Raw genomic sequence first — 115343 nt, forward strand, 5'->3', positions numbered from 1 at the left:
AAATAGTGAGCTTGACGACGAATTACGTGACGATCATGACGATTAATGATGAGGTTACGTCGCTGGCCGATTTAAATGGCGGACGAGTGGGGGTTGTCGCATCATCAACGGCTGCGTATGCCACTACGCAGTTATTAGATCACGCAGGACTGACTGATACTGTAATGATTCAAAACTATGCGAATGAAGCAGAGCTATTGGCTGCTTTAAATACCGGAGCTGTGACAGCGGTTAGCTTGCCAGACCCGGCGGCGAGTCAGTTGCGACGCAATGGTGCTCGTTCGATTGCCCAAACTAAAGCCGGACAAGCCAACACAGCACTAGTGATAAATCAAACGATGCTAGTTCATCACTCGGATGCTATGCGCCAATTCATGCTCGCCTATAATCAAGCCGTTCGTTGGTTGAATAGTCACCCTAATAGTCTTGATTATCAGATGATTTTGACAAAAAAACTCGGTTATCCTGCGACGCAAGTATCAGCATTGGCGTTGCCGCGGTTTCAAACGGCTAACGCTGTCTCTGTCCAAACAATAGATGAAATGCATGATTGGCTAGCCCAAACGCAACCGGATCTAAAATTAGCGCCGAGTGCAGCCTACCGTAGTCCGTTATTGGCACCGAAAAAATAAAAATGAGGCTATTTAGACATGATTAACGTGTTAAACTTCGTCACGACCTTTGCCGTGGCGGTATATGGGATTTGGATTATTGTGACTGCTCAGTTAAAAAAGTCACGGCCGGCCCAACAATTCCAACTGTGGTTGCTATTGGGTGGAATTTTAATCTTATGCCAGGTGTTGTTCACCAAAGAACGTTTACTGGGTGTTTTATTGCTACTGAGTGGCTGTATTGTCGTTTCAATTGTTGAGTATTTAATCGATCGTCAAAACCACGACCAGATTAATTGGCGGGTGCATATTTTGCGAGCATTAGGTGAATTGGTCCTGATTGTGTGGGCTTGGTTCGTTGGCTAATCAATTTGATCACAATCAAGACTTATATCACATTAGGTTGCAATGGTTGGCGTTTTATTCAAGGTTACGACACGTTGTTCGTGGCATTGCTAATGGGCATTTAATTCGCTCTTCTACATTAGAGCCATTATAATAAGAGGAGGAATGATTGAACTGCTAGAGGAGGTCCAACCATGCGTAATTATCGACGATTATGGAGTGTTTTAGTCGCGAGTACGGTGGCCTTGATTTTGGCGTTTGGGTTGTCTCGACCGATGCTGGCTCAGTGGCTTATTACGATCACTGGAGTGCTGATCGCATTATTAATGTTGTGGGATATGATTCAGACCTTAAAAGAAGGTCAATTCGGAATCGATTTATTAGCCATTACAGCGGTAGCTGCGACATTAGCGGTAGGCGAGTATTGGGCTGCCATGATCGTATTATTAATGCTAACTGGTGGAGATGCATTAGAAGATTATGCCGCCCACAAGGCTAAACGAGAATTGAAAACATTGTTGGATCAAACACCAACTAAAGCTCATCGTAAGATAAAAAATGAATTTGAAGATGTCAGTGTTGATGAAGTTAAAATCAATGATGTGTTGGTGGTCAAACCTAGTGAACAAGTTCCAGTCGACGGTCAGGTGCTTAGCGGAGTAAGTTTGGTCAATGAAGCTAGTCTGACGGGTGAGTCAACACCGATTGAAAAGCATGCTGGCGCAGAACTAATGTCGGGTACGATTAACGGGGATGCGGCTTTGACAATGCTTGTCACCAAAGTGGCCGCAGATAGTCAATATCAGGGGATTGTTCACTTAGTCCGAGAATCTGAAGCAAGGCCAGCACGATTTGTTCGCATGGCCGATCGTTATGCAGTACCTTTCACTGTAGTGGCCTATGTGATTGCTGGACTCGCTTGGTGGTGGTCCGGAGATCCGGTTCGTTTTGCGCAAGTCCTAGTCGTTGCTTCACCGTGTCCGCTGATTTTGGCGGCACCGATTGCGTTAGTCTCAGGAATGAGCCGCACTAGTCGTCACGGAATCATTGTGAAATCTGGTACAACATTAGAGAAGTTAGCCAAGGCTAAGACGTTTGCGTTTGACAAGACGGGTACGATTACGAGCGGTTGTTTGAGTGTTAAGCAGGTAGAAGCGTGCGCCCCATGGACTGCCGAACAAGTCCTACAACTGGCAGCTTCTGCTGAACAGCAATCGACGCATATTTTAGCGCGTTCATTGACCGCTGCCGTGACAACGTTGCTGCCTGTGAAAGATGTTAGTGAGGTGACAGCGTTCGGTGTCTCCGCAGTGGTAGATGGGCATCGAGTGAAAGCAGGAAAAGCAGCTTTTGCTGGAGCGTCAACAAAGGTGGACAGCACAGCGATTTATGTCAATATTGACGGAAAATACGCTGGTGTTATTAGCTTAGCCGATCATATTCGACCGGAAGCATCTACAACGATGAGTATGCTGCACCGATTAGGTGCCCAGCGATTGATGATGATTTCAGGAGATCAGCAAGCAATTGCAAATCAAATTGCCGGGCAAGTGGGCATTGATCACGTGGATGCTGAGAAATTGCCAGCCGAAAAAATTGCCGTGTTGGCTAAATTAACACCCGCGCAGCGACCGGTTGTGATGATTGGTGACGGCGTTAACGACGCCCCGTCATTGGCCATGGCTGATGTAGGAATTGCCATGGGCGCCCATGGAGCAACGGCTGCCAGTGAATCTGCCGATGCGGTCGTGTTAAAAGATGATTTAAGTAAAGTCGCAGCAGTGACACTGATTGCACAGGATACGATGGTCATTGCGCGTCAAGCGGTGCTGATTGGAATTGCGATCTGTACGGGCCTGATGGTAATCGCTAGCTTTGGACTTATCCCGGCCATTTTGGGGGCATTGTGCCAAGAAATTGTCGATACGGTCACAATATTGTATGCGCTTCGTGCTCGTACTGGTCGTCGTGTTGTACAGGCCTCCGACACGAATGTTAAGTCAGGTGAAACAGTTGCTAAGTCTGAGCCCTCATCACTAAACGTCGTGGAATAATGATATTAAAGCGAATAAGTTGCGTGTGTCAGTATCACAAATAACTCAAGAACGGGACATAAGTCGGTAAGTGACGAGCACTAAGAGCGAACTGCGAATGATGATGGTTTATTCATCGTTGGCAGTTCGCTCTTAGGCGGTGTTGCTTGACTTATGTCCCGTGTTTTGGCTAGTTAGATTGGAAATGAAATTTAGATTTTAGTTTTGTCCCAGACTCTGGGTTATTTGGGTTGTTTTAATTAAGTCAAACAATGGCTTTATTTAAAGGGGATATCGACAAAGCTTTGATCTAAGACAATCGAATAGCGCAGATCTTGATTGCCGCGAACAGTCATCCCAAAGTCTGTCGCATAGACTACGAGTCCGAGTTGATGGCCTACAGGTAGGTGATAGAAGGTTGGCTGTAAACTGATATCGACATCGTAAAACTGATTAGGTTTTAGCTCATCGTTTTGCCAAGGATGTTGTCGATTTTGTAGATTGATGTGTCCTTTAGTGATCATCTTGAATGGTGTAGTGTGATTGGCCAGCGTGAATTCACGCAGTGCATCCTCACGCCAACGATAACCTAAATCTAGACCATGGGCGTTTAACGTCGTTGGCGAGACGTTGAAGCGCTTGGATTGGCCGTAGTCGACGAGTTGAAAACTCAAAAGGCCTAATGGCTGGTTAACAGCCACTGAGACATGAACGGCGACATTGCCGTCGATGGTGCGGTCTTTGGCGAACTGACTTGTCTTCATTAACAGGCGCGCATCGGCTAAATTGTTCTTGCTGTCCGTCAGTAAGTCTTGCTGCCACTGCTCGTTGTGATCTCGATATTGATTGAAGACAGCCTCGGGTAAATGATCATTAAATGATTGGGCACTGTGCGTGGCGGGAGCATCCACCAAGGCGTCATTGGCAAAGAAGTAGCGTTGCTTGGATACACTTGGTTCCGCCCAGTCTTGATAAGATGTCCAGGTCTCTGGCGTCAGATTGTCTTGAATCAAAACATCAGGTAAAACAGTTGTAGCGCCATTATCAAGACCGTATAATTCATGACTCAACCACAAATTCATCATGTCCGTGTAGTCTAATGATCGAAATGCATTGATGTAGATATGTTGGCCTTGATGGAGGATGATCTTTTTAGTGATCGGTAGGCCCCGGAGTCCAGCCCATAGACGCTCAACATTATGCGGTTTGACATTCCAGTCATTGAGGCCGTGTACCATAATGATGTCGGCCTTGATCTGACTGAGGTTCTTTCGGTAATTACGTTCATCCCAAAATCGATTGTAATTGCCACTTTCTCGATCCATGCCGGCTTGTAAAGTCGCTAGTTCGGCGTCAAAGATCGGCTTAATTCGGCGATAATCGGCAGGCGCCAACATTCGGCTAAAAGTTTCGACTGCTAAGACATCTGCATCTTCGCCGGGAAAGCCACCAGGTGCAACGACTAAACCATTTTCTCGGTAATAGTCATACCACGATGAAATCGCGGCTTCAGAAATAATCGTCTTTAAGCCATCAACGCCTGTCGTCGCAGCAGCTGTCGCTAAAGTACCCAAATAAGAACGTCCCGTCATCGCGATACTGCCATTACACCACCAAGCTGTGATGGCCACCTGATCCGTGCGATTTGTAAAAGCTTTTCGTGATCCGTTAAGCCATTCAATGATTGCTACCGTGGCCTGCGTTTGCTCAACAGAACCACAAGTTTGGACGCCGTCAGAGTCTAAGGTACCGATGCCAGCAGCGTAAACGGCCGCAAATCCGCGAGCCAAGAAGTAGTCATTTAAGGTATAACTAGCTTCGCGGCCAAATGTTTCCGCTGCGATTGTCGTTTCCGTATTGACGGCACGTGGCTGAGGCAGCGTATCGGCTTGATCGGGTTGATAAGCGATATCCTCATAGCGCGTTTGATCTGGCGTTTTAGCCGTTAAAGCCACATTGACATTATGGGTCATGCTTTCACCAGCTTCATCATTGGTACCTTGGTTATAAGGACTGGCGGTATATAAGACCGGAATTTTAAGACCAGTATTGGTATCTGCTGGTCGGATGATTTCCGTTTTTAACAAGTCAAGTTGTCCGTCATGATCGGAATCGACGCTACTTTCAACATAGACAACTTCACGAATGAGGGTGGCAGTGTCAAAAACGGGTTGTGCTTTGCCATTAAAGAATAATGGTTTTTGGTCGGTGGGTAATGTATAAAAATTAGTGAAGTAACCATTGGTCGCTAAGTGGTCTAAGTAAGTCTGACCTGTTTTAGTATGGGTGGTTAAAAGGAGATACCAAGCGGCTAAGACATCTGCTTTTGTCCACGTGACTTGTTTACTTTGATGAAGGGGTAATTGAATCGTTCGCATCGCCGTCAATGGATCGGTAAGGTCAAAATCAACATCAACTGAAAAGCCTAATAATTGCAAGGCAACGCGGTAAAAGACCGTTGCAGTGACCGGCTTTTCTTGATCAAGCCAGTTGCTAAGGTCTAACGTTGGCGTTGCTAGGTAGTTGGCAAGCTTTTCATCAAATCCAGCACCAGTTTTGACGGATAGAAAGGCTTTTCGCAGCAGTAAACGGTAGGTGAATACACCGTTTGTTGCTTTAGCGATTGGCTCATCGTAAAAACGAATTTGTTGTAATTCATCGATTGCTGTTTCTAGGTCAACATTTAAACGAGCAAACTGATTATTTTTCATCGAAAAACTCCTTCACCGCATCATTTTTATCGTTCATTATACCGCTTTCTTTTGCTGTGCATAGGACTCAAAGCGGTCATGATTCTCGTTTATATAACAAATCACGACCGACATAGTCGCCTCATTTGAAAAAACAGCTGGATACGGCGTTCCAGCCGAATACTCGCAAAGTTCAGGTTGGCTGACAAGTGAGTAACATTGTAAAAGTTAATCTAGATATACTTTTTAATTGACAGCAACACTTATTTTCAGTAAGTTTATTCTAGAGATAAAATCGAGGAGCTTCTGCGATGAAAACAAGAATGTCGAGTCAATTGAAAGTCTGTCAATCGTCCCAATTAGGGGCTTGTTTTGATTTGACGTTTTTGACAGTCGACACTTGTAGGCGGTAGTAAACGTGGAATTGTGACAGGTCCGACCAAGTGATTCACTGGTTGGACTTTTTTATTGCCATGAGCTAAATCGATTGATGATCGTTATTTTTTGGAGGGGTAAAAAGTGCAAAGAAGAAAATTGACACGGATTGTTGGATTAATCACCGTTGCGTTAGTCGCAACGGTGACATTAGTGGCATGTGGTCAACAAACTGCTACGAAATCAAAGAATAATTTTCGTGTGGGGACAGTTGATGCATTGGCCACGTTGAATAGTAGTCGATACTCAGATATTAGTTCAGGAGAAGCCATTCAAAACGCGATTGAAGGGTTGTATCGCATTGACGCCCAAGGCAAACCAACATTAGCGGGCGCTAAGTCGTTGAGTGTTTCTAATGATCAACGCGTTTATACGTTCAAATTACGTGAAAATAAATGGAGCAATGGGGATCCGGTCACTGCCGCCAACTATGTTTATGCGTGGCGAAAATTAGCTGATCCAACCACTGGTTCGCCTAATGCCCAAAATATTGATCCGATTCAAAATGGTCAGGAGGTTCGTTTAGGTAAAAAGCCCCTAAATGAGCTTGGTGTGAAGGCCTTGGATAAACACACTTTGCAGGTGACGTTGGCTAATCCCGTGACCTACTTTAAAGAATTATTGACGACCGCCCCTTATGCGCCGCAAGACGAAGCTTACGTAAAAAAGCAAGGGAAGGATTATGGCACGTCTTCTCGTCACGCCATCTATAATGGACCGTTCAAAGTAACCGGATGGACGGGAACCAACGACAAATGGACGTTTGTTAAGAATAATCAGTATTGGGACGCGAAGGCCATCAAGATTGATAAAATTTCGATGATGACCATCAAGTCCGAAAGCACGGCTGCCAATTTATATCAGTCAGGCAAGTTAGATTTCATTGATCTTGATAACGAGTATGTGAAGCAATATAAGGGTCGTAGTGGTTATCATGTTCGCAAAATTCCAGCGATTGGCTATTTGAACTTCAACACAAAGCGACCAGCAACGGCTAATGTGCATATCCGGCGCGCCCTCGCAACTGGGTTTAATAAAACGCAATTGACGAAGGATGTGCTTCAAGATGGTTCGACACCGTTAGATGGTATTGTGCCAGCCAATTTTGTCACTAATGCAGCAGGCAAGGATTTTCGGGCCTACAGTGGACGTTTAACGCCTTATGATCCTTCCTATGCGCGAAAAGAATTTAAGGAAGGCTTGAAAGAACTCGGGCAGAAGAACTTGACGTTGGAATTCTTGTCAGCGGACACGCCGGAAGCGAAGGCGGTAGCTGAATTTATGCAGAGTTCCTACCAAAAGACATTGCCAGATTTGAAGATCTCTGTGCGTGAAGTACCATTAAAGCAACGTTTAAACTTTGGTCATAATTACCAATTCGATATTATCTATGGGATTTGGAGCCCCGACTATCAAGACCCATACCAATTCATTACCGACGGTGGCGCCTATCACCTGAATACAGATTACAAAAATCCAACGTTCTTGAAGGACGTCGCGGAAGCGAACTCAACTTACGCCACCAATCCAACAAAGCGTTGGGAAGTGTTGAAGGATGCGGAACATGAAATCGTTAAAAACGATGCTTTCACTGCACCGGTGTTCCAAGGCGCCTACGCATACATGCAACGACCAAATGTTAAAGGATTAGTCATTGATCCGAATGGTACTGCCCTATATTTCCGGGATGTTTACATGAAGTAAGTCTGTGAGTCGATACAATTAGATGAGTGATCTGCTGAGTAAAGCTCGGTGGATCACTTTTTGAATTTTCGTTGCCAAGGAGTGCACCGATTCCACATTGTCAGCGAGATGGTTGTGAAAAGTCAGTTTTTAGTTTTCTCAATTGATGAGGTAAAAATTAGTAAATGTTTTAGCATGAACCCATTTAAGCTTGATGAGAATGCTAGTTATTTGGGCTAGTTTCGGTTACTATGGAACTGGATGAAAACGGCGTACGTACGCCGATTTAAGGATGATGGAGGACTTGCGTATTGGCAGCAACCATTATTGAATTTAAGGATATTGTGAAACGTTACGGAGATACAGAAGTTCTTAAGGGGATTAATTTTGAAATTGAACAAGGAAAGTTTTACACCCTTTTAGGCCCTTCTGGCTGTGGAAAAACCACAATTTTGCGAATCATTGCTGGTTTTACTGATGCGACCAGCGGAGAAGTGGATTTTGACGGGAAACGGATTAATGAGGTTCCTGCCAATAAACGGAAAGTTAATACTGTTTTTCAGGATTATGCTTTGTTCCCACATCTTAACGTCTTTGATAATGTCGCTTTTCCCCTTAGCTTACGTAAGGTACCCAAAGCTGAAATTAAAACGCGGGTGTTGGATGCACTGAAAATGGTTCAGCTATCCGGGTATGAAGATCGAGAGATTAATGAAATTTCTGGTGGGCAACAACAGCGGGTGGCAATTGCCCGGGCTATTGTAAATGAACCAGATGTGTTGTTGCTTGATGAACCGTTGTCAGCTTTAGACATGAAATTACGTAAAGAGATGCAGTATGAATTGCGCGCGCTTCAGCAACGCTTAGGGATCACGTTTATTTTTGTGACGCATGATCAAGAAGAAGCTTTAGCCATGAGTGATGAAATATTTGTCATGAATGCGGGCCAAATTTTGCAAACGGGCACCCCGGTGGATATCTATGATGAGCCGATCAATCACTTCGTAGCCGACTTTATTGGCGAAAGTAACATTGTCCGTGGGCACATGGTTCGCGACTATCGGGTTAGTTTTGCCGATGCCGAGTTTGAATGTGTCGACGCGGGGATGCGCCCCAACGAACCTGTCGAGGTCGTCATCCGGCCAGAAGATTTGGATATTACGACCGTTGATCAGGGAAAACTCACGATTACCGTGGCCACACAACTATTCCGCGGGGTCTTTTTTGAAATTACTGGCCAAGATGCCACCGGTAATACTTGGCGGGTGCAGTCAATTCATCAAACAGAGATTGGCGCTCAAGTTGGCCTGTATTTTGATCCAGAGGATATCCATGTCATGCGCTTTAATGAATCTGAAGCAGACTTTGACGCTCGGCTGGAAACTTATGAAGGGGAGGAATCTGATCGGTGAGACAGAACAAAGCCTTTTATTACATTCCCTATGGATTGTGGATTGGTCTGTTTGTCATTGCACCGGTCGTGTTGATTGTTTATCAATCCTTTTTTAACATCAGCGGGCACGCGACATTAAGCAATTATGCAGACTATTTTCATTCCGGGGTCTATCTAAAGATGACCTTTAATTCCGTGTGGTATGCTTTTTTGATTACCGTCATTACATTGGCAATTAGTTACCCGACTGCGTATTTATTGAATCAATTGAAACATAAACAGCTGTGGCTATTGCTCATTATTTTGCCAACATGGATTAACTTGTTGCTAAAGACATATGCCTTTATCGGGTTGTTGTCGCGCAGCGGTTCAGTTGATGATTTTTTGACTTTCATTGGGATTGGTCCCAAGCAACTCCTATTCACAGATGCAAGCTTCTTATTTGTTGCGACATATATTGAAATTCCATTCATGATTTTGCCGATCTATAACGCCATCGCTCAGCTCAGTCCCTCATACGTCAATGCGAGTCGTGATCTGGGGGCTAGCGGTTGGCAAACCTTTAGTCGGGTGATCTTTCCGCTCACTTTAGATGGAGTTAAAGCGGGTGTTCAGTCGGTCTTTATTCCGTCGCTTTCACTTTTCATGATTACTCGACTGATCGGCGGAAATCGCGTGATCACCTTAGGTACTGCAATCGAACAACATTTCCTCGTGACGCAAAATTGGGGGATGGGTTCGACCATCGGGGTGATTCTGATTGTCGCAATGGTCATCACGATGTTGGTGACGGGTGAACGGAAACCAAGAGGGAGGTCCCGTCATGCAAAATAAACTGGGGGGTTGGTCCAAACTTTATCTGGTGGTCGTCTTTATCATTTTGTATGCCCCGATTCTATTTCTGGTGGTCTATTCCTTCAGCCAAGGCAATACGATGAGTAACTATCACGGCTTTACGTTTGCTCATTATCAGACCTTGTTTCATGATCCACGCCTACTACAGATTGTCTTAGATACGTTGATTGTGGCCTTATTGTCATCGCTGTGTGCAACTGTTATTGGGACGGCGGGGGCGCTGGGTATTTATGAGACACGGCACCGTTCAGTTCGACAAGCGGTTTTGTCACTTAATAACATTTTGATGGTCTCACCAGACGTGATCATCGGAGCCAGCTTCTTAATCTTTTTCACTATGCTTGGCCTCCAATTGGGCTTTTTTTCCGTTTTACTTAGCCACATCGCCTTTTCCATTCCCATTGTTGTCTTGCTGGTTTTGCCGAAGTTAAATGAAATGAATGCGTCAATGATCGATGCGGCTGCTGATCTGGGTGCCAATAGTTGGCAAACGCTAACGCGCGTCATCTTGCCAGCAATTATGCCAGGGATCTTCTCTGGATTTTTCATGGCAATCACGTATTCACTTGATGACTTTGCGGTCACCTTTTTCGTCACCGGAAATGGCTTTTCCACGTTATCCGTGGAAATTTATTCGCGGGCTCGGCAAGGGGTTGATTTAGAAATCAATGCGTTGTCAGCCTTATGGTTCATGGTTTCGTTAGTGCTCATCGCTGGCTATTACTTCTTGGATCGTTATAATCAAGGTCGCAAAGCTAAGAACCGCCAGGAAGTGGAGGCGGTGATTAAATGAAACGATTAGTTAGCTTAGTGGTTTTAATTTTGGCGATTAGTCTGGGCTTAGGTTTAACAGCCCGTCATTTACAGAAGGTCGAAGGTGTTACCGGGGCGGGGAATAATGTCCTCAATTTATACAATTGGGGCGATTACATTGATCCAGCATTGATTACCAAATTTGAACGAGAAACAGGCTATCACGTCTCTTATCAAACGTTTGATAGCAATGAATCTATGTTTACGAAAATTAAGCAGGGTGGTACTAGCTACGATCTGACGGTGCCTAGCGAGTATATGGTGCAACGAATGAAGGCTGATCATCTGCTTAAACGCCTTGACCCCAAACGAATCAAGGGAATGAATGACGTGGCACCGCAATTTAAGAACTTAGCGTTCGATCCGCACAATCAATACTCGGTCCCTTATTTCTGGGGTACATTAGGGATCGTCTATAATGATAAGTACGTTAAGCCCGGCGAAATCACGACCTGGAATGATTTGTGGCGACCGCAATATAAAGATAGTGTCATGCTCGTTGACTCTTCACGAGATATTTTGGGGATGGCATTGATTGCACAGGGACATTCCGTCAATACGCATAACCAAGCCGAGCTAAACGCTGCCGAAGCCAAGCTGAATTTATTAACGCCGAACGTCAAAGCAGTGTTGGATGACGAGATTATGATGTACATGGAACAAAATGAAGCGCCTTTAGCGGTGACTTACTCTGGCAATGCTGCGGAAATGATTAGTAATAATGAGCATCTTCACTATGTGATTCCATCTGAGGGCACTAACTTATGGATTGATAGCCTAGTGATTCCGAAAACAGCCAAACATTTGAAAGCCGCCTATGCGTTTATCAATTTCATGAACCGGCCGGAGAATGCGAAGCAGAATGCCTTGTACGTTGGTTATTCAACGGCTAATCAAGCGGCTGAACAATTATTACCAGCTTCCATTCGAAATGATCAACAATTTTATCCGAGTGCTCAGGTCTTAAAAAAGACCCAGGTCTATCAAGACCTGGGTGTTCGAGAAACTGGCGTATACAATGACTTGTTTCTTCAATTTAAGATGTTTAGAAAATAATCTTTGCTACAATTTTGCCTGAGTCAATTGAGAAAAGGTGGCAGTTAAAAAACGATGAACGTCTGATCAGATTTGGTCAGATGTTCATCGTTTTTGGCTATTAAGGATTTGGCACGTTGGCTAAAGTCCAGTAGATGGTAGCGTCATACTGGCCTGGTGTGACCAAACTCGTGGGTTGAAGGGTTAATGTACTAGGACTCAGATCGGCATCCGCAGTTAGATTTGGCTTACTATTTGATTTGATGAGCGTATTCGTTTGATTATCAACTAATTGGCCAACCGCTTGTCCGGTGGTGTCAATCATCGTCAGCGTGGCAAGCCCGCCATGACCACCGAAAATTTGACCAGTCTGGGAGTTGGTAAACGGTGACATGGAAGCTGATAAACGCCAACCGGAACTGGCTGGCCGCGGGTCATAGACAAACAGTGCGTTACGATCATTTCCATCATAATTGCCAGTCTGATTCTTGACGTCGACCGTCTTGGAGGCGGTCAGTGTCGTGCCCTTAGCGATGTCACTAATTGACAGCGGCGTTTGATCAGATTTACGAAAAACAAAATTGGGGACGGCATCTAACGAAAGGTCTTGACCTTTGATGACTTCCAAAGTTGCTGAATTCGTGGTCGCTTTTTGACTGCCATCAGGAAGTTGAATGTCAGCGTAGTAACGATAGTCATTTTGGGCGTAGGTGGTGTTTTTAATGGTCAAGATGCCATTCTTTAATTGATTCGTGCCGGTTCCTGCGGATATATTTGGCTGATTGGTGGCAATCGTATCTGTGCCGTCAGGAGTAACCTGATGCCAATCGATGATGGAACTGCCAGTTGGAAAGCCCTTAACCGAAAACGTCGCGGTCTGGCCTTCAGGCACCACGGTGTCTTGTAAAGCACCGACATACATTTGTTTACTGGCAGAAAGGCCATTGGCTGTTGTGGCGGTGACTTTAACTGGTCCATACTTTTTTGTATCACTATTGGCGGTCAGTGTACCCACGTTGGCATCAATTGACGCGATACTTGAGTTATCGATAGACCAGGTTACTTTGTCAGTAGCATTACTCGGCGTTAAGATGGCCTGCATATTGATTGAATTTCCATTTGGCAAGGTATCAGAAGCCGCATCGACACTAATATCAGTGGCACTGACGGCTTGTGGTGAAATCGTGACCTTAGCTGTTTGTGACCAGAATGTTTTGCTTGATAAAAATCCAGAGTAGTTGAGGGCTGCTTGGTAATAGCGGGTGGTCACTTGGGTTACATGCGTTGAAGTCGTCAAGGTAGCTGGCAGCAAGTTAGTCTGATTGACCTGGGTCCATTTGTGATTGTCACCATATTCGTACCACGTGATGTTATTCAAAAATAGCGGGTCAAAGAAGCCGCGATTGCCATTAACAGTGAGACTGTAGGATTGGTCGGAGATTGTATTTATGTCGGCAGGTTGTTGGGAAAAGCCCCCGACTAAATAGCCACCCAAGAATTGAAACGGTGGTCCGCTTGGCGTGCCATTAGTCGGGTAGGAACTGTCAGCTTGGATTGGTGTAATTGATTCAGTCATCAACGCGCCGGCGGAACCAAGCAGGAGTGAAAAAATCGTGATCAGGCATCGTAAATGTTTCAAGTTGATCACCTTCACTTTCTTTGTCGACGTCGACCCAGCCAATAACCACCAAACAAGAGTAATCCGGCAGCCAAGACGCCAAGTGTAATCCACAACCATAACCAGTTTTGCTTAACTTTGATGTGTTCATTGGCCTGATTTGCCGCCTTTTTTGTTACTGTAAAATTGCGTTTGAAATGCCAAGTGTGTCGACCAGACTTCGCGGTTAGGTCAAGATGATAGCGACCAGGCTGGAGTTTACGCTCGCCGAGATCGATGGCAGCGTTAAAACGACTATTAGGCGCTACTTCATAGTTTTTCAAAGTTGTCGTGGTTCGCATTTGGCCGGTTACTTTGGCATGAATCGTCATTTTACCAAACAAAACTGGACGTGGATTTTTAAGCGTAGCCAAGATTGTGGCCCGTTGGTTCTTTTGACTGCCGGTGACCGAGGCTAATTTTAAATCGGGAGTGACTTTAGCTCGGTTAGCTTGATGCAATAGGACCCCAATAATCATGGCGTAACGGTTATTGATTTTGAAATTTTGTTTACCGGTCGTTTTAGTTACCGCCGGGTCAGTCACAAAAATTCCTCCGAGAATCTGTCCAGAAAAACCTTGTGCAGGCACCTTAGTCGTGAAAGTGACCGGTTTGCCTTCATGAGCGTTTAAATCAACGGTGACTCCGCGACTAGTCAATTTAGTAAAGGACGTCTTCGTTTCTGGTCGCTTTTTCGGATTCGGCGTGTAGTTGACCAAACCATTGTCGCCAGTCCATGCATCTGTCGGTTGGACGCGCAGTTTTCGTGCGTGATCAGTCGTATTGATTACGTTGACGGTGATCTCTTGCGTGTCTTTTGGCGCGACGGTTAAGTCGAAGTAGCCTGTCGTTTGCGAATTTTGGTTGGCCGGAAATTGGGGACTGATCGTAAAGCCAGCTCCCGAATCCGGCGTAGCTGCAACCGCTGGGGCCATGGATACATAACCGAATAGGAGAAAGCTCAATGTTAGTAAGAGTGATGATAAATAGAAGTGACGCTTGTTTGTCATAATATCTCTTTCTTAAATAAGCGAGGGTCGTGATAAAAAGTCCGTTCTGTCGCTACCGACAAAACGGACTTCGTAGGGCGACCAATCGAATGATGTCGTCGTTTAAAAGATAAACTAGTTCGCCGCCGGAGCAGTTGGAACGTTTTGTAATGCCCAATAAAGGGTTGCTTGGTAGGTACCAGCCGCAATATTGGTCTGTTTACCAATCGTTAACGTGTTATTTGTATCTACATAAGTGGTCGTGTTCTGCCCTTGACCTTGGTTAGCTGCTGCTGTCCAGATTGCTTGGGCATCAGTCCCCCAATTCGTATCGGTAGCACTAGCTGTCAAAGTCGTTTTGTTAGCCTGGGCAGTCTGGCTGTTGTCACTGGTAGCCGTCGATGGTGATAAGGCAAGGGTTGCTTGATCAATAACAGCACCGCTAGTCGTGGTGTTTTTGAACTGACCAAGTGCGCCAACAACATGCCAACCGTTGTTAGAACCGGTGTAATCGGTGATGGATAAGTGACCAGTGTTATTACCGTCCAAATTAGCCGCATTCTTTGAAACGTTGTTATCACTCAAGTGAAGTGTTTGATCACCAGTAATAATGGCGCTGGTCTTGACGCTGCCAAATTGAAAGTCAGGCACGCTATCCAATGTTAAATCGCCACCTTGAACGTTAAACTCTGCCGTAGACCGAGCTTGAGCCTGTGAATTAGCATCAGATCCAGTTGAAATGAAACCTTCGCCCACTTTTGTCGAACTAATGTTATTGTCGCTAGTGCCTGGTCCATGAGTCTGGGCGTTAACTGCGGTGACTGGCAATAGTCCTAAGGTAAGCACCATCATTGCGGAACTGAACCATAATTTTGACTTAGACATGTTGTCTCTCCCTCTAACCTAGATAACTTGTGTGAAATTTACTAGACATAATAATACCATAAAAATTGTAAAACGGGTTACATATATAGCTAGTTAATCATTACACAATACGCTCATTTTAATTAAAATATCATATTACGAGTAAACTATTTAAATAGGTTTATTGAAACCGGCTAGACAAAGGACTTTATTCCTTGTCGAACAGCACAATAGGTCATATTAATTTTTTAGTTACGACTGTGACGCATCCCATAAGTGAAATACAAAACAATTCCTAGAGTGAACCAAATTGCCGAAGCAAGCCAAGTTTCTCGTGGTAACTGTCCCAAGAGTAGCAGACAGGTGAGCCCAGAAACAATTGGTAAGACAGGGTACCACGGCACTTTAAATCCATGATCGTGGTTGATGTCTTGACGGTGTCGTAACGGGATGACCCCAAATGAAACGAAGGTAAAGGCGATAAGCGTCCCGATGTTAACCAAATTAGTCAATTGGTCGAGAGGAATTAAGCCACCCATGAGGGCAATAATCGTGGTGATCGTTACTAAGCTATTAGTTGGCGTACCAGTTTGGGCATTGATATGACTCAACTTTTTTGGCAATAAGCCGTCACGACCAATGGCATAGACTAATCGTGACGATGAGTAAATCATCGCAAGCATCATCGTAAACATACCGGCTAAAGCGCCCAATGAGACGAGACCAGCGCCCCAATTTTGACCAACTTTTTGTAAAGCAAACGCAACAGGGTCAGCAACATTTAGGTCACGGTATGAAATGATACCAGTTAAAACAATCGATACCGCGATGTACAAAAGGGAGGCGACAACCAAAGTCCCGATAATTCCAATGGGCATGTTGCGCTTGGGATTTTTAACTTCAGCTGCTGAAGCGGCGACGACGTCAAATCCTAAAAAGGCAAAGAATACAGCCGAAGCACCGGCCAAAACACCGCCATGGTATGGAAAGAACGGACGCCAGTGGGCAGGCTTAACATAAAATAAGCCGACGAGGACAAAGACTAAAATAATGATAATTTTGATGACAACCATCACGTTTTGGACCCGCGTTGACGTGCTCATCCCTCGATGAAGGAGCCAAGCCACAATTAAGATGATCAGAACAGCAACCAAATTGACATAAGTACCGTGATGCGGATCAAAAGAGCCGGTGATCACATGGGGAAGATGAAGACCGAAGCCATTAAGTAAAGCATTGAAGTAAGCGGCCCAACCGGTTGATACGGCGGCGACTGATAACATGTATTCAAGCACGAGTGCCCAGCCCAATAGCCAGCCGATAAATTGTCCGTAAATAACATTGCCATAGGAATAAGCTGAGCCTGCAATTGGGAGTACCGACGAAAATTCGGCGTAGCACATGGCGGCCAGTCCACAGACAATTGCAGCCACAATAAAGGACAAGATGATGGCTGGACCGGCCTTGGTGGCGGCGACAGTACCAGGTAAAATAAAAATCCCTGTCCCGATGACAGCACCGATGCCTAAGGCAATTAAATCACGGGCCGACATTGATTTAACTAAGCGTCGATCGGCATCTAAGTAGTTCGTTAATGGTTCCTTCTGGCGCATTTTTTCTAAAATTGTCATATGATCACCTCAGCGTAGTCTATGCGTGCTTACAACCGCGGGTAGGCTTGATCCTTAAATTTTAATCGGACACAAAAATACCGTTTGGTTGAAAGAAAAGTCCTTTTCATCCAAACGGCAGTTTCAACATTGAAAAATAAGTCGTCTGGACGTAAACCGGAAGTTTACCGTGCTTACGTCCATTGACTGGCGCAAGCACTATCCAAACAGACTAAACGCCATGTTCATGTTGTGAGTTAGATGCGTTTTTTCCATGTTGATTACCTCGGAGTATGAGAATAAATCTCATTTAATGTTAATCAATATACGGTTTTTTGAATTCAAAGTCAACAGGAAAACGATTTTAGACTATGTCAGATTAAACTTTTTACAATGTTGTTCACTGACGACCAACCTGAACTCGATCGGCTAGGCATCATCTTTTTGCCACAAATGCATGAGTTTGTGGCAGGCTATTACTGAAGGACCATGGCGACTTATAAATCAAGACGAAGATGAGACTACACTTTGCAATGCCAATTTTTACAGTGGCCGACCTAACTCGAAGATTCCATTTTCGGATCAGTTCAAAAGAATCTCAGGATGGTGTATGATTAAAAGCTGTTAATGAGAAAAACGGAGGAACAACATGAAAAAGCGTGTCTTTGTCATTACCGGCGCGACTGGTACTGGCAAAACCACAGTTAGTGATTACTTGCGGGATTATTATCATATGCCCAAGGTCATCACACACACAACGCGGCCCCCACGCAAGGGTGAAATGAATGGGGTCGACTATTATTTTGAAAATGATGAATCATTTGATCAGAATCATTATTTAGAACAAGTTGCTTATGCAGGTTACCGCTATGGCTCTTCTCATGAAGGCCTTGACGCAGCCTTTGAAAGTAATCCATACATTACGATTGTATTGGATACGAAGGGAGCGGTAACGTACGCCGAACAGCTCGGGGAAGAAGCTGTGATTATCTTTTTAACGGTCAGTCAAGATGCCGATCTCATTGATCGGATGACGAAGCGTGGCGATGATAGCATGATGCTTAAGGAACGTTTGGACAGCCCTGAATACCGGCGCGATCTCACATTACCGTCAGCTTTAAAGAACGTGGCACACGTGATAGTGAATGACAATTTGGCGACGACTAAGGTGAAGATTGATGATATTGTGACAGCGGCTATTGCCAACTAAGGTAGCTGCTTTTTAGGTTGAAATCTGGTACACTGTTAATGGTAACAGTTACTATTTAAATGGGGAGGGACGCCCATGACTGATCATGTGACAGAAGCCGTGACGGTTTTACAAAAAAACCATTTTAAAATCACTAAACAGCGTCGCACAATGTTGACCTTTTTGTCTGAACAACCGGATTATTATACGAATGTAACCGCGTTAGATGCCTATATGCGGCAACTATATCCAGGTATGAGTCATGCTACAATTTATCGAAACATCAAAGAGTTCGTTGATTTGGGCTTGGTCGAACAGCAAGTTGATGGGGATCAGGCGCGCGTGAAATTTCAGTGTGATTTTGCACATATGCATCATCACCACTTTGTTTGTCGGCGGTGTGGACGAGTCACGGAATTAGAAATGTGTCCATTGGATATGAGCTTTTTTGAAAACCAACTTCCTGGCGCACAAATTGAAGGCCATCGCTTTGAGATCTATGGCCTTTGCGCTGCTTGTTCCGCCGAACAAGCGAGTTGAAATCTTAATTTACATCTAAATCACGACCGCCAATCACGACTATTGGCGGTCTTTGTTTATACTAAAACCCAGTGAAGATGTGATTGAAAAGGAAGGTGTTTTTATGGATCATCGAATTCCACCGTTTATTACACCGGTCGCCGTGGTCTCGATTATCTTGGCGCTTTCAGCGACCAATATTGTGGTCAATCGGGTGACAAATACTTCAGAGGGGGCCCCAACCGTTCGCACAAGTGACAATTCCACTAGCTCGAGTAGCCCCTCGGTTAGTGAACGTTCAACAAGTGTTTCAAGTAATTCGGAACAGAAGACTTCGACCAATTCGGCCACGGATCGTTCAAGTAATGATACATCGACAGAAAATTCTAGTGCAAAACCAACGGATGATGATCAGACGAATGCTTCAAGCACAACGAATAGCAGTAGTGTTGCCAATTCCACGAGTCAGAGTAAACCAGCAAATCAAGAGTCAAATCAACAATCTTCAACTGATAATCAGACGACGACAGGGCAGTGAGGGCCGTTCGTTAATCATCAGCCAGATCAATCAAAGAAGGTGAATAGATGCTATCATTGTTAGACATGGCCAACCATTTTTTAGGTTATTTTAACGTCAATACGAAGTTAAAAGGACGAATTTATACAATTCTGGGATTTCTGGGTGATTGGTACCTACTGTATATTGGGGTTCGTTTCATTCAAAACGGCGGCCATATTCGTGGTGCACTGTTAATTCTCGTCTTTTTATTCTTGATGTATTGTACGGCGGTCAATTTTTTCTTTTATTTTCTCAAACGCCGATTCCCTTTGGACCCGTCAGAACGGATCGCCAAGGTGTTGGGCGATGAACGGCTTAAACAACAGGAAGATAAATTGACACAACGCGATCAATTGGATCGATTTGCGCCTGCCACAGGCTTATATGATAACAAACAAGTTATTCCCGCCAAAGTGACGGTGAATGGCGCTCAGCATAAAAATTTAGCGACGATTGCGGCCCAATTCAACGATGCCAACCTTTTACCACAGGATTACGAGGGGCAATCGGATCAGGAAGTATTAACTGCCGCGACAGCGCGCAACCAGCCAGTATTTGCGATTGGCGAAGGCGTTCCATTGCCATTTGCAATCCTCAAATCTGAGGCTGGTCACCTGTTAGTTTACGCTGGGCTCAACCAAATGACCGCTCTGCCAGTCGGCCGAATTACGCGAGTAGGGTTGTCGGATATTAATCAAGCACAACAACGGTTTGACCTGTTCATTGCAAGCGCAGTTTTACAAGGTGGTTTAGCGAAAACGGCTGGTCGTTCAGGCACGATTGAACGGCAACTTCCATACACGATTAAAGTAGAAGTCGCGTTTTCAGAGAAGAAAACCGGGACAGATGCTGCAAATTTTCATGAAGTCGCGACAGGTTCACCAAGTAACGAGCAAGAATTTCACTAATGCAGCAAAAATAGTCTTAAGATTAAACTAGTCGAGGACGTGAATTAGGCGAGTCGCCTTTTGACACGTCCTCTTCTTTTGGACTAAACTAATAACACGGCTTGTGAAAGCATTGAAAGTACCAAGGATTGAGAATATTTGAGGGTGAGGGACCGATTATGTCAATGATTGAATTTCACGACGTACAAAAGTACTACGGTGACTTTCATGCGTTAAAGGACATCAATTTAACAATTGAAGCTGGTGAAACGGTGGTGCTGATTGGACCATCAGGTTCCGGGAAGAGTACTTTGTCACGGACGATTAATGGACTGGAACGCATTCAAAGTGGTCAATTAATCGTTAACGGCCAAGATTTAGCAAATCCAAAAACGGATTTAAACCGGATTCGTAAGAATGTGGGCATGGTGTTTCAGCATTTTAATTTGTACGAAAATAAAACCGTGCTGGAAAACATTATGTTAGCACCGCGGATTGTGTTACATAAGAATGAAGCTGAAAATAAAAAATTGGCCATGGAGCTCTTGGATCAGGTTGGTCTAGCTAACAAAGCAGACAATATGCCGGCCGAAATTTCTGGGGGACAAGCGCAACGGGTCGCGATCGCCCGGTCACTAGCGATGCAGCCTAAAGCATTGATCTTTGATGAACCAACTTCAGCGTTAGACCCAGAAATGATCGACGATGTGTTGGGGGTTATGAAGACGATTGCCAATGACTCGAGTATGACGATGTTAGTGGTAACGCATGAAATGGGTTTTGCTCGTGAAGTGGCCAATCGAGTTATCTTCATGGCTGATGGACAAATTTTGGAAGACGATGAAACACAAGCTTTCTTTGATCATCCACGAGAAGAACGGGCTCGGCAATTCTTGAGCAAGATTATTAACCACTAGTTGAGGAGGGGACACGCATGAGGAGACGATTTAAACTTGCGACCCTTACCGCAGCACTCTGTTTGTTGCTGGTTAGTCTGAGCGGGTGTGGCCAATCGTTGGCCCAAAAAGACATTCTGCAACTGGATCGTCATTCCAATGAAATCACGTGGGGCGTGAAGGCTGATACAAAATTATTTGGTTTAATGGATGTGCGTGATAACCAGATTAAAGGTTTTGACGTTGATATGGCCAAGCACATCACCAAACATATTCTAGGAACTAAGGGACAAGCGAAGTTTATTCAAGTCACTTCCCAATCTCGGATTCCGCTATTAAAAAATGGTAACATTGACGCCATCATTGCGACGATGACGATTACGCCTGAACGGGCGAAAATCGTTGATTTTTCCAATTCATATTTTGATGCTGGCCAGTCACTTTTAGTGCCTAATGGCAGTGACATCAAGAATGTACGGGATCTAAATAAGCCGGGCATGACCGTGTTAGGAGTAGTTGGTGCGAATTCAGTTCAAAATATTAAAAAGTATGCACCCAAAGCCCGCGTCTTGGAATTACAAGACTACGCGCAGGCATTGACTTCACTCAAAGCCGGTCAAGGGCAAGCTTTAACAACCGATAATGGGATCCTTTATGGAATGGCAGTCCAAAATCCTGGATTTAAAGTTGTTGGCGGGACCTTTACCAAAGAACCATATGGGGTCGCGGTCAACAAAGGGCAACGTCCATTTGTTCGCGAGATTAATAAGGCTATCAAAGAGATGCAGGCCGATGGCGAATACAATGCGTTGATCAAAAAGTGGTTCGGGAATGTGCCCGGATTTAACTACAAGGAGTTGGAGCGATAATGGCTAATATTTTAACTTCGCACTGGAACGAACTTCTTACTGGTCTGGGCTGGACATTGCTGTCAAGCATTTTGGCACTGTTTTTTAGCCTAATCATTGGCTCCTTGTTTGCGATTATGCAAGTGACCGAAAGCAAGTCAGCTCGAGTCATTGCCCGAATTTACGTCGAAGTTTTCCGTAATATTCCATTGTTGGTCATCACGAGTTTCTTTTACTTGGTCATTCCGATGTATATTGTAAAAGTAAATGGTTTCACGGCTGGTACAATCGGATTAACGATTTATACATCGGCTTTTATTGCTGAAACGGTCCGTTCTGGCATTCAGTCAGTTGACTCCGGGCAGATGGAAGGTGCGCGGGCTAACGGGCTTACTTTTTGGCAGGCCATGCGTTATGTTGTCTTGCCCCAAGCCTTTCGGTTAGTCATTCCGCCATTGGGGAATCAGTTTGTTAACTTAGTGAAAAATTCATCCGTTTTAGCCTTCGTAGCTGGCTTTGATTTAATGTATCAGGCCAATAACATTGCTTCAACGACATTTGACACGATTAATAGTTACATGGTTGTCGGTGTGATATATCTGTTTATTACGATGCCAATCAGTTATTACATGCGTCATCTAGAAAAACGCTTAGCGTAGGGGGCAAGCCGATGAAATCATTTATCGATGCATATTCATGGATCAACTTACGCTACCTACTTGAAGGGCTTTGGGTAACCGTTGAAGTATCAGTCATTTCTGTCATTTTAAGCTTCATCGTTGGTTCACTATTAGGGATTATTCGTTACACTAAAATCAAGTACTTATCTGCAATTGTGGGATTTGTGATCGATGTGATCCGTAATTTGCCACTATTGTTGATTATCTTCTTTACCTACTTTGGTTTGCCTAACTTTGGCTTTAAACCAGAAATTATTCCTGCCACTATTTTAGCGATGACGATCTTTGAATCGTCCATGCTGGCTGAGATTATTCGTTCGGGGATTCAAGCTGTTCCAACTGGTCAAATGGAGGGCGCTAGAGCCAATGGGTTGACCTATTGGCAAGCATTGCGACACATTCTTTTACCACAAGCTTACAAGAAAATGATTCCGGCTTTGGTCAGTCAATTTATTTCCTTGATTAAGGATACATCGTTGGCCACGATCATCGTATTGCCAGATTTGACGTTCCATGCGCAGATTATTTACGGGCAAAACGCTAATTACATCATTCCGATGTTCCTTGCATTAGCGGTGATGTACTTTGTGGTTTGTTATGGTTTATCCGTTGTCGCCAATTATATCGACCGGCGAATGGCGTAGCTTTCAAGCTTAACGAGGATCAATTGACGAACAACTGCTTAAGTGATTGCAACATTGCACTTAAGATGAGTAGGTCCAGTCTGCAAAGCCGTGAAATTATCGCGATAGCCATATTTTAGGATTAGCAGAGACGTTTGCTAATCCTTTTTTGGCAGTTGATGTAGTAAACATGGTTTTTGGATGTCATTGCTGATCACACATACGGACAGTTGTTAATTTTATCCCCGACTGTTAGTGTAAAGTTTTGGTGACAGAATGTTAGGGGTCGGCAAGCTACATCGGAAGTGAATAACAGTAATTCGCTCCATAAAAGTCGCGACCCTGGTCTTTAAATTGGACGGAACCTAAATAGAATCGGTATGATAATGATAGGCAAGAATTGATTAGCTGGTCAGACAACTTCATTGGGAGGCTATTGTAAATGAAAAAAGATAAATTCAAGCCCAAACCAGATGCTACTTCAGCAACAACCCCAAAGCGTCCCGGATTCTTGGGAAAATTTATGTTGTTACTAAGCGTTGCACAGTTATTAATGCAGCTAAATGAATTACGTAAGCGGTGGCATGGGCACGCTTAGCTGGTAAATTTTAGCGTTGCAATGTAAAAGCACGTCGTCAAAGACCCATAATTGTGGGCTTTGGCGACGTGCTTTTTAGGTTCGTTGCTTAGTCGATTCGATATTTTTCAAATCGTTTGGCAGATTCATCCGTTAATTCAACCGTAATTTTCGTTCCTTCAGCGACGTAATCAGTGGCCAAAATATGTGCCTTTTCATTGAGAAAGTTAAGGATATTACCCTGGTCGAAGGGGATCAACAACGTTACGGTTTGATAGTTTTGAAAAATTTGCTCACGGATTATTGCGATTAGTTCATCTAATGAAGCGTCATCCTTGGCCGAGTATATGAGTTGCATGCCTTCTCGAACCGGATAATTGGCGTCCGTTAAATCGGCCTTATTAAACGCAACGATCATTGGAATATCGGTGACGCCAATTGCCGCCAGTGTTTCATTAGTCGTCGTCATCATCGCTTCGCTGTTTGGATCGGCGAAATCAACGACTTGAATGAGTAGGTCCGCATTGGCAGCCTCCGCTAGGGTTGATCGAAAGGCTTCAATTAGGTTATGTGGTAGCTTGCTGACAAAGCCGACGGTATCTGACAGTAAAAATTGTTTTTGATCTGGTAGGGTGATTTGCCGGACACTGGTATCCAAGGTTGCAAATAACATGTTTTTTTCGAAAACTTGCTTGTCTTCATTAGCGCCGAATTTACGAACTAGGCCATTCATGGTTGTCGATTTGCCGGCATTGGTATAACCAACTAAGGCGACCGTTGGCAAGCCATTTTTTTCACGCTGGGTGCGTTGAGTTGTGGCAGCCTTAGTGATTTCAGCCAATTCTGCTTTCAGGTGTTTAATTTGGTTATTGATCGTTCGCCGGTCCATTTCCAGTTGCGTTTCACCGGCCCCGCGGTTAGTGAATCCACCGCCACCACCAGCACCTGTCTGTTGGTCTAGCCGTTGATTGACGCTCGTGTGGAGGCGGGGAAGTTGATACTGCAATTGCGCGATTTGCACTTGCAATTTAGCTTCACGTGTCTGGGCGCGATTGGCGAAAATATCCAAAATGAGGGCAGTTCGATCTAAAACCGATGCTTTGGTTTCCCGTTCAAGGTTACGAATTTGCGAAGCGGTTAGCTCATCGTTAGTCACAATGGTCGTCAAGTCTTCACTGGCAACGATTGTGGCTAGTTCGGCGACTTTCCCCTTGCCGAAGTAAGTACCAGGATGTGGCCGATCCAATTTTTGGCGGACCTCTTCTTTGACGATCATATGGTTGGCAGCCACTAAATTAGCAAGTTCTTCCATCGAATAGTCGAAGTTGCGATCTCCAGTGTTTAGACCAGCGATAATGACTGCCTTAGGTGCAACAGCTGTTTCAGCCATAGACGTTGCCTCGTTTCTAAATGATTTTAATGTACTTAGTATAGCATGAATCCAATGATGGCCGTGATGACGGTGGGATGGTAACGCTTATTGATGGGATGATTAAAAATAAATTAGCAAAAAAACATTGACTTTAATTTTATTTTAATCTAATATCAATTCAACTTTTCGTTACATAAGTTTGATGCGAGGGGTGTACTGCCTGAGTTGAGGGTTGAGGAGTGTGGTTGAATGAGAGTTGGAAAAATTTTGGCACTAGGTGCGGCAGCAACGTTATCGGTATTCACATTAGCAGCCTGTGGGAATAGTCAGGGAGCGTCGGGGCATAAGGGACAGTTAAACCTGATGTTACCGGCTGAAATGCCGACTCTAGATCCGTCAATTGCGACAGATAATGAGTCACTGACCGCCCTGTCAAATACACAGGAAGGAATTTATCGGCTTGGCAAGAACTCAAAGCCTGAGAATGCATTAGCTACTAAGACCACCGTGTCTAAGGATGGGCTTCATTGGACATTTAACTTGCGTCACGGCGTCAAGTGGTCAAATGGTGACACGGTGACAGCCCAAAACTTCGTAGACTCATGGCGACGGACGAACAATCCCAAGACCGGTTCTCAATATGCTTACCTATTTGAAGGGGTGAAGAATGCTGATGCTGTGCAAAAGGGCAAGGCAAAGCTGAGTTCTTTAGGCATTAAAGCTGATGGCAAGTATAAATTATCTGTTACTTTATCGAAGCCAATTCCATATTTTAAATTATTACTCGGCTTTCCAGTCTTTTTCCCGCAAGACCAAAAAGCCATTGACAAGTATGGTAAGAAATATGGTCAAACTTCAGCCACACAAGTTTACAATGGGCCCTTTAAAGTTTCCGGATACAAGGGGACGAATTCTAAATGGAGTTGGGTCAAAAACAACACATACTGGGATAAGAAGCACGTGAAGCTAGATAAGATTAATTTCCAAGTGGTTAAAGAATCCAACACGGCGCTTAACCTATATAACTCCAAGAAAGTTGATATGACCCAGTTGACTGGGGATCAAGTCGCTCAATACAAGAACAACAAAAATTATATTTACCGACCTGGTTCATCGGCGGCCTATGTTGAATTGAACGAAGACAAAGTGCCTGCCTTCAAGAACCAAAAGATTCGGGCAGCATTATCTTACGCAATCAGTCGGACACAGTTAACCAATAACGTGCTACAAGATGGTTCCAAGCCAGCTAAGACATTTACACCACCTAAGTTGGCAAAGGATCCATCCACCGGTGAAGATTTCGCGAGTGAAGCTGAGGTCAAAGGCGCATTGACACAGAATTTAACTAAGGCCAAAGAATTGTTAAAAGAAGGTGAGCAAGAAGCTGGTATCACCGATTTACACTTCAGCCTAATGGCGGATGATACTGATACCGGGAAGAAAAATGCAGAGTTCTTGCAAACCGAATTTGAAAAGTTGCCGGGAGTCAAAGTTGACGTTAATAATGTGCCATATAAGACACGCCTAACACGTTCGGCTGATCACAATTTCCAATCAGTTGTCACGCTGTGGGGCGCTGATTACAACGATCCATACACGTTTGCCCTCTTCACTTCTGATGGGACTTACAACGATGGTCTTTGGAAGAATGCAACGTATGACCAGAATGTTGCCGACTCTGCGGGCAAAAATGCATTGAACAAAGAAGCCCGGTTTAAGAACTTAGTCACGGCCGACCAAACCTTAGTTAAGGATTATGGCGTTTTGCCACTCTACACAGGTTCATTTTCCGGATCAGGACCATTTTTGCAACGACCATACGTTAAAGGGATTATCTACAACTCAGCCGGAATTAATTGGAACTATAAGGAAGCTTATGTTAAATAAGCTTTGTTGAAATAATGAATGAGTTTGATTGATATTTTAGATCGTCACTTTTCGAAATTTGGAGAGTGGCGGTTTTTTGTTGAGTTCGACAATCCACTTGCCTTGGTTAATTTAGCGAGGGCAATTAATCGCACCACTGGGGCTTAATTGCTACGATACCGGTAATTAAGAAAGGAAGGTCCTTATGATGGCATTAACATTAGGTTCATATCAATATGTGCGCGATGTGTATAACCAGAATATGCGGTTAGCACAATATAAATTACCTGAACAATTGACAGATGGCACTCAGACAGTTCACGATGACGGACTTATTAAACTAACCTTGGTTGTTACTGATCAACAAGTAACTAAAATTACGATTGTGACGACGAACCCGCGTGCTACAGAATATATGCAGGTCTTCGAAGGCTTTGAATTTGGCTTTGATGCTGTGGCGACTTGGATTCAAAATTATGAACAATCTGTCACCACTCACGGTCCTTCACAGGGCATCGTTAAGGGGATTTTAGCTGATTACCAGACAACACCTGATGAAGTCCTGACGGTCAACTTGACCCGCGTAGCGAATAGATAATTTGACTTAAATGAAAAAAACCATGGATTAAATGAGAAAAATGCTTTTTAAATTTTCGCAGATCACAGGAATAACGAACGTTTTCTGACATCGATGATTAATTTTATCACCAGAAATAGGATTGTAATGTTGTAAGCGAATCGCTTATATAACAATGATTTGGAGCCTTTTTCAACCCTGATAACAAACGTGATTTTTAAAAATGGCAGAATCTCGATTGACATTAACCAAATTCTCATTTAGTATTCAATCTAAGGTTTTCAAATTGAATCATTTGTCTTGAGGGCCATGGTCGATTACTGGAGTAATGGATCTAACTAGGAGCGTACATCACTCATTGTGGTGGATGTACAGTTGAAAAAGGAGTTGGGGATATGAAGTTGCGGAGAGTACTAGCACTCGGCGCAGTTGCCACCATCTCTGCCATTACGTTAGCAGCGTGTGGCAGCAAAGGTGCATCTTCACATAAAGGAACATTAAATTTAGCTACTACGGCTGAATTGCCAGGTATGGACACGTCTAAGGTGACAGATAATTCATCATTGACTGCCCTAGCTAACACGCAAGAGGGGATCTATCGCATCGGTAAAGATGCGAAGCCTGAAAATGCATTAGCCACCAAGACAACGGTTTCTAAAGACGGGCTGCACTGGACGTTTAACTTGCGTAAGAACACCAAGTGGTCTAACGGAGACACAGTCACCGCGCAAGATTTCGTTTACTCATGGCGACGGACTAATAATCCGAAGACCGCGTCTCAATATGCTTATCTATTTGATGGCGTGAAGAATGCTTCTGCTATTCAGGATAAAAAGGCAGCCGTAAATAGTTTAGGGGTTAAGGCAGACGGCAAGTACAAACTCGAAGTAACCCTTGAAAAGCCAATTCCTTACTTCAAATTGTTACTTGGGTTCCCAATCTTCTTCCCACAAGATCAAAAAGTGGTCGACAAGTATGGTTCAAAGTATGGGATGAAGTCGCAGTACCAAGTTTACAATGGTCCATTTAAGATGGAAGGTTGGACAGGGACCAACACTAAGTGGAAGTGGGTTAAGAACGATACTTACTGGGACAAGAGTGCGGTTAAGACGAAAACCATCAACTTCCAAGTGGTTAAGGAAGCTAACACGGATCTTAACTTATACAACTCCGGTAAAATTGATCAGACGCAATTGACTGGTTCACAGGTTGCCAACTACAAGAAGAGTAAAGATTACAAATTTTATCCTGGTTCAACGTCAGCTTACCTAGAGCTTAACCAAGCCAAGGTACCAGCCTTCAAGAACGAAAAAATTCGGCAAGCTTTGTCTTTGGCCATTGACCGCAAGCAATTGACTGATAACGTCTTACAAGACGGCTCAAAGCCAGCTACTGGTTTTATTCCAACAGACATTGCCAAGAACCCATCCACAGGTGAAGACTTTGCTAAGCAGGCTGAAGTTAGTGGCTACACAGATCACGACTTAGCCAAGGCAAAGCAGTTACTTAAAGAAGGGGAAAAAGAAGTCGGCATTTCTAGTTTGAACTTTAGTTTACTGGCCGATGATACCTCAACAGGTAAGTCAAATTCCGAATTCTTACAATCACAATTTGAAAAGCTACCAGGCGTTAAGGTAACACTGCAAAATGTGCCATTTAAGAATCGGTTGGCCAAGTCACAATCTGGCGACTTTGACTCTGTTGTTTCACTATGGGGCGCTGATTACAATGATCCATACACTTATTCATCGATTATGACTTCCGACAACTCTCAAAATGATGGTAAGTGGAATAACGCAGAGTATGATACTTTGGTTAAAGACTCAGCTGGTAAGGACGCTAATAATAAGCAAGCTCGTTACAACGATTTAGTTAATGCTGAAAAGATCTTGACGAAAGATGTTGGGGTCGTGCCACTTTACTGGGGGACAGCATCAGGTTCTGGTCCATTCTTGACCAAGAGTTATGTTAAGGGTCTCATTTACAACTCTGCAGGAATTAACTGGAACTACAAGAACGTTGACGTTAAGTAATCAGGTGACGTTCGCACGAACCGAAAGGGTTAACCGTTTCGGGCAACGTGGAGAAAGACCATTTCGTTCTGGTTTCTCTCCACGTTTTGTTTTAAGATAAATGTTAATGATTTTCAGCAAAATCTCATTTGTTGAAAATCTAGCAATTATTACTCGTTTGGTTAGATTGTGAGGAAGTAGTTTATGGCAAAATACCTACTGAAGCGTTTGTTTTACCTCCTCCTAACGCTATTTCTGATTGCGACCATCACGTTCTTCATGATGAAGTTGTTGCCAGGGACACCGTTAAGTAACGAGTCGAAACTCTCGCATGCTCAGATTCAAATGATTTATCACACGTATGGGTTAGATAAGCCAGTATGGCAACAATATGTAATTTATCTAGCCGGAATGGTTCACGGCAACTTTGGCCTTTCATTCCAATTTGATAATCAACCCGTGTCTTACCTTTTAGCAACGCGGATGCCAGCCTCCTTCCAATTAGGGGTACAGGCAATGATTATTGGCGTGTTATTAGGGATCATCGTTGGGGGCATCGCTGCCATTCGCCGCAACACCTGGGTTGATGGTACGATGACGATTATTTCAATCTTAATGATTTCCATTCCAAGCTTTGTTTTGGCCATTTTGTTGCAGTACTATCTTGGCCTTAAAGCTGGGGCCTTCCCCGTGGCTGGTTGGGGGAACTTCGCATACACGATTCTACCAACTATTGCGTTAGCAGGTTCGCCCTTTGCCACGACGGCGCGGTTTATCCGTACTGAAATGGTCGATGTTATGAGCTCCGATTACATTGAATTAGCGAAGGCCAAGGGGTTATCACAGACCGGCGTGGTTTATCACCATGCTTTGCGTAATTCCTTGATCCCATTGATTACGTTAATTGGTCCCTTGACTGTTAACCTGATGACTGGATCGCTGGTGGTGGAAAATATCTTCGCCGTCCCCGGAATTGGGGAACAATTTGTTAAGTCGATTACGACTAACGATTACCCAACGATCATGGGGATTACGATGATGTACTCCGTGCTACTCGTGGTCGTCTTGTTATTAACGGATATTGTTTACGGTATTGTTGATCCACGAATTCGTCTGCAAGGAGGTCAAGGCTAATGGCTGAAAACGTCAATGTTCCAGATGATGCATTTGAACCGCTTGGTAAAGAAGATCATCTAGATAATGAAAAAATTGCCGCTCCGTCGTTGACTTTCACGCAGGATGCATGGCGGCGGTTAAAGAAAAATAAAATTGCCTTTGTCTCAATGTGGATTTTATTGGTCATCTTCGCGTTAGCCTTGATTGGCCCGGTGATTTCACCGCATCAACCGAATAACGCGCAACCCGCATATACGAACTTGCCACCAAAAATTCCAGGTGTTCATATTCCTGGTCTAGACGGAACAAAAAGTGTTGACGGTGGCCGGGTTAATGCCTACACCGCCCAGCATGTACCTGCTGGCAAATATTGGATTTTGGGCACGGATTACTTAGGTCGTGATCTGTTGTCACGGATCATTGCCGGGACCCGTGTCTCCCTGGCGGTTGCGCTAATTGCCACCTTGCTTGATTTAACTGTCGGGATCGGGTATGGACTGATTTCAGGTTGGCGGGGCGGCCGAACGGACTTAATTCTGCAACGGATTATCGAAATTCTGTCTTCCGTCCCTAACTTGGTTTACATGATTTTGTTACTGGTCGTGATGAAAGGGTCACTGTTGTCAATTTCTTTGGCGATCGCGATCTCCGGTTGGACGACGATGGCCCGTTTGATTCGGGCCGAAACGTTGACTTTGAAGAGTCAAGAATATATCTTGGCGGCTCGTACGCTAGGTGAAAGTTCATGGAAGATTGCCATGCGGCATTTAATTCCCAACATGAGCTCGGTCATCATTATTCAGACAATGTTTACGATCCCCAGCGCCATCTTCTTTGAGGCCTTCCTTTCTTACATTGGGATTGGGATCCAACCACCGACTGCTTCACTAGGGACCTTGATTTCTGATGGGCAAAAGAACTTCCAGTTTTTACCTTTCCAGATGTGGTACCCGGCCATCGTGTTGATGGTGATCATGATTTGTTTCAACCTGTTTGCTGATGGCTTACGGGATGCCTTTGACCCACGTTCAAGAGAGTAGGTGACGTTAATCGTGGAAAGTACTGAGAATGAAAATTTAATCGAAGTCAACCACCTGCGCATTAACTTCAACACCTATGCAGGTAAAGTTAAGGCGATTCGTGATGTCTCGTTCCATTTAAAAAAGGGTGAAACGCTGGCAATTGTTGGTGAATCTGGTTCGGGTAAATCGGTAACGACACGGGCTTTAATGGGATTGAACGCCGACAATGCTGAAATTGCTGGTGGTGAAATCTTGTTTCATGGTCAAGATGTCCTTAAGAAGTCTGAACAAGAAATGCAACAAATTCGTGGTAAAGATATTGCGATGATCTTTCAGGACCCAATGACTTCGTTGGATCCAACAATGAAAATTGGTCGTCAGATCGCTGAACCATTGCGGGTTCACAATCATGTTTCACGCGAAAAAGCGATGGAGCAAGCTTTAGAAATGTTAAAGTTGGTTGGTATCACTGATGCAGAACACCGGATCAACGATTACCCACACCAATTTTCTGGTGGGATGCGGCAACGAATCGTGATCGCAATCGCTTTAATCTGTTATCCAGAAGTTCTGATCGCCGATGAACCTACGACTGCTTTGGATGTAACCATCCAAGCACAGATCTTGAAATTGATGAAAGAACTTCAAGAAAAGATTGAGACTTCCATCATTTTCATTACCCATGATCTTGGGGTTGTTGCTGGTATGGCTGACCGGATTGCCGTTATGTATGCCGGTAAAATCGTGGAATACGGCACGGTTGACGAAATCTTCTACAATCCACAACACCCTTATACATGGGGGTTATTGAACTCGATGCCGACGCTAGATACGCGCAGCGGCGACTTGTCCGCTATTCCTGGTACGCCGCCAGATTTGCTCGACCCGCCTAAGGGAGATGCATTTGCGGCCCGTAATCCGTATGCGCTAAAGATTGATGCAGAACAGGAACCTCCGTTCTTTAAGGTCTCTGAAACACATTACGCGGCAACTTGGCTATTAGATCCACGTTCACCACAAGTGGTGCCACCGGTGGCCATTGCGAAACGACAAGATCAATGGGCCAAGATGCACAATGCCGATGGCGAATTGATTCGACCAGAAGCACCGCTACCGACACCGGCCGCTCCGAGCGACGATGATCGTGAATAAAGAAAGGAGCGTCAAAATGGATTACACAGATCGGAAAAAGATTTTAGAAGTTAAAGATCTGAAGCAGTACTTCAACGTTGGCAAACGTGATGAAGTTCGTGCCGTTGACGACGTTTCCTTCGACATTTACGAAGGGGAAACGTTTGGCCTAGTTGGTGAATCGGGTTCTGGCAAAACGACGACTGGGCGAGCAATCATTCATTTATATGAACCAACTGGCGGTGAGGTGCGCTTTGATGGACGTGATGTTTCTAAAATCAAAGATCGTAAGGAACAGTTGGAATTTCGGAAAGAAATGCAGATGATTTTCCAAGACCCATATGCGTCATTAAACCCCCGGATGAAAGTCAAAGACATCGTCGCTGAAGGAATTGATATCCACCATTTAGCTAAAAATGACGAAGAGCGTTCTAAAATGGTGGAAGATTTACTGGAAACGGTTGGTTTAAATAAAGACCATTCTAGTCGTTATCCTCATGAATTCTCTGGTGGTCAGCGTCAACGGATTGGAATCGCACGGGCGTTGGCCGTTAATCCTAAATTCATCATTGCAGATGAACCCATTTCAGCACTGGATGTTTCGATTCAGGCGCAAGTGGTTAATTTGATGAAGGAATTGCAAGTTAAGCAGAGTTTGACTTATCTCTTCATCGCCCATGACCTGTCAATGGTGAAGTATATCTCTGACCGAATCGGAGTGATGCATTATGGAAGAATGTTAGAAATCGGCCCAGCCGATGAGGTTTACACCAAACCACTACACGACTATACGACGAGCCTATTGTCAGCCGTGCCCATTCCTGATCCAGAGATTGAACGGACCCGACAGCAGTTGGACTATGATTCCAGTCGTGAAAGTGATGGTAAACCACGTAAGATGGTGGAAATTGCACCGCATCACTTTGTTCGGGCGGCTGAAGATGAAATTGGGATGTATCAAGATCGTGCTCGTAAGGCCGGCCTAGAAGTCTTACAGCAAGCTTAGTGATTATTTGAAGTTGTTGGTTGCTTTCAAGTGAAGGCGGTCAACGACTTTTTTGTTCAACAAAAACAGCGACTTCACTGAGGAAGTCGCTGTTAGAGTGGTTTATTTTTTGAAAATATGTCAGGAGATATTGTTGACAGAGTTGTTGGCCATCAACACTATCTAAGATAACTGGTGGAGCTTAAAATAACTTAAAAACCACCAATTTTTTTGAACAAAGTTGTTCGGCCAGCTAAAAACCTTCCTGCTAGCCATAACAGGAAGGCTTTTGGGGGATGAATTCTTTCGGAGTGTAGGAGTGTGATAGCAATATTGCTATCAACAATATTTAAGATACTGAATCAAGCTTAAATAGACCTGAAAATATAACTGAAAGACCAGATTTCTTTAATAATGCTCCATCCTTGCGATTAGCCTGCTCAATCGTGATTGTCCGTTGTTGCTCAGATTCAAAACGGTCTTGCTTACACTCTGATGTAAACGTGTTCGCCAGACCTGAGTCCTATGCACAACCAGCAATCACTACCGGGTGAAGCCCACCCGTCCATGATTTCCAGTTGTTGCTCGGCCTCACTCGGTCTTGCTTACACTCTGATGTAAACGTGTTCGCCAGACCTGAGTCCTATGCACAACCAGCAATCACTACCGGGTGAAGCCCACCCGTCCGTGATTTCCAGTTGTTGCTCGGCCTCACTCGGTCTTGCTCACACTCTCTGATAAAAGCTAGGCAACCGCCCTAGATAAGTTGTAAACTGTGGTGGATACGAAAACCACAATTTGGCTTTGATGTTAGCCAGCAATTTTGGAGGATTTCCATGAAGGTTAAACAGATCCTGACAGCAACCGCGCTTTTAGGGGCCGCAGCCGTCACGGCTCAGGCGCGTTTGATTGAGCGTCGTAGTGTTAGTAGTAAGGTCTTGGCTGGGTTAATGCGTCTACAACCCAAAAAAATGTTTAGTCCCTATAAGCATGCGGAAAATTTAGTCACGTATGAATATTTTGCTGAAAAAAATGCGAAACCTTGGCAAATGAATCAGCAGTTTAAAGCCAAGTATCATGCGATCATGTCGTCAACGTATCCTTCAACTTATGAATTCCATGGACGTTATCATGACAATCGATATACCGTTATTTACTTGCATGGCGGTCGTTTTTGGAATCAGCCACAAGCGATGCAAATTCGGTTTGCCCGTAAACTAGCTGATACATTATCAGGGACAGTGTTAATGCCGATCTATCCACTGGCTCCAAATTACGACTACCAGGATGTTTTAACCTCATTGGAACGGTTGTATCGTGAGGTACTCAAGACAGTCGATCCGGCTAAGTTAATTATTATTGGCGACTCCGCTGGGGGTGGCTTGGCATTGACATTAGCTGAGGCACTAAAGGAGTGGGACCTGCCGCAACCGAAAAACATTGTGGCCCTTTCCCCGGTGTTAGATGTGGGCTTAACCAATGATGAAATTCGGTATTATGAGGCTGCCGATCCGGTCTTAGATCGTTACTCGTTACAAGTGATGATGGGTCATTATTATGCGCACAATACCGTCACGACCGACTGGCACGTTAGTCCGCTGTATGGAGATGTCACTGGGCTGGGACGGTTAACCATTTTTGTTGGCACGCGGGAATTACTTTATCCAGACGCAGTTAAATTTCGTGAAAAGGCTAAACAAGCTGGCGTTGACATTGACTTTTTCGATTATCCTTATATGATGCACAATTTCTTCAGCTTGCCGTTACCCGAGACTGATCAAGCCTTTGATCAACTGATTTTTGTGCTGGAACAACCATTGGCAATCGGCTAGTTGAGATTTGTGTTACGCTGAGATATTTAATATGGTTGACTTCAGACAAAAATAGTTTTATCCTGTTGGTCACATTCAGGCGAAAGGCGAGGTGCTCAGGATGAATGAAGTGATCTTGTATTTAGCTAACCATATTGAAAATGACGAATTACTCGGACGCTTGGTTCATGATATTGCCGCTTATGAAAGCTCGGAGCAGTCACGACCGACTAAGCAACTGGCCCGTCAAATCAATCAGGTGGCGCGTCGTTTTGTTGAAGGTGAAGAAGATCGTGTTGACTTAACTCACGTGCATCGTGACCCTAAATTAGCGGCATTGACGATGGCTTTAAAACAGTCGTCACAACATGACAGAATGGCTGGACAGCCGCTATTGGCAGCACCGCGATATACGACTGAGCAAGCATAACTCGGCAATCGTTGCTGAACGTATCATAATAGAATCGCTCTGAATTTTAATTTACGAGGCGCTCCAGCTTAAGTGGGCGTCTTTTTTGATGACGGTGGTTTATCCAAAATGGTCTTCGGTGGGTAACTAGCCGTTTTTTAAGGGCGAACAAAAAATAAGCAGGTGCGCACCCAATTGAAGTCGCACCTGCTTATTTATTTTATTCCTTAAAGTTGAGCGTCGAGACGATCAGTATAATTAACTGTGACGTGGTCGGCGTCGATGGTTAATTTAGTGACGCTACCATTGCGTGGCCCAGGTTGGGATGCAAATTTGTCGGAATAGTGATCGATGACATGTCGTAAATACGTTCCATGGGTTACCACTAAGACATTATCACCATCGTGATGTTGTTGCCGCAAGAAGGTGATGCCAGCTTGAATTCGACGCCATAAATCATCGTAGTGCTCCGCATGATGATAAGGGTCAGCGTCAGCGACCAAGTTAGTTGCATCTTTGAGTCCCAGCTTTTCGATCAAGGCGTTGTAGCTATCGCCGCCCTTGGGGGAACCGATTTGATGCCACATGAGCATGTCATCATAGCCTTCCCAGAAGCCAAAGAATTGTTCACGGAATTCTGGGCGCTGAATCGGCTGTGAAAGTGCACTAGGATTGGCGGCCAAAATTAGTTTTCCCGTGGCAAAAGTCCGCGGTAAATCGCTCGAATAAGCAGCATCGAACGGAATCTGGCTCAGCAATAAACCGGCGTGTTCGCCATCGTTAATTCCTTTTTCGGTCAGCGGTGCGTCCACCCACCCTTGCATCCGATGATATAAATTCAGATAAGTTTGCCCGTGACGAACCATGTAAACATTAAATGACATGAGAGCCTCCGTAATTATTAATAGTCCTATCATAGCAAATTCCGGTGTTTCGCTCCAATCAATCTAGTCAATTGATGGCGTCAACTTTTAGTGGGGTAGTCACTTAGACTAGTGATAGGTTAAACCTTGACAGTGTTATCCACGATCGACCAAGCGTGAACTTTACGGGCATTCGGTTGGAACGCCGTGGGCCTGCTCTGAACGTGGAAGTACCCTGATTTCACAGTCAGACTTTATCGTAAGCGAAGGACGCTAACGATAACGACACAGGCTGAGCCGATGCCCGCTACGTCCAGGTTGGTCTACTTTTCAGTTCACTCACCTATCTTTCGACTTGCAGCGTGATCGCTTCTATCGGGCGGACCAAAGGCGATTTTGATCCTATTGGACAAGCTGTGGGCTTGATACTATCGCATTTTGTGCTAACACTCGTGTCCAATGTTCGTTCGCCAATTGCCTTAATCCGGTCCGCCTGTCGACCTGCAAGTAATGAAATAGCGGACTTTCCAAACGAAGTGACCATTTCGGTAATGATTTTTTGTAATACAGACGACAAGCGTGATTCCTCCAGTGTGTTTAGATTGTTTTCTTCAAATTAACATTCGATCACTAGAGGGGTCACTCCCTTTTTATTCTTAGAATTCTACCCGCTTAAACTTTACGTCGACAATCAATTGCAGGGTGACAGAACCAGTGACAAAGTTAAGCCAGTCGATTTTACTAATGATTAACGGTCCCAAGAGCTGCGCGGATGTCGGCAATGGCGGCTTTAGAGCCAGTGAAAATTAAGCGATCATTGAGCTGTAACACTAAATTTCCAGTTGGTTTGATAAATTGTCGATTACGAATTACCTGTGAAATTGTGATTTGATTGATGAATGGCAGATCGCTGAGATTGATGCCGGTGAAACGCTGGTTCAGGATAGTGACTTCGAAAATTCCCGCATCGGTGTCGGTCAAAATGCGCAAGGTATCAGGCGCTTCAATGAGACTGCGCGACAAGGCTAGTGTGATTTCCCCCGTATTGAAGACCTCGACCCCTGCTGCAGTGAGTTGATCTTCGGTTTGATCTAAAATATTGCGATCTTCATAGCGAACCAATACGCGGGGCACACCGTATTCTTTAGCAGCTAAGGCAACGCCGGCGTTTTGGGCCGCGTTATAATGACCAATAAACAAGATATCGGCATCAAAGGCACCAATATCAGCGAGTCGTTTAGGCGTGAATGGATCGACCAATGTGACATTAACTTCACTATTATAGGCACGATAGTTTTCTGGTTTATCCGTAAACATGGCAATGTCATACCACCCTTTAGCCAGTTGCTGGGCCACCGGGACGGTGGTGATGTTGGTGCCAATGAAATGGACCGTTTGTTTGGGCAATGGTTCAGCGTCAGCAGCAAATAAGCGGTTAAATAGTAGTGGTGCAAAGATACAGGTAATAATCGCCGCTAACAAAAAGGCACCAGCTTGTTGATTCGTCATTTGATGGAGCGAGACAGCAACGGAATCAATAGCCAAAACTAACGTGATGGTGGTCACCGATAGGGCAGTTCCGGCCGTTGCATTGACGGCCTTAAAGCGTAATTTCAGAATGGGCCAGATCGCAAGTTTGGCCACCACGTAGCCAATAAATAGTAAAGGAATCAATAAGAGGGTCTGCGGACTGGCCATTAGGGCGGGGATGTCTAATTTAACGCCAGTCATGATGAAAAAAATCGGGATGAAGAAGCCGTAACCGATTGAATCGAGTTTCTCTTGCGTCGCTGGTCGTGGTTCGAGTAATTTCATCACAATACCAGCAACAAACGCCCCGAGGATGTTCTCGGCTCCCACCGTTTCAGCCACAGTGACGAGGGCGACAATGAGGAAGAAAGCTAAGCGGATGTCCAACTGAGTGGTTGATTTATTAATTCGTTCAAACCACGTGAAAAAGGTGCGGAAGCGTAGTTGCAAGATGGCAGCGACAATGAATAAGATCAGCACCCAATAGATTGATTTGCTCGCATGACCGACCAGACTCGCATAGACCGTGAGACTCAGCATCGGGACCACTTCACCTAGAACTGCGATTAAGAGCAAGGTTTGTCCATAGGGGCGACTGAGCAATTCGTTTTCTTTTAGCGTAGCGATTACCACCCCCAACGCGATGGTGGCAAATAAAATGGCAGCTAACCATGGATCTGTGAATAAGCCGGTGGTTTTGAGGGTCCAACCCATTGCAATTGCTAATATGACGACGGTGCCATAAGCGAGGATGGCGAGCATGAGTGGACCCAGTTGTCGCGGTGAATTGGCGGCGGCCTTCTTTGCACGTGCCGTTTGAGGTAGGGGATGGCGACGAAAAAGGCTGAAATCAATTTCCATGCCACTTAAAAATAATAGAATAATCACGCCTAATGTGGACAATTGGTTGAGCGTGCTCGAGGTATGAATCCAGTTGAAACCGCTCGTGCCGAGGACAATACCGACAATGATTTCGACGACGGCGGTCGGTAAGAACGTAATTTTAAAACGAGCCATTAACAAGGGTGTCATTAAGGCCGCTAATAATAAGATTAATAGTGAAAGTTGCCCCATGGAACGTGCCTCCCAAGGTTAAGCATTATGGTCGATAGAAGTGATTAGAGTGACGGCGTAGATGTCGTGTTAATGCGACGATAAAGCCAGGTAAAATCCCGATTGCAGCGACGCCAACAAAAATCCAGGCAAAGTGGTGCTGGACGAATGGGAGACGGCCGAAGTAGTAGCCAAGGACACTACCAACAGTGACCCACAATGCGACGCCAATAACGTTTAAAATCGCAAATCGACGTTCGCTCATCTTCGTTGAACCAGCTAAGAGTGGGACAAATGTGCGGATGAGTGGCACGAAACGGCCGAAGATGACGGCGCGACCGCCATATCGCTTAAAAAAATCACGGCCGCGTTCTAAGCCACCACGCAGATGACGATTAATGAATTTGAAGCGCAACAGCCAAGCGCCAATGCGAAAGTTTATCGTATCGCCCAATACTGCTGCAAAAAAGAAAATGGGGACTAAGATTTTAATGTCTAAATTTGATTGTGTCGCGGCCGCGATGGCGCTAGTCACAAAGATCAAAGATTCTCCAGGGAGCCATGGAAAAATCACCAAGCCGGTTTCCGCAAAGATCAGAAGAAACAAGGTGACGTAGCTCCAATCGCCCATCCAAGAGAAAAGCGGCAAAATGTATTCTTGTAAGTGACTCAAAATGTGAAAGAGTTGTGACATGCACTGTCCTCCTCGTCGTCCTCCGATTACCCTTAAGTGTAGATAAAATAGGTATGAATAGCGAGACATCGGAGCTGACTTTGATGAATTTTTAGTTATGTGGATCATGATTGACCAAATTCAGTCGGTTGACTTACTCTGGCGGAACGCGCTCGTCTTCACTCGTGATGGCTTACGCTCTGATGTAAACGCGCTCGCCAGACTTAATCCTTTGGCGTGGTGGTGTTTAGGATCAGGCCAGTATGAATTGTACTTTGGTGCTTACACTAGCCCCAAAATTTAAGCGGGTGAACCGAAAGTAGACCAACCTGGACGTAGTAGGCATCGGCTCAGCCTGTGTACTTCCGGATTCAGAGCAGGCCCACGGCGTTCCAGCCGAACACCCGCAAAGTTCAGGTTGGTCGACAGTAATAACCTTGTAAAAGGGGGAATCTAACGCCAATTTTTGACACCCGCCCACGCAAAGGTAACGCCATCGATTCATACCAATCAGTTTACTTAACCACCCTAATTGAGCTATAATATTTAGTACGATTTTTCGCTGATTAACTTTGATTTTAAGTGAATCAAGGGGGACCATAGACAAGATGGAGGGCGATCACGTGACTGACTCAGCCGAGCAACAAGAACAAGTGCATCTAGATGGTGTCATTGGAAAAATTAAGGTTGCGCAACAGGTCGCTAGTGAGGATATTGCCACTGCGGCCCGAGACCGAAAAGATATTGAACGGGCATTTGGCGAGGTTCATCTAAATACAGGTAGCTATGAAGGCATGACGGATACTGCCATGTCATTACGTGCACAACAACAAATGCTTGATGAACGCCAGAATAGCTGGCAACATGCCACGCAACGGTTAGACGTGTTGCAGAAGTTAGAACAGACGCCATATTTTGCCCGAATTGATTTTCAAGAAGGTCCAACTGGTAAGCCAGAGACAATTTACATTGGCCTGGGTTCGTTTGCCGACTCACCAGATCACTTTTTGATTTACGATTGGCGGGCGCCAATCTCTTCAATTTATTATGATGGTGGCCTGGGCGACATTACGTATCAGACTCCTGATGGTCCACAAACTGTGGATGTGAAGTTAAAACGTCAATTTCAGATTAAAGATGGCGTGATTGTGACGATGTTTGATACCGATGAAGTTGTCGGTGACTCGATGTTGATGGAGGCGTTAGGCAATGCCTCCGATACTAAGATGAAGAGTATTGTGACCACCATTCAAAAAGAACAAAATCAGATTATTCGAGACACCAATTCTGATCTCCTATTTGTTCAGGGAGCAGCTGGATCTGGGAAGACGGCAGCTGTGCTTCAGCGAGTGGCCTGGTTGCTGTATCGGTATCGGGGAAATTTGACCGCTGGACAAGTGGTTTTGTTTTCACCTAATCAGTTGTTTAACGATTACATCAATCAAGTATTACCTGAATTAGGTGAACAAAACATGGTGCAGATGACATACTTGCAGTACACCAATCGCCGTCTGCCGAAAATTCAAGTTGAAACATTGCAACAACGTTTTGAAGCAACAACGGATGATCAGTTTCGTGCGGTAAATACGTTAAAGGGGAGCCTTAACTACTTTAACGTGGTCACAGAGTACGCAAATCATTTGGAACAAGCGGACATGCGTTTTCGTGATATTAAATTTCGTGATCAAGTCTTCATCAGTAAGGAAAAAATTGCAGAAATTTATTATTCATTCAACGAAAATTATCATTTGGCCAATCGATTATCAGCAACGCGTGAGGAGCTCATTAAGATCTTGAATCGCCGTATTTCAACGGAGATTCGCGACAAATGGGTTGAAGAAGCAGTGCAGAATTTGACCCGTGAAGAAGTCGATACCATGTTTGGAGATCAACCACGTGAATTCGATAGCCAAGATAAAGAGTATCGTTTCTTAGCGCGACAAATCGTGATGAAGGCGTTTAAACCCGTTCAATTGGCCATTTCACGGAGTCGGTATTTGAACATTAACGCGCAATACGCACACTTTTTGCGTCATGTACCGGCCATGCTTGACTTATCCGCGCAAGGAATCAGTGAAGCACAGTGGCAAGCAAGTGTTGAAGCGACGTTATCAGGTTACCGAAACCATCAGCTTTCATTAGCTGACACCTCTGCTTATCTATACTTATACGATATGATGACTGGCAAAAAAGGTGAGAAAGCAATTCGTTTTGTCTTCATTGATGAAGTGCAGGATTATTCGGCCTTTCAATTAGCTTTTCTGAAGTTTAGTTTTCCACGGGCTAAATTTACATTACTCGGTGATTTAAACCAGGCAATCTTCACACAAGAAAACAGCCGGACATTGCTCAGTGAACTATCAACGATGTTTGATCCAGAAAAGACGCGGGTTGTTCAGCTAACGAAATCCTATCGGTCGACCCAACAGATCACGGATTTCACGAAGGCCTTGTTAGTCGATGGGGAACAAATTACGGCGTTTAATCGGGCAGGTAATAAACCGATTGTCTCGGTAGCACCAACTCAATCCGCACAAGAACAGCGGCTATTGACACAACTGAGTGCTAACGACCAAGCCCATGAGACGACCGCTATTATTGGGAAAACATTAGCGGCCTGTGAAGCGGTCGCCGATCAATTGAAGGCCGCCGGAGTGAAGGCTACACTGATTCGAACGGAAAATCAGCGCTTAGTCCCGGGAACTTTAATTGTCCCAGCGTATCTAGCAAAGGGGTTAGAGTTTGACGCGGTGATCGTGTGGGATGCTTCTAAGAAAGTTTACTATGACGAAAGTGAGCGGCAATTGCTCTACACGATCTGCTCGCGGGCGATGCACCAATTAACATTGCTCGCAACTGGTGAATTAACGCCATTAATGGATCGTGTGCCAGCAGCGTTGTATACGCGAGAAACAGTCACTGCGTAACGCGTGAAATCAAAATAACAACGGGTGTGAAGCCGCTTTCAAAAAGTGGTTTCACACCCGTTTTGCTATGGTATACTGAACAGGAATTTTTAAAAACGTGGGGCAAGCAAATGGCTGAACAACTTGATAATTATGACCAATTTAAACGTGATCAGTGGCAAACATTATTCGATGCTGAGTCTGTACCATTAGATGAGATTGATTTGGAACAAATACGCTCATTAAATGACCGTATTTCATTGGACGATGTGCGCGAAATTTACATGCCATTGGTGCATTACATTCTATTGAAGTACCGGGATTTCCAACGGGCTAATGATGAACGTAGTGATTTTTTGCGCGTTTCTCACCGGCATGTGCCCTTTTTAATCGGGATTGCTGGGTCAGTTGCCGTTGGAAAGTCGACAACTGCTCGGCTATTAGCCTTGCTATTACGACACTTATACCCGCAACTAAAAGTGCAACAAATCACCACTGATGGGTTTTTATACCCTAATGCCGTGTTAGAGGCGAAAGGGATTGCCGATGACAAGGGGTTTCCAGATAGTTATGACATGCCCCGACTGATTCAATTTTTAAATGATGTCAAACAATCTAAGCCTCATGTCCAAGCACCTAAGTATTCACATCAGGTGTATGACGTGATTCCTAATGAGTATGACGAAATCGATCAACCAGACATTTTAATTGTTGAAGGCATCAACGTCTTACAATTACCTTCGCAAGCTGAAATTTTTGTCAGTGACTTTTTTGACTTCTCCCTCTATGTAGATGCGGATCCGCAATTAGTTGAGCATTGGTTCTTGGAACGGTTCAATATTTTGCTGAATTCTGCATTCAACGATCCCACTAATTTTTATCATGAATTGGCGACTGGATCACGAGAAGATGCATTTCTATATGCACGACAGGTCTGGGATGATGTTGATTTGCGCAACCTGAAAGCGTACATTCTGCCAACGCGTAATCGGGCTAACGTCATTTTGCATAAAGTCAGGCATCATACCATTGATGCTGTCTATCTGCGGAAGTATTGAAGCTGGTTGTCCAGACCAGTAGAGCCTTGTTGGGTGAGTGTGATCATCTTGACTGGGCTTTTTTGTTTTGAAAAAGCCAAAAGCAGGCGACGATAGCTGATTTTTTGGTATGATAGAACGAATTTAACAGATATGGAAAGGGGGCGGTTAGATGTCAGAATTGCCGGTAGTTAATCGTAAACGGACGTTCAATTGGCCGTTGTTTTTAAGTCCGTTCATTTCACGACTCGGAGATGCGTTGTATATCTTTGGATTAAATTGGTTCATTGTTAAGGCCACAGGGACTGCCTCTTTACTGGGAATTGTTCAAGGGATTGGCGGAATTGTGTTGGTCGTGGCTGATTTATTAGCGGGGCCGTTGGTTGACGGCATGAATCGTAAAATGGTCATGTTTTGGTCAGATGTTTTGAGTTTTATTGCTTGTTTACTAATGGCCTTAATTGTCGATGTCAATCATCCAGTGTTTTATCAGCTGGTACTGTTAACGGTGATTTTAGACATTGGTCTAGGTTTCAACTTTCCAGCGGCCAAAGCATTGGTGCCAGAATTGATTGAAACGTCAGCGCTACAACGCTTTAATGCTTTGTCTAACACGTCAATTAATCTGGCAGATATTTTTGCCCCACTATTGGGTGGCGCGTTACTCGCCATTAAATGGGTCAATTTCCGCGAGTTTCTGTTTATTAATGCGGCCTCGTTTTTGTTGTCTATCGCACTGGTGTTAGGCATTTCATATCGTTATCAACCGGAACGCCGTCAGCGATTGTCAATATGGTCAAGTCTCACTAGCGGTTTTAAATATGTGTTAGGCAAATCATTATTGGTTCAGATGGTCGTTGTTGACAGTGTCGTGAATATTTTCTATGCCGCCTTTAATTTATTATTACCATATGATGTTAAACATTATTTCAATGGTGATGAGCACTTATATAGTTACTTAATGGCGGTGATGGCAATTGGCGGCATGCTCGGAGGCCTGAGTCTGATCCGCTCACAAAAAGTACGCACCATGAATCAAATTGAACATGAGATCTATTTACTCGCGGCGGTGATGTTGATTGCCGGCGTGTGGCGACCATATTTGGTGTTGCTGGTCGTTACTGGCATCTATGGCTTTTTGATTTCACGAATCGGCGTTAGTTTATACACCTTAGTGCAAGATCAAACGGAAGTGGCCTATTTAGGACGAGTTTTCGGAATTTGGTTTATCTCCGTTGATTTTATGCATCCGGTTGGTAACTTTATCTTCGGGTTTATTATCGATTGGTTGGGCGAAGGTACCTTTATTTTAATGGGTGTGACTTTAGCTATGGCAATTTTCGTCATTAGTTGGCTTTTTTCACGGCGCCAGTCAGAATCCTAGCTTTTTAACTTAAACGAGACGAACGATGATGCATTTTGCAATTTGCTTGCAAAATGCATCTTTTTATGTGGTCAGTTAAACCGCTATGTCATCGCAATAAGAGCCGTAAAGAGGTCTGAAAACAATTGTCCACAAGTAACTGATAAGTCGATAAATTGTTAGGGGCACAAGACGTTTCACGAATTGGGTTATATTACGAAATGTTTCAGATATCGGAATATATGACATTTACGGCTGAATTTGTAATGTTTACGGTATTCTTCTGTTATTTACAATCTGTATAGTGGTCATCGTTAAGTTATTGTTATTAAAGAAATCTTAACTCACCATTACGAGTTAATTAGCCAGCATGTAACCAATCCTGGTTACATCAAACAACCTTAGGAGTGAAATTTTAGCATATGAAGATCAAACAATTAGTCTTGTCTACTGCTAGCGCAACCGCATTACTTGGTTTAGGGAGTGTCGTCGCAAATGCTGACACCAATATCACTGTTAAAAGTGGTGACACGGTTTCTAAGTTAGCTGCTGAAAACAACAGTACTGTTGAAGCCATTGTAAACGCGAACCACTTGCAAAATGGTGGGAACTTAATCTTTGTTGATCAATCACTGACTGTTCCTGATGCCGATGGTGCTAACACTGCTGCCTCGACCCAGCAACAAACGCAGACAACAGCTACGCAACAACCAGCTGCTGCAGTACAGCAAGCAACAACCACTCAAGCACAAACCGCTGCTCCTGCAGCCCCAGCGGTTTCTGGTTCTGATTCAGCAGCCCAAGCTTACATTGCTGCTCGCGAATCTGGTGGTTCATACACAGCCGTTAATGGTCAATACTACGGCAAATACCAACTTAGTTTAGACAAGTTGGGCGGCGACTTATCACCAGCTCATCAAGAAGCTGTTGCAACGCAATACGCTGATTCTCGTTACGGTTCATGGGCCGGCGCCCAAGCCTTCTGGGAAGCAAACGGTTGGTGGTAAGCAACTTGGCGTAAGCCAATAATTAAGTCTATTGATTAAGGGTCGTCCAGTGATGGACGGCCTTTTTAGTGTCTTGAAATAAGTTGGCTGATTTTCTCACGAGTTTTATTTGCGTTTGAGTACCCTCTAAGGTGCATAATAATGTTTATATTTATTTATAGGAAGAAGGAACTGCAATGAAGGGACGCTTTGGCTTTATCAGCATCGTCTTGTTTGGCCTAAATGCCATCATTGGCTCAGGAATTTTTTTGTTGCCAAATACCGCAATGAAATTAATCGGCCCAGCTAGCTTATTAGTCTTTGTATTTGACATGCTTTTAGTGATCAGTATTGCATTTTGTTTTGCAGAGGATGCAAGCTTGTTTCGTGAAAACGGCGGCCCGTACGTCTATGCAAAAGCCGCATTTGGTGATTTTATTGGTTACGAAGTTGGTTTTATTATCTGGGTGATTAGTATTATTGCCTGGGCGACTATGGCAGCAGGATTAGCGACCGCTTTGGGCGCTTTATGGCCAGTGTTAGCGCAACCAGTGTGGCACGCAACGATTATTACGGGTCTCTTAGTTGGGTTAGGACTAATTAATATTCTCGGTGTTAACGTCACCAAATGGTTGAATGATGTTGTCACTGTGGCCAAAATGGTTCCGCTAGTGTTTTTTGTCGCAATTGGGCTCTTTTTCATGCATGCGGGTAATTTTACGCCGTTTTTTCCGCATGGGCATTATGCAACCGGATCATTTGGTCAAGCGGCAATTGTGATGTTTTATGCGTTTACCGGTTTTGAGGCCATTGTTATTGCCGCCGAAGCCATGAAAAATCCCCAACATGATGTGCCGCGAGCGATCATCACTGTCATGGGTCTGGTGGCGTTGTTGTACTTTTTAATTCAAACCGTCTCGATTGGTATCTTGGGACCACGATTGGCGACAACGACGGCACCGATGCAAACAGCTTTGTCAGCGATTCTAGGACCAGTTGGCAAAGCAATTATTGGTGCGGGGACTGTGATCTCGATTACCGGCATTGCCATTGCACAGTCATTTACGGTACCGCGTAGTGGTCAAGCGATGGCGGATAACGGCGTGATGCCGAGGATTGTTGGTCACCTGAATCGGCGTGGTGTACCTGATGTTGCGGTCATCATTTCGGTTCTATTAGCATTGCCACTGGCCTTGACGGGCACATTTAGTACGTTAGCTGCCATTTCAGTTGTCTCGCGATTTGCTCAATACTTGCCGACGATTTTAGCGGTGTTGGTCTTTCGTCGAACGCGTCCAAATCAACCACGAGCCTTTCGGGTTCCGTTTGGACCAGTGATTCCCATTATTGCAGTATTGGTTTCATTTTGGTTACTAGCGCAGGCGCAATTGGTGAACTTGATTTGGGGACTGGGTGCCTTGGTGGTTGCAATCCCCTTTTATTTCTTAACGCGTAACCGGCGCCGTGAACTTGAACAGCAACAAAATCAGCATCGATAAATAATCAGAGCGAAACAAGCCGGGTGATGTCGAGCACTAGCTGAGACTGACTGGTTGGCGCTCTTTGCCAATTAGGCAGGCTGGGCTAGGCACAGACATCAGGCTTGGGTAGCTCGACAAATACAATAAACCGCTCAGTCAAGGGATCAAGTGGCTGAGTGGTTTTTAACTATACCAATTATAAAAATAGACGGATTTTTGGTTAACAATGTGGCTTTTCGTCAACAAAATAATGGCAAAATACAACCGTGTGCTAAAATATAGACCAATGTGATAAACATCTTGATAGTTATGGACATAAAACGGTATTCCAATTTTAACGGTTCATGAATTTTTAAGCTAATTATCATCATTATCACCATTTTATTCTTGCTGACTTATGATGAGACCGCTATTGTATCAAACATAGACCAAAAGCACCGGTCGTGATTTACTCGCCGGATTGTTAAAAGAAAAGGATGATGAATTTATGTTTGATTCAATTGACCAATTAGCGGTAAATAGTGTGCGGACGTTAAGTCTCGACGCCATTGATCGGGCACAGTCAGGTCACCCTGGATTACCAATGGGAGCTGCACCAATGGCTTATACGTTGTGGAGCCGCCATCTGACCGTTAATCCAAAAGATTCACACTGGTTTAATCGTGATCGCTTTGTTTTGTCAGCTGGTCATGGATCAGCGATGTTATACAGTCTGTTGCATTTAAGTGGCTACAAGGTTTCAATGACTGATTTAAAACATTTTCGCCAGTTGGGCAGTAAGACGCCAGGGCACCCAGAGTATGGCTGGACGGATGGCGTTGAAGCCACGACTGGCCCACTAGGACAGGGGCTAGGGATGGCTGTTGGCATGGCGATGGCTGAAGAACACTTAGCGGCAACCTACAACCGGCCGGGCTTTAACGTTGTTGATCATTACACGTACACGCTGGTCGGTGATGGTGACTTGATGGAGGGGATTTCCCACGAAGCGGCAAGTCTGGCCGGTCGTTTGAAACTGGGCAAATTAATTGTGTTATATGATTCCAATGACGTTTCACTCGACGGTCCCTTGTCGAATGCATTTAACGAAAATATTCATCAACGGTTTGAAAGTTATGGTTGGGACTACCACCGCGTGGGGGATGGCAATGACCTAAACGCGATTGATCATGCGATTAAACAAGCGCAAGCCGCTGAAGATCGCCCATCTATTATCGAAGTCAAAACAACCATTGGCTATGGTTCACCACAAGCAGGCACCAATAAAGTTCATGGCGCGCCGTTGAGTGAAACAGCTTTAGCTGCCACTAAAGAAACCTACGATTGGCCATACGCGCCGTTTTACGTTCCAGGCGAAGTGTATGAACGCTTTTATCGTTCGATTCGACGTCGTGGGCATAAGGCTGAGGCACAATGGAACCACATGATGGAAAGCTATGCGATGCAATATCCTGAATTGGCGGCCTATTTTGCGGATGATGTGCGTCAAATTAAGAGTGTTGATCTCAGTGATTTAACCGATGACTATGAACTTGGCGATGCTGAAGCTACGCGGTTGACCTCCGCCAAGGTGTTGCAGACATTAGGTAAGCGAGAACACTCATTGTGGGGTGGCTCGGCTGATTTGTTTGCTTCCAATAAGACTGATTTGAAGGATAATGGTCGGTTTGATGTGGATAACGCGGTCAATCGTAATTTGTGGTTTGGCGTGCGGGAATTTGCAGAAGGTTGTGCCATGAACGGGATTGCGCTGCATGGCGGTACACGGGTGTATGGCAGTACCTTTATGGTCTTTTCAGATTACATGCGCGGGGCGATTCGTTTGGCGGCTCTGCAGAAGTTACCGGTCACTTATGTCTTCACGCACGATTCAATCGCGGTTGGGGAAGATGGGCCAACGCATGAACCGATTGAACAACTGGCCGCATTGCGTGCGATGCCTGGGCTTTCGGTGATTCGACCGGCCGATGCCAATGAAACGATTGCGGCATGGCAGCAGGCGATGGGAACCCATGATCGCCCAACAGCGTTAATTCTATCTCGTCAAACCCTACCCGTTCTAGCTGGGGCTAAACTGCATCCAGAAGGGGTGAGCCGTGGGGCCTACGTGATTTCACCACAAAAAGGGGGCACGCCAGATGGGATCTTAATCGCAACTGGGTCAGAGGTTCAATTAGCGATCATTGCCCAACAGCGATTAGTAGATCGTGGTGAGGATGTCAGCGTTGTTTCAATGCCAAGTATGGATCTGTTCGACGCCCAACCAGAATCTTACCGTGAAACAGTCTTGCCTCATGATGTGCGAAATCGTGTGGCGATTGAAATGGGTCGGACCACAGATTGGGGCAAGTATGTCGGGCTAGATGGGAAAGTGATCGGGATCGACAGCTTTGGCCTGAGTGGTAAGGGTAGCGAAGTGGTCAAACGTTTCCACTTTACTACTGATACGATTGTCGACACCTATGCATCATTAGTGAACACACGGTTACATGCTTTGTCAGACTTTGCTTCAACGAGATAAACAATCTAGATCAAAAAGAGTGTTTGGGTTTTGTCCCAAACACTCTTTTTTGGTCGCTTTAATTATTCACTGCTATCGGCATCTCCCTCAGTATTTAGATTGAATCAATTCATATGGGTATTAGTATTTTGTTGCTGTGGATTAACCACGCTTCTTGGAGCTTCTTGCAACATGTCTTGACTGATACTGCGGCGGTTTAAGTTTTATCGTACATTAAAGAAAATATTCAAAATTGAAATATAACATTTTGTGCATTATACTACCTCATAAGGAAAGCTAATATTTTTATAATTCGTGAATGAAATCACTTATTTTTTCTTCTGGGGGGAAGAATCATGATAAAAACAATATCGAGTCACCTAGTTAAATCTTGGTTAGTTGTGGAGACCTATAACGACCCTAATGCCAAAAAACAGCCTATCGACCGATACGGCTATTGAGCCAGAGTCTGTCACTGTTGAGTAAATGGAGGAATACAAAATGAGTAGACGATCAAACCAGTTTCTAATAACAAAAAGGGCAAATAAATTTTGGCTGTTTTCGGCTACGCTAAGTTTGGCTTTTACAGGTTTTCTAGCAACCTCTATGAAGGTACAGGCGAGTAATCAACTAACACAACAACCCCTCGAGACGAATAACCATATATTGAATTTTACTACAGCATTATCATCTGGGATATCGAGTACAAATTCAGACAAGTCCAGTTCAGCTGATTCTTCGGCTACTAGTTCGGTCAACTCCAGTTTAGCTGATTCTTCGGCTACTAGTTCGGCCAACTCCAGTTTAGCTGATTCGTCAGCGACTAGTTCCGTTAACTCCAGTTCAGCTGATTCGTCAACCACTAGTTCTGCTAACTCTAGTTCGGCCGATTCGTCAGCTACTAGTTCGGCTGACTCTTCAGTTACTAGCTCAGCTACTTCTTCTTCAGCAACAAGTGATGCAAAGGTTGATCATGGTGTCGTTTACCTAGAAGAAGATGGAACTGTAGTCGCGACAATTTCTAAACAAGAATTCAATCATCCAGCATTAGATGTTCATGGATTCCCAATTTATGCCGGTCAATATCATGCCAGTTACTGGCACTCAGATACGCAAGACTATGGAATTTCCACCGATGATAACATTACCTTCGATTACCATATTCCGGTAATTTCATTAGCTGAATACAACAAGGAATATGATAGTATCACGACTACTTATAACTACATTGATCAAGCAACTGGTCAACAAGTTGGCTCTTGGGACTATATTTATATTCAAATTGTTTACAATGATTTTCAAAATATTCCGACTGGTTATCAACTTGCCAATCCACAGGAAACAATCGCCGAAGCAACAACCGGTAGGGTAAATAATGTTTATGTTACCAAAATTGATGGAGATAGTTCAGCTAGTTCTAGTTCAGCTGATTCGTCAGCGACTAGTTCGGCCAACTCTAGTTCAGCCGATTCGTCCGCTACTAGTTCTGCTAACTCCAGTTCAGCTGATTCGTCCGCTACTAGTTCCGTTAACTCTAGTTCAGCCGATTCGTCCGCTACTAGTTCGGCCAACTCCAGTTCAGCTGATTCTTCAACGACTAGTTCTGCTAACTCCAGTTCAGCCGATTCTTCCGCTACTAGCTCGGCTAACTCCAGTTCAGCCGATTCTTCCGCTACTAGTTCTGCTAACTCCAGTTCAGCTGATTCTTCCGCTACTAGCTCGGCTAGCTCCAGTTCAGCCGATTCTTCAACGACTAGTTCTGCCAACTCCAGTTCAGCTGATTCGTCAACGACTAGTTCTGCTAGCTCCAGTTCAGCCGATTCGTTAGCTACTAGTTCTGCTAACTCTAGTTCAGCCGATTCGTTAGCTACTAGTTCTGCTAACTCCAGTTCAGCCGATTCTTCCGCTACTAGTTCCGCCAACTCCAGTTCAGCCGATTCGTCCGCTACTAGTTCCGCCAACTCCAGTTCAGCTGACTCGTCAGCTACTAGTTCCGTTAACTCTAGTTCGGTCGATCCTTCCGCTACTAGTTCCGCCAACTCCAGTTCGGCTGATTCGTCCGCTGCTAGTTCCGTTAACTCTAGTTCAACTGATTCGTCCGCTACTAGTTCCGCCAACTCCAGTTCAGCTGATTCGTCAGCTACTAGTTCCGTTAACTCTAGTTCGGTCGATTCGTCCGCTGCTAGTTCCGCCAACTCCAGTTCAGCTGATTCGTCAGCTACTAGTTCCGTTAACTCTAGTTCGGTCGATTCGTCCGCTGCTAGTTCCGCTAACTCCAGTTCGGCTGATTCGTCCGCTACTAGTTCCGCCAACTCCAGTTCGGCTGATTCGTCCGCTGCTAGTTCCGTTAACTCTAGTTCAGCTGATTCTTCGGCTACTAGCAACAATTTAACCACCAGTTCTGACACCTCTGTGGCTAATAATCGGTCAGCCAAGCCGGTCACAACGACACCACAAGACGTAATCAAAGATCCGGCTGGGGTTAATCGGCTAGATGCATCACATTTACATTCATCATTGAATCCAAAATCTGCGTTACCGAAGACAAGCACCACTCACCGCGATTCAATTGACCAGCAAGTTGAGTTGTTTGCGATCTTGGCCGCTGCGACATTGACTGTCTTTCCAGTTAGAAAACGCAAATAGCTTTTCATCAACTGTTGCATTATGAAAAAAATCTCCTTGTCTTTCAGCTAACCGGTTTTAGAAACGGACGGCTGAGAAGGTGAGGAGATTTTTTATAGTCAGACTCAAATTAACATGTTCGTGGTTGTTCGACACCACCGGCTTGCCCTCAGATTTTGTCGGGTTCCACAAGCGGGATTAATTGGTTAAGACCGCCAGCCGCTCAGACTACGAACTATATCAAGCAGTCAGTGTATGAAATTGATTATTAGAATTGAGGGCGAATCCAAGCAAAATTAGGCAGCTAATCACCGTTCAATTTTGAACGAGAATTAACTGCCTAATTAGTAAATTTATTTAATGCAAACTTTTGGAGTAAACGTCACTTTCTGGATTGAAGAAAGGTGATTTCTTGGTGATCACCAGTGTTAAGATGACATTTTACTTCAAATTTGCCACAGCCTTTTTAATCAGTTGGCTTTGGAATTGAGCGGCATATTGTTTGCTCAATTGTTGTTGCTTAGCTTGGTTATTGGCCAAACTAGGATCTTTTGCGATGGCGGCTTGCATCTGTTGCTTAACGAATGCAGCGGCCTGTTGTTTGACTTGCGCTTGGGCAGCAGGGGTCTGCTGTTTAGCCATTTGTGCTTTCAGCTGTTTGGCTTGCGTTGTTGATAAGTGTACCCAGTCATTAGGTAGATGGAACGTGTTCGTTCGTTTAATCAATTCGTGGTTATTATTAGCGACGTTAAACCACAATTTGGTCGCGTTGTTCTTGTAGACCCACCGCGTTTCTTTGGTGGTTAAAGTAGCCGTTGAAGCAGTCGTTGACTTGACGTGGTTAAACGTATTTTCGTTAACCTGCGTATGACCGGGCTTCTTTTGACCCTTTTTGGTCGCATAAATCTGCGTATTTTCGGTGCCTTTAGTACCAATATTTTGATAAAGCATCATGTTCATTTTGCCGGTTGGATCGGCGGAATAGATGACTTTAGTTGTAGTGGTGGTCACTTTCTTCATGCCAAAGTGATCGTGATCGTTTAAGTTGATCATGAGTAAGGATGGAATGAGGAAGACAAGCGCCAACAACGTCCCAACCGTTCGCCAGATAACTGGTTTAATGTAGACAAAACAAACGAAAAAGGCGATGGCACCGAGAACTAAGGTGACTAAAATCATTAGGCTTCACCTCCATTATCAGTGGCTGCAGGAGTCTTTAAGCCGTCTGTGTTCGCTTGAGTGACGTGAGTTGAAGCTCGTTTGGATCCCTTAAGGAAGAAAGCCAAGACAAAGCCGAGAATACAAAAGCCGATCGCTACCCAAAAAGTTGCGTGGTAACCGCTTAAGGTTGCATTAATCGCACGAACCTTGTAGACCAGCGGGGTCTGAGTAAGCACGTGGTGGGCAGGCATGGCGTTCTTAGTGACGTTTGAAAGAACTGAAACCATGACGGCAGTCCCGATGGAAGTAGCCACCTGCCGGGTTGTGTTGTTAACCGCGGTTCCGTGAGAGATCAAATCAAAGGACAGCGCGTTCATCCCAGCCGTCGTCACTGGCATCATGACCATGGAAATCCCAAACATGCGAACCGCGTACAAGAAAGTTACGTAGATCGTTGGCGTGGTTTTGGTGATCATGACAAAAGGTAAAGTACCCGCGGTTAGAAGAAATAGCCCAGCGATAGCGAGACGCCTAGCACCAATTCGGTCGAAAGTTTGGCCGGTGATGGGACTCATTACCGCCATCATCAGGGCACCCGGTAAAAGGGTTAGTCCAGAATGAAAGGCACTCATCCCATGAACAATTTGCAAGTACAATGGTAAGACCATTTCAACCCCAGTCATGGCAATCATCACGACAGAACTTAGAATTGCGGCAATGGTAAATTCGCTAGACTTAAAGACACGTAGTTGAAGGAAAGGGTGGTCCATAGTCAACTGGCGCCAAACGAATAAGGCAATGATGATAACGCCAAGCACGAGTGTTGAAATGACCTTCACAGATGTCCACCCATCGTCCCCAACGGATGAGAAGCCATATAATAATGAACCAAATCCAAGTGTCGACATCGCAACAGATAGCCAGTCTAGTCGTGGCTTGGTTGTTTCGATAACCGACTTCATAAAGAATAATGCGCCGACAATGACAACGGCCACGATCGGAATAATCATGCCAAATAAATCACGCCATTGATATTGATCAATGACCCATCCAGATAGAGTTGGTCCAATAGCAGGTGCAACCCCGATAACAATTCCGGCCAATCCCATGGCGGCACCACGAGAACTAGCGGGGAAAATCGTTAGCATCAGAGTCTGTAACAATGGCATCGCAATCCCGACCCCCACGGCTTGCACCAAGCGTCCGGTAAGCAAGGCACCATAGCTTGGCGCAGTGAAGGCGATGATTGTCCCAATTTCAAAGATCGCCATCGCGGAGATGTACAGCCATTTTGAATTAAAACGACTTGATAAGTAAGCAGAGATCGGAATCATGATCCCGTTGACCATTAAGAAACCAGTGGTTAGCCACTGAACGGTCGAAGTAGAAATATCGAAGGCTTTCATCAAAGTTGGGAAAGCGGTCGTTAAAATAGTTTGATTCAGGACGGTACAAAATGTCCCAATTAGCAAAACGACAACCATTAAGGCACGGTTATACGGTTTGCCGTTGGTATCGACGGCTTTTGCCATAGGAGTTCCTTCTTTCATTACAAAATTCATGTTTAAAAAGCACGAGGATTAATATAAGACTTCATGTGATTAGTGTCAAGCAAGTTGACAATGATATTTCAAAATATATAATAGTTCAAGGAAATGTCAGTACTTTGGATGATTAACTAAGACATCAGTCCTTTAGAAAATAGCACTAAGGATAATTATATTTTTTATATATTAGTCATAACAGATTCATTAACTAAAAAGCTACTAAACGTCAATAGATAATTGAGGTAACAGCATGGAACAATTTGCAGGGGGCGAAGGCTCCAAAGCCTGGTTAGCAAAAATTTTTAAACATGACGATATTATTACTATCGGTATTGGTGATTTGTCCCGAGCAACAGGCGTTACAACCACTAAATTGCGGTATTGGACAGACAAAGGTTACATTAACTGCTTGAGCGAGAGTGAAGGTAATCGAAAGTATAAATACGAAACTGTTTTTAAGGTTCGAGCGATGAAGGCTTACCTGGACGAGGGTTACACATTAGCAACTGCTGCCCAAAAAATGGCACAACATCGTGATGTGATTCAAACATTAAAGCACCTGGTTACTGATCGAATAGAAAGTGTGCAATTAGTGGATGATGGTAGTCACATTATTGATTTTGGTTCATTTGACTCGGAACCGACCAAGCACCTGATTGCGCAAGTGGATTCATCAGGAACCCATTTTCGACTGGAATAAGGATGTGGGCGTGACTTGAACAGCTGCCAAGCGTCAGGACGGTGCGTGATGAACAGTCATGATCTGATTAGGTTATGAGAACGATTTCCTGTAGGCGATTGGCTTCACCCGTGATGACTCACATGCTATCGAAAACGCGCTCGCAAGACCTGAGTCCTGTGCACAACTAACAATCACAACCGGGTCAAAAGCGCCCCATTACGATTGTCCGTTGTTGCTCAGACTCACCCGGTCTTGCGAGCACTCTGATTTTATTCACTTGTCGCACGCGGCTGTACATGCTAAGCTGAGGGTGTAACAGGGATCGCAGTTGATGACCCAAAAATTCCCAGGAGATGGCCGATCTTTACGGCTGGGCCATTGCTTCATGTTGTGAGTGTTTTTTGGACAACTTTTTGTAGAAAAGGTTCGATAAATCGCGCGGAATGCGCTCGAGAATCATCCTTCCGGGGTGATTAGTGATCGTATTTAAAACAATATGTTTCATGAAAATTACCGTTTTCATGGTGTCATCAACTACCTGTTACGGCACTTCACCAGTTAAGGGAATCTGGTGGGGTGTTTTTTTATATTCAGAGCGGAAAAGGCCGGTTTGAGGCTGAGCATTAACCAGTGACCACCAGTTGGCGTCTTTTGCCAATTGGTGATTACGGGTTAAGCACAAGCCTCAGGTCTTTGGAGCTCGACAGTGTTCCTGTTTGGTAACCATAGCGGTTTGGTTTAATGACCCGGCGCCGTTTAGCAATTGATGATGAGCCACTTGACTCATCTTGTGCATCACCCCTGCAGTTTGTAGTGACTTGCGGTACCATATAAATGTAACCGCTTTCTAAAACTGTCAACGCAAGAATCATGGAGGTTAACAGATGGAACCACAACTTAGCTGGTTGGATGATCCGCAGGTTTTTCGGGTCGGGACATTGCCAGCACATAGTGATCATTTCTTCTATATTAATGAGCAAGAAATGAAAGCTGAGACTAGTTCGTTAACACAGTCACTGGATGGGGAATGGGATTTTAAGTTTGCACCTAATCCGCAAGCGCGCCCACAACACTTTTTCCAACCGGAGGATGATCGTCGCAATTTCACCACGATCACCGTCCCAGGGCATATCGAATTGCACAATGACGCGCAAATTCAGTACATCAACACGCTATATCCGTGGGAAGGTAAAGAATATCGCCGGGCAGCTTATACGTTGGGGCAAAATGTGGAGGCTGGGATGTTCAGTCAAGCCCCTGACAATTCAATGGGCGCTTACGTGACGCACTTTGATTTACCGCAGCAGTGGGCTCATCAGCGCATTGCTGTTCAGTTCGATGGTGTGCAAACGGCGATGTATGTGTGGCTCAATGGTCATTTTATCGGTTATGCGGAAGATAGTTTTTCCCGATCGGAATTTGATTTAACGCCGTATGTTAAATCACGCGATAACCTGCTAGCCGTTGCCGTGTTCAAGCTGAGTACGGCCTCATTTTTAGAAGATCAAGATATGTTTCGATTTTCGGGGATCTTTCGCAGTGTTCAGTTAGTTAGCCGGCCAAAAATTCATTTAGAAGATTTGACGCTTAAACCGACACTCAGCGATGACTTTGAAACAGGCTTGTTAACGGTTAAAGCTGCTTTAAGTGGTGAACGACAAGTTGGTCAACATATCGAATTGCGCTTGCTCGATGCTACTGGGGCAACGATTGCCACTCAACAACAGGCAGTTAAGACAACCGATGCGACAGTGACCTTTGATCGCTTGACATTGCCGCAAGTCCATCGTTGGGATCATCATGATCCATACCTGTATCAGCTCGTCTTAACCATCATAGACGTCACCGGTCACGTGGTTGAGGCAGTACCAGCAAGTGTCGGTTTTCGTCGCATTGAAATTAAAGATAACGTGATTTTACTTAACGGTCAGCGGTTAATTTTAAATGGTGTCAACCGCCACGAGTGGAGTGCCGATCACGGACGGGTGATCTCAATGGCTGATATGCAAGCCGACTTAAAAACCTTCGCTCAGGCACACATCAATGCGGTGCGAACATGTCATTATCCCGATCAGATTCCCTGGTATTATTTGTGTGACCAAGCCGGTATTTACATGATGGCGGAAAATAATCTAGAAACACACGGGACTTGGCAGAAACTCGGTGCTGTTGAACCATCTGTCAATGTGCCAGGATCATTGCCACAATGGCGGGCTGCGGTGCTAGACCGCGCTGTTAACAACTATGAAACGTTTAAAAATCACCCGGCAATTTTATTCTGGTCATTAGGTAATGAATCCTATGCTGGCGAGGATATTGCCGCTATGAACGCCTATTATAAGTCGGTTGATCCCAGTCGGTTAACCCATTATGAAGGGGTCATTCGAAATCCCGCGTATGAAGAACAGATTTCTGATGTGGAAAGTCGCATGTATGCCGCTCCAACTGAAATTCGCCAATACTTGATGGAATCACCCACCAAACCGTTCTTAGATTGCGAGTATATGCATGATATGGGCAACTCGCTCGGCGGTCTTGGTGATTACATGGCCTTATTTGATGAGTTCCCTAGTTATGCTGGCGGGTTCATCTGGGACTTTATCGATCAGGCTTTGTGGGTCAATGATGAAGTTACCGGTCAACCAGTTCTGCGATATGGTGGGGATTTTGACGATCGCCACTCGGATTATGAATTTTCTGGTGACGGGGTGATGTTCGCAGATCGGACACCAAAACCAGCTTTACAGGAGGTGGCCTACTACTATGGCAAATACGACAGATAACCTACGTGTAATTTACGGCGATGGGGTGTTAGGCGTGCATGGCCCGCATGTTTACTATGGTTTTAGTTATGATCGTGGGGGATTAGAATCACTAGCCATTGACGGCAAAGAATGGCTGTATCGGGTGGCTCGGCCGGCTTTTTGGCGCGCTACCACGGACAATGATCGCGGCAACCATTTTTCCGAACGGTCCGCTATGTGGTTGGGCGCTGATTTGTTCTCACCATGTGTGGCGATTAACGTTCAAGTTGATGGCGTTGATCTGGGCTTACCGTTAGCGCCAGAAAATAATCGGTTTTCGAATCACGAAATGGCGTCATCAGTGATCGTAACCTTCACCTACCAAACGACGACCGTGCCCAGTACGACGGTAGCTATTGCGTACACAGTTCGCGCAGATGGCACATTAGCGATTCACGAACACTTTGGCGGTCAGTCTGAGTTGCCTGAATTACCCGTGTTTGGCTTGCGGTTAACGATGCCCACTGTTGCCAGTAGTTTTGACTACACTGGGTTATCTGGAGAAACCTATCCGGACCGTATGGCTGGCGGCACAACTGGAACCTACCATGTGGATGGCCTACCCGTGACGCCTTACTTGGTCCCGCAAGAAATGGGGATGCACATGGATACCAAGCAACTGACCGTGACCCGCCGACAAACGTTAAATAACGCAGACCCTGATGCAGCTCCGTTTTCACTCGCTATAGTGGGCACGCCAACATTTGCCTTTAGTTGTTTACCATACACGCCATTCGAGTTAGAAAATGCGACACACATTGAAGAGTTGCCAATTCCACGACGTACCGTGCTGAGTCTATTCGGCGCTGTTCGTGGTGTTGGTGGCATCGACAGTTGGGGCGCAGATGTTGCAGCACCGTATCATATTGACGCGACGATGGATCATGAATGTGATTTTGTGATTAGGCCAGAATAGTCTAAATAAAAACAGCTGTCTTTGACAGCTGTTTTTATATGAAAAGTTGGCTAACTTATGATGTTTATCTAAAATCAGGAGGGCCAGAGCTCAACCGTTAGCATGGAACATGGTACACTAAAATCAACATTTTACTGGGACAACTTGTCCAATGACGGGGAGAGAGAAACCAGATGCAAATTTTGCGTAACGCGTGGGCGGCCATTAATCGCCACATGATGCTTTTACGATTACTTTTTGTTTTTTCGGTGTTGCTGTATGTTGTTCACGAGATTGGCCGTGATCTGCAGCAGATTAGTGGTGCACAAGTGGCCGCGATCTTTGCTAATCAATCGATGACTAGCTTATTCGTGATGCTAGTGGTCGGCTTTATTGCGGTCACGCCGATGTTAAATTACGATTTTAATATTGTGAAATTTCTCCCCGGGACGTTTAAACGGGGCTATGTGATTCGCTCTGGCTGGACCGTTAACACTTTCACGAACATCGCTGGCTTCGGTGGACTACTAGGGGCCAGTCTGCGAGCCAACTTCTATAGTAAAGGGGCAACACGCAAAGAAATTCTCTTTGCAATTTCCAAAATTGCGCTCTTTTTATTGACCGGATTGTCACTGGTCTGCTGGATTGCCCTCTTTCAAGTGTTTGTCCTGGGCATCGGGACCATCTTTGCTCGTTATTGGATTTGGCTCGTCGGTGGAGCGCTGTACTTTCCAGTCGTCTTATTGACCACCCGGTTTACCGACTCTGAATTCTTCAATGATCTAACATGGCGCCGCCAACTTTCGTTAATGACTGGATCGAGCTTTGAGTGGTTGAGCTGCACCTTGTTCTTTATCTTTATTGGCTATTTAATGGGCATTAAGGTTGATTTGGCCGCTGTGGTGCCAATGTTTGCGGTGGCCTCAGTGGCTGGGGTTGTGTCGATGATTCCTGGTGGAATCGGGTCTTTTGACACCTTCATGATTACCGGTCTGGGTTTTATCGGGGTCGGTAAAGCTGATGCGCTCGTGTGGCTGCTGTTATACCGGATTTTTTACTACATCTTGCCATTTTTGGTCGGGGTCGTATTCTTTGTTAACGATGCTGGAAGCCGCTTTAATAAGGCGTTTGAGGGTCTACCACTGCAGCTTTTCCGTCGAGTGGCGCACGTTTTCTTAACCCTATTTCTGTGGTTCTCAGGCGTGATGATTATCTTAGTTTCGACCTTTCCCCATCTGCAGGAATATAACAAGATTTATGGGGCCTTTTATGGCTACGTCGTCTACTTTGCCAATCAAGCGACTAATATCATCATGGGTTTTCTCCTAATTGGCTTAGCACGAGGGGTCAATTCGCGGGTCAAACGGGCATTTTGGCCAACCACAATTGTGCTGATTATGGCGACCCTCAATACTTTGTGGAAGGATCCTTCCATTAAAATTTCGGTCTTTTTAGTGGCCGTGCTGTTTGCTTTGTGGCTGTCGCATAAGGAATTTTATCGCGAACATTTCGAATATTCTTGGGGCGCCATCTTAGTCGATGGACTCAGCTTTGTCGGGATCTTTATCACGTACATTGTTGTCGGGGTATATAACACCCCCAATTATCAACGACTCCATCATGTTCCACGCGCGGCTTTGTTTCCCACAGAACGCGTTTGGTTTAGCGGTTTAACGGCGATTGCCATTGCGATGGTGATTCTGGTGGTCGTGTATTGGTATCTGCACAACGGTAAATCGTCGATCTTCACAACCCCGTTTGATGCTAGTCGTGTTGATCACGTCATTCAAACGTATGGTGGCAATGAAGTTAGTCATCTAGCCTATCTCAAGGATAAGTTGTTGTACTTCTATCAAGTGGATGGCGAAGATAAAGTGTTCTTCATGTACCAAAAAAAGGCCGATCGCTTGATTGTGATGGGCGAGCCGGTCGGGGATCCAGCTTATCGCGATGCCGCGATTGATGACTTTTTGGATGTCGCTGATAAAGAAGGATATTCGATTGTCTTTTACGAGATCGATGAAGACATGACGATGAGCCTCCATGAAAAAGGGTACGACTTCTTCAAATTTGGTGAAGAAGGCTTCGTTGATTTGCCATCGTTTAGTATGGATGGTAAAAAACGTAAAACTGATCGCAACCTGATGAGTAAATTCGATCGCGACGGGATTACCTTTGAGGAACTACAGCCGCCATTTAGTGAGCAAACATTGGCTGAATTGCGTGAGATCTCCAATGCATGGCTTGACGGTCAAAACGAGAGTGGCTTCTCCTTGGGCTTCTTTGATGACTACTATCTCAACCAGGCGTCAATCTACGTCATGCGTAATCAAGATGGGCACATTATCGCCTTTACAACGAATATGCCCACTCATACCGATGTTGCCTCGATCGACTTGATGCGCTACGGCAAAGACGCGCCATCTGGCACAATGGATGTCATGTTCATTCACCTATTACAGTTAAACGCCGCCCAAGGGTTTAAGGACTTTAATATGGGGATGACCCCGTTAGCTAATGTCGGCGTGTCGCGTTTTAGCTTCATTGAAGAACGCATCGCCCACTTGATCTATGAATACGGCTACCGGTTCTATGGATTCCAAGGGTTGCGTAATTATAAAGAAAAGTACGTCACCTCCTGGCACGGAAAGTACATCGCTTATCGACGGCGCAGTTCGCTGGTCTTTACCATGATGCAGATTACGGCCGTGGTAAATGCAAAGCGAAATAATGGCGAGAAGCGGGTGCTGATCTTTAGGCGGAAATAGAATGGCTCTACTCAAATGAAATGTTTTTGTAAAACTTACTACCGGTTTCTTTTTGCTAAGAAACTAGCAGTAAGTTTTTTTCTTAACGAGACTTAAATTGGCAGTCTTGAATGTATACGATTTCAAAACGCTGTGAAATAGCAATGTAAGTTTATTTTAGCTATTCACTGCTTTAAGATAAAAGTTATTCACATTATTTAAGCTTGCGAATATTTGATTAGACAAATAGAGTAGTATGATGATGAATTCATTTCAATATTGTAACAATGCCCATAATTAAGGACTTCTGGCTTATACTTAAGTCTAGTTAACTTTTGATAGTTATAGTGCTGAAGGAGAACACATAAAAATGAGTAAAGTTTTAATTACAGGGGGAGCCGGTTTCATTGGTTCTAACTTAGCTGAACGATTAATTGGTGAAGGGCATCAAATTACCATTGTCGATGATCTTTCAATGGGTCTTAAAGAAAACATTCCAGACTCTAAACAAGTTACTTTTTATGAACATTCAATTATTGATCATGGCTTTATGGAAAAATTACTTGTCGATAATGATTTTGAGTATATTTTCTTGTTGGCGGCCGTGGCCAGCGTTGCTGATTCGATTGAGCGCCCACTTTATACACATGAAGTTAATCAAGAGGCTAACATATACATACTAGAGGCAATACGAACTAATGGTTTGAAGCCTAAAAAGGTTCTTTTTTCCTCGTCAGCGGCTGTTTATGGTAATGAACAAGAGTTACCGAAACGAGAGATCTCTAAAGTTTCTCCAATTACGCCATACGCAATTGACGAATTTGCCACTGAACGCTATTTGGTTACATATGCAAATTTGTACAAGTTGAACTTTGTCACAGTTCGATTTTTTAACGTTTATGGTCCACGGCAAAATCCTAAGTCACCATATTCGGGCGTAATTTCTATCCTGACTGAGGCGCTACAAAAAGGTACCGAGTTCAAGATTTTCGGTGATGGTGAGCAATCTCGTGACTTTGTATATATAAGTGATGTTTTAGATGCGCTTGAATTACTAACTTTTGGGAGCAATGTTAAAGGTGATGTTTTTAATATTGCAACTGGTCATGAAACTTCTTTAAATCAAATAGTGAGAACATATCAGAAGATTGCACAGACGGATATTAATGTCTCAATGCAGGATGCTAGGACAGGAGATATAAAAGTATCAGTGGCTAGTGTTGATAAGCTGAAAGAATTAGGATACATGCCCAAAATTTCTGTTTCAGAAGGATTAACGAGGTATTGGCAATATATTAATCTCAATTGATGTGGAGGAGAGACTATGGAAGTAACACATGTTATCGAAAGAAATGATGGCACTTATGATTTGCTTTTTGTTGAAAAAATTGGTTCACCAGTTAGTGGTGAATACGTTCGTGTAAAGCGGATATTTGATTTTGTTTTTGCACTTATCCTTGGCTTGTTTGCTCTGCCCATTGTATTTCTCTTTGGTTTATTAGTCGGGCTTACATCCAAGGGGGGCGTATTTTACTCCCAAAAAAGGGTCGGATATATGGGAAAGGTTATTAAAATCACTAAACTTAGATCAATGAGTAATGATGCAGAATCGAAATCTGGTGCTATGTGGGCCCAGAAAAATGACCCGCGTGTCACTGCTGTAGGAAAGTTCATTCGGAAGACGCGTATTGATGAATTACCACAAATTTGGAATGTACTTAAGGGTGAAATGAGTTTCATCGGGCCGAGACCTGAACGACCTTTAATGACTCATAAATTTAGTGATGAGTGTCCTGGGTTTGAACAACGACTTCGAGTTTTGCCTGGATTAAGTGGTTATGCGCAAATTCACGGAGGATACGAGCTAACTCCTAAGAAAAAAGCTGAACTTGATAATTACTATATCGAGCATGTGAGTTATCGAATGGACTTTCACATTATGTTTGGAACTTTAAGAGTCATATTAACTGGAGACGGCGCCAGATGAATTTTCGAAGGGAATTGGTGTGAATTAATAATGATAGATTTGGTTTCTGTTATTATGCCGGTGTACAATGCTGCTGATACAGTTAATCAGTCTATTGATTCTGTTCTACAGCAAAGTTATTCTAATCTTGAATTAATTGTTGTAAATGATGGGTCAACTGATGATACGGCAATGTTATTGAGTAGATATGCAGTCAATGAGCGTGTGAAAGTAGTTAATTTACAACGCAACTTGGGAATTTCTAATTCTAGAAATATTGGCGTCAAAAATAGTTTGGGACGCTACATCGCTTTTTTAGATAGTGATGATCGCTGGGATAAAAAAAAATTAGAAAATCAACTTTATTTCATGGAAAAAAATGAAGTTTCGGCCTCCTTTGGAACGTATCGTAAGATACGTAATGGTCGGCCAACCGCAATTGTTACTTCAAAACATTCGAAGTATAAATTCAATGATTTGTTGAGTGGAAATCCTATTGGAATGCTCACGGTCATTTTAGATACAAAAGTTGTCCTAAAAAAATGGATAAATTTTCCGAAAATTGATCACGAAGATTATGCGCTGTGGCTTAGTTTAGCACGGGACCATAATCTGACTTTTTTTCGTTTTTCTACAGATCCGCTAGCTGATTACTTGGTGCACCAGTCAAAAACTTCAAATAAAGTAAAGGCCGCAAAATGGACTTTTCAGATTTTTTATAATTTTTTAGGATTTGGTTATTTGAAGGCAAGTTATTACTTTACCAAGTATTTAATTTCTCAAATCGAAAGGAAAATCTGATGGTCAAAAGAATTCTTCATTTTCAAGGAAGGATGGGTTTAGGTGGGGCCGAATCTTTCATGATGAATATTTTTAGAACTGTTGATTTGTCCGAATTTGTGTTTGATTTCGTCATATATGATACGTACAAGGACGTCACTCCGTATAATGATGAAATCAAGAAAATGGGTGGCAAAATTTTTGTTTTACCGGACCCAAATCGGCATTTTTTCAAATATATTCAGGAACTTTTTAGACTGCTTCGGACTAAAAACTTTTTTGCAGTAGAAAATGAGATTTATTTTGGTGGTGGTATTAATTTACTTCTAGCCCTTATTTGTGGGATCAAGACGAGAGTTGCGGTCAGTCATGCAACGTCAGATGGAAAGGGTTTCACACGGACACATTTACTATTAGCTTTTTTTCTAAAGAAATTACTTATTACAACTGCAACGGATCTAGTAGCGGTCAGTGAAGACGCAGGGAACAGCTTGTTCCTAGGTAAGCAATTTTTAATTGTTCCTAATGGTATTGATTTAGCTAAATTCGTAGATGCCAAACGGTATCGCAAAAGCAACAGAGAAAAGATGGGCATTGAGGAAAACACTGTTGTTGGGATTAACATTGGAAGGCTGGAGAAACAAAAAAATCAGACTTTTTTAATTGATCTTGTCGATTCAATGAATCAGCGACAAAAAAATAACTTTAAATTATTTATTGTCGGAACAGGTAGCTTGTTGGACGAATTGGAAAGCCTTTCAAGGGCTAAAGGGTTAGAAGATATTATTGTCTTTTTAGGTGAAAGAACAGATATTGATCAGTTGTTAAGCATGAGCGATATATTTTTGTTACCCTCATTATATGAGGGGTTGCCAACTGTAGGCATTGAAGCACAAGCTGCAGGATTGAAATCCATTTTTTCTCAGAACATTTCTTCCGAAATTAAGTTAACAAACGAGTGTCTTTTTTTACCTATATCATCAGGCTCATTTCGCTTTTGGATAACAGAAATTTTTAAAAGCGAACAAATTGTAAAAACTACTTCAAGATTGTTTTTTTACGATAATAAAGTGGCTGCAAAAAAATTAATGACTCTTTACAGAAAATAGTCGTAAGAAATGAGTAATAGAGTAGTTAACATTTGGGAAATGAATGAACGTGTTGCACTTTTATTTTTCGAGGATAAGCAGAGTGAAAAAAATTAGAATTGTTATACAAAATTTAAAATTTGGTGGGGCAGAAAAAACACTTATTGATTTTTTAAAAAACTATGATCGAAATAGCTATTCTGTTGAATTAGTTTTACACACTAAAGAAGGACAACTTCTAGATGAGGTTCCTGAAGATGTCTCAATCAGGAACATAGTTCCTTTGGAGAAGGGCTTTTTTTCCAAGGTTGCACGTTCTTCTTTTTTTAAGGCTTTGAAATATTTCCCTTTGCTTGCTAAAATGATAATTCAAAGACGATTAGGTAGAGCAGACTTGACCGTGGCATATTTGGAAGGAATTGCTACAGAAATCTCGTCCGTATTAGATGGACCTAAAATTGCTTGGGTACATACGGATCTCAGCTCCAATCCTTGGACTGATATTTTTTTTAGGAATATGGATGCTCAAAAGAAGGCATACGAACAATTTCAAAAAATAATTTTTGTGTCTCGTGGAGGAGAAGTATCGTTTAAAAGGAGATTTGGTTCTGATTTTTTGTGGCCTACAGCAATTCTTCCAAACCCAATTGATACAGAACGCATTCGAAAGCAAGCCAATATACTGAATAGTGAATTTACGGAATGGAAAGAAAAAACGAAGGGAACGATTCGATTAATAACAGTAGGAAGGATGGACCCAATAAAGAGGGTTGATTTATTAATTAAGGGCTTTTTACAGGCTCGGAAAAATGATTTTCTTCTTTCATTGACGATTATTGGTGATGGAAGAGAATTGAATAATTTGAAATCGCAATTTGGTCAGACTGAAGGACTATACTTTCTTGGATTTCAAAAAAATCCGACGCCGTACGTAAAAAATAGTCAGATGTTTATTTCTACGTCATTAGTGGAGAGCTATCCAACCTCAATAATCGAAAGCCTTATCCTTGGAACTCCAGTTATTGCAACTGAAAACGTTGGAAGCAAAGAAATCCTGAACGGCTTGTCCGACGTGATGATTCCAAGTAAAGTTACAGAGGCCGATTTGGCCATGAAAATCACTGAAAGTCTTAAGAGCTTGAGCCAAAGGCAGCAAGCAATCGAGCCGCTAGTTAAAAGGTTTGAGTTAGAACAAGTTTTACATAAATATTATGAAGTGTTTGACGAGGCAATGAAAGATGGATAAGCAGATTGACGTCGTAATCCCATGGGTAGACGGGGAGGATTCAGATTGGAAGAGGAAAAGACAACGATTTAACGAATCAAAAACGTTATTAAATGATGAAAACAATACAAGTAACCGATACCGTGATTATGGAACTTTAAAATATGTGTTGAGATCTATCGACAAAAACATGAGTTGGGTAGGTCGCATTTTTCTTCTTACTGATCACCAAGTCCCATCGTGGATTAATAAAGAAAAAGTCATCATTGTTGACCACTCTGATTTTATCGTCGGAGCATTGCCTACCTTTAATTCTAATGTTATTTTAACGAGTATCGGTAATATAAAGGAGTTGGGTGATTTCTTCATCGTTTTTAACGACGAGACGTTAGTCGTGAATCGCACAAAAAGAACTGATTTCTTTAGGAATGGATTACCTGTTGATTCATTAATTGAGACGGGAACGGTACCAATGTCTGATGGTTTTTTTCACATTTCTTCTAATGGAGTGGCATTGATTAATCAGCATTTCTCTAAGAGAAAAGTGATGAAGAAGCACTTGGGATTGTTTTTTAACTATCATTATGGTGTTCAAAATCTACGAACATTTTTGTCCTTACCGTATGGAGGCTTTTTGGGATTTTATAACCAACATTTGATAATGCCCTTTAGAAAAGCGGATTTTGAACAAGCTTATGATACTTTTTTTGAAAATTTTGCAAGCACTTGGAACCATCGTTTTCGCGAATTCACTGATATTAACGAATGGGCAATAAGGTATTTGAGGAATGTGAATGGCAATTTTGCTCCTGGTTTTTTAAAAGGACAGTTTTTTACCCTTAGCGATTTTCAAAAACAGATACCAAAAATCAAAAAAAAATCAAAGGTTGTTGTTATTAACGATGATGGATGCGCAAATGAAGAGGCGTTTAACAAGGTGAACGATTTTCTTGAGACAAACTATCCACAAAAATCAAAATATGAAAAGTAAATTATTATCGATCATTATTCCTGCATATAATGTTGAATTTTTTTTAACCAAGGCTGTAACAAGCCTGTCATTTTTTTTGAATAATGAAAAAGTTGAAATTTTTATAATCAACGATGGCTCGACAGACGATACTGAGCTGATCGGTCATCAACTATCTAATCAGTTTTCCAATATTACGGTTGTAACGCAAGAAAACATGGGATTGTCAGCAGCTAGAAACGTTGGTCTAAAACAGGTTAATGGAACTTATACTTATTTTTATGATGGCGATGATTTTCTAAACAGCGTGTATTTAAAAGATATCTTTATGATTTTAGAGCAAACATCCGTGGATATTTTGTCTTTTGGTTATGCTCAGGTTGATGACGATGGAACTGAGCTTAATAGACATCTGTTTAAGGACGATAGCTTTTATATTTCTTTGAGTAAAGCGGATTATATACATGCAATAATTGGTGGAGGCACGGATCCTGTTGCAGGTTATTTGCCGACAAAAATCATTAGGACATCATTGATACGAACACTTAGATTTAGGCAAATGAACTATGAGGATATGCCATTCGTTTTTGAATTATTGGAAAATGAGAATATCCACAGTATTCTATATTTAAATCGAGTTGTCTATAACTATGTGCAGCGTAAGGACAGCATCACACATTCGATCACGTATACTAACCTTAGTGACAAATTACTATCACTGTGGCTAGTCAATAATTCATTAAATAAAATGGGTGTTTCTAAAAAGGTACTTTGTCTTAATAACGAACGAATGCTTATCCAGGCATTGTGGGTTTCTTCATTAAACATCAAATTTGTCCGATCAAGACTAGTCGCAAGTAATGCTAATCGATTGTTGCGAATGCTTTTTTCGTTCTCCGGTTCAACTAGACGAATTAGTTTATATTTGAGATTAAAAACATTTTACTACCTTATTATTAATGTCTTACTGAGATTTATTTATTTCCGGTAAATAGACAATTACAGGTAACATGAGGAGGTTTTTGATGGTTCAGGCGCAGAACGCTGTCCCTAAGTTTCTTTTGAAGTTTACGGTACTTTTATTGCTTTTTTCCAGCTTTTATTTTTCACCAATAATTTCCTTTTTAGGCAGCGTCTTAGTTTTGGCCTTCAGTAAGGAATCTATTTTGGTCTCAGCTATTGGAGGTTTTTCATTAGCGTACCCTGCACTTTTTTTTCAACCTTTAATCACTGATGATGCTACTCGAATCTTTTTTGTTGTGAAAGGTATGCAGAATATTCCACTAAGTGGTCTGAAATATTGGTTGAAAATGTGGGCCCCAGATTATTTGAACTATCCATTGTTTACTGGTCTAATGTACGTGGTTGCTCGTTGGTTACAAGTTGAAGCGTTACCCTTTATAGTTGCTGGTGTGACATTTACCGCAGTTTTTTATACTGTTTGGAAATTTGCTAGGATATTTGAAATTACAAGATTGGCAAAAATTCTTGTTCTTTTATCTAGTGTAACTTGGCTGAATTATTTAGAATTAATCAGTGGTATGCGATTTTCTCTTGCCTGTGCTTTAGCTCTCTTTAGCATTGTTGATGCTTGTTTTTTAGATACTAAGACAGCTTCAACGAGATATTCACATTTGTTTTGGTTGATAGTTCCAATTTTAATTCATCCAGGTGTGATGATTCTTGTGATTCCCGTTATAGTATATATCATCCTAAATCAAAAAAATTTTTTCAGCAAATGGGTTTCACTGATAGGAACCTCTGTGTTTGGTTTGGTATTGATTTTATTGAATGTCTTTCAAAATAATAATAGCTATCTTAGAATGATCTCTAATCGACTTAACGGATATCAATCAACGACTTTTGATTACTACTTGTCTCCCCAACGACTTGTTCATTTTTTTTTAGCGCTCACACTTGGGTTAGTTGCAATTTCAATGAGCTCGATGATGTTAAAACAGCAGGAAATGAATCCACTGTTCAGACAAAAAGTAGAGTCTTTAAAAAGAATTTGTACTATTTTTGAAATTTACTTTCTTATCTCATTGATTTCTATTTCATTTGGCATGAGGTTAGCTGTTTTGGTCCCTATGTTGTTCGTTTTGTTGACTGCTGTCACGACTTCTAGATTTACTAGTGGTCCGTTTTTATATGCTCCGTTATTAATATTGACATTTGTGTTCATTTTGAATTTGTTTTACAACATTAGTGCACTTCATGCTAATTTTTATGGAATAGTATGGTTTCGGCTGTAAATTTTAGAAGTAGATATCGAGGTTGAATAATGTCAAACACCAAAAGAGCTTTTAGAAATGTTTTATATTCTACTGGCGGATATGCAGTTCAACTGATCTTATCTTTAGTTGTTAGAATTTTTTTTGTTAGATTTCTCGGTAGAGAATATTTAGGATTAAACAGTGTATATGCTAGCTTACTTTCTGTCATTTCAATAGCGGATTTAGGCTTAGATACAGTTTTTGTATTTTTGTTTTATCAGCCTTTCCATGAAAAGAATTTTCCTGTTGTTAAGGGAATACTGAAACTTTATAAAAAGGTATACAGGCTTATTGCACTTTTAGTATTTTTAATTGGAGTTACAGTTGTTCCATTCATTCCAAGCATCATCGGAACGAGGGTTAACCTTTCTGGTGTTTATACAATTTACTTTCTCTATGTATTAAATGCTGTAGTTGGTTATTTGAATACATATAATAGATCCTTATTAATAGCTGATCAGCAGAGTTATATAGTCAGTGGTGTTACCTCGGCTTTTATAATCGTGGTTGATCTAATTCAAATCATTCAGCTATTAGTCGTGCCTAATCCTGTCGTTTATATGGTTATTCAGGTTTTAGGAACAGTGCTGACAAATGTTGTTATCACAGAATTTGTTAAACGACATTATGCTGAGGTTTTGAACAGCGTTGAAACGAGTGTGACGACTAACCAAATGAGCACTCTTTGGCGAAATGGTATTGGTGGAGTTTCAAACAAAGTTGGCAGCGTGGTCGTGATTAGTTCTGACAATATACTTTTGTCGATGTTTACTAACCTAGTTGTTGTTGGAATGTATTCAAACTATACTGTCTTAACGGCCGCTATCAGTCAAATTATGCAAACAATTTCTAAAGCCATTACGCCAAGTATCGGTCAGATGGGGGTTGAAAGTACAGAAGTTGAAAACAGAAGAATATTTATGGAAATTAGTTTCAGTATATATAGTTTATCGACTTTTATTTTCTTCTTCTTTTTTGGTCTTGTTACTCCGTTCGTTAGGATTTGGTTAGGGGAAAAGAATGTTTTTCCGTTTTTTCTAACGTGGCTAATATCATTTAATCTTTGGTTGACGCTCATAAGAACGCCCTCTTGGATGTTTGCCGATTCATTTGGTTTACAATGGGCACAAAAATGGAAAGCTCCATTTGAGGCGATAATAAATTTGTTTTTATCATTATGTTTTTTAAAATTGTTCCACCTTGGGATAGAAGGAATAATTTTAGGGACTATTTTGTCGACTATTGTCGTTGTTATTTGGTATGAACCGTTGTCCGTATTTCGGCATATCATACCGAGTTTAAGTCTGACAAAGTATGGTAAATTTGGCATTCCTTTCTTGATTCTTGTGATTGAGTTTAGCCTAGTTTACTGGTTTGAGACAATTATATTTAAAGCAACATTGCTTGGCCAAATAATTTCCTTTTCTATTAGTTTTTCCATTGCTACTTTGACTTATTGCTTATTCTTTTTTAAGAATCCGCTATTTTCACAGCTGTATAGGAGAATATGTCAGCTGGCTCGCAGAAATTAATTTCCAGTTCATCATGAACAAAGTTGAAAGTGAAATGAAAACAGGCTCTTTGTAAATTTTGAAAGCACATTGGTAAAGTGAAGAACGTGATCATTTTGAACGTCAGCAGTAACAAATGATCGTCTATAATTACGTTTTCTTAGTTACTATGCTTGAATCATCATAAATTGGTATTGATCAATCACCTTATTCTTAATAGAAGTCCTTGAAAGACTAATTGACTCATGGTAGTAGAATATCTACGTGATGACGGTAAATTGATTTACGTAAGGGCATTGATGAATTTAGCCACTGTAGTGAAAGATGTTTTTAATCTTGATTTCTTTTCGACAACCTTTATCCTTTTCCGTGGTAGGTGGCCTGGTTTACTTAAGGCGTTGCCTTAGGAACAGGATGTTTTTTCTTTGGTTTATAAATGCTTAGATAACAAAAAATCAATTTGGTTACGAAGCGGGTGTAACTGCTAAGTTAGTAACTAAAACACGATTAACCGACGTTCTTAAAAAACACTTGATTCAAAAGTGTTTTTTTTGAAGGTGTCATGTTTTTATAAAACATCGAAATAGTGTTTTCTTTCTTTTTAGTTAATCGGCATTATTAGGTGCAGCGGGTATTTGACGACCGTGTAGAATAGTGAAGATAGAAGAGATGGAATACTATAATTAAAGGAGTTATGGTGAAAATTCTAGTTACTGGTGGTGCCGGGTTCATTGGTTCTAATTTTGTTCGGTATGTTCATGACAATCATCCAGAAGCGGAGGTCACGGTTCTGGACAAATTGACCTACGCGGGCAATAAGGAGAATATTGCCGATTTACTAGGTGATCGTGTTGAACTGGTGGTCGGTGATATTTGTGATCCAATTATTGTGGATAAGTTAGTTAAAGGAACAGATGCGGTCGTGCATTATGCAGCGGAGAGTCATAACGATAATTCGCTTAAAGATCCATCCCCATTTATTCAAACCAATATTATTGGCACTTACACATTGATTGAGGCGGCCCGGAAATATAATAAACGTTTCCACCATATCTCAACGGATGAAGTGTACGGTGATTTGCCACTTCGAGAAGATTTGCCGGGTCATGGCGAAGGAGTCGGTGAGAAATTTACACCCACGTCCCGTTACAAACCCTCAAGTCCATATTCTTCCTCAAAAGCTAGTAGCGATCTGCTAGTTCGCGCCTGGGTGCGTTCATTTGGTTTACAAGCAACAATTTCGAACTGTTCCAATAACTACGGGCCTTACCAATTTATTGAAAAATTCATTCCTCGCCAAATCACTAATATTCTCAGTGGCGAACGGCCGAAGTTATATGGTAGTGGCAAGAATGTGCGAGACTGGATTCATACGAATGATCATTCCGCCGCAGTGTGGTTGATTTTAACCAAGGGACAGATTGGCGAAACTTATCTGATTGGTGCAGATGGCGAACAGGATAATAAGACGGTCTTAGAGATGATCCTTGAGTTGATGGGACAGCCAAGCGACGCTTATGATCAAGTCAAGGATCGTCCTGGGCATGATTTACGTTACGCCATTGATTCAACTAAGTTACGCGAAGAACTTGGTTGGCGTCCACAATTCACCGATTTTCGCGCTGGTTTGAAGAATACCATTGATTGGTATTCTAACCATCAAGATTGGTGGCAAAAGGATAAAGCCGCTGTGGAAGCGAAGTACGCGGAAAATGGTCAGTAATAAGGAAAAGTCGAGATGGGGGTTCTGATCGTTGACATGAAGTGAAGCAACCGAATTTGAGATCATTAGTTGGCAGGAAGCTTTACAGCAGTTTCTGAATCGCAATTAACAATATGGAATGGCGCCGATCAACACGAGATATGTGGATCAGCGCCATTCCATATTGTTTTATCCCTTTACAATCTCACAAAATTCCACGATCTCTCCATTAGGCCCTTCAATATTGAAGTACTTAATCCCATGCTCCCAAAACGGCAAGCTTTGGACGTGTTGATCAATCAACTTGAAAGCGGCTGCTTTGACCGTAGCGAATGTCTTATCTGCATCAGTGGTGTTTAATGAGATGTGGTTGATGGCGCCAGGCCGCATCGGAGTTTCAGCCATCGTCCAGGTTTCGATGGTGAGGTGATTGAGCCGCATGAAAGCGACTTGTCCCTCACCATTTTTGAATTGGCCGACTTTGGTGAATCCCAAGCTGCTCCAAAAGGCGATTGATTGAGTTAAATCTGTGGTGGGGATACCGATGTGTTGAACATCGTCAACATAATCTGTGAGACTCATAAGTATGACTTCCTTTCAGCTTTAAGCCGAGTTAAATTGTGGCGTGACTTGGGTCAGGTACACCAACGTCAACGGCTTGGTGGGTCAAGTGAGGAAAAATGAAGTGATCGGCGATGCCGGTCAATCCACCTTGGAATAAGAGAGCGAATAAGGTGCCGATGCCAAGGTTGGTAAATTGGCGGGTGATCGCAAAGGCGAGGATGGCCATCAAGGTCGGTGGAATGTAAGACATCCACATGGCGACTGTAGCGTTACCATGACAGTATTTAAAACGTAAAATCTGCATCAAATCATCGGCCGGATGGAGGACCAGATTGACGCGTTGATAAATCGAAATCGCGATGGCGATCAACACGACGCCAAAGAAGTTTAAGATGACGTATAGACCGATCATTAACGGACCATGAGCCATCGGCAGGCCTGCAAATAATTGCGGATCGTTACCGCTGAAGAAATCAGCAAAGATTTGAATTAACGCCGAGAAGGGCACCATAAAGATCAAATTACCAACTGCCCGGCGCCATTCCCAGTGACCAACCAAAATGGCGTTGAGCACAGTAATGAGCATGCCAAAGACGAGAAAGGCCCAGAATAGGTTCCAATGAATGGCGTGGCCTAAGTTAGCTTCGGCGGCGGTCCAGTAAGCAGAGCCTAAAAAGGAAGGGTGAATTTTGGCGGTCGTGACCAATGTGAGCACATTGCCGGCCGAGTTAATCACTAATGACAGGATAAAGAGACCGATCGCTTTTGACATTGAAATCGTTCGGGTTGAGTTTGATGACATGATGTTTCCTCCTTCAAAGTCGTTAAGCTTGATATTCACGTAGCGCTAAAGCAAAGTTACCGAGCGTGGCCGAACCGTTGTGTTTGATGGCTGGCATGGTTAGATAATCATGGAGGTTACCAACGGCAACATAGTCATTTAATAAGTCGGCGAATTGTGTACGGACTTTGTCGAGGAAGGGTTCGCTGACGACACCACCACCGAAGACAATCTTGCCGGGACGTAGCGTCAATGTCGTTTGAATGGCCGCTTGGGCGACATAGTAAGCCATGATGTCCCACACTGGATCGGTCAAGGGCACATCTTGACCTTTGTGACCGGTGCGTGCTTCAAACGTTGGCCCAGCGACGAGACCTTCCAGACAGTCGCCGTGAAATGGACAGATGCCGGCAAAATCCAGATCATCCGGATGTCGTTTAAGCAAGACATGGCCCATTTCAGGGTGCCCAAGCTCGCCAACAAAGTCGCCATTAATGATGGCACCAGCGCCAACACCGGTACCAATGGTGTAATAGACCAGCGAGTTAATGCGTTCATTGGTGAGCGTGGTCATCACATATTCGCCATAAGCGGAGCCATTCACATCGGTTGTCCAATAAATGGGTAGATCGAAGGCTTGCTTCAAGGTGCCGACAAAGTCAGTGTCTGCCCAGCCAGGCTTGGGTGTATTAGTGATATAGCCAAATTTTGGATCGTGGCGCCGCAATTCAATCGGACCAAACGAGGCAATTGCCAGCGCTTGAATGTCGAATGATTTAAAGTAGTCGATGCAGTGTTGCAAGGTTTCTGTTGGAGTGGTGGTGGGGAAACTAACTTGATCTTTGGTCCGATAATTTTCATCGCCGACTGCGCAGACAAATTTCGTACCGCCGGCCTCAATACTGCCTAATAACATAATGTGTTCCTTTCATAAGGCGAAATTAGCATTCAGTAAACGCTTACATAAATGTATCTTAACCGGTCGCTGGATTTACAACAATCGAATTTTGTGTAAAAATCGTTTTTTCCTGTTTAACGGAAAAGGGGCTTAAATCCCAGTCTCATCGGCTTAGCTGGCAGATCGAACTTTTTCTTGAAAACAGCAATCCCTACAAAATCCAGAGGACAATCGATTGTCTTTGAAAACGGCCGACATTTATGAAAACTAGGCCTTAGTTTCATGAAGACCGAAATAGGGCCCTAGAAAGCGGTTTTGATCACCGCTTTCTAGGGCCCTATTTTGGTCAATATATTAGAAATTTTGATGATAAGTTACTGGAAAGCGCGTCAGCGTGATTGGTACGTCGGGTTGAGCGATCCGTTGCAGTAGTGTGGTGACCGCCGCGTGACCCATCTGATAAGTGGCCTGTTGGGCTGCCACTAAAGGGACTTGTAAAAAATCAAACCACGGCAAGTAGTCAAAAGTGGCCAGTTTTAAAGTGATTGGTTGAGCCATGGCGTGCAGTGCAGTTAAGACTTGTGCCAAAATAACAGTGTCCGTCACCAGTAAGCTATCGACGTGCGCTTGTTGCTGTAATTCATGGACCGCATGGGTGGTCGTCGCTAGCGTATAATCTGTGTACCGAACTAAATTGCGTTTTGCCGGCAACTGATTAGTTAATAACGCTTGTTGATAACCGTTTAAACGTTCGTTAGCCGAAAAAGTCACTTGACCGCCAAGAAAACCAACCCTGTGAGCGCCGCTGTCTAGTAAACATTGGGTTAATCCGGCTGCGGCCGTTGGGTTATCGGTCAAAATGGCGTCATAGCGATTAATGCTGGCAGTGTTGGGGAGGCGGTCAACAAATACGGTAGGGGTTGTTTCCGTGAGGTCTTCGTAATTGTCAATGCCGCCAGTACTAGCGACGATTAACCCGTCAACCATTTGCCCGGTCAACGTTTTTAACACGTTAGTTTCTTTGATGGCCTGTTCATCCGTGTTGAATAAGATTAAGTGATCACCAACTCGACTCAATTCATCGCTAATGCCCCGCAGCAACTCAGTGAAATATGGATTTAAAATGTTACTAACCACAACACCGACTGCGTTTGTGCGTTGATTACGCATGCTTTGGGCCAGCGTATTGGGACGGAAGTTTAGTTCATTGGCGATTTGCTGCACGCGCTGGCGAGTCGCTAACTTAACGCGTGGACTATCCCGCAGTGCGCGTGAAACAGTCGATGATGCTAGCCCGGTTCGTTTTGCAATATCAGCAATGGTGACTCGTTGCGTCATGACAGGAGCTCCTTTTTGGATAAACGGCAGACCAGCTTAAATTTCGATGCCATCACAATGGTCCACTTCATGCTGAATAATTTGGGCAGCTAAATCAGTGAATGTCTGGGTGTGCGACTTAAAGCGAGCGTCTAAGTAGTCGACCGTAATTGTTTGATAGCGGGTGGTTTGCCGTTGACCTGGCCAAGACAAACAGCCCTCGGTCGCGGTGTAAGTCCTCGTTTTTTGGGTGATGACTGGATTAATCAGTGGCAACACTAATGGGCCTAGATAGATGGCGATGATTCGCCGATTCACACTGATCATATTGGCCGCCATGCCGACTGCTTCATTTTGGTGAGCGCGCAAAGTGTCGACTAGGTCGATGACAGCTTGCTGGTCAGCAAGGGTCGCTGAGGGAGCTATCTGGGACAAGGTTAAAGGGTTTTTATTGATTGGTTGAATCATGGTGACCTCGTTGAGTAAGGGAATGCGGTAAGTGAAAGAGTTGACGTAAGGTGGGAAGTCGCGTTAACGAGTAGAAACCAAGCACTAACCCCAAGGCATTATTTAGCAGATCGTCAATTGCCACAGAGCGACCGAGGTTGACCAGCTGATCGAGGATAAATTGACCAGCTTCGTTCGTCAGTCCTAGGGCTAACCCGATCAAGATGACCTGGCGCAAGCGAAGACGCCGAACACCAAAAAGTCGTAAATAGACACCGGCAGGAAATGTCATCAGGACATTAAAGATTTGTTGACTGTCAATCGTTTGATAGGGGTGGGTGATTACGATCGCTTGTCCAATCGTGTGATAGACATAATGAAAGTGGCTAAAGGATAACGGAAATAATGCCGGCATAAAGACTAAGGCCAACCCACACCAAGCATAGACATTAGCGGAAATAAGCGTGATCTTTTGCCACACGTTTGCGCTTGGGAGCTTCCCTAGGTAGGCTGTGAACCAAATTTGGAAGCTGGTTAAGATTAAGATCAGCGGTATAAATTTAATCAATAATGGCATGGCAATCACGCGTGCGGCATCATTGTCACGTGTTTAAACGTGGCAAAGTAGTCGAAAATTTGGTCGATGGAGCTGGCATTGACCATCAGTTTCAAATCACTAATCGGTAAGAACTGCGCCTCTGCTGCGTCGACAAACCATTGCCATAGAGAATCATAGAAGTGATCGATGTTAAAGAGTGCAATTGGCTTGGTATGAATATCAATTTTACTCCATGACAACATGGTGCCTAGTTCTTCAAAGGTGCCGAAACCACCGGGTAAGACGATAAATGCGTCGGAGAGCTCTAGCATTTTTTCTTTACGCTCATCCATGGTACTCACTTCGACCAAATCGGTGAGGTTATTACTTTCAGTGCTGATTTTTTTGAGAAAACGCGGCATAATTCCGGTTACCCGTCCGCCGGCATCGATGGTTGCATTGGCGACAGTGCCCATTAAACCATCAGACGATCCGCCATAAACCAGGCGGATATGATGGTCCGCTAAATAAGCACCCAACAGCGCTGCTTGAATGGCATATTCTGGGTGACTCCCGGGTAACGAGCCACAAAAGACGCAGAGTGAATTGATCTTTGCCATGGGTTGACACCTCCGTTAAAAACTTCTGTGGATTAGTATACCATGATGATTTGTACAGATGAGACAACACAGTGAACAGGATAATGAATTTTATTGAAACGAGTTTGGGACAACAGTAAAGTTTCACTTCCAACCTTAATTAGTCAAAATGCGGGTAGGCACTATGACTTTCAAAAAATAAGTGAATTAGTTCAAAAGTAGACCAATCTAAATCGATACTGATCTAAGTGGCCAACCCCTTGTAACCTAAAAAAGGCGACCAGCTTGCTCTTGGACTGAGCAGGCCGGTCGCCTTTTTATGAGGCGGTTTTTATATCTTGTAGTCGTTATCGTCCATCGCTTCAACATTGCCGAGTCGGTAACCGTTACCGACTTGACTGAAGAAGTCGTGGTTAGAGGTGGAAGTGGAAATACCATTCATGACGACGGGATTTACATCTTCGGCGCCTTCAGGGAAGAGCGGTTCTTGACCTAAATTCATCAAGGCTTTATTGGCATTGTAACGGATGAACTTCAAGACATCGTCGGCCCAGCCAACGCGATCGTAGACAAGGTGAGTGTACTTTTCTTCATTGTCATAAAGATAGTACAAGAAGTCATACATCCAGTCCTTGAGTTCTTGCTGTTGATTGTCAGTCAGGTCTTTCATTGCCAGCTGGAATTTGTAGCCGATATAGGTACCGTGCACGGATTCATCCCGTAAAATCAATTTAATAATTTCCGCCACGTTGTTTAACTTATTGTGGCCTAGGTAGTACAACGGTGTGTAGAAGCCAGAGTAGAATAAGAATGTTTCCAAGAAGACACTGGAAATCTTTTTCTTCAACGGATTTCCGTCGTCATGATATAACGTGTAGATCCGTTTGGCTTTGTTTTGTAATAGGTCTTCTGAGTCACTCCAATCAAAAATTTCATCAATTTCATCAGGCGTGTTCAATGTTTCGAAAATGGTGGAATAACTCTTGGCATGGACGGATTCCATGAATTGAATGTTGTTTAAGACCGCCGTCTCGTGAGGCGTTCGCACGTCACGACGTAAGGCAGCCATCCCATCTTGAGACTGCAACGTATCTAACAAGGTTAAGCCACCAAAGACGTGACCGACGACCCATTTATGATCGTCATCTAAGGTGCGCCAGTCGTCCATGTCATTAGAAACGGGGATCCGTGTGTCTAACCAGAATTGTTCCGTTAACTTTTCCCACGTTGCTTTGTCAATTTCATCTGAAACTTGATTCCAGTTAATGGCCTTATAATAACCGTTTTCCATAAAAACTCTCCTTACTCGCTGGCAGTCGCTTAATCTGGATTAACTTTTAGATACTGCAACTTTCACATTCATTAGCACCGACTTCACCATCATTATCCGTGAATGTCCGGACATAGTAAACCGACTTACAACCTTTTTTCCAAGCGTAGTAACGAAGAATGTTGAGGTCTCGAGTAGTCATTTTATCGGTGCGACCAGCTTTCCAATCGTATAGGCCTGCTGGGATGGTTGACCGCATGAACAAGGTTAAGGCCATGCCCTGATCGATGTGTTCTTGGGCGGTCGCGTACACATCAATGACTTTTCGCATGTCAATGTCATAAGCAGACTTGTAATATGGCATCGTGTCATTAGACAGATATGGGGCTGGGTAATAAATCTTGCCGATTTTCTTTTCCTGACGTTCTTCGATGCGGTTTACGATCGGATTCAGACTGGCTGTCGTGTCATTGATGTAAGAAATGGAACCATTTGGGGCGATTGCCATGCGGTTTTGGTGATACAAGCCGTCCGTCATGATAGCTTCTTTTAGCGCGGCCCAATCCGCCTTAGTTGGGATGAAGATTCCGTCAAACAACTTGGCAACTTTTTGGCGGCTTGGTCCCCAATCTTCGCTGATGTACTTGTCAAAGTAACTGCCATTTGCGTAATCTGATTTTTCAAAACCACCAAAAGTTTGATGACGTTGGGCGGCAATTTTGTTGGAGGCTTTTAGAGACCAGTAGTTGAGTAGCATGAAGTACACTTTAGTGAAATCTAGGGCATCTTCATCACCATATTGCATATGATTTTTGGCAAAGTAAGCATGTAACCCCATGGCACCCAAACCAATCGCATGACTCTGGTCGTTGCCGTATTGTACACTAGGCACCACGTCGATATCACTGTGGTCTGTGACGTAGGTGAGGGCGCGGACCATCGCTTCAACGGAGTGGCCGAAATCAGGTGAGGCCATCAAGTTAACGATGTTAGTGGAACCAAGGTTACAACTGACATCTTTTCCCAAAACTTCATATTCTTGTTTGTTGTTAAGGGTTGAAGGCGTCATGACTTGGAGAATTTCAGAACACAAGTTACTCATGATGATTTTGCCATCAATCGGGTTATGCATGTTAGCCGTGTCAATGTTAACTACGTATGGGTAGCCGGATTCTTGCTGTAACTTACTGATTTCTGTTTCCAAAGTTCGGGCGCGAATTTTCTTTTTATTGATGTTCGGGTTGGCCACCAAGTTATCGTACTCTTTGGTGATATCCACGTAAGAAAATGGTGTGCCGTACTCTTTTTCGACACTTTGCGGTGAAAAGAGGTACATGTCAGCGTCATCAGCGACTAACTGATAGAACTTATCAGGAATTGTAACCCCTAATGAGAGCGTTTTGACTCGAACTTTTTCATCGGCGTTTTCTTTCTTCGTCCCCAAAAAGCCGATGATGTCAGGATGAAAGACAGATAGATAAGCGACCCCGGCACCTTGGCGTTGGCCTAATTGATTCGAATAGGAAAAAGAATCCTCCAACAACTTCATGACTGGTACGACGCCAGAAGCAGCGTTGGCGATGCCTTTGATGGAGGCGCCAGCTTCCCGTAAGTTTGACAGGTTAATGCCAACGCCGCCACCAATTCTAGACAACTGAAGTGCAGAGTTAATGCCCCGTCCGATCGAGTTCATGTCATCGGTTAAAGATAAGACAAAACAGGAGACTAATTCACCGCGGCGGGCCCGGCCGGCATTTAGGAAACTAGGGGTGGCCGGTTGGTAACGCTGATGGATGATTTCATCAGCTAAATCCATGGCTAATTGTTCATCGCCGTCGGCAAAGAAAAGGGCATTCATGGCGACTCGATCAATGAAATTTTCTAAATAGGTTTGGTTATCATTGGTCCGTAAGGTGTATTGCGCATAATATTTGTAAGCAGCCATAAAGGTCTTGAAGTGGAAATTTTGGGCGCGTAAGTAGTCGTATAACTTTTCGACAAAGGCAAAATCGTATTTCTCGAAGAAGTCCCGTTCGATGTATTCATGATCTAATAAGTAGTCGAAACGTTCCCGCAACGAACCAAACGTCATTGTATTGGGTTTGACGTTTTCATTGATGAACGCATCGAGGGCTTGTTGGTCCTTGTCGAGTTGAATTTGACCGTTCACCGGAATGTTAATCTCGTTATTTAGGTCGTAATAAGTCACATCAGTTAAGTCTTTTAAAGCCATGCCAGCCACGCCTCCAGATTTTTGTTAAAAGAAAAGACGCACGCAACGTTCACGTGCGCCAGAAATTACGACTTGTGTCTTTAACTATGCGGTCGCAAGGCGAGCAAGTACGTCTGGTCGGAAACCAGAGACAGCATCCAAACCATTCGCATCAACCACTGGCATTGCTTGAAAGCCTCGACCCTTTAAGTAGTCGATTAATTCAGGGTGCTGATTAATATTACGTTCTTCAAACTCCACGTTGTGTTCGGTCAAGAAACGCTTTGTCATCTTACATTGAATGCAATTATCCTTCGTAAAAACCGTTACTTTAGCCATAATGGCCACTTCCTCTCTGCGGGTGTAAATTACTTCTTGATGACTATTAGTATAAAGTCTGCCACCGTAAATGCAACTAAAAACACCACATTTTGTGTCGTCTTTTTGAAGATGACCACAAGATATGGTGTGCGAGTAAGGCTGGTCGATTTTAAATTTTTTTCGCGTTGCAAGTGAGCGTCAATCCCGTAAAATAAAATCAGAAATGAGGTCAATGACAAGCAATGAATAATCATTATTATACGCCAAATCCGGAGACAGTCCACCACGAAGCGACGTGGAATTTTCAATTATTAGGTCACGAATTGCATTTCACCACGGACAATGGTGTTTTCTCAAAGCGCACGGTTGACTATGGTTCACGTGTTTTATTAAGCACCGTTGATCTAGACCACGTTCCGTCAGGTAAGGTTTTAGATCTCGGATGTGGTTACGGCCCAATTGGGCTAGCAGTGGCTGCAGCCTACCCGGAGCGACAACTTGATTTAGTCGATGTTAACGAGCGTGCGCTAGCGCTGGCCAGGCGAAATGCAATACAAAATCAATTAACCAATACTCACATCTTTACGTCAGATCGTTATGAAGCGGTCACCGAACAGTACGCAGCGATTTTAACGAATCCGCCGGTGCGGGCTGGCAAGCAAATTGTTGACGATATGATCACCGGTGCCCAAGGTCATTTAGTTATTGGTGGTGCCTTAACGGTGGTGCTACAAAAAAAGCAAGGCGCACCATCGGCAAAGAAACTAATGGCCGCGACGTTTGGTAATTGTGAAGTGGTCAAAAAAGATAAAGGCTACTATATCTTGCGGTCAGTTTTGACGGAGCCAGCGGCATGAGCAATCGTCAAAGCATCGAATTGACAGACGACCAAATTGACTTTGGCATGCGAGAAGCTTTGGCGCAGGCACGGATTGCTGGTAGCGTGGGCGAAGTTCCCATTGGCGCGGTCGTGATGCATGAAGGCCAAATTGTTGGTCGCGGATATAATTTGCGGGAGCACGCCCAAGATGCCACTTTACATGCTGAGATAATGGCCATCAGTGAAGCCAATCACACGTTAAAGACGTGGCGTTTGTCGGACTGTCAGTTATTTGTCACCATTGAGCCATGTCCGATGTGTAGTGGCGCAATCATTAATGCGCGGGTTGGCGCGGTCTATTTTGGCGCTCGCGACCCTAAAGCTGGAACGGTGCGTTCGCTTTACCAATTGCTGGAGGATGGGCGGTTCAATCATCAAGTTGAGGTTCATGAAGGCATCATGGCTGAAGCTGCTAGTGGTTTGATGCAAACGTTCTTTAAAGCAATTCGTTTGGGGCGTGGTAAGCCTAAGCCGCGACAACATTAATTTTTATCGGGATGTTTTCGGACAAAGTGGTGGCAATTTTGGGATGAGTAAGGTAGTATATATAGTTGCCGAAAGGCCATGAGGCAAGGTCGCCCTCACGAATTGTGTCAGGACCGGAAGGTAGCAGCACTAAGTCTGCGGCGGTTTGTGCTTCATGTTTATAAGACATTAACGCGTTTGGCCATGGGCTGAACGCTTTTTATTTACGTCAAAAACCAGTATACTGTTAAGAGAATTTTGTTGGTTTAATCGGAGAATGGAGACGGATCGCATGAGCTATCAGGCACTTTATCGCGTGTGGCGACCGCAACGATTTGACGAAATTGTTGGGCAACAAGTCATTACGCAAACATTAAAAAATGCCATTATGACGAATCAGACTAGTCACGCCTATCTTTTTTGTGGCCCGCGGGGGACCGGAAAGACGTCAGCGGCGAAGATTTTTGCCAAGGCGATTAACTGTCCCAACCAGCAGGACGGGGAACCGTGTAACCATTGTGAAATTTGTCAGGCAATTACGGATGGCACCTTGAATGATGTTATCGAAATTGATGCGGCTTCTAATAATGGTGTTGAAGAGATTCGTGATATTCGGGATAAGGCGAAATACGCGCCAACTCAAGCAACCTATAAAATCTATATCATTGATGAAGTTCATATGTTATCTACTGGCGCCTTCAATGCCCTATTGAAAACGCTCGAAGAACCGCCAGCTAACGTGATCTTTATCTTGGCGACCACAGAACCACAAAAAATTCCGGCGACGATTATCTCGCGCACGCAACGGTTTGATTTTAAACGGATCACAGCTCAAGAAGCGATCGATCGCATGACGTTTATCTTGGACCAAAAACAAGTGAGTTACGAGGCTGATGCCTTACGCGTTATTGCTAATGCGGCTGAAGGTGGCATGCGCGATGCTTTGAGCATTTTAGATCAGACCCTTTCCTTTGGCGACAATATCGTAACCCTAACTAATGCCTTGCTAGTCACGGGGAGTGTGACAGAGTCACTGTTGACTGATTACGTCGCAAAAGTTGTTGACCACGATCCGACCGCTGGGTTAGCCGCACTGCAGAAAGTTCTCGATGATGGGAAAGACGCGGGCCGCTTTGTCGAAGATTTAATTAGCTATGTGCGTGACTTGTTGTTGTACCAAGAAGCCCCCGCGATGGTGACCGGCAGTGATCGAAACAATGAAGCGTTTCAGCAATTGAGCCAGTCAACAGCGCCTGATGTGTTCTATCAAATGATCAACGCGCTGAATGAGGTTTCCACACAGTTACGGTTTACCACGCATCCAGATGTCTATTTGGAAGTCTTAACGGTAAAATTGGCGCAGATTAAAGCACATGCTGATCAGTCAGTCCCCATTACAGATGGCGCGACGCCAGCAACGTCAACGACCGATTCAGCATCGGTTGTCGCACTGCAACAACAGGTCACCGTGCTCAAACAACAGTTAGCGCAATTGATGAGTGAACCAGCTACCAAAACAGCCATTGTCCAAGCTACTCCTGACGATAGCACAGCTACAACTACTTCGATGTCAGCTAGTTCATCACCAGTCCGATCAGCTAAGTCAGCCGGACAAGCTAAAGCTAAACCAGCGTCCCCAGCTAGCCATCAAGGAAGTGGCGTCAATTTGGCTAAAATTTATCCGGTGCTACGGTCAGCAACTAAGCGTGACCTAGATGCGATGCGGGAGGTCTGGGATCAATTGTTGGGGATGTTACCCATCACGCAGCGTGCGATGATGAATGTCTCCAAGCCAGTAGCCGCCAGTGGCGAAGGAGTTATCGTCTCCTTTAGTTATTCGTTTTTCTTTGATAAGGCGGCCAGCGATGATGAACTTCGACAAACCTTGCAGGATGATCTTAATCGATTGACGGGTGAAGTGACAACGGTTTTATTCGTACCAGAGGACCAGTGGCCGCAGATTCGCAAGGATTTCTTAACTGATCACAAAGACGAATTAACTACTGGTAGTGACACGAATAACACGTCAGCCAGTTCGCAAGCTGTTGTGACAACGGCTGATTCGATGGCAACTGCGCCAAACGTGGGTAGTTCTGAGGATGTCCAGTCGACTGATGAAGAAAATGATGGCATTAGTGAACCAGTGAATGATATTGTTGCTAAAGCCCAAGCAATTTTTGGCGCCGATAATGTGACCGTTAAAGATGATTAAGGTAATGTCGTTAAAAACATTTTATGGAGGTAACAACTTATGATGGGTGGCAATATGCAAAGCTTGATGCGTCAAGCACAAAAGATGCAAAAACAAATGAAGGTCGATCAGGAAAAATTAAACGCGCAGACGTTTACCGGCAAAGCACCTGATGATTTAGTGACGGCAACCTTTACTGGGGAACACAAGATGACTGATTTGGTCGTCAACCCAGCTGCAATCGACCCAGATGATCCCGATATGTTGGCTGACATGGTACTGGCAGCGGTTAACGATGCCATGAGCCAAATTGATGAAGCGACGCAAGCCACCATGGGGAAATATTCCCGTGGTATGGGCCTGTAGTCAGGTGTAAGTGAGGTAGAGAATGGATTACCCAGAGCCAATTGCCCAACTGATTGAAAGCTATATGAAGTTGCCAGGAATTGGAGCCAAAACAGCCACCCGGTTGGCTTTTTACACGATTGATATGGATAGTGATGATGTCACTGGTTTTGCGAAATCCTTAATTTCAGCGAAGCGTGATCTGCATTTTTGTTCGATTTGTGGCAATATTACGGAAGCGGATCCGTGTGTCATTTGTTCGGATAAGACCCGCGACCAGACAACCATTTTGGTGGTTGAAGAACCCAAGGACATCATGTCGATGGAAGCAATGCGTGAGTATCATGGATTGTATCATGTCTTGCATGGGGTGCTTTCGCCAATTGAAGGCAAGGGACCTGAGGATATCAATATCACCAGTTTAGTTAAACGCTTGCAGGAGCACAGCGAAGTTCAAGAAGTTATTGTTGCCACTAACGCAACGCCAGAAGGAGAAGCAACCGCAATGTATCTATCACGGTTGATTAAGCCAGCGGGAATCAAGGTTACGCGACTGGCCCATGGACTATCCGTCGGTTCCGACATTGATTATGCGGATGAAGTGACTTTATTGAAAGCTGTTGAAGGACGTACAGAAATGTAAAGGGTCTCACTTTATGGAGGAGTAATGATGTGGTTTAGTCATCGGCGTTCACGAATGCGCGCGCAATATAATGAAGTCCTCCTGGATGATATCGATTATGCTAAGCGCGTCTGGGATCGGGCAACAGAAACTCAAAATGCCGTCGTTGAGGATGACAATGGACGTGAATTAATCGCCCAAACTGCCTTAGCACGACAAAAATATTTATTATTGTTTCGCGAGGCTCGGATTCGTCAGGTCCGCGGTCGGTTGCAAGCTTCTGTATTTGATGAATAAAGTATCTATTTTGATAACTTTTATATTACTTCTTTGTAACGACTGTGAATTTTAAAGTAATTCACAGTTTTTTTTTGTATGATAGTATTGCTGTATTCTTATTTTAAGAATGCGGTTGCGGTAAACTACATAAGTATCTGAGGAATTAAGGAGTTTGGTTATGGAACAAAACATGAGCCTAATGCAGGCTTGGCGCGTGGTTCAGAAGCACTTTTTGGGAATCGTTTTACTAGGAATTATTGCTGGGGCAGCCGTTTGGGCCACCGCGACGTTTGTGATGACACCTAAATACAGTGCCAACACACAAATTTTGGTTAGTCGGAAGAGCGACAACAGTACTAACAATGGCGCGCAATATTCGGATCAACAAGCGGATATTCAAATGATCACGACCTACAAAGATATCATTACGAATCCGGTGATTTTAAACGGTGTGAGTCGCGAACTGGCCCATCCTGCTAAAATTGTGGAACAACCAGCGGTAAAGGCCAAGTATCGAACGAATGCGGATGGCACCCGAATTCTGGTGCAAGCTGCTAAGCCAGCGGTGACACGATCAAGTAGTGCGCAAACTTACAACGTTTCACCAACACAACTGAAAAAAGCAATTAGTATCAGCAATCAACAGAACTCGCAGGTCTTTGCGGTGACTGTAAAAGCTACTGATCCGGCCGAAGCGGCCCGGATTGCCAATGTGACGGCCCAGGTCTTTAAACGACAAATTAAATCAATTTTATCTGTGAATAATGTGACCATTGTTTCCAAAGCAGTCGCAAATCCAACAAAGATTTCTCCACGTACAACTTTATTAACGGTGGCTGGTATTGTTCTTGGACTAATGCTAGGTCTGGTTATTGCCTTTGTTCGTGAATTGACTGATCGGACGGTTAAAGACGAAGCAGCTTTGAATGAGATGCTGGGATTGACTAACTTAGGGCATGTGACCCGAATTTCTGGTCAACAGAAGATTACCAAGGTGATTGCTGATGTCCTACAACCTCGGTCTGACAGTAATAGTGGCCGTAGTGGAGAACCAAAGCATTTATCAAGTCGAGTTTAGCAGCGTTATAGGTTGAAGGAGAGAAAAATGGCATTATTTCATCGTAAGACAAAAAAACTTTCTGAAGACACGATGCTAAACGGGGCGAAAGTCATCACGGCTGTTCACCCAAAAGCAATCGTCTCAGAACAATTCCGTACGATTCGAACCAATATTGAATTTGCATCAGTGACACATCCTGTAAAAACCATCATGTTTACGTCGGCTGATGCCAGTGAAGGCAAGTCAACCGTTTCAGCTAACTTGGCCATTACGTGGGCCCAACAAGGCAAACGGGTATTATTTGTGGATGCTGATTTGCGACGGCCAACCGTGCACAAGACGTTTAGCGTCGAAAATGTGAATGGACTGACGAGCATCCTCGCACAGAACAAGGTCGAAAATTACCGCGACCTGGTCCAGACGACGCCTGTTGAAAATCTGTATGTGGTGACTAGTGGACCGGTGCCTCCCAACCCATCAGAATTGTTGAACTCTAAACGGATGGACACCTTGATTAAGCGAATGCATGATGACTTTGACATGGTCGTCTTTGACGTGCCGCCAATGCTAACTGTGACTGCCGCCCAACTATTGACCGCTAAAGTTGACGGCGTGGTGTTGGTCGTTCGTTTCGGGGTCACCAATAAAGCTGCTTTATCGCGAACTAAGGAACTATTGGATTTGGCTCACGCGAACGTGTTAGGCTATGTTATGAACGATAGCACTGGAGAATCAGAACGCAGCGGTTATGGCTACGGTTACGGTTATGGCTACGGATATGGTTACGGGAGTACGGAGACGAAGAAGGATAAATAATCATGGCAGTTGTTGATTTGCATTGTCACCTATTACCCGGTGTGGATGATGGGTCTAAGAACATGGAAATATCATTAGAACTGGCGGCTGACGCAGTTGATAACGGCGTGACCCATGCTTTATTAACGCCACATCATCTCAATGGGGTTTACGTAAACCATAAGGCGGATGTACTAACGGCCACCGCTAAGTTTGCTGAGCAATTACAACTCAATGGCATTGATTTAAAAGTGTTTCCTGGTCAAGAAGTGCGGATTAATGGTGATTTACTGACCGCTATAGATCAAGATGATATTCTGTATGCAGACGAGACTGGCAAGTACATGATGCTGGAATTTCCAGACAATGAAGTGCCAGCCTACACCAAGGCAATGATTGCTGAAATTGAGCAACGTGGCGTGATCCCAGTGATTGTTCATCCAGAACGCAATACGGCCATCTTAGCTAAGCCAGAATTACTCCTTGAACTAATCGGACAGCACGATTGTTTAGCTCAATTGACGGCCAGTAGTTATGTCGGGACATTTGGCAAAAAAGTTGCCAACTTTAGTTACCAACTCATTGAAGCTGGGCAAGTCAATGTGTTAGCGTCGGATGCCCATCATTTACCCGGTCGTAAGTATGAGATGCGGCAGGCATTTGAAAAGTTGACTAAAGATTTTGGCGCCGATCGAGCGGAACTTTTTGAGCGCAGTGCCGAAAATATTTTAAATGGCAACCCCGTAGAACGCCCCATTGTTTCAGAAATTAAAACAAAACGGCGCGGTCTGTTTGGGTTTAGACGATAATCCTAAAATGCCACACCAATGTCTGTGAAGACGTTGGTGTGGCATTTTTTATTATTCAATTGTAACGGTATAGGTGGCTTGTTCGCCGACGACGAGTCGTTGGAGCCGCTGCAATAATAGTAGCAGCCAGGCAAATGCCATGGTAAAGCCGATTAATTCATAGGCCGTCAGTGATAAGTAACCAATCGGCTGAAATAGTAACGAGGCGGTGACAAGTAATCCACCAATGACGTAGGATAACGTGATGAATTCAGGCGTTAAGCGGGGTAGAAAGTAGCGAATGCCAATAATAATAGCAATGATGCAGTAGACCATCAGTGAAGCCATTTGATCGTGGATCAGATGCAACCATCCGCGGCCATTATTGGCAAATACGCCCACGCCTGCTAATGAAAGCGCCGTTAAAGTTAACAAAATTCGCAATGTGATGAGTCGGCGAGTTGTGCCAAAGCGTTTCTGCAAATTGACAAAAATAAAATCGACTAATGCCAAAGTTAATAGCGCCGATACAATCAACGTCAAATTAAATTGCCAACTGTAACTGGCTTTTTGGGTCCCCAAGAAGCTGATGTTATGTTCCCACCAACGTTTATTACTATTTGTGATCATGGCAGATAGGGCACCGCCAACAATGACGGAAATTAGCAATAGGAAAATCATATTGGCCGATAGGGCTGTTACTGAGAGAATCATCAAATAATTAATTAAACTGACGAACAAAAAGAAGAGAAAGGTAGATGTAAATTGGTCAAAGGTGACGCTTTTAAATAAAATCCCCATAAACCAGAAAAATCCCAACACGGCAACAGTTAAAATGACAATAAAAGATAGTAGGATAGTAGGAAAACTGCGCCAATATAGTGAACCTGTTAGCCAACGTTGAATGTCGCGCTTTTGAATGAAGTAAAAAAAGATAAAAGATAACGAACCGGTAATCAATCCCAATGTAATCACGGCACTAGCAATCGAGTCATTACCAGTTAACGCAATTTGTGTTTGGTTACGACTGGCAAAGTAACCGAAAAAGATGAGACTAGCTAAAATTGATGGAATTAGGAACCAGCGCGTCGGCAAAGTCTGTTGTTCTCGTGTGGCGTGTTGGGCTTTTAACGTCACCTGTTGACTGTCATCAGCCGGCACGGTGATTTGTAATTGGTCGCCGACATGAAGGCGAAGCTGCTTAATGACAGCAGCTGGTAGTGCAATTTTATGATTGTCTGAGGACATAATGATTTCCTTTTTTACGAATGGTTGTCAAACAAGTACTGTGTTTCATTTTACAGGTTTTAAAACGATTGCGCATGAAAACCCCCACGGAAAAACATCTTAGTGAACGAAGCGGGTCATTTGAAAAATGTTTGATTACATTAAAATGAGTATGCTAATATAAATCTAATCTTAAAACCAGTTTATTGGATGAGTTGAGGTTAATTGAGGTGTGATAAGGATGACTGAAGTATTCGATCAAGCTCACGATCCGGTGAAATTAGCGACGATCGCAAGCTTTTGGCAACGGTTTTTGAACAGTAACGACTTGCCTGTTTTACCGCAACCAGAACCGTGGGGATTTGGCAACAATCCTCAGATGGCTAACGATTTAGCCCAATTGGTGGTCCAGGGCATTAAAACGGCGACTTCATCAGCCGTTACTGACCCAATCAATGAGCCACCGGTACAAGTTGGGGATTACGATATTGTTTTGGATGGTCAACAACAGCCGGTGGCGATTATAAAGACGGTTGTTCAAGAAACAATGCCGTTTAATCGAGTAACCGCTGAGCATGCCTATCACGAGGGGGAAGGAGACCGAACCCTCGCCAATTGGCGGAGCGCACATGAAGCGTTTTGGCGACAAGAATTAGCGCAGGAGGCGATTAAATTTAGCGATCAATTGTCGGTCTCTTGTGAGGTGTTTGAGTTAGTCGTGACGCCAACGGATTTGGGGATGAATGAAAATGGTAATTGAAAATGACTTCATCGGTCCACGGGTTAGCTTAGCTGCGTTCAAATCAACGGACGCTGATATATTGGTACAAACCCAATTTGATCCTGCTTTGATTGCGATGGCGACAGATAATCGATGGCCACGTGACGCTGCTAGATTTGTGCAAGAATTTTCATCGCAGTCGCTTGTGATGACATTAATGGTTCGTCTTCGTGAAACGCAAGCATTGTTGGGCTGGTTAAGATTATCGGACATGCAGCTTAAAAATCGTGGTGCAGTGCTCAGTATTGCCGTTTTAAATGAACAAAATCGACATCAAGGGTACGGCCGAGAAGCAATCCAGCTCGCCTTACAAATTGCCTTTAATCAACTCAATTTGCATAAAGTACGGGGGTGGATTAACGCGGATAACTTGTCTGCGCAACACTTATTTGAGCATGTCGGCTTTAATAAGGAAGGCACACTGCGACAGCAACGCTTCATATCGGGGCAACGCGTGGATCAGAATTTGTATGGGTTATTGCAGAATGATTGGCGAAGTGAGGGTTAATCAATGAAATCTTTATTTAAAACGGAGCGTTTGTTGCTGACAGAGGCTTATCCGGGTGATGCAACCTATTTTGCTCGCCATCAATTGGACGATAATTTTGCTCAGTTAAGTGCTTGGGACGTTGAAACCCCGCGTTCGCCGCAACGTTTTATTAATATGTTAAATGCCACTAATCCGACCCACTTTATCTTTGTGATGCGTCTGCAATCGACGGATCAGCCGTTGGGTTGGATTGAATTGACTAACGTGAGCTTAGCGGACCAAACAGCCGAATTGGGAATTGGCATTTTTGTGGGTGCCCAACGCAATCATGGTTACGGTCGCGAAGCAATCGAAGGTTTGTTAACTTGGGGATTCGGTGAATTGGGCTTATTTAAAATTAATTTGTCAGTTAACGAAAATAATCCCATGGCGATCCATGTCTATGAGCAGGTGGGCTTTAAACGAGAAGCAACTGATCGTGAAGCACTATTGGCTGACGGACGATGGCTAGATCGTTATGTCTACGGATTGTTGCGTTCGGATTGGCGTCAGTAAACGAGTGGCTTTGATTAGTTAAAGCTTATTTCAAACAAAAGAATTCCCATCATGAGCAAACCGTGGTACAATCACTTAAATTATTAGGAACGGGGGGCTTGCTAGATGGAAACCCTATTAGCAATTTTATTAATGATCTTGACGGCAGTGGTTCTAATTTGGAGCGACTTCAAAGTTGCGATTCGTCGACCACCGCGGACAAAAACACTAAAGGAAGATTTGACTGAATAGCTAATGTAATATGCCTTAGACGAAAAATCATCGCGATTAAGTGGTGGTTTTTTTGTTTCGCTCAGATTTCATTGTCAAGTTCCATCGACCTGTTGTCTGTGGTAGCGCTCGATACCCCCGGCTTGCTTGGCACTGCTTTCTTTAATGGCAAAAGACTTGAAAAGTGAAGCGTTGGGCCGATATAATGAGGGCGTAAGTTACTTGGCAATTAGGAAAGGCAGGTGGGCAATATGTTTACAACAGATTATCAGCTTGGTTCAACCAGCGACGATGGTCCCGCGTGTTTGCAGTCAGAAGACGGACATAGATCCCGCCTAGCTAACTGTGGACGCGTCAAATTTAGCAACTAAGCGAGAGGAATGCTCTCATGCAAGAATTTAACGGTGGTTCAGTTCACTGTCTGGTTGATCAGAAGTCGTTTGATCTAGTAGATGGTGTTTTCCTAGAAGACTTGGATGGTTCCTTAAAGGCGTTGATTCGTCAGGACTTTCCCAAGGCGACAAACCAAGATTTTATCTGTAGTGAACATTTGGTTCATTATCGTTTATTAAAAATGGATCAAATGATTGCCAAAGACTATCGGCAAAATCATAAGCTTAATCAAAAGTTGACGCGTGTTTTAGCAAAAGACACCTATCAAGCGATCGATGTTCGGGAGCAATTGGAACATTCACTAACAGTTGGTCAGCGGGTTGCGGATGCTGTCGCGCACTTCGGTGGGAGCTGGCCCTTTATTATTTCATTTATTACGGTCATGATTGGTTGGATTGTGATTAACTCGTTGCACCTGTTTGGTGTCCATTTTGATCCTTATCCTTTCATTCTATTGAATTTGTTCTTAAGCATGGTGGCGGCGATTCAGGCACCGCTCATCATGATGAGTCAAAATCGGGCGGCTGAATATGATCGGTTACAGTCGATTAATGACTATCACGTGAATTTGAAATCAGAAGAAGAAATTCGCGTGCTCCATTCTAAGGTCGATCATCTTATCCAACAAGATCAGCCGAATCTGTTGGCGATTCAAAAGATTCAAACAGAAATGTTGGGTTCTATTGAATCTCAGGTCAATGAACTACGACGTCTGCAGACATCCTTTGACCAGCAATTACCACCTTCGAAATAGATTTTGATCGCGACTACCATTGGTGGTCGTTTTTTTGTGCAATCGTATTGTAAGCCGCGCTAATCTAATCTTTTTCCTAATCGTGAATACTATTGTACTTGGCAAGGCATGCTGAGTAGCGTATCCATGAGCGTTGAATTGAGTTGGTACGAGCTTATAAGTACGAAAAATTGCGATTCATTTCGATGTCGCTTATTTTAATATTAGAACAGTAGGGGAATCGTTGTATCAACCCACGGCTCAATTAATTTGATGTGGAAAGGAATGTGCACTTATGACAAGTAAACCAAAACGTGATTTTCATGTAGATGAATTGATGAATCCTGACGATACCGTCTTTACGGTGATCGATTATCAACCAACACAAATCAATTCAATTAATTCGATGGACCGGGCTCAACTAATTCGAAACATTGTCGTCACACAGAAAATTATTAACGCCTTTCATATTCCGACGATCCTCTCAACTGTTAATGTTGCTACCGGTCGCAATCAAGATACGATTCCTGAATTGAAGGCTGTTTTACCCAATGTTAAATCATATGATCGGACTTCAATTAATGCCTGGGAAGATGAAGATTTTTACAATGCAGTGAAAGCAACGGGTAAACACAAAATTATTATTGCCGCTTTATGGACGGAAGCTTGTTTGACCTTTCCAACCCTCGATGCAATGCGGGAAGGGTTCGAGGTCTTTCCGGTTGTGGACGCGGTGGGAGGAACTTCAGTCACTGCGCATGAAACTGCGATTCAACGGGTTACCGCTGCTGGAGCGCAACCGACCACGATTGCTCAATTAGCGTGTGAATTACAGCGTGATTGGAACAGGACTGAGACAGTACCCGACTTTACTAACTTAATGACTGAAGCAGGTGTTTTCCTGAAATTAAGCTAATAACTAGACAAAAGGAGGCAAAGATATGTTAGATGTTAAAGATTCCATTGATCGACTACAATGGACCGTCGATCATCACTTTCTACACATTCAGGCGCAACATGAATTTATGCGCGCTTGGGCAGTTCAGTTTGAGATGGCGTACACCGATTTTCGGGTGATTCAAATGGCTTTACAATTAGGCGGCGAAGAAAATCATCCATTGTTAAAAGCGTTTGCAGCTGCTTACGAAGATGTTTACCAATACGAGTATGAATTTGCCGCTGGTGGCTTAGAGGGCTTCAACGCTAAGTTCGGTGCAGACGATATGACCAAGTACCAAGCTGCGGTGAAAACGATGGATGGCCTTATTGAACAGATCAAAGCGGTCAAGGTTGATTATTAATTTTGAAATATAAACATCGTTAACAACGAAAAAATCCTTAACTCGGTTTTAGAGTTAAGGATTTTTCTTTTTGACTCGTATGACAGATGGTTATGTTTATCAGCGTTAGCTAAGTTTGCTACCTTGTCCTGCAGCAAAAAAATTATTTAGCGGTTGTAACACTTCTTTGTTGGCGGGCTTTAACCATGCGATAGATGACTAGAATGGCGGCTAATGCAGATAGCCCAGTCGCTAGTAAGAATACATTGCTGAAGGCCCGCAGGAAAGCAGGCCCGACTGTACGAGTGATCTGGTGAACGCCAGGAAGTTGAATGAATAGGACTGATGAAGCTAGACTAATTCCAGTGGTCATCCCTAGTGTTCGAGCTAATGAACTAAATGAGCCAGCCACGCCAGAGAGTTCATGGCTCACGACACTCATCGTAAGAGCATTGTTAGGCGATAAGAAGAAGCCCATGCCGAAACCGTTAATTAAGATTGGGACAATGATGCGTTCCCAATCCAAGTTAGCAGGATACAAAACGTAACCGACTTGAGAGATCGTTAAAAAGATTAAACCAGTTAGCGCTAGTAAATTACGATCAATCCGTCCCGCAAGAAAGCCAGCTAAAGGAGATACACATAGCATAATGACCGATTGAAGTCCCATGATTAGTCCGCTGACGAGTGGTGACAAACCAGAGTAATTTTGAAGATAAAATGTTAACAGAACATTGGAGAAAACATTGACCATCATCGTTAAAAATAAGGTGGCAATCGACACCATGTAGGTTGGATTGTGCATCACTTGTGGTGAAATCCAGGGTTGTTTGGATCGATCATCTTGAATGAAGGCGGCAATGGTTATTCCGCCTCCGACGACGAGTAGAAGGACACCCAACAAAACATTGCTCATAGTGCCCTGGAAAAATTGACTGCTGAGAAAGAAAATAATCATCCCGATCGTGAATAAATTCTGACCAGTCCAATTTGAACCATGAGCAGACTGACGAATGGCGTGCAGTGTTTCATGCGGTGTCGGTAAATCACGAAAACCGACGAATAAAACAATTAATCCGAACGGCACATTAAATAAAAAGATACCTCGCCATGAGAAGACAGCCATTAAAAAGCCCCCCAGCGCCGGCCCGGAAATGGAGCCCACCGAGGTGAACATTGAAATCGTTGCGAGTGCCTCAGCTCGCTGCTGGTTGTTAGTGGCGTCAGTCACAATGCCCATGGAATTGGCCATGATCATCGCTGATCCTACTGCTTGAACCACACGTCCCACCAGCAATAGCCAAAATGCTGGGGCGAGTCCGGACAAGGTAGACCCAATGATGAAGATAAGCCCACCATAGAGGAAGATGAAATTCTTAGAAATTAAATCACCTAAATGACCGAATAAAACGAGTAGAATGGCGGTCGTGATTAAGCCGGTTTGTAAAACCCATACGGAAGCTGAATTTGAAACACCCAATGCAGTGCTAATCTTGGGTAATGCCAAGTTGACACTGGAACCAGAAATGCTACTCATGAGCGAGAATAGGCCAAGAATTAGTGTGATTTGAAGTGTGTTTTGCTTTTTCATCGCTGATCGCCGCCTTTTATTAAACACTTAACTAACCTAACTATAAGCGCTACTGGACATTTTGGCGAAGAAGTTTCCTTGATAATCGTGGCTAGCTGAATTGAGCGTTGTAGAGCTTGGCGTAAGCGCCATTGGCCTTTAGCAGTGATTCATGAGTGCCTTGTTCAACCAAATGACCGTCATCCATGACGATGATTTGATCAGCGCTGTGGATAGTGGATAGACGATGAGCGATGACAAGTGAAGTTCGAGCTTTCATGAGGTTTTCTAAAGCATGTTGGATCGCTTTTTCTGATTCGTTATCTAGACTAGCGGTGGCTTCATCTAGGATGACAATTTGAGCATTCTTAAGCAATGCTCTAGCGATTGACAGCCGTTGTTTTTGTCCCCCAGACAATTTGACGCCACGTTCACCCACCTGCGTCGCTAACCCATCCGGCAGACTGTGAATAAAGTCGGCAATATCAGCCATTTGTGCCACCTGCCAGACTTCATCATCAGTGGCATTCTCACGACCGTACAGAATGTTGTCCTGAATGGATCCATCAATGATGTAGACATCTTGAGAGACGATCGCAATGTTTTTGCGAAGCGAGCTTAGACGGATATCTTTAATCGGGACACTGTCAAAGCCAATCGTGCCGCTATCTATGTCATATAAGCGGTCAATCAAGCGTGTTAGCGTTGTTTTGCCAGAGCCAGAGTGGCCAACCAAAGCCGTGGTTTTACCAAAAGGAATCGTAAACGTGATGTCAGTAACCGCCGGCAAAACCGGGCCATTTTCAGAAACGTCGCTGTCTGGATAGGTAAACGACACATGATCTAGGGTTACACCTTGCTTGATTGCAGGAAAGTTCACGGGGTTAGGCGCGTTGGTAATGGCAGGCTTGAGAGCCAAAATATCCATAACCCGGCCATAAGAAACCAATGATTGTTGGAGTTGATTAAGGATTTGAGTAAAAGCACGAATTGGCCCCTGTAACATGGCCACATAACTCAGATAAGCCACCAATTGTCCAACCGTTAGCTGCCGGCGAATCACAAAGTACGCCCCGAGCGCCAAGATGATTGCCACACCAAGGTAGTTTACAAAATCAATCAAGGGAGAGAAAATTGCTTGGTTTTGAGTGGCGTTGATCATGTCCTGTTTGTTCGTTTGGGCATAGGCACCAAAGCGATTCTCCTCTAGATCTTCATTGGTGTAGCTCTTAATCAAATCAATTTGGGTTAAGGTATTTTGCATTTGGTTTGACATCTGCGCTTGCGACGCTCGGGCCGCACGAAAAGCGTTATGAATCCGTGTACGAAAAACGCGGTAGATAAGAAACATCAAGGGGAATGTCAACGTAACCGCGACGGCCATTTGCCAGTTAATGATAAAAATATAGATCCAAACGAATATAAAGGTAACGATGCTACCAATCATGGACAACATATTCGCGGAGATGAGACTCTGCAAATTGCTAATGTCACTGGTTAAGCGAACCATTAAATCCCCAGTTTTACTGGATTCAAAAAAGTGCGTATCCAAACGCAAGGTGTATTGGTACAACTCGGTTCGTAAGTTGGTGATGGCTCCTTGACTCATGATCCCCATATAATAGGTGGATAGATAATTTAAAACACCTAAGGCAATGGCGGTGCCTAAGAGACCTAAGACCACTTCTGTTAAAAGGCCAAGGTCACGACGAGGGATGACGTGGTCAATGATGTATTGTTCATATTGTGGAATGACGAATTCCAATAATGAAATGACGGTCAATGCGAGAACATTAAGTCCTAATAGCCAACGTCGATTGAGAACCTGACCGAAGACAAAACGAAACATCTGGCCCGTTGTGACTGACGTGGTCGTCGTTTGATTCTTCATAAGCAGCCTACCTTTTTTGATCTAACGGTAAGCTATTCGCTGGTTTGAGCCAAACATTTGTACTTCGCGAGTTAGGCGGTTGGGGCGGTTAACAAATAAGAAAAAAGTTACCTAATGATATCATTGTGATATCATTACGATATAAAGGGAGTGGTCAAAATGGCCGAAAAACGCTTCTTGTTGCGATTGGATCAGGCACTTTATGATCAGTTGGCGAATGTGGCACGGCGAGAAGGGCGTAGTGTGAACGCGCATATTGTTCAGGTTCTAGGGACTAGTGTGGGCAAAGTAACCTTTGAACAACGACAAATTATTGGACAAACCGTGTCTGGCACGGCGCTCATGGTTGATACGGGATTAGTTTCAATTGCCGGAATTTTTTATCGCTATTTAATCGATGCCAACGAGTCGGTGGATCGAAATGCAGTTTACACGGTGATTGAGAGTAATGGCAACATCTTAACGTTGAAACGCGTTTAACATACAGGGGGAATGACTTATGCCATTTGGAATTAAAATTGTGCCACAAAACAATCAAGGATTAGTAGAAACACTAGGTCGTTATGGTCATAGTGTGGAATCAGGGCTGCACTTTTATGTACCCATGATTCAAAAAATCCGAAATGTCAGTTTGGCGATGGAACCGTTGGCCTTACCTAATTATTCGATCATCACCAAAGACAATGCGGATGTATCAGCAAGTCTGACGCTGAACTTTCACGTTACGAATGCCATGAAATACCAATATGATAATACCGACTCGGTTGAATCAATGGCGCAACTCGTGCGTGGACATCTAAGAGATATTATCGGTCGAATGGAATTGAATGAAGCGCTGGGTTCAACAGCTAAAATTAATCAAGAGTTGGCACTAGCCATCGGCGATCTTACTAACACGTATGGCATTAACGTGGATCGGATTAATATTGATGAATTGACCCCATCTAAAGCGATTCAAGCAGCGATGGACAAACAATTAACCGCCGATCGTCAGCGGGTAGCAGTGATCGCGCAAGCGGAAGGGGAAGCACGCTCAATCCAACTCACCAATAAAGCCAAAAATGATGCCTTAATGGCTACGGCATCGGCGGAAGCTACAGCCACTAGAACACGAGCAGATGCAGAGCGTTATCGGATTGACACAGTTCAGGCCGGTCTTAGCAACGCGACGGATAAGTATTTTGCTAACCAGTCGATTAATGCGTACGCTCAATTGGCAAATTCGAGTGCCAATCTAGTCGTAGTGCCGACTGACAGCGCCACTGATTTTGGCCAGGTGCCAGTGATTGGCAAACTACTGAAGGAAACGAAATAGGTGTTAATTGACACAATAAAACAACCGGGCCGCCTATGAAGCGGACCGGTTGTTTTATTGTGTGTAAACGTGCTCGCCAGACCTGAGTCCTGTGCACAACCAACAAGCGTAACCGGACCAAGACCGTCCAATTACGCTTGTCTGTTGTTGCTCGGACTCAACCCGGCCTGGCTCACACGCTGATGAAAACGTGCTCGCCATCACTGAAGGTTGCGCCCAACCAACAAGCATAACCGGGCCAAGACCGCCCAATTACGCTTGTCCGTTGGTGCTCACCTTCACCCGTGATGGCTCACACTCTGTTAAAAGTCATTCGGATCCGCGGAAGCTGGGCCCATCGCGTCCATGTTACTGTCGCGATAATCCCACCATTCTTCACTGTATCCGAGAAAGCCTGCGCCAATCATGGCTCGGTTGAGGACTTGGTAGTTGGCTTCAATTTCAGGGCTGCGATGGTAAGCGCGTCGGGCGGTCTCACCAAATGCATCAAATGCGCTTTGCATCGGCAGCTCATTGCCATCTAGATCAGTCAATGTTAGATCGAAGGTCACCCCTTTTTGGTGACTTTTATTGGGATCAGGCGGTAATACCCATTGTGGATCGGGATAAACCTCGAAGAGTTTAGCTTGGGCACTGACCGGGCGATAGGCATCCCAGACCTTTATCCGGTAGCCTTGTTGATAGAGTTGGTTAGCGGCTGTGCCGAGTTTTTTAGCTGTGGGTGTTCGCGCAATTGCAGTTGTAAAGTCATAAATTTTTTGATGGGTGAAGTTGTCAGTCGTTGCGTATTTCAAATCGACAATAATATGAGGATTGACGGTTTGGATATTCATGAATTCAGGTTCTTGGCTCATGGTTAACCTCCGTGAATACGTTTTCATTAATTATGACACGGTTGCGGATAAAAAAGCTAGTAAAGGGCGTTATGCCCGTGGTAATGCCGTTAAACGGGCATTGTTCCGCAAATGAACTTTGCATGAAAAATGAAAGAGTGCTAGCGTTAATAACATGAAAGTTATGAAAACAAGTCGAGAGCGGATGACTGCTGGTGAGCCATACGAGCAGTTTGATCAAGAACTAACTGAACGACGCAAATTTATGCGTGCCCAATTGCAACAAATTAACGCGCAAACGGACAATGAAAAGCGTAATCATCGGTTGCAGACGTTATTAGCTGACACAGGTCCCGACTTTTTTGTCGAGAGCGCTTTTAAGTGTGACTATGGTTGGAATATTCACATCGGCGACCATTTTTATGCGAATTATGACAATACGTTTTTGGATACTTGTCCGATTACGATCGGTCATCATTGTTATTTTGGCCCCGATGTGGGTCTGTATACCCCCGTTCATCCACTGGATCCGGTGGCCCGAGATGCCGACGTGGAATTTGGTGCGCCAATTACGATTGGCAATAGCGCATGGTTAGGCGGACACGTGACGATTTTACCAGGCGTGACCTTAGGTGATAACGTGGTCGTCGGGGCTGGTTCGGTTGTCACGAAAAGCTTTGGTGATAATGTTGTGATTGCAGGTAATCCCGCGCGAGTGATCAAACAAGTTCCGAGTGGATCACCAGGTGACAACCCTATTTAGGATTAATCCTTATTATGGATTAATCGCATTTGTATCGAGCGACCAAACGCTGTGCAGGTGATGAAAATCAGACATGCATAGCGTTTTTATGTGCCCGTTTGTTGGTAACCAGAAATTTGTTTAAAAAAGAAAGAAGCGACTTAAAATTTTAAAGCGTCAAAATGTCGATCGAGCTGTCTTTGTTCCAACCATGATTCTCTTTGGGTTAGTTTCATTGGTATTAATCATTGGCGGCTCAGCCGTTCAGCAATCTATGAACGCGATTTTGACCTTATTAACAAGCCACACCGAGTGGTTATATCTATTGATTTACATTGTTAATTTTTGTTTCTTTATGGCCTTGGCATTCTCGAAGTACGGCCACATCAAGCTCGGCAAAGCGGGTACTAAAGCAGACTATAGTGGCTTTCAGTGGGGGAGCATGGTTTTTGCGACAGGAATTGATGCCAGTATCTTGATGCTGAGTGCGACGGACCCGTTAGCTTATTTACAACATCCTGCCTTTGGCGCCAAGCCATTTTCTACAGCGGCGTATGTTTATGCTAATGTGTGTGGGCAATTCAACTGGGGGCCAATGGCGTGGATGATGTTTGCAACAGCGACGATTGCAATCGCCTATCCGATGCATGTCAAAGGTTTGCCAATTCAGCGATTGAGCTCAGCTATGCCGATGCTTGCCGGCCCAGGTCGAAGCCGTCATCTAGTTCGTCAAATAATTGACTTCTTGGTCGTTTTTGGCATTATGGGTGGCATTGGCTCATCTATTGGGATGGAGATTCCTGTTATTGCCAAGGTGCTCAGCGCCTTAACTGGCGTTGCAGATACGATTTGGTTAAAACTGACGTTGTTTGGTGTTCTCTTTATTCTCTTTGCGCTAACTGTCTATGCTGGTTTGAATAAGGGAATTAAACGACTATCAGCTTGGCACATTTATTTAGCGATTGGCTTTTTGATCATCGTGTTGTTAGTTGGGCCAACGTGGCGTCTGCTTAATGGAGAAGGACAAACCTTAAGCTTATTGATTCAACATTTTGCTGCATTATCGGCCAATAAGGCTAATCCCGGCGTTAACGGATTCGCCCAACGACAAACAATGTTTTATTGGGGCTGGTGGTTAGCGTACATGCCGGTGATGGGCCTGTTTATCGCGCGAATTTCACGAGGAAAGACCATTCGCCAAGTCATCGTTGGGATGTTGACCTATGGGGTTGGTGGCTGCCTGAGCTTTTATGCGGTGCTCGGCGGTTACACCCTATGGTTACAACAGTCGGGGACCCTTGATTTAGTGCATATTTTGAATACGCAGGGACAAGCAGCCGTGTTGGCAGCCATGATTCAGACCTTACCGTTTAAAATCGTGATGTTGTTACTATTTTGTCTCTCTTGCTTTGTCTTTTTGGCCACGACTATTTCTTCGTCAGCATTCATCGTCGCTTCTTTCACCAGCCTGACACTGACCGGACGGCAACAGCCAACTCGGTGGAATCGGATGGCCTGGGTCGTCATTTTCCTCGTCTTTTCGTTAGGCATTGTTTTAGTTGGTGGCTTCACGACGGTGCAAGCGATCTGTACCATTGCTGGGTTCCCCTTGATTTTTGTCGCGATGGCGTTGTTGGTGACCATTTACCAGGCAGTGACGACTGATCCGGCCATGAAGAAGGCCGCAATGATTGCACCAGCTAATGAGCGACGTGAACGGATGCGAGCGAGAATTTCCGGAAATGGAACGGTTTAAGCGTGTGCCAAGTTTACGTTGGTCAACACTGATGTCTTGATTAATCAAATTGGTGTCATCGTGGTCATTCCGGTGAATTTCATTGTAATTTACACTTAGCTCATTCTGACTTAATGACCTTTTGTGATAGTGTTCACATAAACCGGTTTTTTTGGTAAAATAAAGGAGGTCTAAGAGAGAATGAGCTAAGGGAGTGAGCCGGATGATTACCAACTTGGATGAATTTCTACCTGCGCTAAAGGGAGTGTTACGCGGATCATTTAATGATGATCGTGAATTAGTTGGCGGAGTGCTAACGCGTTTACAAGAATCTGACTCGATCCATTACGGCGTAACTCGTTGGCGAACTAGTGATACACAAGACCACGAGTTTACTTTCCGCAAAAATGAGGATGGAACGTATACTTATTTATACAAGCATTAACAAAACGCCTTGCAATCGCAAGGCGTTTTGTATGTCGAAATCAGTTGATCGTTGAACGCCATGATTCAATCGTGGCGTAATTCCCAATCCTGAGTTGCATATTGAACCGCATCATCGTGAGTTCTAGTCAAAATAAACGCGATTGCCGTCAATTGTTGTCTGGCATTGGGGATGTAGTATTGTGGTCGATGAACTTCATGATCGTGATCAACTAAGGCGATCGACTCTAGGTCATGAATTACCTGCCGTTTTTGCGTTTGTCGATTAACGAGGACCACTAGCATCATCACCACCTCCGATCTCAAGGTGACTAAACGTACGGGACGCAACGTAATTAAAAGATTGTTTGTAATGACTAACCATGTGTGAAAGTGATGTAAGAGGGTAAATGAAACTGGCTTGGTCTAAATTCAGTCTAGCATCGCTTTTAAAACTGTTTCAAATAATGTGTCTGATTGAGCTAAAGTTGTGGTCAATGAGTGATGATTGAAAAATCAAAAGCATAATTGAAATAAAGTAGACATATATTAACTCTTTTATATATGTAAATAGGTCTGTTTTAAATTTATTAAGCTCAGCGCTCCTTCTTGTATTCTTGACGTGGATTAGCTAAAGTCAGGAGAGACTTCTCAGTTAAAGGAGATCAATGAATATGAAAGTAACACATCGTGAACTTGTGTCCGAACCAGAACGCCAACTATTTGGCTTACCTTATGATCATCAAGAACAAGGGTCTTATAACTATGCTTGGTTGGATTGGGAAACTTCTGATAAATTTAAACGGCTGGAGACGGTCAACAAGCCATTAGATCCTGCCAAAATTGGGTTATTGGTCTTTGATGGCGCAACACCTACGTACTGGATTGGCAAGTGGTTCCGCAAGAGCCAACAGGTTCCAGATGGTTTTAAAGCAATTACGGTGCCGGCTAGTTCTGCCGCTATCGCTTGGGTCAACGGCAATCCTGATACTGGTGATTTGTTTGGCGATCGGGCGATGAATGCTGCTAAACAAGAACTGATTCTGCGCCACATGATGACAGAAGCGGATTGGGAACATTTGCCTTATGCTTACGAGCGTTATGATCCGCAAAGGTTTCAACCGGAAGAAAATCCGACCACGCTGGATTATATTTTCTATGTCAAATGAGACCAATTATGGCTGGTCGGCCTTCAAAGCGGACTGGCTTTCACTCTGCATTGACAGCCGTTAAAGAGATCAGTACAATAACACCAGATTAACAGTTAGCGTGTGATTCATTCGAGTCTAGTAGTGAAGTGATTCTCTGTTTAGCGAGTCGGTGGTGGTGAGAACCGATCAGGTTATCTTCATGAAGTACAACACGGGTTTTAGCTGTGACGGTGCATCTCCGATATCGATGAGAGTGATTACAGATATGTAATAACTTGGGTGGTACCGCGGAAAATTTCGTCCCTTGCATAACTTGCAGGGGACTTTTTTATGCACCTGTACCTGGTTGGGATTGGTATTAAAATAGATGAGGAGTTGGGATAATGAATATTATTGACGAATTGAGTTGGCGTGGTGCAATTAATCAAACGAGTGATGAAGATGGCTTGCGACAATTAACTGCGAAGAAATCAATCGGATTATATTGTGGCATTGATCCAACGGGGGATTCTATGCATATCGGCCATTTGATTCCATTTATGATCTTAAAACGTTTTCAATTGGCCGGTCATAAACCAGTGATTGTCATTGGTGGTGCTACGGGTTCTATCGGTGATCCATCTGGTAAAAAAGCGGAACGCGTCCTGCAGTCGATGGATCAAGTTCGTCATAACCAAGCGGCGTTGAAGCATCAATTAGTTAAATTGTTTGGTGAAGATCAATTTAGATTGGTCAATAACTATGACTGGCTGTCAAAATTAACTTTACTCGATTTCTTACGTGATTACGGCAAGTTGTTCAATGTGAAGACGATGCTCAACAAGGAGATCGTGGCATCACGTTTGGAAGTGGGCATTTCGTTTACCGAATTCACCTATCAAATTCTACAGTCAATCGACTTTTTGACGTTATATCGCGAACAAGACGTCCAATTACAAATCGGTGGTGGTGACCAATGGGGTAACATTACCGCTGGGCTTGATCTAATTCGACGAGTTGAAGGGGCACAGACACAGGTTTTTGCCTTGACGATTCCGTTGCTATTAAAGGCTGACGGTACCAAGTTTGGTAAATCGGAAGGTGGTAACGTCTGGCTAGATCCTGAAAAGACAACACCTTATGAATTTTACCAATTCTGGCTTAACCAAGAGGACACGGATGTCGTGAAGTTCTTGAAATACTTCACCTTCTTAGATGAATCAGAAATTAACGACTTGGCTGAACAGGTCCAAAGTCAGCCGTGGAAACGCGTCGCGCAACGCCGGTTAGCCGAAGAAGTTACGCGATTTGTCCATGGCGATGCAGCTTTGGCACAAGCACAAAAGATCACAGCTGCGTTATTTTCTGGAGATGTCAAAGCGCTGACAGCTGATGAAATCGAACAAGGTTTCAAAGCCTTTCCAAGTGTGACGACAGTGGCAGCACCACAGAATATTGTTGATTTCTTAGTGGACAGCAGCATTGAAGCTTCACGCCGACAAGCGCGCGAAGATGTGACGAATGGGGCAATCACAATCAATGGTGATAAGCAAACAGATTTAGAAGCAGTTATTGATCCTAGCCAGATGTTCGATGGCAAGTTTGTGATCGTTCGCCGGGGAAAGAAACGTTATTTCTTAGCCCGAACGGCGTAAATTTTGACGTATATTGCGTAAATAAACACTAATTAGTCTCCTCCACCTTGGGGATTAATTGGCGTTTTTTTGTTTTGCACTGAGTCTTTTGTTCAGCCAAAGTCTGATTCTTGCTAACGCCCAGAAACACTTGGTGGGTTTTACACTGATCTAGTGCGAACAAATTGACAAATAGTTTCCGGTAGATGTACAGTTGTCCCTGTCGCGTTGTGATTTTTGTGACCTGTACGACGGCTTTTCATTAAATTGTCAGAAAACGAGGATACATAGAGTCATGAATCAATTTATTCAAACACTAATTGATCGACGCGTGGCGTTAATCACGGCTTTGTGGCAACATATCGAAATATCGCTAATCGCGTTACTTATTGCGATGTTAATTGCCATCCCGCTCGCCATTTGGGCCACGAGACACCAACGCGTGGCAGCGGTTCTGCTCCAAGTTGCTGGTGTCTTACAAACTATCCCATCGTTAGCGTTACTTGGTTTGTTGATTCCAATTGTGGGAATTGGTGCGGTTCCGGCAGTGATTGCTTTAGTGATTTACGCACTACTGCCAATTTTTCAAAGTACATATATCGGGATTGATGAAATTGATCCGTCAATCGAAGAAGCAGCTACTGCGTTCGGTATGAGTCGGACGCGTAAACTTGTGCGAGTTGAATTACCGATTGCTGCGCCCGTGATTATTTCAGGAATCCGCCAGGCAATGGTGATGATTATTGGTACCGCCACGTTAGCAGCTCTGATCGGCGCTGGTGGCCTCGGAACATTCATTTTATTAGGGATTGATCGCAACAATACCACGTTGACCGTAATTGGGGCGCTGGGGTCTGCTTTACTAGCGATTGTTTTGAGTTGGGTGATCATGCGGTTACAAAAAGTTTCATTAAAACGGTTAGTCATCGGTGGCTTAGTGATCTTGCTTGGCTTCGGCGCAGCTGGTGTGGTGAATTTAGTGCGCCAACCACAAAGGCAATTGGTCATCGCTGGTAAGCTTGGTTCAGAACCGGATATTCTCATTCATATGTATCAAGATTTAATTGAGCAGGATAATCCACGAGTGAAAGTGACGTTAAAGCCCAATTTTGGTAAGACAAGTTTCTTATTTAATGCACTTAGGCATGATCAAGTAGACATCTACCCAGAATTTTCAGGCACAGTATTAGAAAGCTTATTGCAAAAACCGGTTAACGATAAAGGGTTAACGGCGCAACAGACTTATCAAAAGGCTGCGACAGCTTTGAAACAGCAAGATGATCTGACCTATTTGAAACCGATGGCGTATAACAATACCTTTGCTTTAGCCATTCGTAGTCAGGACGCCAAGCAATGGGATGTGCATGACATCAGTGAGTTAAAGCAGGTGGAAAATCAATTGAAGCCGGGGATGACACTGGAATTTATTGATCGACCGGATGGACTGCCAGGGATCAACCAGCGTTATGGCTTACACTTATCCGCACAATCGATGGAACCAACTTTGCGTTATGATGCAATTCATACCGGTAAAGTTAATCTTGTGGACGCGTATTCAACCGATAGTCAATTGCGTCAGTATCATTTAACAGTGCTCAAAGATAATCGCCATTTCTTTCCCACTTATCAAGGAGCTCCATTGATGAAAGCAAGCTTGGCTAAACAATATCCTGGTGTCGTCAAAAGCCTCAACAAGCTGGCGGGGCGGATTACGGAAAAACAGATGCAAGAAATGAATTATGAAGTGAATGTGAAACACCAATCATCTGCCTCAGTGGCGAAACGTTATCTGGTGGCTAACCACCTATTGAAAGCTGGTGATCGTTGATGCAGCAGTCAGCTAAACTTAAATCCGCAGTTGATGAGAATCCGCCAATGGTGGCTTTTAGCCATGTCAGTCAAGTGTTTGATGGACAAGCCGTTATCGATGATCTCAATTCGACCATCCCACAAGGTGAAATTTTTGTGTTAGTCGGAACCTCGGGTAGCGGCAAAACCACGACCTTAAAGATGATTAATCAACTGCAACCGCAGGCTAGTGGGCAAATTACGATTCAAGGCCAAGATATAGAAACGATCGGCTTGCAACAACTACGCTGGAATATCGGCTATGTCTTGCAACAAATTGCGTTGTTTCCGACGATGACTGTTGCTGAAAACATTGCGGTAATTCCAGAAATGAAAGGTGTTGCTCGAGCAGAGATTGATGCGCTGATTGATCGATTACTAACATCGGTAGGATTAGATCCAGCGACGTATCGGACACGAATGCCACAAGAGCTGTCCGGTGGTGAACAGCAGCGAATCGGGATTTGCCGAGCAATCGCTTCTGATCCACCATTAGTGTTGATGGACGAAGCCTTTTCAGCCTTGGATCCGATTTCGCGAACGCAGTTACAAGACTTGGTTCTTGATTTACACGAAGCCCGCCATGATACGATTATCTTTGTGACCCATGATATGGACGAAGCCCTTAAGATGGGTGATCACATTGCTGTCATGCGCGAGGGCAAGATTTTACAAGTTGCTACGCCGACGGAAATCGCTCAGCATCCGGCCAATGATTTTGTGCAACAATTCTTTGCGCAAAGTGTTGCTAAGCAAGATCGCGATGTATACGTTAGCAAGCTCGTAATGATGGGGTTTGCACAACAACAGTTGGATGATTCCAATGCGACTACAGTGACCGTGACCGCGGATGCAACTCTAGGGGAAGTATACCGCCAATTAGATGATGCCACCGCTTTGCGTGTAGTGGATGGTAAACGTCAGTTAGGATTTGTCACGGCTGCTGATATCGTGCGGTATTTGGGCCAGCGCTAGAACCTTAGAGCAGTTTACTTTCGTTACCGTGGTGAAGTCGTTACACTGGAGAAAATGGAGGTGGATGATGCAATCATTTGATCAAATTGTGATCGGTGGCGGTCCAGGTGGCTTAGCGTTAGCTTATGGTCTGAAAGCTGCTGGCAAAAACGTTGCGATTGTTGAAGAAAATTTGTGGGGTGGTACTTGCCCCAACCGCGGATGTGATCCTAAAAAGATCCTTGTGGCGGCCGTCGAAGCTAAACGTCATGCTGAACAGTTGGCTCACGCCGGACTAGATGGGACGACGACGATCAACTGGCCTGATTTAATGCGCAATAAGTTTGCATACACGGATGCCATTCCTGATGACACACTACAAGGATTACAGCACAGTGAAATTACAACATTTTATGGTCACGCGGCCTTTACATCCGCTGGCCACCTAGCAGTTGGTGAAGAGACGCTGACAGCGGCACAATTCATTTTAGCGACTGGTCAACGACCGGTACGGCCAGCCATTGATGGTGCGCAATTACTTCAAACCAGCACGGACTTCCTTAATTGGCGTCAATTGCCAAAACAGATTGCGTTTATTGGCGGTGGTTACATTGCTTTTGAATTGGCTGACATTGCCAATGCGGCAGGTGCAGACGTGCATGTGATTTTACGACACGATCGTGCTTTACGCGCTTTTGACGCAGAGTTAGTGAAAGATTTGCGTGATCAATTGGCTAAGGCCGGTGTTCATTTTCACGAAAATGTGACCCTAACTAAGGTGGCCAAAACCAGTACCGGTATTGAATTAACTGGTGATCAACAGTTTGACTTAACGGTGGCGGCTGCAGTAGCGGCAACTGGACGAATTGCTAATGTCGACACTTTGAATCTAGAAGCGGTCGGTGTCTCCGCGGATAGGCATGGAGTCGTTGTGAACGACCATTTACAGACGACTAACGAGCATATTTATGCGTTAGGTGACGTTGTGGCTAAAAAATCCATACCGAAGTTAACGCCTGTGGCTGGCTTTGAGGCACGCTACTTAACTGATACTTTAACTGGCGCTCATTCTGAGGCCATCCAATATCCTGCGATTCCAACGGTGGTATTTGGGATGCCACGCCTGGCGCAAGTTGGGGTTAGTCCAGCAGAGACCACCACGACCACTGACCGACGAGTTAAGGCGCTTGATATGACGCATTGGTACACGTATCAACGAATTCATGATCCATTGGCCAAAGTTAAGGTTGTTTTGGATCGGCAAGGACGCTTAGTTGGTGCCAGCGCTTTGAGTACGATCGCAGATGAGTTAATCAATTATCTCACGGCGCTCATTAATCAAGGGGCGACGGTGGCTGACGTGAACAATCAAATCATGGCTTATCCAACGCCTGCATCCGATTTAAGTTACCTGTTTTAAGCCGAGCAATATCTTTTATATAGAATTAAGATAATTAGAGCTACTCAAATTTACCCAAATCATGGCGTTTAGAGCGCGGGACATAAGTCGGTAAGTGACGATGCACTGAGAGCGAACTGCAAATGGTGATGGTTTATTCATCGTTGACAGTTCGCTTTTAGGCGGAGACATATGACTTATGTTCCGCGTTTTGGCTATTTAGATATTAGTTTTGTCCCAAACTCTTTTGTGTCCGGCACCTGCGGTTAAGCCTGCCAACAGCTTGTTGCCCAGACCAAGGGTAATGCCGATTTTTACAAAACGGCATCAAGCATCGCGTTGAAATGTAGTGGGTTCCCGGAAAAGCAGACCAATCTGAACGTAGCGGGCATTGGATCAATTGATTTTGATAGGCGCAAGCGTAAAAATACGCTAGAATAGAATACACTAGAGCGTGTTTTGCCCAACGTTTGGGCAAGAGGAACGGGATCTAACGAAAGGATGCATGAATGAACTTTATTGGAACCTTGATTTTAATATTGACGGCAACGACCATTGCGGGGCATTTTTCAGCCCGTCTCGGGGTTCCGGCGGTTATTGGTGAATTGTTAGTCGGGATTGTAATTGGCCCAGGGGTGCTAAATTGGGTTCAGTCATCGACCACCCTCACGCAATTTGCCGAACTGGGTGTGATTTTATTGATGTTTATGGCTGGGTTGGAAAGTGACATCGGCCAGTTGCGACGCTATTTACGGCCGGCATTAGCCGTGGCGATGTGTGGCGTCATCTTGCCCGTGGTCCTAATGGGTGCAACCAGTTTACTATTTGGCTATGGCTGGAGTGAGGCACTGTTCATCGGGGTTGTCTTCTCGGCGACGTCGGTCAGTATCTCGGTGGTGGTGCTGCGGGAGTTTAACGCATTAGATACGCAGGAAGGAGCAACGATTTTAGGGGCGGCGGTCGCTGATGACATTATTGGCGTGCTGTTGTTGAGCTTGATGGTGGCAGTATTGGGTGGCTCAGCTAGCCATGGGCCATCTACTAACCTAGGCTTGCAATTGGTCTTTCAAGCAGCCTTTTTCGTTGCCGTGTACCTGCTGGTGCGCTGGGTTGCGCCGCTCTTGACCCGTATTAGCGAACGATTATTAATCCCGACGGCGCGGACGGTGACTGCTATTGTGATTTGTTTGGCGATGGCTTACCTAGCAGAACTAGTCGGTTTATCTGGTGCCATTGGTGCCTTTTTTGCAGGAATTGCAGTCGCCCAGACATCCGTGAAAAAAGTAATTGACGAGCATGTAGAGCCGATCAGTAACGCCTTTTTTGTTCCAGTATTTTTCGTTAGCATCGGATTGAGTGTCGATTTTACCAACTTTGTCGCTTCATTACCCTTTATTTTATTGATGACGGCCCTAGCCGTGTTGACCAAATGGGTCGGTGGACAGTTTGGAGCTCAAGTCACGGGTTTTAATCGCGATAGTGGGCGCGTGGTTGGAACGGGGATGGTGGCCCGTGGTGAGATGGCGTTGATCACCGCTCAAATTGGTTTCAATGCACATTTGCTTGCCAAACCAATGTATGTGGATATGATTTTTGTGATCGTACTGGCCACTTTAGTTGCGCCGTTACTATTACGCTGGTCGTTAAGCAAGCAACGTGTAGCAGCGACAAAGTCAGAGTAAGGTTAGTGAAAAGAGCACATGTAAAAAAAGTTGTCTCCCGATTTGGGATGACAACTTTTTTCATTGAAAGAGCGATTTTCAGCTTGCTTTTAACTTAATTGATTTACTAGGTCGATGAAATGACCATGTTGATGTAAATCGGTTTTTAGGTCGGTCATGGAAAAGCGGTGGTAAAAACGCCGATAGTCAGCATCGGCTAACGTGAATAAATCCGTGAGCGTTTCATTGATGTTGGCAGAAATATCGCTGTCATCGGTATCATTGGCAACTAAACCCTTTGAGTCGCCGGTGATGAAACGCGCGTAGCTGATCGTGGGGGGAATCGTCAGATCGTATAATGCACCGACATTCATTTCAGCCAACGGCCGTTGGAGTAAATAGCCACCATTCTTGCCAACTGAACCCTCAATATATCCCTGTTTGTGAAGCACAGACAAAATGTTGCGAATCATGACTGGATTAAGCTGTAACGATTTGGCCAGTTCTGCACTCGTAATTTTCCGTGGACTATTTTCATCAAGGTAAAGTAAGCTGTGGACGGCCACAGAAAAATCGAGTTTCATAAGCGCCTCTTTCTAAAAATCATGATTCTTTGACAACATGTTCAATCATCATCAGCTGTGATTGAATCGTACTAATGACTGGACTCACAGGCCCGTTGGAAACGAGGATTAGATGATGCATCGCACGTGATGCGATTGTGTAGAGCGCCCCAATTGCCGAGTCATCTGGATAATTTTGCTGGGAAACATCGTAAGCAATGACGCTGTCAAATTCCAAGCCTTTGGCTAAGTAAACGGGTAAGACGACAACACCGCTGGGTAAAGTGCGATCTGTGTCATTGAGTAAAGTGACATTGACATGACTATGCAGTTCGCGATAAACGATCCGAGCGGCGGTAAGATCTTTAGTTAAGACGGCTACAGTACCAGATTGAGCTACTTCACGTTGCGCTAATTGCCGTGTTACCGCCAATGTATCTGTTTCATTATAGCGCATAAAAATGCGTGGGAGGTCACCTGGTCGATTAAAGGCTTGAATTTGATCACCGTTTGGTAATAAGCCCTTTGCAAATTCGGTGATTGGCTTAGTTGAGCGATAACTTCGATTTAGCGTGATTAAGTTAGGGTGTTTGGCTGAAAATGCGCTGGCGAGGTGATTCAACAAGTCAGTTGGCGTTTGCAGCCGATTGAACAGGGCTTGTTCACTATCCCCAAGCAACGTGAATTTTGCTTTTGGAAAGGCGTGTTTGAAATAACACATTTGTGTCAGTGAATAATCTTGCATTTCATCAATGAACAAATAGGCAATGCTACGATTTTGTCCGCCGCCGGTAATTAGGTCTCGAATGAATAGTAACGGGACAGCATCCACTAAACCGAGTCGGTGATATTCAATGTCGGTGTCGAAGTCCTGCTCATGCATCGCCCAATGTTCAGCATCAACAGACTGAGGATGAACCTGTTGAAGAAAGTGATCGTATTGGCGATAAATATCTAAGAAGTAATTGTTAAATAGCGCATCATAGATTGGCTCAAATTGGCGTCGAACAATCAGACGTGCGGCGTACTTTAATTCTGCATCGACATTTTTGAACGTGCCTAACCGTTTGCCAAGTAAGTTATGGTAGTGTTCGGTGTCCAAATTATCTAGCGCTTCATTAACCCAATCCGCCTTGGCTTC

At 44.0% G+C, this 115343-nt stretch carries 103 protein-coding genes, 1 other RNA gene and 1 other annotated feature (2 of these 105 running past the window's edge); of the genes, 75 read left to right on the forward strand and 29 right to left on the reverse strand.

Annotated features, from left to right (window positions below; genetic code table 11):
• The 3 genes from ACKTR2_RS05035 to ACKTR2_RS05045 all read left to right on the forward strand — a co-directional run.
• Positions 1-632, forward strand: partial view of an ABC transporter substrate-binding protein gene (locus ACKTR2_RS05035; protein ID WP_407883136.1) — the 3' portion only. It extends 343 nt beyond the left edge of the window; only the last 632 of its 975 coding nucleotides appear in the window; the start codon falls outside the window, past its left edge; the stop codon is at positions 630-632.
• An 18-nt stretch (positions 633-650) separates the two neighbouring features.
• A complete protein-coding gene (locus ACKTR2_RS05040) occupies positions 651-977 on the forward strand; it encodes a hypothetical protein (RefSeq protein ID WP_407883138.1) in 327 nt (108 codons plus the stop codon).
• A 173-nt stretch (positions 978-1150) separates the two neighbouring features.
• A complete protein-coding gene (locus ACKTR2_RS05045) occupies positions 1151-3010 on the forward strand; it encodes a heavy metal translocating P-type ATPase (protein WP_407883140.1) in 1860 nt (619 codons plus the stop codon).
• A 257-nt stretch (positions 3011-3267) separates the two neighbouring features.
• On the opposite strand, the gene ACKTR2_RS05050 is transcribed toward ACKTR2_RS05045, so the two are convergent.
• Positions 3268-5700 (reverse strand): Xaa-Pro dipeptidyl-peptidase, encoded by a 2433-nt coding sequence (locus ACKTR2_RS05050; RefSeq protein WP_407883142.1) that lies wholly within the window; start codon positions 5698-5700, stop codon positions 3268-3270.
• 498 nt (positions 5701-6198) lie between these two features.
• On the opposite strand from ACKTR2_RS05050, the gene ACKTR2_RS05055 reads away from it, so the two are divergent.
• From ACKTR2_RS05055 to ACKTR2_RS05075, 5 genes are all read left to right on the forward strand, one after another.
• Entirely contained in the window at positions 6199-7818 is a 1620-nt protein-coding gene (locus ACKTR2_RS05055; protein WP_407883144.1) for a peptide ABC transporter substrate-binding protein, read from the forward strand.
• Positions 7819-8108: 290 nt separating this feature from the next.
• Positions 8109-9209 (forward strand): ABC transporter ATP-binding protein, encoded by a 1101-nt coding sequence (locus ACKTR2_RS05060; RefSeq protein ID WP_407883146.1) that lies wholly within the window; start codon positions 8109-8111, stop codon positions 9207-9209.
• Positions 9206-10024 (forward strand): ABC transporter permease, encoded by an 819-nt coding sequence (locus tag ACKTR2_RS05065; protein WP_407883148.1) that lies wholly within the window; start codon positions 9206-9208, stop codon positions 10022-10024. The genes ACKTR2_RS05060 and ACKTR2_RS05065 overlap by 4 nt, the downstream gene beginning before the upstream one ends.
• A complete protein-coding gene (locus ACKTR2_RS05070) occupies positions 10014-10838 on the forward strand; it encodes an ABC transporter permease (RefSeq protein WP_407883150.1) in 825 nt (274 codons plus the stop codon). The genes ACKTR2_RS05065 and ACKTR2_RS05070 overlap by 11 nt, the downstream gene beginning before the upstream one ends.
• On the forward strand, positions 10835-11914 hold the full coding sequence (locus tag ACKTR2_RS05075) for an ABC transporter substrate-binding protein (RefSeq protein WP_407883152.1): 1080 nt from the start codon (positions 10835-10837) through the stop codon (positions 11912-11914). Before ACKTR2_RS05070 ends, ACKTR2_RS05075 begins: the two co-directional genes overlap by 4 nt.
• A 100-nt stretch (positions 11915-12014) precedes the next feature.
• Here the strand turns inward: ACKTR2_RS05075 and ACKTR2_RS05080 are convergent, their stop codons facing one another.
• The 4 genes from ACKTR2_RS05080 to ACKTR2_RS05095 form a co-directional block, all read right to left on the reverse strand.
• The gene (locus ACKTR2_RS05080; RefSeq protein ID WP_407883154.1) at positions 12015-13532 is read right to left on the reverse strand and encodes an Ig-like domain-containing protein; all 1518 of its coding nucleotides are present in this window, start codon (positions 13530-13532) and stop codon (positions 12015-12017) included.
• 11 nt (positions 13533-13543) lie between these two features.
• Positions 13544-14560: a DUF916 and DUF3324 domain-containing protein gene (locus ACKTR2_RS05085; RefSeq protein ID WP_407883156.1), complete on the reverse strand. Its 1017-nt coding sequence runs from the start codon at positions 14558-14560 to the stop codon at positions 13544-13546.
• Positions 14561-14674: 114 nt separating this feature from the next.
• Positions 14675-15424 carry a WxL domain-containing protein gene (locus ACKTR2_RS05090; RefSeq protein ID WP_407883158.1) on the reverse strand — a complete coding sequence of 250 codons (750 nt, stop codon included), beginning with the start codon at positions 15422-15424 and terminating at the stop codon, positions 14675-14677.
• A 227-nt stretch (positions 15425-15651) separates the two neighbouring features.
• The gene (locus ACKTR2_RS05095) at positions 15652-17034 is read right to left on the reverse strand and encodes an APC family permease (RefSeq protein WP_407883160.1); all 1383 of its coding nucleotides are present in this window, start codon (positions 17032-17034) and stop codon (positions 15652-15654) included.
• A 628-nt stretch (positions 17035-17662) separates the two neighbouring features.
• On the opposite strand from ACKTR2_RS05095, the gene ACKTR2_RS05100 reads away from it, so the two are divergent.
• The 9 genes from ACKTR2_RS05100 (at position 17663) to ACKTR2_RS05140 (ending at position 23812) form a co-directional block, all read left to right on the forward strand.
• Positions 17663-18223, forward strand: coding sequence for a guanylate kinase (locus tag ACKTR2_RS05100; RefSeq protein ID WP_407883162.1), 561 nt, complete (start codon positions 17663-17665; stop codon positions 18221-18223).
• Between the two features lie 75 nt (positions 18224-18298).
• The gene (locus ACKTR2_RS05105; protein ID WP_407883164.1) at positions 18299-18742 is read left to right on the forward strand and encodes a Fur family transcriptional regulator; all 444 of its coding nucleotides are present in this window, start codon (positions 18299-18301) and stop codon (positions 18740-18742) included.
• Between the two features lie 103 nt (positions 18743-18845).
• The gene (locus ACKTR2_RS05110) at positions 18846-19259 is read left to right on the forward strand and encodes a hypothetical protein (protein ID WP_407883165.1); all 414 of its coding nucleotides are present in this window, start codon (positions 18846-18848) and stop codon (positions 19257-19259) included.
• Between the two features lie 47 nt (positions 19260-19306).
• Positions 19307-20188, forward strand: a complete 882-nt coding sequence (locus ACKTR2_RS05115) for a DUF6681 family protein (RefSeq protein ID WP_407883167.1) — start codon at positions 19307-19309, stop codon at positions 20186-20188.
• 158 nt (positions 20189-20346) lie between these two features.
• Positions 20347-21084 (forward strand): amino acid ABC transporter ATP-binding protein, encoded by a 738-nt coding sequence (locus ACKTR2_RS05120; RefSeq protein ID WP_407883169.1) that lies wholly within the window; start codon positions 20347-20349, stop codon positions 21082-21084.
• Between the two features lie 17 nt (positions 21085-21101).
• Positions 21102-21932: a glutamate ABC transporter substrate-binding protein gene (locus ACKTR2_RS05125; protein WP_407883171.1), complete on the forward strand. Its 831-nt coding sequence runs from the start codon at positions 21102-21104 to the stop codon at positions 21930-21932.
• A complete protein-coding gene (locus ACKTR2_RS05130) occupies positions 21932-22570 on the forward strand; it encodes an amino acid ABC transporter permease (protein WP_407883173.1) in 639 nt (212 codons plus the stop codon). Before ACKTR2_RS05125 ends, ACKTR2_RS05130 begins: the two co-directional genes overlap by 1 nt.
• Positions 22571-22581: 11 nt before the next feature.
• Entirely contained in the window at positions 22582-23235 is a 654-nt protein-coding gene (locus ACKTR2_RS05135; protein WP_407883175.1) for an amino acid ABC transporter permease, read from the forward strand.
• A 421-nt stretch (positions 23236-23656) separates the two neighbouring features.
• Entirely contained in the window at positions 23657-23812 is a 156-nt protein-coding gene (locus ACKTR2_RS05140; RefSeq protein ID WP_407883177.1) for a hypothetical protein, read from the forward strand.
• Positions 23813-23900: 88 nt separating this feature from the next.
• Here ACKTR2_RS05140 and hflX read toward each other — a convergent pair whose 3' ends face one another.
• Entirely contained in the window at positions 23901-25181 is a 1281-nt protein-coding gene (hflX, locus tag ACKTR2_RS05145; RefSeq protein WP_407883179.1) for a GTPase HflX, read from the reverse strand.
• A 231-nt stretch (positions 25182-25412) separates the two neighbouring features.
• Here hflX and ACKTR2_RS05150 point away from each other — a divergent pair, with 231 nt between their 5' ends.
• From ACKTR2_RS05150 to ACKTR2_RS05190, 9 genes are all read left to right on the forward strand, one after another.
• Positions 25413-27050, forward strand: coding sequence for a peptide ABC transporter substrate-binding protein (locus tag ACKTR2_RS05150; protein ID WP_407883181.1), 1638 nt, complete (start codon positions 25413-25415; stop codon positions 27048-27050).
• 187 nt (positions 27051-27237) lie between these two features.
• On the forward strand, positions 27238-27627 hold the full coding sequence (locus ACKTR2_RS05155; RefSeq protein ID WP_407883457.1) for a hypothetical protein: 390 nt from the start codon (positions 27238-27240) through the stop codon (positions 27625-27627).
• A gap of 374 nt (positions 27628-28001) precedes the next feature.
• A complete protein-coding gene (locus ACKTR2_RS05160) occupies positions 28002-29639 on the forward strand; it encodes a peptide ABC transporter substrate-binding protein (protein ID WP_407883183.1) in 1638 nt (545 codons plus the stop codon).
• A 183-nt stretch (positions 29640-29822) separates the two neighbouring features.
• Positions 29823-30752 (forward strand): oligopeptide ABC transporter permease, encoded by a 930-nt coding sequence (opp3b, locus tag ACKTR2_RS05165; protein ID WP_407883185.1) that lies wholly within the window; start codon positions 29823-29825, stop codon positions 30750-30752.
• Positions 30752-31774, forward strand: a complete 1023-nt coding sequence (locus ACKTR2_RS05170) for an ABC transporter permease (RefSeq protein WP_407883187.1) — start codon at positions 30752-30754, stop codon at positions 31772-31774. Before opp3b ends, ACKTR2_RS05170 begins: the two co-directional genes overlap by 1 nt.
• Positions 31775-31786: 12 nt before the next feature.
• Complete coding sequence (locus tag ACKTR2_RS05175; protein ID WP_407883189.1) at positions 31787-32908, forward strand: ABC transporter ATP-binding protein; 1122 nt, start codon at positions 31787-31789, stop codon at positions 32906-32908.
• Between the two features lie 16 nt (positions 32909-32924).
• A complete protein-coding gene (locus ACKTR2_RS05180) occupies positions 32925-33893 on the forward strand; it encodes an ABC transporter ATP-binding protein (protein WP_407883191.1) in 969 nt (322 codons plus the stop codon).
• A gap of 815 nt (positions 33894-34708) precedes the next feature.
• Positions 34709-35704, forward strand: coding sequence for an alpha/beta hydrolase fold domain-containing protein (locus ACKTR2_RS05185; protein WP_407883193.1), 996 nt, complete (start codon positions 34709-34711; stop codon positions 35702-35704).
• A 100-nt stretch (positions 35705-35804) separates the two neighbouring features.
• A complete protein-coding gene (locus ACKTR2_RS05190) occupies positions 35805-36113 on the forward strand; it encodes a hypothetical protein (protein WP_407883194.1) in 309 nt (102 codons plus the stop codon).
• 206 nt (positions 36114-36319) lie between these two features.
• On the opposite strand, the gene ACKTR2_RS05195 is transcribed toward ACKTR2_RS05190, so the two are convergent.
• The 3 genes from ACKTR2_RS05195 to ACKTR2_RS05205 form a co-directional block, all read right to left on the reverse strand.
• Positions 36320-36976 (reverse strand): histidine phosphatase family protein, encoded by a 657-nt coding sequence (locus tag ACKTR2_RS05195; RefSeq protein ID WP_407883196.1) that lies wholly within the window; start codon positions 36974-36976, stop codon positions 36320-36322.
• Between the two features lie 720 nt (positions 36977-37696).
• Entirely contained in the window at positions 37697-39559 is a 1863-nt protein-coding gene (locus ACKTR2_RS05200) for a monovalent cation:proton antiporter family protein (protein ID WP_407883198.1), read from the reverse strand.
• Between the two features lie 25 nt (positions 39560-39584).
• Positions 39585-40232, reverse strand: a complete 648-nt coding sequence (locus ACKTR2_RS05205) for a VTT domain-containing protein (RefSeq protein ID WP_407883200.1) — start codon at positions 40230-40232, stop codon at positions 39585-39587.
• A 587-nt stretch (positions 40233-40819) separates the two neighbouring features.
• Here ACKTR2_RS05205 and helD (ACKTR2_RS05210) point away from each other — a divergent pair.
• From helD (ACKTR2_RS05210) to tkt, 6 genes are all read left to right on the forward strand, one after another.
• The gene (gene helD / locus ACKTR2_RS05210; RefSeq protein ID WP_407883201.1) at positions 40820-43138 is read left to right on the forward strand and encodes an RNA polymerase recycling motor HelD; all 2319 of its coding nucleotides are present in this window, start codon (positions 40820-40822) and stop codon (positions 43136-43138) included.
• A gap of 110 nt (positions 43139-43248) precedes the next feature.
• Positions 43249-44175 carry a type I pantothenate kinase gene (gene coaA / locus ACKTR2_RS05215; RefSeq protein ID WP_407883203.1) on the forward strand — a complete coding sequence of 309 codons (927 nt, stop codon included), beginning with the start codon at positions 43249-43251 and terminating at the stop codon, positions 44173-44175.
• A 151-nt stretch (positions 44176-44326) separates the two neighbouring features.
• Positions 44327-45538, forward strand: a complete 1212-nt coding sequence (locus ACKTR2_RS05220; protein WP_407883205.1) for an MFS transporter — start codon at positions 44327-44329, stop codon at positions 45536-45538.
• Between the two features lie 401 nt (positions 45539-45939).
• Positions 45940-46524, forward strand: coding sequence for an aggregation-promoting factor (gene apf / locus ACKTR2_RS05225; RefSeq protein WP_407883207.1), 585 nt, complete (start codon positions 45940-45942; stop codon positions 46522-46524).
• Between the two features lie 176 nt (positions 46525-46700).
• Positions 46701-48002, forward strand: a complete 1302-nt coding sequence (locus tag ACKTR2_RS05230) for an APC family permease (RefSeq protein ID WP_407883209.1) — start codon at positions 46701-46703, stop codon at positions 48000-48002.
• A gap of 469 nt (positions 48003-48471) precedes the next feature.
• Positions 48472-50505, forward strand: coding sequence for a transketolase (tkt, locus tag ACKTR2_RS05235; RefSeq protein WP_407883210.1), 2034 nt, complete (start codon positions 48472-48474; stop codon positions 50503-50505).
• A 1358-nt stretch (positions 50506-51863) separates the two neighbouring features.
• Here the strand turns inward: tkt and ACKTR2_RS05240 are convergent.
• Positions 51864-52880 (reverse strand): coiled-coil domain-containing protein, encoded by a 1017-nt coding sequence (locus tag ACKTR2_RS05240; RefSeq protein WP_407883212.1) that lies wholly within the window; start codon positions 52878-52880, stop codon positions 51864-51866.
• Positions 52881-52896: 16 nt separating this feature from the next.
• Between ACKTR2_RS05240 and ACKTR2_RS05245 the strand changes: the two genes are divergently transcribed.
• Positions 52897-53130 carry a hypothetical protein gene (locus tag ACKTR2_RS05245; protein ID WP_407883214.1) on the forward strand — a complete coding sequence of 78 codons (234 nt, stop codon included), beginning with the start codon at positions 52897-52899 and terminating at the stop codon, positions 53128-53130.
• 420 nt (positions 53131-53550) lie between these two features.
• Here the strand turns inward: ACKTR2_RS05245 and ACKTR2_RS05250 are convergent, their stop codons facing one another.
• Complete coding sequence (locus ACKTR2_RS05250; protein WP_407883216.1) at positions 53551-54288, reverse strand: DUF4811 domain-containing protein; 738 nt, start codon at positions 54286-54288, stop codon at positions 53551-53553.
• On the reverse strand, positions 54288-55802 hold the full coding sequence (locus tag ACKTR2_RS05255) for an MDR family MFS transporter (RefSeq protein ID WP_407883218.1): 1515 nt from the start codon (positions 55800-55802) through the stop codon (positions 54288-54290). The genes ACKTR2_RS05250 and ACKTR2_RS05255 overlap by 1 nt, the downstream gene beginning before the upstream one ends.
• A gap of 265 nt (positions 55803-56067) precedes the next feature.
• On the opposite strand from ACKTR2_RS05255, the gene ACKTR2_RS05260 reads away from it, so the two are divergent.
• The 14 genes from ACKTR2_RS05260 (at position 56068) to rfbB (ending at position 74484) form a co-directional block, all read left to right on the forward strand.
• Entirely contained in the window at positions 56068-56517 is a 450-nt protein-coding gene (locus tag ACKTR2_RS05260; RefSeq protein ID WP_407883220.1) for a MerR family transcriptional regulator, read from the forward strand.
• Positions 56518-57383: 866 nt separating this feature from the next.
• Positions 57384-59282, forward strand: a complete 1899-nt coding sequence (locus tag ACKTR2_RS05265) for a glycoside hydrolase family 2 TIM barrel-domain containing protein (protein ID WP_407883221.1) — start codon at positions 57384-57386, stop codon at positions 59280-59282.
• The gene (locus ACKTR2_RS05270) at positions 59263-60219 is read left to right on the forward strand and encodes a beta-galactosidase small subunit (protein ID WP_407883223.1); all 957 of its coding nucleotides are present in this window, start codon (positions 59263-59265) and stop codon (positions 60217-60219) included. The genes ACKTR2_RS05265 and ACKTR2_RS05270 overlap by 20 nt, the downstream gene beginning before the upstream one ends.
• 173 nt (positions 60220-60392) lie before the next feature.
• Positions 60393-62966 (forward strand): bifunctional lysylphosphatidylglycerol flippase/synthetase MprF, encoded by a 2574-nt coding sequence (gene mprF, locus ACKTR2_RS05275; RefSeq protein WP_407883225.1) that lies wholly within the window; start codon positions 60393-60395, stop codon positions 62964-62966.
• 349 nt (positions 62967-63315) lie between these two features.
• Positions 63316-64254, forward strand: a complete 939-nt coding sequence (locus ACKTR2_RS05280; RefSeq protein WP_407883227.1) for an NAD-dependent epimerase/dehydratase family protein — start codon at positions 63316-63318, stop codon at positions 64252-64254.
• 15 nt (positions 64255-64269) lie between these two features.
• Positions 64270-64932, forward strand: coding sequence for a sugar transferase (locus ACKTR2_RS05285; RefSeq protein WP_407883229.1), 663 nt, complete (start codon positions 64270-64272; stop codon positions 64930-64932).
• A 30-nt stretch (positions 64933-64962) separates the two neighbouring features.
• Positions 64963-65712, forward strand: a complete 750-nt coding sequence (locus ACKTR2_RS05290; protein ID WP_407883231.1) for a glycosyltransferase family 2 protein — start codon at positions 64963-64965, stop codon at positions 65710-65712.
• Complete coding sequence (locus tag ACKTR2_RS05295; RefSeq protein ID WP_407883233.1) at positions 65712-66800, forward strand: glycosyltransferase; 1089 nt, start codon at positions 65712-65714, stop codon at positions 66798-66800. Before ACKTR2_RS05290 ends, ACKTR2_RS05295 begins: the two co-directional genes overlap by 1 nt.
• Before the next feature lie 82 nt (positions 66801-66882).
• On the forward strand, positions 66883-68025 hold the full coding sequence (locus ACKTR2_RS05300) for a glycosyltransferase (RefSeq protein WP_407883235.1): 1143 nt from the start codon (positions 66883-66885) through the stop codon (positions 68023-68025).
• Positions 68018-68995, forward strand: coding sequence for a Stealth CR1 domain-containing protein (locus ACKTR2_RS05305; RefSeq protein ID WP_407883237.1), 978 nt, complete (start codon positions 68018-68020; stop codon positions 68993-68995). Before ACKTR2_RS05300 ends, ACKTR2_RS05305 begins: the two co-directional genes overlap by 8 nt.
• A complete protein-coding gene (locus tag ACKTR2_RS05310) occupies positions 68955-69965 on the forward strand; it encodes a glycosyltransferase family 2 protein (RefSeq protein ID WP_407883239.1) in 1011 nt (336 codons plus the stop codon). The genes ACKTR2_RS05305 and ACKTR2_RS05310 overlap by 41 nt, the downstream gene beginning before the upstream one ends.
• 34 nt (positions 69966-69999) lie before the next feature.
• On the forward strand, positions 70000-71229 hold the full coding sequence (locus ACKTR2_RS05315) for a hypothetical protein (RefSeq protein WP_407883241.1): 1230 nt from the start codon (positions 70000-70002) through the stop codon (positions 71227-71229).
• A 29-nt stretch (positions 71230-71258) separates the two neighbouring features.
• Positions 71259-72782: a lipopolysaccharide biosynthesis protein gene (locus ACKTR2_RS05320; protein ID WP_407883243.1), complete on the forward strand. Its 1524-nt coding sequence runs from the start codon at positions 71259-71261 to the stop codon at positions 72780-72782.
• Positions 72783-73455: 673 nt separating this feature from the next.
• Complete coding sequence (rfbB, locus tag ACKTR2_RS05325; RefSeq protein ID WP_407883244.1) at positions 73456-74484, forward strand: dTDP-glucose 4,6-dehydratase; 1029 nt, start codon at positions 73456-73458, stop codon at positions 74482-74484.
• A 168-nt stretch (positions 74485-74652) separates the two neighbouring features.
• Here rfbB and ACKTR2_RS05330 read toward each other — a convergent pair whose 3' ends face one another.
• The 10 genes from ACKTR2_RS05330 to nrdH form a co-directional block, all read right to left on the reverse strand.
• A complete protein-coding gene (locus ACKTR2_RS05330) occupies positions 74653-75045 on the reverse strand; it encodes a VOC family protein (RefSeq protein WP_407883246.1) in 393 nt (130 codons plus the stop codon).
• A gap of 31 nt (positions 75046-75076) precedes the next feature.
• Positions 75077-75829: a fructose permease gene (locus ACKTR2_RS05335; protein ID WP_407883248.1), complete on the reverse strand. Its 753-nt coding sequence runs from the start codon at positions 75827-75829 to the stop codon at positions 75077-75079.
• A 22-nt stretch (positions 75830-75851) separates the two neighbouring features.
• The gene (gene scrK / locus ACKTR2_RS05340) at positions 75852-76724 is read right to left on the reverse strand and encodes a fructokinase ScrK (protein ID WP_407883250.1); all 873 of its coding nucleotides are present in this window, start codon (positions 76722-76724) and stop codon (positions 75852-75854) included.
• A 336-nt stretch (positions 76725-77060) separates the two neighbouring features.
• Positions 77061-78044 carry a LacI family DNA-binding transcriptional regulator gene (locus ACKTR2_RS05345; RefSeq protein ID WP_407883252.1) on the reverse strand — a complete coding sequence of 328 codons (984 nt, stop codon included), beginning with the start codon at positions 78042-78044 and terminating at the stop codon, positions 77061-77063.
• A gap of 36 nt (positions 78045-78080) precedes the next feature.
• Positions 78081-78491 carry a peptide deformylase gene (locus ACKTR2_RS05350; protein ID WP_407883254.1) on the reverse strand — a complete coding sequence of 137 codons (411 nt, stop codon included), beginning with the start codon at positions 78489-78491 and terminating at the stop codon, positions 78081-78083.
• Positions 78472-79047 carry a VanZ family protein gene (locus ACKTR2_RS05355; protein WP_407883256.1) on the reverse strand — a complete coding sequence of 192 codons (576 nt, stop codon included), beginning with the start codon at positions 79045-79047 and terminating at the stop codon, positions 78472-78474. Before ACKTR2_RS05355 ends, ACKTR2_RS05350 begins: the two co-directional genes overlap by 20 nt.
• Positions 79048-79052: 5 nt before the next feature.
• The gene (locus tag ACKTR2_RS05360) at positions 79053-79628 is read right to left on the reverse strand and encodes an LOG family protein (protein ID WP_407883258.1); all 576 of its coding nucleotides are present in this window, start codon (positions 79626-79628) and stop codon (positions 79053-79055) included.
• Between the two features lie 310 nt (positions 79629-79938).
• On the reverse strand, positions 79939-80898 hold the full coding sequence (gene nrdF / locus ACKTR2_RS05365; protein WP_407883260.1) for a class 1b ribonucleoside-diphosphate reductase subunit beta: 960 nt from the start codon (positions 80896-80898) through the stop codon (positions 79939-79941).
• 46 nt (positions 80899-80944) lie between these two features.
• Positions 80945-83110: a class 1b ribonucleoside-diphosphate reductase subunit alpha gene (gene nrdE, locus ACKTR2_RS05370; protein ID WP_407883262.1), complete on the reverse strand. Its 2166-nt coding sequence runs from the start codon at positions 83108-83110 to the stop codon at positions 80945-80947.
• A gap of 84 nt (positions 83111-83194) precedes the next feature.
• The gene (nrdH, locus tag ACKTR2_RS05375; RefSeq protein WP_407883264.1) at positions 83195-83428 is read right to left on the reverse strand and encodes a glutaredoxin-like protein NrdH; all 234 of its coding nucleotides are present in this window, start codon (positions 83426-83428) and stop codon (positions 83195-83197) included.
• A 224-nt stretch (positions 83429-83652) separates the two neighbouring features.
• Here nrdH and ACKTR2_RS05380 point away from each other — a divergent pair, with 224 nt between their 5' ends.
• From ACKTR2_RS05380 to ACKTR2_RS05425, 10 genes are all read left to right on the forward strand, one after another.
• Positions 83653-84267 (forward strand): class I SAM-dependent methyltransferase, encoded by a 615-nt coding sequence (locus ACKTR2_RS05380; RefSeq protein ID WP_407883267.1) that lies wholly within the window; start codon positions 83653-83655, stop codon positions 84265-84267.
• Entirely contained in the window at positions 84264-84776 is a 513-nt protein-coding gene (locus ACKTR2_RS05385) for a nucleoside deaminase (RefSeq protein WP_407883269.1), read from the forward strand. Before ACKTR2_RS05380 ends, ACKTR2_RS05385 begins: the two co-directional genes overlap by 4 nt.
• A 75-nt stretch (positions 84777-84851) precedes the next feature.
• Positions 84852-84938: signal recognition particle sRNA small type (ffs, locus tag ACKTR2_RS05390), an RNA gene on the forward strand.
• Positions 84939-85047: 109 nt separating this feature from the next.
• Complete coding sequence (gene dnaX / locus ACKTR2_RS05395) at positions 85048-86967, forward strand: DNA polymerase III subunit gamma/tau (protein WP_407883271.1); 1920 nt, start codon at positions 85048-85050, stop codon at positions 86965-86967.
• Between the two features lie 39 nt (positions 86968-87006).
• Positions 87007-87312 carry a YbaB/EbfC family nucleoid-associated protein gene (locus ACKTR2_RS05400; RefSeq protein WP_407883273.1) on the forward strand — a complete coding sequence of 102 codons (306 nt, stop codon included), beginning with the start codon at positions 87007-87009 and terminating at the stop codon, positions 87310-87312.
• A gap of 22 nt (positions 87313-87334) precedes the next feature.
• Positions 87335-87934 carry a recombination mediator RecR gene (gene recR, locus ACKTR2_RS05405; protein WP_407883275.1) on the forward strand — a complete coding sequence of 200 codons (600 nt, stop codon included), beginning with the start codon at positions 87335-87337 and terminating at the stop codon, positions 87932-87934.
• A gap of 24 nt (positions 87935-87958) precedes the next feature.
• Positions 87959-88210 carry a YaaL family protein gene (locus ACKTR2_RS05410; RefSeq protein ID WP_407883277.1) on the forward strand — a complete coding sequence of 84 codons (252 nt, stop codon included), beginning with the start codon at positions 87959-87961 and terminating at the stop codon, positions 88208-88210.
• Positions 88211-88370: 160 nt separating this feature from the next.
• Positions 88371-89270 (forward strand): YveK family protein, encoded by a 900-nt coding sequence (locus ACKTR2_RS05415; protein WP_407883279.1) that lies wholly within the window; start codon positions 88371-88373, stop codon positions 89268-89270.
• Between the two features lie 27 nt (positions 89271-89297).
• Entirely contained in the window at positions 89298-90068 is a 771-nt protein-coding gene (locus ACKTR2_RS05420) for a CpsD/CapB family tyrosine-protein kinase (RefSeq protein ID WP_407883281.1), read from the forward strand.
• Positions 90069-90070: 2 nt separating this feature from the next.
• Positions 90071-90856, forward strand: coding sequence for a tyrosine-protein phosphatase (locus ACKTR2_RS05425; RefSeq protein WP_407883283.1), 786 nt, complete (start codon positions 90071-90073; stop codon positions 90854-90856).
• Positions 90857-90907: 51 nt separating this feature from the next.
• Here ACKTR2_RS05425 and ACKTR2_RS05430 read toward each other — a convergent pair whose 3' ends face one another.
• Positions 90908-92083, reverse strand: a complete 1176-nt coding sequence (locus ACKTR2_RS05430) for a DUF998 domain-containing protein (RefSeq protein ID WP_407883285.1) — start codon at positions 92081-92083, stop codon at positions 90908-90910.
• A 220-nt stretch (positions 92084-92303) separates the two neighbouring features.
• Between ACKTR2_RS05430 and ACKTR2_RS05435 the strand changes: the two genes are divergently transcribed.
• The 7 genes from ACKTR2_RS05435 to ACKTR2_RS05465 all read left to right on the forward strand — a co-directional run bounded on the left by ACKTR2_RS05435 (position 92304) and on the right by ACKTR2_RS05465 (position 96525).
• Positions 92304-92822, forward strand: coding sequence for an ASCH domain-containing protein (locus ACKTR2_RS05435; protein ID WP_407883287.1), 519 nt, complete (start codon positions 92304-92306; stop codon positions 92820-92822).
• Entirely contained in the window at positions 92812-93351 is a 540-nt protein-coding gene (locus tag ACKTR2_RS05440; protein WP_407883289.1) for a GNAT family N-acetyltransferase, read from the forward strand. The genes ACKTR2_RS05435 and ACKTR2_RS05440 overlap by 11 nt, the downstream gene beginning before the upstream one ends.
• 3 nt (positions 93352-93354) lie before the next feature.
• Positions 93355-93888 (forward strand): GNAT family N-acetyltransferase, encoded by a 534-nt coding sequence (locus ACKTR2_RS05445; protein WP_407883291.1) that lies wholly within the window; start codon positions 93355-93357, stop codon positions 93886-93888.
• A gap of 105 nt (positions 93889-93993) precedes the next feature.
• The gene (locus ACKTR2_RS05450) at positions 93994-94119 is read left to right on the forward strand and encodes a hypothetical protein (protein ID WP_407883293.1); all 126 of its coding nucleotides are present in this window, start codon (positions 93994-93996) and stop codon (positions 94117-94119) included.
• 367 nt (positions 94120-94486) lie between these two features.
• Positions 94487-95245: a DUF1003 domain-containing protein gene (locus ACKTR2_RS05455; RefSeq protein WP_407883295.1), complete on the forward strand. Its 759-nt coding sequence runs from the start codon at positions 94487-94489 to the stop codon at positions 95243-95245.
• A 274-nt stretch (positions 95246-95519) separates the two neighbouring features.
• The gene (locus ACKTR2_RS05460; RefSeq protein WP_407883297.1) at positions 95520-96140 is read left to right on the forward strand and encodes an isochorismatase family protein; all 621 of its coding nucleotides are present in this window, start codon (positions 95520-95522) and stop codon (positions 96138-96140) included.
• A gap of 25 nt (positions 96141-96165) precedes the next feature.
• Positions 96166-96525 (forward strand): hypothetical protein, encoded by a 360-nt coding sequence (locus ACKTR2_RS05465; protein ID WP_407883299.1) that lies wholly within the window; start codon positions 96166-96168, stop codon positions 96523-96525.
• Between the two features lie 142 nt (positions 96526-96667).
• Here ACKTR2_RS05465 and ACKTR2_RS05470 read toward each other — a convergent pair whose 3' ends face one another.
• Positions 96668-98095 carry an MFS transporter gene (locus ACKTR2_RS05470; protein WP_407883301.1) on the reverse strand — a complete coding sequence of 476 codons (1428 nt, stop codon included), beginning with the start codon at positions 98093-98095 and terminating at the stop codon, positions 96668-96670.
• A gap of 91 nt (positions 98096-98186) precedes the next feature.
• The gene (locus tag ACKTR2_RS05475; RefSeq protein WP_407883303.1) at positions 98187-99965 is read right to left on the reverse strand and encodes an ABC transporter ATP-binding protein; all 1779 of its coding nucleotides are present in this window, start codon (positions 99963-99965) and stop codon (positions 98187-98189) included.
• 159 nt (positions 99966-100124) lie between these two features.
• Here ACKTR2_RS05475 and ACKTR2_RS05480 point away from each other — a divergent pair, with 159 nt between their 5' ends.
• Positions 100125-100445 (forward strand): Arc family DNA-binding protein, encoded by a 321-nt coding sequence (locus tag ACKTR2_RS05480; protein WP_407883305.1) that lies wholly within the window; start codon positions 100125-100127, stop codon positions 100443-100445.
• A 19-nt stretch (positions 100446-100464) separates the two neighbouring features.
• A complete protein-coding gene (locus ACKTR2_RS05485) occupies positions 100465-101280 on the forward strand; it encodes an SPFH domain-containing protein (protein ID WP_407883307.1) in 816 nt (271 codons plus the stop codon).
• 302 nt (positions 101281-101582) lie between these two features.
• On the opposite strand, the gene ACKTR2_RS05490 is transcribed toward ACKTR2_RS05485, so the two are convergent.
• Positions 101583-102134, reverse strand: coding sequence for a M15 family metallopeptidase (locus ACKTR2_RS05490; RefSeq protein WP_407883309.1), 552 nt, complete (start codon positions 102132-102134; stop codon positions 101583-101585).
• 163 nt (positions 102135-102297) lie between these two features.
• Between ACKTR2_RS05490 and ACKTR2_RS05495 the strand changes: the two genes are divergently transcribed.
• The 3 genes from ACKTR2_RS05495 to ACKTR2_RS05505 all read left to right on the forward strand — a co-directional run bounded on the left by ACKTR2_RS05495 (position 102298) and on the right by ACKTR2_RS05505 (position 105035).
• Complete coding sequence (locus tag ACKTR2_RS05495; RefSeq protein ID WP_407883459.1) at positions 102298-102876, forward strand: sugar O-acetyltransferase; 579 nt, start codon at positions 102298-102300, stop codon at positions 102874-102876.
• A gap of 145 nt (positions 102877-103021) precedes the next feature.
• Positions 103022-104611 (forward strand): BCCT family transporter, encoded by a 1590-nt coding sequence (locus tag ACKTR2_RS05500; RefSeq protein ID WP_456237529.1) that lies wholly within the window; start codon positions 103022-103024, stop codon positions 104609-104611.
• 202 nt (positions 104612-104813) lie between these two features.
• Positions 104814-105035: a hypothetical protein gene (locus tag ACKTR2_RS05505; protein WP_407883312.1), complete on the forward strand. Its 222-nt coding sequence runs from the start codon at positions 104814-104816 to the stop codon at positions 105033-105035.
• 65 nt (positions 105036-105100) lie between these two features.
• Here ACKTR2_RS05505 and ACKTR2_RS05510 read toward each other — a convergent pair whose 3' ends face one another.
• Positions 105101-105322 (reverse strand): hypothetical protein, encoded by a 222-nt coding sequence (locus ACKTR2_RS05510; protein WP_407883314.1) that lies wholly within the window; start codon positions 105320-105322, stop codon positions 105101-105103.
• Positions 105323-105687: 365 nt separating this feature from the next.
• Between ACKTR2_RS05510 and ACKTR2_RS05515 the strand changes: the two genes are divergently transcribed.
• The 6 genes from ACKTR2_RS05515 to ACKTR2_RS05540 all read left to right on the forward strand — a co-directional run bounded on the left by ACKTR2_RS05515 (position 105688) and on the right by ACKTR2_RS05540 (position 113660).
• Positions 105688-106182, forward strand: a complete 495-nt coding sequence (locus ACKTR2_RS05515; RefSeq protein WP_407883316.1) for a hypothetical protein — start codon at positions 105688-105690, stop codon at positions 106180-106182.
• Positions 106183-106287: 105 nt separating this feature from the next.
• Positions 106288-106472 (forward strand) — a binding site (T-box leader).
• 75 nt (positions 106473-106547) lie between these two features.
• Positions 106548-107798, forward strand: coding sequence for a tyrosine--tRNA ligase (gene tyrS / locus ACKTR2_RS05520; RefSeq protein WP_407883318.1), 1251 nt, complete (start codon positions 106548-106550; stop codon positions 107796-107798).
• Positions 107799-108072: 274 nt separating this feature from the next.
• On the forward strand, positions 108073-109605 hold the full coding sequence (locus tag ACKTR2_RS05525) for an ABC transporter permease/substrate-binding protein (protein ID WP_407883320.1): 1533 nt from the start codon (positions 108073-108075) through the stop codon (positions 109603-109605).
• The gene (locus tag ACKTR2_RS05530; RefSeq protein ID WP_407883322.1) at positions 109605-110600 is read left to right on the forward strand and encodes an ABC transporter ATP-binding protein; all 996 of its coding nucleotides are present in this window, start codon (positions 109605-109607) and stop codon (positions 110598-110600) included. Before ACKTR2_RS05525 ends, ACKTR2_RS05530 begins: the two co-directional genes overlap by 1 nt.
• 64 nt (positions 110601-110664) lie before the next feature.
• Entirely contained in the window at positions 110665-111999 is a 1335-nt protein-coding gene (locus ACKTR2_RS05535) for a dihydrolipoyl dehydrogenase family protein (RefSeq protein ID WP_407883324.1), read from the forward strand.
• 488 nt (positions 112000-112487) lie between these two features.
• The gene (locus ACKTR2_RS05540) at positions 112488-113660 is read left to right on the forward strand and encodes a cation:proton antiporter (RefSeq protein WP_407883325.1); all 1173 of its coding nucleotides are present in this window, start codon (positions 112488-112490) and stop codon (positions 113658-113660) included.
• 89 nt (positions 113661-113749) lie between these two features.
• Here ACKTR2_RS05540 and ACKTR2_RS05545 read toward each other — a convergent pair whose 3' ends face one another.
• Positions 113750-114223, reverse strand: a complete 474-nt coding sequence (locus ACKTR2_RS05545) for an RrF2 family transcriptional regulator (protein WP_407883327.1) — start codon at positions 114221-114223, stop codon at positions 113750-113752.
• 19 nt (positions 114224-114242) lie between these two features.
• Positions 114243-115343 carry the final stretch of an RNA polymerase recycling motor HelD gene (helD, locus tag ACKTR2_RS05550; RefSeq protein WP_407883329.1) on the reverse strand. Its footprint extends 1236 nt past the window's final position, so only the last 1101 of its 2337 coding nucleotides appear in the window; the start codon falls outside the window, past its right edge; its stop codon occupies positions 114243-114245.

Origin of the sequence: Furfurilactobacillus curtus, assembly GCF_045862785.1 — a bacterium.
GTDB classification, from domain to species: domain Bacteria; phylum Bacillota; class Bacilli; order Lactobacillales; family Lactobacillaceae; genus Furfurilactobacillus; species Furfurilactobacillus curtus.

Coding starts and splice junctions, on each gene's coding strand:
- ACKTR2_RS05200 (WP_407883198.1), bottom strand. CDS start 39,559: ATGGGGCAACTTTCACTATTAATCTTATTATTAGCGGCCTTAATGACA.
- ACKTR2_RS05495 (WP_407883459.1), top strand. CDS start 102,298: ATGAAAACAAGTCGAGAGCGGATGACTGCTGGTGAGCCATACGAGCAG.
- ACKTR2_RS05090 (WP_407883158.1), bottom strand. CDS start 15,424: ATGTCTAAGTCAAAATTATGGTTCAGTTCCGCAATGATGGTGCTTACC.
- ACKTR2_RS05515 (WP_407883316.1), top strand. CDS start 105,688: ATGAAAGTAACACATCGTGAACTTGTGTCCGAACCAGAACGCCAACTA.
- ACKTR2_RS05530 (WP_407883322.1), top strand. CDS start 109,605: ATGCAGCAGTCAGCTAAACTTAAATCCGCAGTTGATGAGAATCCGCCA.
- coaA (WP_407883203.1), top strand. CDS start 43,249: ATGGCTGAACAACTTGATAATTATGACCAATTTAAACGTGATCAGTGG.
- ACKTR2_RS05280 (WP_407883227.1), top strand. CDS start 63,316: ATGAGTAAAGTTTTAATTACAGGGGGAGCCGGTTTCATTGGTTCTAAC.
- ACKTR2_RS05380 (WP_407883267.1), top strand. CDS start 83,653: ATGAATAATCATTATTATACGCCAAATCCGGAGACAGTCCACCACGAA.
- ACKTR2_RS05150 (WP_407883181.1), top strand. CDS start 25,413: ATGAGAGTTGGAAAAATTTTGGCACTAGGTGCGGCAGCAACGTTATCG.
- scrK (WP_407883250.1), bottom strand. CDS start 76,724: ATGTTATTAGGCAGTATTGAGGCCGGCGGTACGAAATTTGTCTGCGCA.
- ACKTR2_RS05470 (WP_407883301.1), bottom strand. CDS start 98,095: ATGAAAAAGCAAAACACACTTCAAATCACACTAATTCTTGGCCTATTC.
- ACKTR2_RS05305 (WP_407883237.1), top strand. CDS start 68,018: ATGGATAAGCAGATTGACGTCGTAATCCCATGGGTAGACGGGGAGGAT.
- opp3b (WP_407883185.1), top strand. CDS start 29,823: ATGGCAAAATACCTACTGAAGCGTTTGTTTTACCTCCTCCTAACGCTA.
- ACKTR2_RS05105 (WP_407883164.1), top strand. CDS start 18,299: ATGACTGATCATGTGACAGAAGCCGTGACGGTTTTACAAAAAAACCAT.
- ACKTR2_RS05195 (WP_407883196.1), bottom strand. CDS start 36,976: ATGTCATTTAATGTTTACATGGTTCGTCACGGGCAAACTTATCTGAAT.
- ACKTR2_RS05510 (WP_407883314.1), bottom strand. CDS start 105,322: ATGATGCTAGTGGTCCTCGTTAATCGACAAACGCAAAAACGGCAGGTA.
- ACKTR2_RS05450 (WP_407883293.1), top strand. CDS start 93,994: ATGGAAACCCTATTAGCAATTTTATTAATGATCTTGACGGCAGTGGTT.
- mprF (WP_407883225.1), top strand. CDS start 60,393: ATGCAAATTTTGCGTAACGCGTGGGCGGCCATTAATCGCCACATGATG.
- ACKTR2_RS05155 (WP_407883457.1), top strand. CDS start 27,238: ATGGCATTAACATTAGGTTCATATCAATATGTGCGCGATGTGTATAAC.
- ACKTR2_RS05345 (WP_407883252.1), bottom strand. CDS start 78,044: ATGACGCAACGAGTCACCATTGCTGATATTGCAAAACGAACCGGGCTA.
- helD (WP_407883201.1), top strand. CDS start 40,820: ATGGAGGGCGATCACGTGACTGACTCAGCCGAGCAACAAGAACAAGTG.
- ACKTR2_RS05460 (WP_407883297.1), top strand. CDS start 95,520: ATGACAAGTAAACCAAAACGTGATTTTCATGTAGATGAATTGATGAAT.
- ACKTR2_RS05170 (WP_407883187.1), top strand. CDS start 30,752: ATGGCTGAAAACGTCAATGTTCCAGATGATGCATTTGAACCGCTTGGT.
- ACKTR2_RS05490 (WP_407883309.1), bottom strand. CDS start 102,134: ATGAGCCAAGAACCTGAATTCATGAATATCCAAACCGTCAATCCTCAT.
- ACKTR2_RS05315 (WP_407883241.1), top strand. CDS start 70,000: ATGGTTCAGGCGCAGAACGCTGTCCCTAAGTTTCTTTTGAAGTTTACG.
- ACKTR2_RS05120 (WP_407883169.1), top strand. CDS start 20,347: ATGTCAATGATTGAATTTCACGACGTACAAAAGTACTACGGTGACTTT.
- ACKTR2_RS05135 (WP_407883175.1), top strand. CDS start 22,582: ATGAAATCATTTATCGATGCATATTCATGGATCAACTTACGCTACCTA.
- ACKTR2_RS05110 (WP_407883165.1), top strand. CDS start 18,846: ATGGATCATCGAATTCCACCGTTTATTACACCGGTCGCCGTGGTCTCG.
- ACKTR2_RS05070 (WP_407883150.1), top strand. CDS start 10,014: ATGCAAAATAAACTGGGGGGTTGGTCCAAACTTTATCTGGTGGTCGTC.
- ACKTR2_RS05230 (WP_407883209.1), top strand. CDS start 46,701: ATGAAGGGACGCTTTGGCTTTATCAGCATCGTCTTGTTTGGCCTAAAT.
- ACKTR2_RS05115 (WP_407883167.1), top strand. CDS start 19,307: ATGCTATCATTGTTAGACATGGCCAACCATTTTTTAGGTTATTTTAAC.
- ACKTR2_RS05415 (WP_407883279.1), top strand. CDS start 88,371: ATGGAACAAAACATGAGCCTAATGCAGGCTTGGCGCGTGGTTCAGAAG.
- ACKTR2_RS05130 (WP_407883173.1), top strand. CDS start 21,932: ATGGCTAATATTTTAACTTCGCACTGGAACGAACTTCTTACTGGTCTG.
- ACKTR2_RS05545 (WP_407883327.1), bottom strand. CDS start 114,223: ATGAAACTCGATTTTTCTGTGGCCGTCCACAGCTTACTTTACCTTGAT.
- ACKTR2_RS05250 (WP_407883216.1), bottom strand. CDS start 54,288: ATGATTTTAGTCACCTTAGTTCTCGGTGCCATCGCCTTTTTCGTTTGT.
- ACKTR2_RS05085 (WP_407883156.1), bottom strand. CDS start 14,560: ATGACAAACAAGCGTCACTTCTATTTATCATCACTCTTACTAACATTG.
- ACKTR2_RS05095 (WP_407883160.1), bottom strand. CDS start 17,034: ATGACAATTTTAGAAAAAATGCGCCAGAAGGAACCATTAACGAACTAC.
- ACKTR2_RS05045 (WP_407883140.1), top strand. CDS start 1,151: ATGCGTAATTATCGACGATTATGGAGTGTTTTAGTCGCGAGTACGGTG.
- ACKTR2_RS05440 (WP_407883289.1), top strand. CDS start 92,812: ATGGTAATTGAAAATGACTTCATCGGTCCACGGGTTAGCTTAGCTGCG.
- ACKTR2_RS05480 (WP_407883305.1), top strand. CDS start 100,125: ATGGCCGAAAAACGCTTCTTGTTGCGATTGGATCAGGCACTTTATGAT.
- ACKTR2_RS05455 (WP_407883295.1), top strand. CDS start 94,487: ATGCAAGAATTTAACGGTGGTTCAGTTCACTGTCTGGTTGATCAGAAG.
- ACKTR2_RS05435 (WP_407883287.1), top strand. CDS start 92,304: ATGACTGAAGTATTCGATCAAGCTCACGATCCGGTGAAATTAGCGACG.
- ACKTR2_RS05425 (WP_407883283.1), top strand. CDS start 90,071: ATGGCAGTTGTTGATTTGCATTGTCACCTATTACCCGGTGTGGATGAT.
- ACKTR2_RS05445 (WP_407883291.1), top strand. CDS start 93,355: ATGAAATCTTTATTTAAAACGGAGCGTTTGTTGCTGACAGAGGCTTAT.
- ACKTR2_RS05335 (WP_407883248.1), bottom strand. CDS start 75,829: ATGTCATCAAACTCAACCCGAACGATTTCAATGTCAAAAGCGATCGGT.
- ACKTR2_RS05190 (WP_407883194.1), top strand. CDS start 35,805: ATGAATGAAGTGATCTTGTATTTAGCTAACCATATTGAAAATGACGAA.
- ACKTR2_RS05205 (WP_407883200.1), bottom strand. CDS start 40,232: ATGTCACAACTCTTTCACATTTTGAGTCACTTACAAGAATACATTTTG.
- ACKTR2_RS05330 (WP_407883246.1), bottom strand. CDS start 75,045: ATGAGTCTCACAGATTATGTTGACGATGTTCAACACATCGGTATCCCC.
- ACKTR2_RS05485 (WP_407883307.1), top strand. CDS start 100,465: ATGCCATTTGGAATTAAAATTGTGCCACAAAACAATCAAGGATTAGTA.
- ACKTR2_RS05360 (WP_407883258.1), bottom strand. CDS start 79,628: ATGGCAAAGATCAATTCACTCTGCGTCTTTTGTGGCTCGTTACCCGGG.
- ACKTR2_RS05160 (WP_407883183.1), top strand. CDS start 28,002: ATGAAGTTGCGGAGAGTACTAGCACTCGGCGCAGTTGCCACCATCTCT.
- ACKTR2_RS05505 (WP_407883312.1), top strand. CDS start 104,814: ATGATTACCAACTTGGATGAATTTCTACCTGCGCTAAAGGGAGTGTTA.
- ACKTR2_RS05535 (WP_407883324.1), top strand. CDS start 110,665: ATGATGCAATCATTTGATCAAATTGTGATCGGTGGCGGTCCAGGTGGC.
- ACKTR2_RS05350 (WP_407883254.1), bottom strand. CDS start 78,491: ATGATTCAACCAATCAATAAAAACCCTTTAACCTTGTCCCAGATAGCT.
- ACKTR2_RS05140 (WP_407883177.1), top strand. CDS start 23,657: ATGAAAAAAGATAAATTCAAGCCCAAACCAGATGCTACTTCAGCAACA.
- ACKTR2_RS05525 (WP_407883320.1), top strand. CDS start 108,073: ATGAATCAATTTATTCAAACACTAATTGATCGACGCGTGGCGTTAATC.
- ACKTR2_RS05540 (WP_407883325.1), top strand. CDS start 112,488: ATGAACTTTATTGGAACCTTGATTTTAATATTGACGGCAACGACCATT.
- ACKTR2_RS05430 (WP_407883285.1), bottom strand. CDS start 92,083: ATGTCCTCAGACAATCATAAAATTGCACTACCAGCTGCTGTCATTAAG.
- nrdH (WP_407883264.1), bottom strand. CDS start 83,428: ATGGCTAAAGTAACGGTTTTTACGAAGGATAATTGCATTCAATGTAAG.
- ACKTR2_RS05285 (WP_407883229.1), top strand. CDS start 64,270: ATGGAAGTAACACATGTTATCGAAAGAAATGATGGCACTTATGATTTG.
- ACKTR2_RS05355 (WP_407883256.1), bottom strand. CDS start 79,047: ATGCCATTATTGATTAAATTTATACCGCTGATCTTAATCTTAACCAGC.
- ACKTR2_RS05040 (WP_407883138.1), top strand. CDS start 651: ATGATTAACGTGTTAAACTTCGTCACGACCTTTGCCGTGGCGGTATAT.
- apf (WP_407883207.1), top strand. CDS start 45,940: ATGAAGATCAAACAATTAGTCTTGTCTACTGCTAGCGCAACCGCATTA.
- dnaX (WP_407883271.1), top strand. CDS start 85,048: ATGAGCTATCAGGCACTTTATCGCGTGTGGCGACCGCAACGATTTGAC.
- ACKTR2_RS05100 (WP_407883162.1), top strand. CDS start 17,663: ATGAAAAAGCGTGTCTTTGTCATTACCGGCGCGACTGGTACTGGCAAA.
- ACKTR2_RS05410 (WP_407883277.1), top strand. CDS start 87,959: ATGATGTGGTTTAGTCATCGGCGTTCACGAATGCGCGCGCAATATAAT.
- tyrS (WP_407883318.1), top strand. CDS start 106,548: ATGAATATTATTGACGAATTGAGTTGGCGTGGTGCAATTAATCAAACG.
- ACKTR2_RS05475 (WP_407883303.1), bottom strand. CDS start 99,965: ATGAAGAATCAAACGACGACCACGTCAGTCACAACGGGCCAGATGTTT.
- ACKTR2_RS05420 (WP_407883281.1), top strand. CDS start 89,298: ATGGCATTATTTCATCGTAAGACAAAAAAACTTTCTGAAGACACGATG.
- ACKTR2_RS05220 (WP_407883205.1), top strand. CDS start 44,327: ATGTCAGAATTGCCGGTAGTTAATCGTAAACGGACGTTCAATTGGCCG.
- ACKTR2_RS05260 (WP_407883220.1), top strand. CDS start 56,068: ATGGAACAATTTGCAGGGGGCGAAGGCTCCAAAGCCTGGTTAGCAAAA.
- tkt (WP_407883210.1), top strand. CDS start 48,472: ATGTTTGATTCAATTGACCAATTAGCGGTAAATAGTGTGCGGACGTTA.
- ACKTR2_RS05385 (WP_407883269.1), top strand. CDS start 84,264: ATGAGCAATCGTCAAAGCATCGAATTGACAGACGACCAAATTGACTTT.
- ACKTR2_RS05180 (WP_407883191.1), top strand. CDS start 32,925: ATGGATTACACAGATCGGAAAAAGATTTTAGAAGTTAAAGATCTGAAG.
- ACKTR2_RS05270 (WP_407883223.1), top strand. CDS start 59,263: ATGGCAAATACGACAGATAACCTACGTGTAATTTACGGCGATGGGGTG.
- ACKTR2_RS05465 (WP_407883299.1), top strand. CDS start 96,166: ATGTTAGATGTTAAAGATTCCATTGATCGACTACAATGGACCGTCGAT.
- ACKTR2_RS05320 (WP_407883243.1), top strand. CDS start 71,259: ATGTCAAACACCAAAAGAGCTTTTAGAAATGTTTTATATTCTACTGGC.
- ACKTR2_RS05125 (WP_407883171.1), top strand. CDS start 21,102: ATGAGGAGACGATTTAAACTTGCGACCCTTACCGCAGCACTCTGTTTG.
- ACKTR2_RS05400 (WP_407883273.1), top strand. CDS start 87,007: ATGATGGGTGGCAATATGCAAAGCTTGATGCGTCAAGCACAAAAGATG.
- ACKTR2_RS05075 (WP_407883152.1), top strand. CDS start 10,835: ATGAAACGATTAGTTAGCTTAGTGGTTTTAATTTTGGCGATTAGTCTG.
- rfbB (WP_407883244.1), top strand. CDS start 73,456: ATGGTGAAAATTCTAGTTACTGGTGGTGCCGGGTTCATTGGTTCTAAT.
- recR (WP_407883275.1), top strand. CDS start 87,335: ATGGATTACCCAGAGCCAATTGCCCAACTGATTGAAAGCTATATGAAG.
- ACKTR2_RS05265 (WP_407883221.1), top strand. CDS start 57,384: ATGGAACCACAACTTAGCTGGTTGGATGATCCGCAGGTTTTTCGGGTC.
- nrdF (WP_407883260.1), bottom strand. CDS start 80,898: ATGGAAAACGGTTATTATAAGGCCATTAACTGGAATCAAGTTTCAGAT.
- ACKTR2_RS05050 (WP_407883142.1), bottom strand. CDS start 5,700: ATGAAAAATAATCAGTTTGCTCGTTTAAATGTTGACCTAGAAACAGCA.
- nrdE (WP_407883262.1), bottom strand. CDS start 83,110: ATGGCTTTAAAAGACTTAACTGATGTGACTTATTACGACCTAAATAAC.
- ACKTR2_RS05290 (WP_407883231.1), top strand. CDS start 64,963: ATGATAGATTTGGTTTCTGTTATTATGCCGGTGTACAATGCTGCTGAT.
- ACKTR2_RS05295 (WP_407883233.1), top strand. CDS start 65,712: ATGGTCAAAAGAATTCTTCATTTTCAAGGAAGGATGGGTTTAGGTGGG.
- ACKTR2_RS05185 (WP_407883193.1), top strand. CDS start 34,709: ATGAAGGTTAAACAGATCCTGACAGCAACCGCGCTTTTAGGGGCCGCA.
- ACKTR2_RS05255 (WP_407883218.1), bottom strand. CDS start 55,802: ATGGCAAAAGCCGTCGATACCAACGGCAAACCGTATAACCGTGCCTTA.
- hflX (WP_407883179.1), bottom strand. CDS start 25,181: ATGGCTGAAACAGCTGTTGCACCTAAGGCAGTCATTATCGCTGGTCTA.